The organism is Variovorax sp. W2I14 (genome assembly GCF_050435205.1).
Classification (GTDB): Bacteria; Pseudomonadota; Gammaproteobacteria; order Burkholderiales; family Burkholderiaceae_C; genus Variovorax; species Variovorax paradoxus_C.
The window spans coordinates 1-114624 of the sequence record NZ_JBNDJX010000001.1 but is presented as its reverse complement, the minus strand read 5'-3'; the positions used below and the strand labels follow the sequence as shown (position 1 = coordinate 114624).

Annotated in this window: 101 protein-coding genes; 42 read left to right on the top strand and 59 right to left on the bottom strand. The window is 67.5% G+C overall.

Going from position 1 to position 114624, the window contains the following annotated elements; genetic code table 11:
• Positions 1–46: 46 nt before the first annotated feature.
• Positions 47–1390: an MFS family transporter gene (locus tag QF040_RS00505; RefSeq protein WP_429609253.1), complete on the top strand. Its 1344-nt coding sequence runs from the start codon at positions 47–49 to the stop codon at positions 1388–1390.
• 69 nt (positions 1391–1459) lie between these two features.
• On the opposite strand, the gene QF040_RS00500 is transcribed toward QF040_RS00505, so the two are convergent.
• Entirely contained in the window at positions 1460–2557 is a 1098-nt protein-coding gene (locus QF040_RS00500; protein ID WP_429609252.1) for a PA0069 family radical SAM protein, read from the bottom strand.
• A 118-nt stretch (positions 2558–2675) separates the two neighbouring features.
• Here QF040_RS00500 and QF040_RS00495 point away from each other — a divergent pair, with 118 nt between their 5' ends.
• From QF040_RS00495 to QF040_RS00470, 6 genes are all read left to right on the top strand, one after another.
• The gene (locus tag QF040_RS00495) at positions 2676–3269 is read left to right on the top strand and encodes a GbsR/MarR family transcriptional regulator (RefSeq protein WP_429609251.1); all 594 of its coding nucleotides are present in this window, start codon (positions 2676–2678) and stop codon (positions 3267–3269) included.
• A 60-nt stretch (positions 3270–3329) separates the two neighbouring features.
• Positions 3330–3761: a thiol-disulfide oxidoreductase DCC family protein gene (locus QF040_RS00490; protein ID WP_429609250.1), complete on the top strand. Its 432-nt coding sequence runs from the start codon at positions 3330–3332 to the stop codon at positions 3759–3761.
• Positions 3762–3825: 64 nt separating this feature from the next.
• Entirely contained in the window at positions 3826–4782 is a 957-nt protein-coding gene (locus QF040_RS00485) for an SAM-dependent methyltransferase (protein ID WP_429609249.1), read from the top strand.
• A 30-nt stretch (positions 4783–4812) separates the two neighbouring features.
• Positions 4813–5862: an SRPBCC domain-containing protein gene (locus QF040_RS00480; RefSeq protein ID WP_429609248.1), complete on the top strand. Its 1050-nt coding sequence runs from the start codon at positions 4813–4815 to the stop codon at positions 5860–5862.
• Entirely contained in the window at positions 5859–6509 is a 651-nt protein-coding gene (locus QF040_RS00475) for a DUF4166 domain-containing protein (RefSeq protein ID WP_429609247.1), read from the top strand. Before QF040_RS00480 ends, QF040_RS00475 begins: the two co-directional genes overlap by 4 nt.
• Positions 6510–6516: 7 nt before the next feature.
• Complete coding sequence (locus QF040_RS00470; protein ID WP_307643151.1) at positions 6517–6864, top strand: DOPA 4,5-dioxygenase family protein; 348 nt, start codon at positions 6517–6519, stop codon at positions 6862–6864.
• 16 nt (positions 6865–6880) lie between these two features.
• Here QF040_RS00470 and QF040_RS00465 read toward each other — a convergent pair whose 3' ends face one another.
• Both QF040_RS00465 and QF040_RS00460 read right to left on the bottom strand, forming a co-directional pair.
• Entirely contained in the window at positions 6881–7264 is a 384-nt protein-coding gene (locus tag QF040_RS00465) for a DUF427 domain-containing protein (RefSeq protein WP_429609246.1), read from the bottom strand.
• Positions 7265–7428: 164 nt separating this feature from the next.
• Entirely contained in the window at positions 7429–8085 is a 657-nt protein-coding gene (locus QF040_RS00460) for a glutathione S-transferase family protein (RefSeq protein ID WP_306877718.1), read from the bottom strand.
• A 92-nt stretch (positions 8086–8177) separates the two neighbouring features.
• Here QF040_RS00460 and QF040_RS00455 point away from each other — a divergent pair, with 92 nt between their 5' ends.
• Positions 8178–9395 (top strand): polyhydroxyalkanoate depolymerase, encoded by a 1218-nt coding sequence (locus QF040_RS00455; protein ID WP_306877720.1) that lies wholly within the window; start codon positions 8178–8180, stop codon positions 9393–9395.
• Here the strand turns inward: QF040_RS00455 and QF040_RS00450 are convergent.
• Genes QF040_RS00450 through QF040_RS00440 form a run of 3 tightly spaced genes read right to left on the bottom strand, consistent with a single transcriptional unit; the run spans position 9371 to position 12576 of the window.
• Positions 9371–11074, bottom strand: a complete 1704-nt coding sequence (locus QF040_RS00450) for a Mur ligase (protein WP_429609245.1) — start codon at positions 11072–11074, stop codon at positions 9371–9373. The two genes, QF040_RS00455 and QF040_RS00450, sit on opposite strands and share 25 nt — an antisense overlap.
• A gap of 34 nt (positions 11075–11108) precedes the next feature.
• Positions 11109–11825 carry a glycosyltransferase family 2 protein gene (locus QF040_RS00445; RefSeq protein WP_429609244.1) on the bottom strand — a complete coding sequence of 239 codons (717 nt, stop codon included), beginning with the start codon at positions 11823–11825 and terminating at the stop codon, positions 11109–11111.
• Positions 11826–11829: 4 nt separating this feature from the next.
• Complete coding sequence (locus QF040_RS00440; RefSeq protein ID WP_429609243.1) at positions 11830–12576, bottom strand: hypothetical protein; 747 nt, start codon at positions 12574–12576, stop codon at positions 11830–11832.
• A 49-nt stretch (positions 12577–12625) separates the two neighbouring features.
• Between QF040_RS00440 and QF040_RS00435 the strand changes: the two genes are divergently transcribed.
• Positions 12626–13483, top strand: a complete 858-nt coding sequence (locus QF040_RS00435; protein WP_429609242.1) for a hypothetical protein — start codon at positions 12626–12628, stop codon at positions 13481–13483.
• Here QF040_RS00435 and QF040_RS00430 read toward each other — a convergent pair.
• The 5 genes from QF040_RS00430 to QF040_RS00410 form a co-directional block, all read right to left on the bottom strand.
• Complete coding sequence (locus tag QF040_RS00430) at positions 13443–14555, bottom strand: hypothetical protein (protein WP_429609241.1); 1113 nt, start codon at positions 14553–14555, stop codon at positions 13443–13445. The genes QF040_RS00435 and QF040_RS00430 overlap by 41 nt on opposite strands.
• A gap of 49 nt (positions 14556–14604) precedes the next feature.
• Positions 14605–16365 (bottom strand): hypothetical protein, encoded by a 1761-nt coding sequence (locus tag QF040_RS00425; protein WP_429609240.1) that lies wholly within the window; start codon positions 16363–16365, stop codon positions 14605–14607.
• Between the two features lie 4 nt (positions 16366–16369).
• Positions 16370–17011, bottom strand: a complete 642-nt coding sequence (locus QF040_RS00420) for an aspartyl/asparaginyl beta-hydroxylase domain-containing protein (protein WP_429609239.1) — start codon at positions 17009–17011, stop codon at positions 16370–16372.
• Positions 17012–17139: 128 nt separating this feature from the next.
• A complete protein-coding gene (locus QF040_RS00415) occupies positions 17140–17490 on the bottom strand; it encodes a hypothetical protein (protein WP_429609238.1) in 351 nt (116 codons plus the stop codon).
• Between the two features lie 12 nt (positions 17491–17502).
• Positions 17503–18474, bottom strand: coding sequence for a LysR family transcriptional regulator (locus QF040_RS00410; RefSeq protein WP_429609237.1), 972 nt, complete (start codon positions 18472–18474; stop codon positions 17503–17505).
• A gap of 95 nt (positions 18475–18569) precedes the next feature.
• On the opposite strand from QF040_RS00410, the gene QF040_RS00405 reads away from it, so the two are divergent.
• A complete protein-coding gene (locus tag QF040_RS00405) occupies positions 18570–19673 on the top strand; it encodes an adenosine deaminase family protein (protein WP_429609236.1) in 1104 nt (367 codons plus the stop codon).
• Between the two features lie 8 nt (positions 19674–19681).
• On the top strand, positions 19682–20659 hold the full coding sequence (locus QF040_RS00400; protein WP_429609235.1) for a Bug family tripartite tricarboxylate transporter substrate binding protein: 978 nt from the start codon (positions 19682–19684) through the stop codon (positions 20657–20659).
• Positions 20660–20681: 22 nt separating this feature from the next.
• On the opposite strand, the gene QF040_RS00395 is transcribed toward QF040_RS00400, so the two are convergent.
• Positions 20682–21137, bottom strand: a complete 456-nt coding sequence (locus QF040_RS00395; protein WP_013540276.1) for a CBS domain-containing protein — start codon at positions 21135–21137, stop codon at positions 20682–20684.
• Between the two features lie 151 nt (positions 21138–21288).
• On the opposite strand from QF040_RS00395, the gene QF040_RS00390 reads away from it, so the two are divergent.
• Together QF040_RS00390 and QF040_RS00385 are read left to right on the top strand one after the other, a co-directional pair.
• Positions 21289–22599 carry an O-acetylhomoserine aminocarboxypropyltransferase gene (locus QF040_RS00390; protein WP_429609234.1) on the top strand — a complete coding sequence of 437 codons (1311 nt, stop codon included), beginning with the start codon at positions 21289–21291 and terminating at the stop codon, positions 22597–22599.
• A gap of 1 nt (position 22600) precedes the next feature.
• On the top strand, positions 22601–23425 hold the full coding sequence (locus QF040_RS00385) for an alpha/beta fold hydrolase (protein ID WP_429609233.1): 825 nt from the start codon (positions 22601–22603) through the stop codon (positions 23423–23425).
• 4 nt (positions 23426–23429) lie between these two features.
• Here QF040_RS00385 and QF040_RS00380 read toward each other — a convergent pair whose 3' ends face one another.
• From QF040_RS00380 to QF040_RS00370, 3 genes are read right to left on the bottom strand one after another with little or no spacing between them, the layout of a single operon-like run.
• A complete protein-coding gene (locus tag QF040_RS00380; protein WP_429609232.1) occupies positions 23430–24458 on the bottom strand; it encodes a tripartite tricarboxylate transporter substrate binding protein in 1029 nt (342 codons plus the stop codon).
• A gap of 47 nt (positions 24459–24505) precedes the next feature.
• Positions 24506–25168, bottom strand: coding sequence for an NAD-dependent epimerase/dehydratase family protein (locus QF040_RS00375; protein ID WP_429609231.1), 663 nt, complete (start codon positions 25166–25168; stop codon positions 24506–24508).
• A gap of 16 nt (positions 25169–25184) precedes the next feature.
• Positions 25185–25568: a thioredoxin family protein gene (locus QF040_RS00370; RefSeq protein WP_429609230.1), complete on the bottom strand. Its 384-nt coding sequence runs from the start codon at positions 25566–25568 to the stop codon at positions 25185–25187.
• A 112-nt stretch (positions 25569–25680) separates the two neighbouring features.
• Between QF040_RS00370 and QF040_RS00365 the strand changes: the two genes are divergently transcribed.
• Positions 25681–26019: an Mpo1-like protein gene (locus QF040_RS00365; RefSeq protein WP_013540270.1), complete on the top strand. Its 339-nt coding sequence runs from the start codon at positions 25681–25683 to the stop codon at positions 26017–26019.
• 11 nt (positions 26020–26030) lie between these two features.
• On the opposite strand, the gene QF040_RS00360 is transcribed toward QF040_RS00365, so the two are convergent.
• Positions 26031–27242, bottom strand: a complete 1212-nt coding sequence (locus tag QF040_RS00360; protein ID WP_013540269.1) for a YihY family inner membrane protein — start codon at positions 27240–27242, stop codon at positions 26031–26033.
• Positions 27243–27298: 56 nt separating this feature from the next.
• Here QF040_RS00360 and QF040_RS00355 point away from each other — a divergent pair, with 56 nt between their 5' ends.
• Positions 27299–27712: a DUF2069 domain-containing protein gene (locus tag QF040_RS00355; RefSeq protein WP_429609229.1), complete on the top strand. Its 414-nt coding sequence runs from the start codon at positions 27299–27301 to the stop codon at positions 27710–27712.
• Positions 27709–29145: an FAD-binding oxidoreductase gene (locus QF040_RS00350; protein WP_429609228.1), complete on the top strand. Its 1437-nt coding sequence runs from the start codon at positions 27709–27711 to the stop codon at positions 29143–29145. The genes QF040_RS00355 and QF040_RS00350 overlap by 4 nt, the downstream gene beginning before the upstream one ends.
• Before the next feature lie 135 nt (positions 29146–29280).
• Here QF040_RS00350 and QF040_RS00345 read toward each other — a convergent pair whose 3' ends face one another.
• From QF040_RS00345 to nthA, 3 genes are read right to left on the bottom strand one after another with little or no spacing between them, the layout of a single operon-like run.
• On the bottom strand, positions 29281–29655 hold the full coding sequence (locus QF040_RS00345; protein WP_429609227.1) for a nitrile hydratase accessory protein: 375 nt from the start codon (positions 29653–29655) through the stop codon (positions 29281–29283).
• A complete protein-coding gene (gene nthB, locus QF040_RS00340; RefSeq protein WP_429609226.1) occupies positions 29652–30317 on the bottom strand; it encodes a nitrile hydratase subunit beta in 666 nt (221 codons plus the stop codon). The genes QF040_RS00345 and nthB overlap by 4 nt, the downstream gene beginning before the upstream one ends.
• Complete coding sequence (gene nthA, locus QF040_RS00335) at positions 30314–30958, bottom strand: nitrile hydratase subunit alpha (RefSeq protein ID WP_429609225.1); 645 nt, start codon at positions 30956–30958, stop codon at positions 30314–30316. The genes nthB and nthA overlap by 4 nt, the downstream gene beginning before the upstream one ends.
• 63 nt (positions 30959–31021) lie before the next feature.
• Here nthA and QF040_RS00330 point away from each other — a divergent pair, with 63 nt between their 5' ends.
• From QF040_RS00330 to QF040_RS00315, 4 genes are all read left to right on the top strand, one after another.
• Positions 31022–31864, top strand: coding sequence for a thymidylate synthase (locus QF040_RS00330; protein WP_429609224.1), 843 nt, complete (start codon positions 31022–31024; stop codon positions 31862–31864).
• A 23-nt stretch (positions 31865–31887) separates the two neighbouring features.
• The gene (locus QF040_RS00325) at positions 31888–32421 is read left to right on the top strand and encodes a dihydrofolate reductase (protein WP_429609222.1); all 534 of its coding nucleotides are present in this window, start codon (positions 31888–31890) and stop codon (positions 32419–32421) included.
• A complete protein-coding gene (locus tag QF040_RS00320) occupies positions 32418–33542 on the top strand; it encodes a phosphatidate phosphatase App1 family protein (protein WP_429609221.1) in 1125 nt (374 codons plus the stop codon). The genes QF040_RS00325 and QF040_RS00320 overlap by 4 nt, the downstream gene beginning before the upstream one ends.
• Before the next feature lie 165 nt (positions 33543–33707).
• Positions 33708–33947 carry a hypothetical protein gene (locus QF040_RS00315; RefSeq protein ID WP_307509205.1) on the top strand — a complete coding sequence of 80 codons (240 nt, stop codon included), beginning with the start codon at positions 33708–33710 and terminating at the stop codon, positions 33945–33947.
• A 13-nt stretch (positions 33948–33960) separates the two neighbouring features.
• On the opposite strand, the gene QF040_RS00310 is transcribed toward QF040_RS00315, so the two are convergent.
• The 3 genes from QF040_RS00310 to QF040_RS00300 all read right to left on the bottom strand — a co-directional run bounded on the left by QF040_RS00310 (position 33961) and on the right by QF040_RS00300 (position 36230).
• A complete protein-coding gene (locus QF040_RS00310) occupies positions 33961–34962 on the bottom strand; it encodes a lysylphosphatidylglycerol synthase domain-containing protein (RefSeq protein ID WP_429609220.1) in 1002 nt (333 codons plus the stop codon).
• Positions 34963–34985: 23 nt separating this feature from the next.
• Positions 34986–35180 carry a hypothetical protein gene (locus QF040_RS00305; protein WP_307643170.1) on the bottom strand — a complete coding sequence of 65 codons (195 nt, stop codon included), beginning with the start codon at positions 35178–35180 and terminating at the stop codon, positions 34986–34988.
• A 117-nt stretch (positions 35181–35297) separates the two neighbouring features.
• On the bottom strand, positions 35298–36230 hold the full coding sequence (locus tag QF040_RS00300) for a LysR family transcriptional regulator (RefSeq protein ID WP_429609219.1): 933 nt from the start codon (positions 36228–36230) through the stop codon (positions 35298–35300).
• A 108-nt stretch (positions 36231–36338) separates the two neighbouring features.
• Between QF040_RS00300 and QF040_RS00295 the strand changes: the two genes are divergently transcribed.
• Genes QF040_RS00295 through QF040_RS00280 form a run of 4 tightly spaced genes read left to right on the top strand, consistent with a single transcriptional unit; the run spans position 36339 to position 40219 of the window.
• Positions 36339–37277, top strand: a complete 939-nt coding sequence (locus QF040_RS00295; RefSeq protein WP_429609218.1) for a dihydrodipicolinate synthase family protein — start codon at positions 36339–36341, stop codon at positions 37275–37277.
• 52 nt (positions 37278–37329) lie between these two features.
• A complete protein-coding gene (locus QF040_RS00290) occupies positions 37330–38301 on the top strand; it encodes a Bug family tripartite tricarboxylate transporter substrate binding protein (RefSeq protein WP_013540255.1) in 972 nt (323 codons plus the stop codon).
• Positions 38291–39019 carry an SDR family NAD(P)-dependent oxidoreductase gene (locus tag QF040_RS00285; protein WP_429609217.1) on the top strand — a complete coding sequence of 243 codons (729 nt, stop codon included), beginning with the start codon at positions 38291–38293 and terminating at the stop codon, positions 39017–39019. Before QF040_RS00290 ends, QF040_RS00285 begins: the two co-directional genes overlap by 11 nt.
• Before the next feature lie 33 nt (positions 39020–39052).
• A complete protein-coding gene (locus QF040_RS00280) occupies positions 39053–40219 on the top strand; it encodes a mandelate racemase/muconate lactonizing enzyme family protein (protein WP_429609216.1) in 1167 nt (388 codons plus the stop codon).
• A 4-nt stretch (positions 40220–40223) separates the two neighbouring features.
• Here the strand turns inward: QF040_RS00280 and QF040_RS00275 are convergent, their stop codons facing one another.
• From QF040_RS00275 to QF040_RS00265, 3 genes are all read right to left on the bottom strand, one after another.
• On the bottom strand, positions 40224–40892 hold the full coding sequence (locus QF040_RS00275) for an alpha/beta hydrolase family protein (protein ID WP_429614586.1): 669 nt from the start codon (positions 40890–40892) through the stop codon (positions 40224–40226).
• Between the two features lie 46 nt (positions 40893–40938).
• Positions 40939–41673 carry an AP2 domain-containing protein gene (locus QF040_RS00270; RefSeq protein ID WP_429609215.1) on the bottom strand — a complete coding sequence of 245 codons (735 nt, stop codon included), beginning with the start codon at positions 41671–41673 and terminating at the stop codon, positions 40939–40941.
• Between the two features lie 285 nt (positions 41674–41958).
• The gene (locus tag QF040_RS00265) at positions 41959–42741 is read right to left on the bottom strand and encodes a DeoR/GlpR family DNA-binding transcription regulator (protein ID WP_429609214.1); all 783 of its coding nucleotides are present in this window, start codon (positions 42739–42741) and stop codon (positions 41959–41961) included.
• A gap of 256 nt (positions 42742–42997) precedes the next feature.
• Here QF040_RS00265 and deoC point away from each other — a divergent pair, with 256 nt between their 5' ends.
• The 12 genes from deoC (at position 42998) to QF040_RS00205 (ending at position 58284) form a co-directional block, all read left to right on the top strand.
• Positions 42998–44077 (top strand): deoxyribose-phosphate aldolase, encoded by a 1080-nt coding sequence (deoC, locus tag QF040_RS00260; RefSeq protein ID WP_429609213.1) that lies wholly within the window; start codon positions 42998–43000, stop codon positions 44075–44077.
• A gap of 4 nt (positions 44078–44081) precedes the next feature.
• The gene (locus tag QF040_RS00255; protein WP_429609212.1) at positions 44082–46511 is read left to right on the top strand and encodes an aldehyde dehydrogenase family protein; all 2430 of its coding nucleotides are present in this window, start codon (positions 44082–44084) and stop codon (positions 46509–46511) included.
• A 122-nt stretch (positions 46512–46633) separates the two neighbouring features.
• On the top strand, positions 46634–47086 hold the full coding sequence (locus QF040_RS00250; protein WP_429609211.1) for an RbsD/FucU family protein: 453 nt from the start codon (positions 46634–46636) through the stop codon (positions 47084–47086).
• Positions 47087–47090: 4 nt separating this feature from the next.
• A complete protein-coding gene (locus tag QF040_RS00245; RefSeq protein ID WP_429609210.1) occupies positions 47091–48050 on the top strand; it encodes a ribokinase in 960 nt (319 codons plus the stop codon).
• Positions 48051–48060: 10 nt separating this feature from the next.
• A complete protein-coding gene (locus tag QF040_RS00240; protein WP_429609209.1) occupies positions 48061–49113 on the top strand; it encodes an ABC transporter permease in 1053 nt (350 codons plus the stop codon).
• A gap of 12 nt (positions 49114–49125) precedes the next feature.
• The gene (locus QF040_RS00235; RefSeq protein ID WP_176658675.1) at positions 49126–50130 is read left to right on the top strand and encodes a substrate-binding domain-containing protein; all 1005 of its coding nucleotides are present in this window, start codon (positions 49126–49128) and stop codon (positions 50128–50130) included.
• Between the two features lie 36 nt (positions 50131–50166).
• Positions 50167–51744: a sugar ABC transporter ATP-binding protein gene (locus QF040_RS00230; RefSeq protein ID WP_429609207.1), complete on the top strand. Its 1578-nt coding sequence runs from the start codon at positions 50167–50169 to the stop codon at positions 51742–51744.
• A complete protein-coding gene (locus QF040_RS00225) occupies positions 51741–52793 on the top strand; it encodes an ABC transporter permease (RefSeq protein WP_429609206.1) in 1053 nt (350 codons plus the stop codon). Before QF040_RS00230 ends, QF040_RS00225 begins: the two co-directional genes overlap by 4 nt.
• A 413-nt stretch (positions 52794–53206) precedes the next feature.
• Entirely contained in the window at positions 53207–54115 is a 909-nt protein-coding gene (locus QF040_RS00220) for a beta-1,6-N-acetylglucosaminyltransferase (RefSeq protein WP_429609205.1), read from the top strand.
• 148 nt (positions 54116–54263) lie between these two features.
• A complete protein-coding gene (locus QF040_RS00215) occupies positions 54264–54704 on the top strand; it encodes a hypothetical protein (RefSeq protein WP_429609204.1) in 441 nt (146 codons plus the stop codon).
• Between the two features lie 332 nt (positions 54705–55036).
• Positions 55037–56122: a glycosyltransferase family 4 protein gene (locus QF040_RS00210; protein ID WP_429614585.1), complete on the top strand. Its 1086-nt coding sequence runs from the start codon at positions 55037–55039 to the stop codon at positions 56120–56122.
• An 8-nt stretch (positions 56123–56130) separates the two neighbouring features.
• On the top strand, positions 56131–58284 hold the full coding sequence (locus QF040_RS00205) for an amylo-alpha-1,6-glucosidase (RefSeq protein WP_429609203.1): 2154 nt from the start codon (positions 56131–56133) through the stop codon (positions 58282–58284).
• 192 nt (positions 58285–58476) lie between these two features.
• Here the strand turns inward: QF040_RS00205 and QF040_RS00200 are convergent, their stop codons facing one another.
• Positions 58477–60435 carry a serine hydrolase domain-containing protein gene (locus QF040_RS00200; RefSeq protein WP_429609202.1) on the bottom strand — a complete coding sequence of 653 codons (1959 nt, stop codon included), beginning with the start codon at positions 60433–60435 and terminating at the stop codon, positions 58477–58479.
• Positions 60436–60734: 299 nt separating this feature from the next.
• Here QF040_RS00200 and QF040_RS00195 point away from each other — a divergent pair, with 299 nt between their 5' ends.
• Positions 60735–61922, top strand: a complete 1188-nt coding sequence (locus QF040_RS00195; RefSeq protein ID WP_429609201.1) for a serine hydrolase domain-containing protein — start codon at positions 60735–60737, stop codon at positions 61920–61922.
• A 37-nt stretch (positions 61923–61959) separates the two neighbouring features.
• Positions 61960–63819 (top strand): serine hydrolase domain-containing protein, encoded by a 1860-nt coding sequence (locus QF040_RS00190; RefSeq protein ID WP_429609200.1) that lies wholly within the window; start codon positions 61960–61962, stop codon positions 63817–63819.
• Positions 63820–63878: 59 nt separating this feature from the next.
• Here the strand turns inward: QF040_RS00190 and QF040_RS00185 are convergent, their stop codons facing one another.
• From QF040_RS00185 to tssJ, 6 genes are all read right to left on the bottom strand, one after another.
• A complete protein-coding gene (locus tag QF040_RS00185) occupies positions 63879–65054 on the bottom strand; it encodes a serine hydrolase domain-containing protein (RefSeq protein ID WP_429609199.1) in 1176 nt (391 codons plus the stop codon).
• Between the two features lie 40 nt (positions 65055–65094).
• Positions 65095–66123 (bottom strand): helix-turn-helix domain-containing protein, encoded by a 1029-nt coding sequence (locus tag QF040_RS00180; protein WP_429609198.1) that lies wholly within the window; start codon positions 66121–66123, stop codon positions 65095–65097.
• Between the two features lie 125 nt (positions 66124–66248).
• Entirely contained in the window at positions 66249–70076 is a 3828-nt protein-coding gene (locus tag QF040_RS00175) for a type VI secretion protein IcmF/TssM N-terminal domain-containing protein (protein ID WP_429609197.1), read from the bottom strand.
• Positions 70073–70762, bottom strand: a complete 690-nt coding sequence (locus QF040_RS00170) for a DotU family type IV/VI secretion system protein (protein WP_429609196.1) — start codon at positions 70760–70762, stop codon at positions 70073–70075. The genes QF040_RS00175 and QF040_RS00170 overlap by 4 nt, the downstream gene beginning before the upstream one ends.
• A 3-nt stretch (positions 70763–70765) precedes the next feature.
• Positions 70766–72157 (bottom strand): type VI secretion system baseplate subunit TssK, encoded by a 1392-nt coding sequence (gene tssK / locus QF040_RS00165; protein WP_429609195.1) that lies wholly within the window; start codon positions 72155–72157, stop codon positions 70766–70768.
• Between the two features lie 12 nt (positions 72158–72169).
• Positions 72170–72862, bottom strand: a complete 693-nt coding sequence (gene tssJ, locus QF040_RS00160) for a type VI secretion system lipoprotein TssJ (protein ID WP_429609194.1) — start codon at positions 72860–72862, stop codon at positions 72170–72172.
• Between the two features lie 107 nt (positions 72863–72969).
• Between tssJ and QF040_RS00155 the strand changes: the two genes are divergently transcribed.
• Positions 72970–73467, top strand: a complete 498-nt coding sequence (locus QF040_RS00155; protein WP_429609193.1) for a hypothetical protein — start codon at positions 72970–72972, stop codon at positions 73465–73467.
• Between the two features lie 25 nt (positions 73468–73492).
• Here QF040_RS00155 and QF040_RS00150 read toward each other — a convergent pair whose 3' ends face one another.
• The 14 genes from QF040_RS00150 to tssB all read right to left on the bottom strand — a co-directional run bounded on the left by QF040_RS00150 (position 73493) and on the right by tssB (position 92707).
• On the bottom strand, positions 73493–74323 hold the full coding sequence (locus QF040_RS00150) for a hypothetical protein (RefSeq protein ID WP_429609192.1): 831 nt from the start codon (positions 74321–74323) through the stop codon (positions 73493–73495).
• A 5-nt stretch (positions 74324–74328) separates the two neighbouring features.
• Complete coding sequence (locus tag QF040_RS00145; protein WP_429609191.1) at positions 74329–75396, bottom strand: serine hydrolase; 1068 nt, start codon at positions 75394–75396, stop codon at positions 74329–74331.
• A 20-nt stretch (positions 75397–75416) separates the two neighbouring features.
• Positions 75417–75809, bottom strand: coding sequence for a DUF4150 domain-containing protein (locus QF040_RS00140; protein ID WP_429609190.1), 393 nt, complete (start codon positions 75807–75809; stop codon positions 75417–75419).
• Positions 75810–75821: 12 nt separating this feature from the next.
• Positions 75822–76541: a DUF3540 domain-containing protein gene (locus tag QF040_RS00135; protein ID WP_429609189.1), complete on the bottom strand. Its 720-nt coding sequence runs from the start codon at positions 76539–76541 to the stop codon at positions 75822–75824.
• Positions 76542–76554: 13 nt separating this feature from the next.
• Positions 76555–77646, bottom strand: coding sequence for a pentapeptide repeat-containing protein (locus QF040_RS00130; RefSeq protein ID WP_429609188.1), 1092 nt, complete (start codon positions 77644–77646; stop codon positions 76555–76557).
• Between the two features lie 2 nt (positions 77647–77648).
• Entirely contained in the window at positions 77649–80561 is a 2913-nt protein-coding gene (locus QF040_RS00125) for a DUF2169 family type VI secretion system accessory protein (RefSeq protein WP_429609187.1), read from the bottom strand.
• A gap of 10 nt (positions 80562–80571) precedes the next feature.
• The gene (tssI, locus tag QF040_RS00120) at positions 80572–84024 is read right to left on the bottom strand and encodes a type VI secretion system tip protein TssI/VgrG (protein WP_429609186.1); all 3453 of its coding nucleotides are present in this window, start codon (positions 84022–84024) and stop codon (positions 80572–80574) included.
• 16 nt (positions 84025–84040) lie between these two features.
• The gene (gene tssH, locus QF040_RS00115; RefSeq protein ID WP_429609185.1) at positions 84041–86746 is read right to left on the bottom strand and encodes a type VI secretion system ATPase TssH; all 2706 of its coding nucleotides are present in this window, start codon (positions 86744–86746) and stop codon (positions 84041–84043) included.
• Positions 86733–87743, bottom strand: a complete 1011-nt coding sequence (gene tssG, locus QF040_RS00110; protein WP_429609184.1) for a type VI secretion system baseplate subunit TssG — start codon at positions 87741–87743, stop codon at positions 86733–86735. The genes tssH and tssG overlap by 14 nt, the downstream gene beginning before the upstream one ends.
• Positions 87731–89515 (bottom strand): type VI secretion system baseplate subunit TssF, encoded by a 1785-nt coding sequence (tssF, locus tag QF040_RS00105; RefSeq protein WP_429609183.1) that lies wholly within the window; start codon positions 89513–89515, stop codon positions 87731–87733. The genes tssG and tssF overlap by 13 nt, the downstream gene beginning before the upstream one ends.
• 36 nt (positions 89516–89551) lie before the next feature.
• The gene (tssE, locus tag QF040_RS00100; protein WP_429609182.1) at positions 89552–89983 is read right to left on the bottom strand and encodes a type VI secretion system baseplate subunit TssE; all 432 of its coding nucleotides are present in this window, start codon (positions 89981–89983) and stop codon (positions 89552–89554) included.
• Positions 89984–90007: 24 nt separating this feature from the next.
• A complete protein-coding gene (locus tag QF040_RS00095; RefSeq protein WP_042579186.1) occupies positions 90008–90496 on the bottom strand; it encodes an Hcp family type VI secretion system effector in 489 nt (162 codons plus the stop codon).
• A gap of 215 nt (positions 90497–90711) precedes the next feature.
• Positions 90712–92199, bottom strand: coding sequence for a type VI secretion system contractile sheath large subunit (tssC, locus tag QF040_RS00090; RefSeq protein WP_429609181.1), 1488 nt, complete (start codon positions 92197–92199; stop codon positions 90712–90714).
• 13 nt (positions 92200–92212) lie between these two features.
• Positions 92213–92707, bottom strand: coding sequence for a type VI secretion system contractile sheath small subunit (tssB, locus tag QF040_RS00085; RefSeq protein ID WP_042579188.1), 495 nt, complete (start codon positions 92705–92707; stop codon positions 92213–92215).
• A 260-nt stretch (positions 92708–92967) separates the two neighbouring features.
• Here tssB and QF040_RS00080 point away from each other — a divergent pair, with 260 nt between their 5' ends.
• The 3 genes from QF040_RS00080 to tssA are packed head-to-tail and all read left to right on the top strand — an operon-like array spanning position 92968 to position 97092.
• Entirely contained in the window at positions 92968–94728 is a 1761-nt protein-coding gene (locus QF040_RS00080) for an ATP-binding protein (RefSeq protein WP_429609180.1), read from the top strand.
• The gene (locus tag QF040_RS00075; protein ID WP_429609179.1) at positions 94725–95474 is read left to right on the top strand and encodes a response regulator; all 750 of its coding nucleotides are present in this window, start codon (positions 94725–94727) and stop codon (positions 95472–95474) included. Before QF040_RS00080 ends, QF040_RS00075 begins: the two co-directional genes overlap by 4 nt.
• Positions 95475–95517: 43 nt before the next feature.
• The gene (gene tssA, locus QF040_RS00070) at positions 95518–97092 is read left to right on the top strand and encodes a type VI secretion system protein TssA (RefSeq protein ID WP_429609178.1); all 1575 of its coding nucleotides are present in this window, start codon (positions 95518–95520) and stop codon (positions 97090–97092) included.
• 86 nt (positions 97093–97178) lie between these two features.
• Here tssA and QF040_RS00065 read toward each other — a convergent pair whose 3' ends face one another.
• From QF040_RS00065 to leuC, 13 genes are all read right to left on the bottom strand, one after another.
• A complete protein-coding gene (locus QF040_RS00065) occupies positions 97179–98783 on the bottom strand; it encodes a serine hydrolase (RefSeq protein WP_429609177.1) in 1605 nt (534 codons plus the stop codon).
• Between the two features lie 164 nt (positions 98784–98947).
• Positions 98948–99679: a carbonic anhydrase family protein gene (locus tag QF040_RS00060; RefSeq protein ID WP_429609176.1), complete on the bottom strand. Its 732-nt coding sequence runs from the start codon at positions 99677–99679 to the stop codon at positions 98948–98950.
• 154 nt (positions 99680–99833) lie between these two features.
• Entirely contained in the window at positions 99834–101045 is a 1212-nt protein-coding gene (locus tag QF040_RS00055) for a M23 family metallopeptidase (RefSeq protein WP_429609175.1), read from the bottom strand.
• Positions 101042–103138, bottom strand: coding sequence for a hypothetical protein (locus QF040_RS00050; RefSeq protein ID WP_429609174.1), 2097 nt, complete (start codon positions 103136–103138; stop codon positions 101042–101044). Before QF040_RS00050 ends, QF040_RS00055 begins: the two co-directional genes overlap by 4 nt.
• 128 nt (positions 103139–103266) lie before the next feature.
• On the bottom strand, positions 103267–104343 hold the full coding sequence (locus QF040_RS00045) for a helix-turn-helix domain-containing protein (protein ID WP_429609173.1): 1077 nt from the start codon (positions 104341–104343) through the stop codon (positions 103267–103269).
• 281 nt (positions 104344–104624) lie between these two features.
• Positions 104625–105581 (bottom strand): AraC family transcriptional regulator ligand-binding domain-containing protein, encoded by a 957-nt coding sequence (locus tag QF040_RS00040; protein ID WP_429609172.1) that lies wholly within the window; start codon positions 105579–105581, stop codon positions 104625–104627.
• 847 nt (positions 105582–106428) lie between these two features.
• Complete coding sequence (locus QF040_RS00035) at positions 106429–107556, bottom strand: YihY/virulence factor BrkB family protein (RefSeq protein ID WP_429609171.1); 1128 nt, start codon at positions 107554–107556, stop codon at positions 106429–106431.
• Positions 107557–108409: 853 nt separating this feature from the next.
• Positions 108410–109402 (bottom strand): tripartite tricarboxylate transporter substrate binding protein, encoded by a 993-nt coding sequence (locus tag QF040_RS00030; RefSeq protein WP_429609170.1) that lies wholly within the window; start codon positions 109400–109402, stop codon positions 108410–108412.
• 28 nt (positions 109403–109430) lie between these two features.
• Positions 109431–110873: an MmgE/PrpD family protein gene (locus QF040_RS00025; RefSeq protein WP_429609169.1), complete on the bottom strand. Its 1443-nt coding sequence runs from the start codon at positions 110871–110873 to the stop codon at positions 109431–109433.
• 33 nt (positions 110874–110906) lie between these two features.
• A complete protein-coding gene (locus QF040_RS00020) occupies positions 110907–111899 on the bottom strand; it encodes a Bug family tripartite tricarboxylate transporter substrate binding protein (protein ID WP_429609168.1) in 993 nt (330 codons plus the stop codon).
• Positions 111900–111948: 49 nt separating this feature from the next.
• Positions 111949–112581, bottom strand: coding sequence for a YbhB/YbcL family Raf kinase inhibitor-like protein (locus QF040_RS00015; protein ID WP_429609167.1), 633 nt, complete (start codon positions 112579–112581; stop codon positions 111949–111951).
• Positions 112578–113204: a 3-isopropylmalate dehydratase small subunit gene (leuD, locus tag QF040_RS00010; RefSeq protein WP_429614584.1), complete on the bottom strand. Its 627-nt coding sequence runs from the start codon at positions 113202–113204 to the stop codon at positions 112578–112580. Before leuD ends, QF040_RS00015 begins: the two co-directional genes overlap by 4 nt.
• A 2-nt stretch (positions 113205–113206) precedes the next feature.
• Positions 113207–114607, bottom strand: coding sequence for a 3-isopropylmalate dehydratase large subunit (gene leuC, locus QF040_RS00005; RefSeq protein WP_429609166.1), 1401 nt, complete (start codon positions 114605–114607; stop codon positions 113207–113209).
• Between the last annotated feature and the right edge of the window lie 17 nt (positions 114608–114624).

Here is a 114624-nt window from a genome sequence, read left to right as displayed (position 1 = left end):
GCTTCAAGCGGTCCCACGGGCCGCGCCCAGAGACAAGGACCTCCCAATGACCGCCATTGCCAGCGCCGGTGCCTCCAGCCCGGACGCATCCGACACCGACACCTCTTCCACGCCCTACACCTTCGAGGAAAAGCGCAAGCGCATCTTCGCGATCTTCGCGGCCTCGTCGGGCAACCTCGTGGAGTGGTTCGACTTCTACGTCTACGCGTTCTGCGCCATCTACTTCGCGCCCGCGTTCTTTCCCAAGTCGGACCCGACGGCGCAGTTGCTCAACACGGCCGGCGTGTTCGCCGCCGGCTTCCTGATGCGCCCGATCGGCGGCTGGATCTTCGGCCGGCTCGCCGACCGCAAGGGCCGCAAGACCTCGATGGTGGTCTCGGTGACGATGATGTGCGTGGGCTCGCTGGTCATCGCCTGCCTGCCCACCTACGCCAGCATCGGCGCGGCGGCACCGGTGCTGCTCCTGGCCGCGCGGCTGCTGCAGGGCCTGTCGGTCGGCGGCGAATACGGCACCACGGCCACCTACATGAGCGAAGTGGCGATGCGCGGACAGCGCGGCTTCTTCTCGTCCTTCCAGTACGTGACGCTGATCGGCGGCCAGTTGCTGGCCGTGGTCGTCGTGGTGGTGCTGCAGCAGTTCCTGGACGACGCCGAACTCAAGGCCTGGGGCTGGCGCATTCCCTTCGTGCTGGGCGCGGTCGCCGCGGTGGTGGCGCTCATGCTGCGCCGCTCGCTCACCGAAACCGCCAGCACAGAGACCCGCGCCGTCAAGGGCGCCGGCACCATGGGCGAACTGTTCAAGCACCACAAGCGCGCCTTCTTCATGGTGCTGGGCTACACGGCCGGCGGCTCGCTGATCTTCTATACCTTCACCACCTACATGCAGAAGTACCTGGTGAACTCGGCCGGCATGTCGATCAAGACCGCCAGCAACGTGATGACGGCCTGCCTCTTCATCTACATGTGCATGCAGCCGCTCTTCGGCGCGCTGTCGGACCGCATCGGCCGGCGCAGCAACATGCTGCTGTTCGGCGCGCTCGGCGCATTGATCACGGTGCCCGTGCTGACCAGCCTGCAGAACGTGACCAGCCCGCTGCTCGCCGGCATCCTGATCGTGGTGGCGCTGGCGGTGGTGAGCTTCTACACCTCGATCAGCGGCATCGTGAAGGCCGAGATGTTTCCGCCCGAAGTGCGTGCACTGGGCGTGGGGCTGTCGTACGCGGTGGGCAACGCCATCTTCGGCGGCAGCGCGGAATACGTGGCGCTGGGCCTGAAGTCGATCGGCCACGAGTCGTACTTCTACTGGTACGTGACGGCGATGATGGCGGTGGTCTTCGCGGTCAGCCTGCTGCTGCCGCGCCGCGCGACCTACCTGCATCACGACAAATAAGAACAGAACACAGAAACGGCCTGATGCTCGAACGGCGCCGAGCGAAGGCCGCCACCTCGCGCAAATCCGCTAGAACAGGTTGCCCTGCCCCGCCGCCCCCGGCGGCCGGAACGCGGTGGTGTCCATCGGAATGCGCTCTCGATTGAAGCCCAGGCGATTCGTCGCTTTCTGGAAGCGCTGGTGGATCAGATCGGCCCACAGGCCCGAGCCCTTCATGCGCGTGGCGAAATCGGCGTCGTAGTCCTTGCCGCCGCGCATCTCGTGGATGCGCGCCATGATGCGGTCCGCGCGCTGCGGGTAGTGCAGCGCGAGCCACTCCTTGAAGAGCGGTGCCACCTCCCACGGCAGCCGCACCACCGTGTAGAACGCGCTGCGCGCACCAGCCTCCCAGGCGGCTTCGAGCACGTGCTCCATGTCTTCGGTGACGAAGGGAATCTGCGGCGCCACGCTCACGCCCACCGGCACGCCTGCTTCGGCCAAGGTGCGGATGGTGCGCAGCCGCCGGTGCGGCGCGGCGGCGCGCGGCTCGAGCTTGCGGGCGAGTTCGCCGTCGAGCGTGGTCACGGTCACGTACACCGCTGCGAGGTGCTCGGCCGCCATCGGCGCGATGAGGTCGAGGTCGTGCTCGACGGCGCTCGACTTGGTGACCAGCGCGAACGGATGCCGCACTTCCTGGAGTAGCTCGATGACCGAGCGCGTGAGCCGCAACTCGCGCTCGATCGGCTGGTAGCAGTCGGTGGCGGTGCCGATGGCGATCTGGCTCGGCCGATAGCTCTTGCGCCCGAGTTCGGTACGCAGCACCTCGACGATGTTGCGCTTGGCGATGAGCTTGGTCTCGAAGTCGAGGCCGGGCGAGAGATTGAGGTAGCTGTGCGTGGGCCGCGCGAAGCAATAGATGCAGCCGTGCTCGCAGCCGCGGTACGGATTGAGCGCGCGATCGAAGTAGATGTCGGGCGAGTCGTTTTCGGTGAGCACCGACTTCACGTCCTCGAAACGCACCTCGGTCGCGAGGGGCATGAGTTCCCCAGCCTCGGCCACGCCCTCTTCGAGCGTGCCCCAGCCATCGTCGAAGGCATTGCGCTCGTCCTTCGAGAAGCGATGCGCCAGCCGGGTGGCCGCACCGCGGCCTTTGATGATGTGGATGGGAACTGGAGATGCGGGTGGCATGGCAAATCCTTTCGATGACTTTACTGTTTATTCATACAGTATTTCACCATTCAGCAGCGGTCGGTGATTTTTCTATTTCTCTATTGACAGAAATTCAGGAAATCCTAGACTCGACGCCATGGAACTCACAGAAATTCAACGCAAGTTCGTCGTCCATTGGGGCGAAATGGGCTCCATGTGGGGCGTCAACCGCACCGTCTCGCAAATCCACGCGTTGCTCTTTGCGCGCGGCAAGCCGATGCACGCCGAAGAACTCTCCGAAACGCTGGGCGTGGCCCGCTCCAACATCAGCAACAGCCTGAAGGAATTGCAGGCCTGGAACCTCGTGCGCATTACCCACATCCTGGGCGATCGGCGCGACTATTTCGAGACCAGCGTCGACGTGTGGGAGCTGTTCCGCACCGTGGTGCGCGAGCGCAAGGAACGCGAGTTCGACCCCACCATCCGCGTCCTGCGCGAGCTGGTCTCCAGCCCCGATTTCCAGAAGGAACCGGCCGATGCGCAAGACCGGATCCGCTCCACCATGGAACTCATGGACAAGCTCGCCACCTGGGCCGACGAGATGCTGCGGCTCTCGCCCGGCACGCTGGACAAGGTGCTGACGCTCGGCGCCAGCGTGCAGAAGTTCGTGCGCGGCGATGCGGCTCCCGCAGCACCGACCGACAAGGGCGAAGACCCCGACGCGCACCATGCCAGCCTGCCGATGATCTGAGTTCTCTTTTTTTGCCAGCTTATTTCTGTTTTGACTGAAATATCGGGAATCAAAAACACCATGAGCCGAATTGCCGTTGCCGCGTACCCGCTGACCGTCTACTACGACGCGACCTGCCCGCTGTGCGTGGCCGAAATGGGCGCCATGCGCGCACGCGATGCGGCCGGCCGGCTGAACCTCGTCGACTGCTCGCTCCTCGGCTTCTGTGCCGGTCCGGCTCCGCGCGAGGCGTTGATGACGGCCATGCACGCGGTCGACGCATCCGGGCGCGTGCTCTCCGGCGTTGCAGCCATCCGCGCCTGCCGCGCGGCCGTGGGCATGCCGGCGGGAGGCGCACTGCTCGACCTGCCCATCGTCGGCGCGCTCGCCGACCGCGCCTATGCCGTGCTCGCGCGCAACCGCTACCGCCTACCCCGCTGGCTCGTCGCGCGCCTCGCGGGCCGCGGCGCCATCGCGCCGGCCACCTGTGCCGACGACCACTGCCGCTTCTGAACCGATCACGCTGTCACGCCCCCCCCCCAGGGAACCACAAGAACCAACGCCAGAAGGAGCCTCGATGCCCACCGTCTTCCAGCCTGACTTCCGCATGCCGTCCACTGCGACTCACGCACCCGTGAACACCGCGAGCGCCCCCATCACGGCCGAGGACACGCAGGACTACTTCACCGAAGTCGCGGCCGACTACAGCGCCTGGAGCCCGAGCTACAACATGCACTTCGGCTTCTGGCGCGCGGGGCTCAACCCGCTGCGCCGCGAAGGCATGCTGGTGGAGATGAACCGTGCCGTCGGCCGCGCGCTGCGGCTCGATGAATCGCAGCCCGCCGCAGGCCGGCAACGCCGCTGCGTGATCGACATGGGCTGCGGCGCTGGCGCCACCGCGCGCACGCTGGTCGGCGACGACGCATCGCTCTATGCGGTCACCGTCACCAACGTGCCCGTGCAGAACCGCATCGCCGCGCGGCTCGATGCCGCTGCCGGCGTGGCCGACCGCATGGCCCACATCGAAGCCGACTACACCCGCACCGGCTTGCCTGCCGCGCAGGCCGACGGCGCCTGGGCGGTGGAAAGTGCCTGCTATGCCGAAGGCACCGCCAAGGCCGACTTCGTGCGCGAGGCCGCGCGCCTGCTCAAGCCCGGCGCGCGGCTCGTGGTGGTCGATGGCTTCCTGCTGCGCAGGAACCCCGGCCGCATCGCCGCCTGGCTGCACCGCCTCTGGGCCGACAGCTGGGCCGTGCCCACGCTCGCCGTGCGCGACGACTTCACCGCGGCGCTGCGCGACAACGGCTTCGAGGACATCGAATGCAAGTCGCTGCGCTGGCGCGTTGCGCCGAGCGCGCTGCATATCCCGGTGCTGGCGACGCGCTTCACGCTGGCCGAACTCTGGAAGGCGCGCGGCAGGCTGACCCCGTGGCGCCGCAAGCACATCGTCGCGAGCTATTGCGCGCTCGCGCTGGGCATGTTCTGGCGCGACTTCGACTACTGCATGGTGACCGCCAGACGCGCCGGCTGCTGAAAAACAAACACACGAGGAGAAGACGTTTCCATGAGCACCGAACCCGAAGAAAGCAGGCTCTCCGAGCTCGCTCCTCTGGATTCCCATCCGGACGAGAACGAAGACAAACCCCGCCGCCGCATGCCCTTCGCGTGGTTCTGGCCGCTCCTGGTCGGCGCGGCCGCCGCGCTCGTGCTGCGCATCGCCTTCAGCGGCGGGCCAGGCCGCCCCTTCTCGGCGATGCTCGGTGCCTTCATCTACCTCGCGCCCGCGGTGTGCGGCGCCGTCACGGTGTACATGGCCGAACGCATGGAGCGGCGCAGCTGGGGCTATTACATCTGGGCGCCGTGGGTGTCGACCGCGCTCTTCGTCATCGGCACGCTGCTGGTCTTCATCGAGGGAATGATCTGCGCCGTCGTCATCGTGCCGCTCTTCGCGGTCATGGGCAGCCTCGGCGGCCTGGCGATGGGGCTGGTGTGCCGCGTCACGAATTGGCCCAAGCCCGCGCTCTACAGCTTCGCGATGCTGCCGCTGGTGCTCGGCGCCATCGAGCCGCATCTGCCCAACCCGGACCAGTTCTCGAACACCTCGCGCACGCTCTTCATCGCCGCGCCCGCCGAGCGCGTGTGGCACGAGCTGAACAATGCGCGCGACATCCGCCCCGACGAAGTCGGCGATGCCTGGGCCTACCGCATCGGCGTGCCGATGCCCGTGGCCGGCGTGACGCACGAAACGCCCGAAGGCCGCGTGCGCCAGGTGCAATGGCAGAAGGATGTGCACTTCGAGGAACTCGTCACCGAGTGGCAGCCGCAGCAGCACATGAAGTGGCAGTACCGCTTCGCGCCCGACTCCTTCCCCGCAGGCGCGCTCGACGACCACGTGGTGATCGGCGGCCACTACTTCGACCTGCGCGACTCGGCCTTCACGCTGACGCCGCGCGACGGCGGCACCGAGCTGCGCATCGATGTGTCGTGGCGCGTGAGCACGCGTTTCAACTGGTATGCGGACCGCGTCGCGCAGTTCCTGCTCGGCGATTTCTCGGAGCACATCCTGCACTTCTACAAGGTGCGCAGCGAAGGCGCCGTGGCGGTGGCGGGATGACGCGCAACCACACGCAGCCCGTCTTCCAGCAGGCGCTCGGAGCAGCCTGGGAAAAGCTCGGCGACGTGATCCGCCGCCACTACACGATGACGCCGTTCTCCGACGACTACGTGTGCGTCCGCGGCACCATGAACGAAGTGCATCACGCGCCATGGGCCGCGCTGCTGATGCCCTTCGGCCGCCTCTTTGGCGCGCTCGTGCCGTACACCGGGACCGACGTGCCGATCGAAGTGCACTACCGCTGCAACCCCGGCGATGCCAACCTGTACTGGGACCGCGTCTTCCACTTCGCAGGCCGCAAGCCCTTTCACTTTCGCTCGCACATGGAGCACACCGCCGCGCACGGCGCCGAGGTGGTCGAGTACGTGCGCTTCGGCATCGGCATGCGTCTCGCGGTGAGTGCGGAAGACGGCGCGCTGGTGTTCCGCGACCGGGGCTACACCTGGCGCGTCGCGGGCCTTCGCATTCCGCTGCCGCTCGGGCTCTTCATGGGCACGGCCTACGTCGAGGAACGGCCCGACTCAACGAGCCCCGAGCACTTCACGATGAAGATGCTGCTGCGCCACCGCTGGTTCGGCGACGTGTTCCGCTACAGCGGGCGCTTTCACCTGTCTTCGTCCCCGGCATCGCGCACGGGATCACAATGAACGCACCATGCCGCGCCGCCCCGAAAACCTCTACCCCCAGTACCACGCCCACGTTTACTTCGCCCCCGCCACGGTGGCAGAGGCGCGTGAGCTCTGCGAGCGCGCGGGCCGCGAACTGATGGTCGTCGTCGGCCGCGTGCACGAGCGGCTCGTGGGCCCGCATCCGCATTGGAGCTGCCAACTGGCCTTCGATGCGGCCGAGTTCGATCAGGTGATTGGGTGGCTCGATGCCAACCGCAACGGCCTGGACATCTTTGTGCACGGCGTCACAGGCGACGACCTCGCCGACCACACGGCGCATGCGATGTGGCTCGGCGAGGAAAGCGCGCTCGATCTGCGGATGTTCCGGCGCTAAGCCCGGCCTCGACGCCTCAGGGCAGGCTGCGGATGCGCAGCGCGGCGGACGCGGTTTCGTCGAACGCCAGCCGACCGGCGAGCGCCTTGTGCTCGTCGTAAGGCACTTCGTAGCTCCAGGCGACGTCCTTCGCATGCTTGTGGCGCGTCTCCGCATCGAAATAGCTGGCCTCGCCTTTGAACGGGCATTCGGTCACCGTGGCCGACGGCTTCAGGAATTCCATCCGCGCGTCCTCGCGCGGAAAGTAGAAGCGCGGCGGATGGCCGTCCTCGTCCACGCGAATCACGTTGCGCGAATCGGCGACGGTCTCGCCGTCAATCTCCACCGTCATCCGGGCATCGACGATCGACTCGTTCACTTTGTGGTCGGGGGCGTTCTGGTGCCCTGGCGATTTGCTCATGGGTTTGCTCCTCGGTCAGATTGCAAAGGACAGGTTTCGGGCAAGCCGGCACCCTTCGTTTGCAATCTCCGCGCAATGCGCGGCAGCGTCTGTCGGAAGCGACGCGTACGGGCGTAGGAATGATCGGACCCGGCCGCCGATGCAGCGGCCTCTTTCTTCCCTTGTCAGAACTCCGCGTCGAGTTCGTCGATCTCTTCAGGCTCCTGCTTCGCCGCAGCCACCCATTCCTTCATCGCCGGCAGCTCCATCACCCGCTTGCAGTAGGTCGCAGAGGTGCTGTCGAGCGCCACGTCGTAGCTGAGAAACCGCGTGACCACCGGCGCATACATCGCATCGGCGATGCCCGGCTGCTTGCCGAACAGGAACGGCCCGCCATAGGCCTTGAGGCATTCGCGCCAGATGGCGACGATGCGGTCGATGTCGGCCTGCGCGCGCGACCACACCTTGAAGTTCTTGAAGTGGGCCTTGATGTTCATCGGCAGCGCGCCGCGCATCGACGCGAAGCCCGAATGCATCTCGCCGCAGATCGCGCGGCAGTGCGCACGGGCCGCCGCGTCGGCCGGCAGCAGCCCGGCCTTGGGCTTGATCTCGTTGAGGTATTCGCCGATGGCCAAGGTGTCCCACACCTTCACGCCGCCGTGCTGCAGCGAGGGCACGAGCATCGACGACGAGAGCAGCAGCATCTCGGCCTTCATGGCGGGGTCGTCGGGCGGAATGATCTTCTCGCTGAAGTCGAGCCCCGCCAGCCTGCACATCAGCCAGCCGCGCAGCGACCACGCGCCGTAGTTCTTGCTGCTGATGGTGAGAACGGGTTTGGCCATCGGGAAGCTCCTTGACGTTGCCTGCCTCGCGTGCAAGCGCCATGCCACGTCGTACGCAGCTTGCTGGCCCGCAACTTGCCTGCACCCTTTGCATGCTTTACCGGGCCTACCAGAACCAAGCCGACCTTCTCTCGCCCTTGCGGCTCGCGGCGCAGTACTGGGGCAAGGCCCTCTGGAAAGACGACACCGACCGCACCATGGTGCGGCGCCTGGCCGCGCAGTTCGAGGTGTTCTCGCGCATGCGGCTGACCCATTCGCGGCCCGCCTACGGCATCGATTCGGTGATGGTCGACGGCACGCAAGTCGTTGTCCACGAAGAGAAAACGCTGATCTCGCCGTTTGGAACGCTGTTGCACTTCCGCAAGGACATCCGAGCCGTGCATCCGCCCGTGCTGCTGGTCGCACCACTTTCGGGCCACTTCGCGACGCTGCTGCGCGAAACCGTGCGCACCCTGCTGCGCGACCACGACGTGTACCTGACCGATTGGCACAACGCGCGCGACGTGCCGCTGTGGCATGGCGGCTTCAGCCTCGACGACTACACGCTGCAGCTCATCCAGTTCCTCGAGACCATGGGCCCCGGCGCGCACATGGTCGCGGTCTGCCAGCCCTGCGTGGCCGCACTCGCCGCCACCGCGCTCATGGCCGAAGACGACAACCCCGCCACGCCGCGCAGCCTCACGCTGATGGCAGGGCCGGTCGATTGCCGCATCAACCCGACAGGCGTGAACGTGCTCGCCACCAGCAAGCCCATCGAGTGGTTCCGGCGCAACCTCATCAGCCATGTGCCGTGGCCGCATGCGGGCGCGATGCGACGCGTGTACCCCGGCTTCCTGCAGCTCTCGGCCTTCATGAGCATGAACCCGGAGCGCCACAAGAAGCAGTTCCAGGACATGTTCCAGCACCTCGTGGAAGGCGACGTCGAGAAGGCCCGCACCATCGGCACCTTCTACGACGAATACCTCGCGGTGAACGACCTGCCGGCCGAGTTCTACCTGGAGACGGTGGAGCGCGTGTTCCAGACCTACGACCTGCCGCGCGGCGTGCTCACCGTGGGCGACCGCACGGTGAACCCGGCGGCCATTCGCCGCACCGCGCTGCTCACGGTGGAAGGCGAGCGCGACGACATCTGCGCAGTCGGCCAGACGGTGGCCGCGCAAGACCTCTGCAGCAACATCCGGCCGTACCTCAAGACGCACCACCTGCAAGCGGGCGTCGGGCACTACGGGGTGTTCAGCGGCAGCAAGTGGAATGCACAGATCTATCCGCGGGTGCGCGAGACCATTCACGCGGCAGCCGAGCTGCACTGAGCCGGCGCCTGCACCGCTACCGCGGGCCGCTCGCCCGCCTCCAGGTACTTGCGGTACGCCACGAACCCTGAAAGGTAGTGCTCCACATCGTCGATGCGCACGCGAAAGCTGTGGTGCCGGATGAAGAAGCTCCCCACGATGCGCGCCGGATTCCTGAAGAACATCGCGAGTTCGGGCCAGAAGTGGCCCGTCAGCAGGTAGCGCGCGCGCTGCTCGAGCGCGCGGTAGAACTTGTCGATGTCGAAACCTTCGAGCAGGTGCGCGTGTTCGGGCTCCGCCTGCAGCCGCACGATCATCTTCTGCGCCGCCATCATCAGTTCGAGCAGCGTCGGAAAGGTGGTGATGCGGTCGAGCACGAAGTCCAGGTGGCCGCGCACGTTGTCCAGGCCGAAGCGCAGGTAGCGAGCGTCCGGCCGGTAGATCGTGAGCTCGTTGACGCAGTAGCTCAGCCAGTGATCGTGCGCCTCCCAGTGGCGGGCCGCAATGAAGTGCTCGAATGCCTTCTCGACCGCCTGCAGCCAGCGCGCGTCCCGCGTCAGCCCGTACAGGCGCATGAGGCCGAAGGCGGCTTCGCCGTCGTAGTAGATGATGCGGCTCTCTTCCTTGACGCTCAGGTCGGGATGGTTGAGCACATGGACGAAACGCCCGCTCTTCGCATCCTGCATGTGGAGGATGCCGAGCGCCAGCTGCTCCAGCAGCGCCAGGTATTGCCTGTCGCCAGTGAGTTCGGTGTACTTGACCAGTGCCAGCAGGCACACGGCATTGCCGCCCAGCTTGATCTCGCCGCCGGTGTCGACAAGAAAGGCCGCGCCCTCGCCGCCGGGCAGCACCGCGCGCTGGATCAGCATGCCGGTCAGGTAGCCCAGCGCCAGGTCGATGGCCGCCTTGTGTTCGGGTCGGCGGGTGAGTTCCCAGCCTTCGATGAGCGCATAGGTCGAACTCGCATGGCGCAGCGCGTTGTAGGTGGGGATGGCTCGGTCGAAACACGGAAACCAGCCGTAGTGGTAGGCGCCCGATGACTTCACCTGCTGCGCGAGATACGCCGTGCCGGTGGAGACGATGCCGTGGACGCGGTCCGCATTCCAGGTCGCCAGGCGCCGATGGCCGCGGTTGCGCCCTTCGTGCTCGATGGCAAGGCACTCGCGGCCGTCGGTGAACACCGCCCGCGTGTCGAACACCCATACCGGCTGTTGCGCCTCGGTGGGCCATTGCAGTTCGCGCCCATAGCGATGCAGGCCGAAAAGCTTCAGGTTGGCGGCATTGGGTGTCGCCTCCTCGAACTTGCCGTCGTACAGCACGGCGTTCGCGCCGATGTCCTCCTCGAGCATGGCCACCGACAGTTCGGCGTCGAAGGCGATGCCGTGGCGAAAGTAATTGCGCTTGGTGGTCGCGAGCGCCTGCCTGAGCGCCTGCCAGGTCATGGTGTGCACCGTGTGCACCACGTCCACGCGCAGCCAGAGAGGCGCGCCGCCCTGCTTGCGCAACCAGGCCTGCAGCAACTGCGCGCCGCGGCGCCAGACCTCTTCGAAATTCTTGCCTCGGACCGTCACCACGTGTGCGCGCTCCTTGCCGTTGCACACCGACATGAAGAGCACGCCCGCGGCCGGCGCGGCCACGCATTCGTCCCATGTCGCCGCGACAGCCGGCTTGGCCGATGCCAGCAGTTCGCCCAGGCTCATTGCGCGTTTCCCCTGCCGCTTCCGATGGCGATGTTCATGCCCATTTCCTTGCCCCTGCCTCCTCGTACTCCTGCGGATTGCCGCAGAACACCACCTCGCTCCGGTCGATCAGTTCGTAGACCACGCGCGCGCCCTTGGCGATCAGCGCGTTGTAGCAAGGCGCGATGTAGAACTCGCCCCGGTTCATGAGCTTGCCCGCGCGCTGGTGCTCGAAGGCCTCGTCGAAGACCCGCGCATCGGCGAAGTGATAGAGACCGTCGCTGCAGAGGTTGGAGATGCGCTCTTTTTCCGTGGTCCTTCGCACCGTGCGGTCGGGGCCGGGCTCGACGAAGGACCAATGCTCGCCCTCGCCCTCGAAGACCTCCAGGTAGCCCTGTGCACCGGCCGCCAGCGCCGACTTCCTGAAGCCGGGCCGGATGGTGTCGATGTTGAAGATGTAGAGCGCATCGCCGGCGTCGACCTGCCGCAGCCCCTGGTGGACGGTGTCGGCCTGGCCGAGCGTGTCGCCGTCGAGTTCGACGATCCGGAACTCCTTGACGCCCAGGTTCTTCAGCTCCTGCTTCAGGTAGCCCGCAACGTCGTGGTCGCGTCGCACCACGAACAGGAACAGGTCGTCCTCGAAATAGTGCTCGAACGACTTCACGACATGGAAGAAAACAGTTTCGTCGTGCAGCGGCAGGCGGTACTTGGGCAGCGCATAGCCGGCCTCGGTGAAACGGCGGCTCTTGCCGACCATCGGAATGACAAACATTTTTTCAGTGCTCCATTTGCTCGAAAAGGCGCAATGCATTGGCGAGCATCGCGCGCTGGCGGCGCGGCGTGTCCTGGTGCATCGGCAGCATCGACAGGAACAGCATGACGGTGATCGGCGCGACATGGCGCGCGGTCATGCCGCTCAGCAGCGGCAGGCCGGCAAACAGCTTCTGGATGGCGGCCGCGTCTTCGTCGGCGTGGATGCGCAGATGAAAGTCCAGCCCGGTGCCCTCGTCGATGTCGAAGGCATCGGCCACGATGTAGTCGTACAGGCCCAGCACCGAATGCGAGACCTTCGCCAGGTCGTAGCGCAGGTCGCCCAGCAACCGGGGCTCGCCCTCGAAATTGAGGCCGCGCGGGTCGATCACCTTGATGCAGTCCGATCGCGTGTCGAACAGGATGTTGCTGAAGCACAGGTCGCCGTGCATCACGCCGGGCACCAGCGGCACGCGCGCGGCGGCATCGATGCAGCGCTCCAGGATGGCGGCAAGCGACGGCAGCGGACGCCCATTCAGGCGTGTCGGCGCCGACAGGCTCAGCCCATTGGCCGACGCATGGGCGCCCATGCGGATGCGGGTTTTTTCGGCCAGCATGCCGTGGCTGTCGTCGGCGGCCATCCGCCGCTCGCTCTCGCCCATCGGCACGGCCGACTGGCAGGCCGCGAACCAGCCGGCCAGGTGCCTGAAGACGCGGGACCAGAACGCCGTCGAGTTCCGGCCGTGCACATACAGCTCGTTGAGCGGCGCCATGCACATGTACTCCAGCTCGTAGCCGTAGCCATCCGGCTCGACGGCGCCCGTGCGCCAGCAGTTGCGGGGCGTACACGCGCAGCCGCGAAGGCAGCGCCTCGAACCAACCGGCCTCGGCCCTGATCTTCTCGGCGGGCCGGCCGGTCTTGCGCACGCGCCGGTCGCCGATGGCGAGGTCGTTGAATGCACGCTGCGTGGTGATGCGGGCGCGCGACCGGTAGAAGGTGTTGACGTGACCGAAGTCCGACCAGTTTTCGGTCTCGATGCGCTCCAGATAGCAGGCCTCGTCGTAGGCACTCACGGCTTTTTCGAACGACCCGCGCGCGGCGACCAGGCACTTGGCGAGCCGGCCTGCCGATTGAAAGGCGAAATAGCCGCACCACACGCGCGCGGCGGCGTCGGGGCTCGGGTCGGCGTGCCAGTTGTAGTCGTCGGCCGACTCCGCGACAGAGAGGCAGTCCCAGCCGGCCGGGAGATCGAGGATGAGCGTGTCGCCGTGAAGGATGCGCAGCCCCTCGTCGTACCGGCCGATGGTGTTGATCGAGAACAGCACCGAATCGGCCAGCGAGAGCCCGTCCGGCACCCGCAGCACCTGCACCGCTTCGGTTTCGAGCGCGCGAACGTCCCGGTGAGGGATCGCATAGCTCTCGGGCAACGACAGGTAGATGCTCTCGCCCGGAAATCGCGCATGCAGCACCGCGAACTGCCGCAGGAACAGGCGGCGGTTGCCGACCGGAAGAAAAGCCGGAGGCAATCGACCGAATTCGGATTGCAATTCGGAATCGACATAGGCGGCGGACGTGATGATGATCACAGGCCATGTCCCCGGCCGGGAATCGATGGAATCAAGCTGTTTTCTCCTTCTCTCAGTTCGACGCCGCCGGATCGATGGCGAGGAACTGCCTGACCTCGGCACCGGCGATTCCGTAGGAGGCCAGCGCACGCTGCACCACCTTCATGAGCCGCGGGTTGTGCGCCGTATTTCTTTGCTCTTCATTGGCCCATGCGTAGGGCTGAACCTTGTTTTCGTGGGCGGCGGCATCGTCTTCCGCATCCAGCCCTTCCAGGATTTTCAGCATGAGCGCGCGGCCGCGCCAGATGTTGTCCCTGATCACCGGGGTTCCATCGGCGAATTTCCGGTCTCGCAGATCCGGCGGCACGATCATCGGAAACTCTTTTTTCTTCGCGAGCTCCGCCAGCCGGTTCCAGAAATGCCTGACGTCGTAGGGATTGGGATTGAGGAACACGCGCTCGTTCAATTCCTGCGCCGATGCGGGCAAGGGCGTGCTCCACAACGTCGGATTGCGATCGTTCTCCGCCAGCGTGACCCATTCCGCCCATTTCGCCATGCCCTCCAGGAACCAGCTCGCACGGAACATGGTGTAGCCGTACTGGTACAGGTGGAACAGCTCATGCGGAATCAGGTAGTCCTTCACCCGCTCGTGATTGCCCTTGAGCGACGAATTGATGGCCATCGAAATCGAGCATTTGTCGGCCCTGATGCGGCTCCCCGGATAGCGGATGACCCCCGAGAACGACAGGCCCCGCTTGTCCGTGATCTCGGGGCTGTAGACATCGAAGTTCAGGAAATCGATGTCGATGGATTCGGCATGGCGGAATCGCGGGCTGTCGAGCGGATCGCGGAATCCGTTGCGGTTGAAGATCTGGCGCACCGTGTCCAGGTGCAGTGCCGCGTCCTCCACCATGTCCGGCACGCCGTTGCGATTGAGATCGGCGCCGGTGTACAGCGCATGGGGCCCCGTCTGCGTATAGAAAACGCGGATGCCGTTGAACTCATACTTCTGCTCGAGCTCCAGACGATGCTGATTCTTCGAAGTCCTGCACTCCGGAATGTCCTTCAGTTCCTGCGCGGACACCGACGGAACACAGGCGGCGCATGCGAGGGTGCCGCCCGCGAAGAAGTGCTTCCACGGCAACTGGATGGCCGGCGCCATCGCGCCCTTGGCGGACATTCGCATGACGATTTCTCGGAGTCGGAGCCAGGCGTTCAAGGAATGGCGGCTCTCTTCAATTCAGGGAGTTCCAGAGCAATTTGTCGATCTCGCTCACAGGGCCCGAAGGCAAATCGGCGGACAGCAACTTCTTCAGCGCTTCCTTGCCGTATGCCGCGGCCGGCATTGCTTCGGTCGGATGGATGTCCTCCAGCGGCCGGCGCCGAACGCCCTGGAAGAGGAGCGAATGCGCGAGCGAGCAATGGGAACGCAGCCGCCCGGGGAAGCCGAACCATGTCTCCTCGATGGCCTGCGTCTGCAGCTTCAGCGTGTTGGCATAGCAGCCGATCGCCTCGGGGGAGCCAATGGCGAATTGATCCCCCGCATAGAGCGTCTTGGTGAGCATGAGGTTGTTGAAATAGATCACGCGCTGGCTGCGGCATTCCTTGGCCATCTTTGCCCAGTCGGGCTTCGCGGGGCCGGCGCGGAAGGTGCGGTCCGGCCGGATTCTCAGCACGAGGTCGAAGGCTTCGCCGTCCTCCTCCATCAGGCGGTGCGCCTCCTGGATCTTGTAGAACATCTTGCGCTGGTTGTTGGCGTCGTTCTCGAACTGGGGCGTGCGGTGGTCTTCGATGACGACCGCCGCATCGCTGCCGTACAGCGCCTTGATGTCCGCCTCGCCGATCGTCGAGGACACGGTCAGCGAGGCAAAGAAATGCGGATAGGCTTTTTTCAGGACGTCGGTGCCGTACTGGAACCCGGCCTGCCTGTAGGCCTGCGCGAACGGCGCGTGCTTGAAGATGCGGTCCACGCCGTTGCCCGAGATCGGATCGGGAAACCGCCAGCCCGTGTCTTCCCACGTGTGAACGAAGTACCTGACCCGGTGCCCGTCGAGATGAAGATGCTTCCAGGTCTGGAACGCCTCGACGTATCCGCGCATCTGCCCCGAGACGCACACGGCGATGCTCAGGTCCTTTCTTGCGCCGGCCGCCGGTCGCCGGACATCGGTGCAGAAGGCGCGGGCAATTCTTGCGTTGGAACGCGCCTGCCTGCTGGCCTCGGTGCCCGGGGCGCCGCAGGTGTCGTGCACCTGGCGGACCATGCGGTCGTGGGTGGCGTCGTCCAGCAACGCATATCCAAGGATCAGCAAGCGGCAGACACCGGCCTCGTTCAGAGAGCGCACGCCGTTGTCGGCCTGCAGGATGTCGGCGACGAAGTCCCTGAATATCTTTCCATTGGCGGGAAGCACCGTCTGGAAGAACTTGCACAGCACTTCGTGGTTGTTCTTCTCGAAGAAATCGATCAGCACCTCTTTGTGGATGTCCTCGCCATAGCCGCTGAATCCCTCGATCGCGAGCGTCATCGCGACCTTGTCCTGCGGCTCCGGAAACGACCTCTCCCCGACCAGCGGCCTGGCGATGCCGGCAAGGCTTCTGTAGGTGGCCAGGTGGTGCCTTTTCAAACCGGCCAGATAGGCGGCGAATTCGAAGGGAAAGGCATCGATCACCTGCTCCAGCCTTCGCGCCAGTTGGTCGATCTGCCCCGCGATCAACTGGGTGAACGCGACATCCATGCCCTTGGCATCTTTCTGGAACTCTTCCTTCCAGAGGTCGCTGCCCCGCAGCTCCAGCGCGGCATTGACGTTGCCGGACAGCAGCAGCGCATCCTGGTATCTCGGAAGAATGTCTTTCCTGAAGGCGGGCTCCTGCTTCAATGCGCTGCGCAAGCGGTACAGGCTGAGCTCCAACTGGTCCGACTTGCTGAAGGCCTGCAATTCGGCGTCGATGTCCGCCGCGGACTTCCAGGCGCCGAAACCGTCGGATTCACCGTTCGGCATCGGGTCAGCCTGCCACGGCAAGGGCGCCCTCGTTCCGGAACACCGGCAGCCAGGGCTCGGCCAGCATCCGGAATTCAGGTCCCGGGTTCAGGCCCATCAGCAAATGCGCGCGGCTGGAAGGCTCGTTGCTGCGGTTGACGGCGCGATGGTTCACATCCACCCGCACCAGCCAGGCCGAGCCGTCGGCGGGCAGGTGCACGCTCTCGATGCTGCCATCCGCGCGCTGCCATTCGAAGAAGCAGTTCGGGTTGGTGATGATCGGGATGTGCAGGCGCCAGGTTTCCTTGAGGGCGTCGGTGTGCAGCGGCATTTCCGCGCCTTCGCTTTCCAGTTGCATGATGCGCGCGCGAAAAGGCTGGAGGCCGGCGTCGTGCAAGGCATCCATCACCGTGGCGAGGTAGCCGGAGCAGGCGTCGGTCGGCGCGGTGCCGGGCACGAAAGACTGCTTGCTGGGAATGCGACGGATGCCGTCGGTCAGCGTGCCGTCGCGGCTGGTCACGGCCCAGCCGATGTAGTCGACGCGGTTGTCGCGATAGGGCATCGACGGCAACTGGCGGACGTGGTCCTGGAAATGGCGCCGCAGCGCATCGGCATCGATGCGGAAATTGGCCAGCCTCGCGAACATGACATCTCTCGAGTGCTTCATGTCTTCTCCTCGTTCCTCTTTTTGGGTGCCATCGCGAACGGATGGCGCGGATCGCGCGGGCGCTTGCACAGACGATGGGGCAAGGCCGCGCGCACAAGCGCGGCGGTCGGCAGGCCGAAGGCCCGGACCTACGCGCGGGAGGCGAGCGACTGGGGCGGCCGCGTGGGCCGCTCGAGGAAGGTCAGCAAGAAGAACGCCGGCGCGAATTCCGGCTGCGATGCCGGCAGCGGCGCGAAACCGAACAGGTGCTCGACGAAGGGCGCTTCAATGCTGTGGCCGATGTCCAGGTCCGCGTCGTCCGCGGGCTGGGTGGCACCGGCCGCCCCCACGGAATCAGCCGCTGCGGATACACCGGCAAACAGCACATGCGCCACCTCGTCGCGCTGGTTCGCCGCGTCGACCAGCCCCTGCGCGAACACGACGAGGCCGTGGCAGCAAAGGAGGACCGCGAAGACAGCGGCGACGAGCGAGCGTGGCATGACCGGCGCATCTTAGCGACGCCTGCGGATGGCGTCGAGCGGGTGTCCACGCGTCACGCGGCGCGATCGGGGCTCCTCCGCCTGGGGCAATCGGTTACGCAGTAATGCGATGAGCTCCTGCGCCACCACGTTGCGCATCGGCCCCGGCAGGTAGGCCAGCACCACGCGGCGCTCGATGCGCGGCTTCAGCAGCGGCACCACCGCGAGCTCGGGGTCGCGCAGCGACGCGGTGTACAGCCTCGGCATCAGTCCCAGCGCCTGGCCGCTGCGCACCAGCGCGTAGAGCGTCTCGGAATAGCTCACGCGGTAGGGCTCGGCGCCCTGCGCGAACTGCGCGCGCGCCGGATTGCCGAGCGCCGGCATGCTGCCGCTTTCGAACAGCACGAGGCGCTCCTTGCCGATGGCCTCCCAGTTCGCGTCGCCGGCCGCGGCCAGCGGATGGTCGCGCCGCACCACCAGCACCAGCGGATCGCGGAACAGGTCGATGCAGGTGAGGCCGCCCGGCGGCTCGGTGATGGCGGCCACAGCCATGTCGAGCTGGCCGCTGCGCAGCTCGGCCAGCAGCGTGGTCGAGGGTGCGTCGCGCCAGGCCAGTTCGACCTCTCGCTGGCCGTCCTGCTGGAGGAATTCGCTGACCGCCGCGGCAACCCGCGCGCTGGCCGAAGGGATCACGCCCACACGCACGAAGGCGCGGCCGCGCTGCACGGTGCTTTCGATGTCGCGCAGCGCCACCTCGAAGGTGTTGACCAGAAAGTCGGTGCGCGCCAGCACCTCGGCGCCCACGGGCGTGAGCTCGAGGCGGTGTGTGGAGCGGGTGAGCAGTTCGGCGCCGAGCAGCTTTTCCATCTGCTTGATGGCGTTGCTGAGCGCAGGCTGCGTGATGGCCAGTCGCCGCGCCGCGCGGCCGAATTGGCCCTCTTCCACCAGCACCGAGAAGAACTGCAGCTGGCGCAGCGTGAGCGCACGCAGGGGCAAGGCGGCCATGGCATCTCCAGTCACCGGTGGTTATTGATTCAGTGAATCAAATTATAGAAATTCAAAATTTTCCTTATAAGCCTCCGCTCCCTAGACTGGTCAGCATGACCAGCCCCATCCCGCCTGCGTTCACCCTGGAATCTTTCCTCCGCGCGATTCCCAAGGTCGAGCTGCACTGCCACCTGTTCGGCACGGTGCGCCACGAGACCTTCAAGCAGCTGAACCTGCGCGCCGGCGCACCGCTGGCGGCCGACGAGATCGAGGGCTTCTACACGCGCGGCGAAAAGCCGGTCGGTGTGCTGCGCGTGCTGCGCGCGCTCGACGCCCAACTGGTGCGCGGCCCAGGCGACCTGTACCAGCTCACGCTCGAATACCTGCAGGACACGGCCTCGCACAACGTGCGCTACGCCGAGTTCTTCTGGAACCCGACCGGCACGGTGCACGGCTCGGGCATTCCGTATGCGATGGCACAGGCAGCGATCGTGCGCGCCATACAAGATGCGCAGCAGGAGTTCGGCATCACCGGCCGGCTCATCGCCGCCATCGACCGAGAGGCCAGCCCCGAGGCGGCGGTGGAGATGGTCGAGTGGGTCAAGGCGCATCGCTGCGACGAGGTGATCGGCATCGGCATCGACTACCGTGAGGTCGACCGGCCGCCCGAGCTGTTCACACAGGCCTATGCCGCGGCAAAGAAGGCGGGGCTCAAGACGACCGCGCACGCCGGTGAGTTCGGCATGCCCTGGATCAACGTGCGCACCGCGCTCGACGTGCTGCAGGTCGACCGCATCGACCACGGCTACACGGTGGTCGACCAGCCCGACTTCGCGCGCGAATGCGCCGAGCGCGGCGTGCTCTTCACCGTGGTGCCGACCAACTCGTATTACCTGCGCACGCTGCCGCCCGAGCGCTGGGCCATCGACCATCCGATCCGCCGCATGCCGGGCCTCGGCCTGCGCATCCACCCCAACACCGACGATCCGACGCTGCACAAGGTCACGCCCACCGGGGCCTGGCTGATGATGGTGCGCGACTTCGGCTTCGGCCTGGACGACCTGCGCGGCTTCATGCACAACGGCCTCGATGGCGCATGGATCGACGACACGCAACGCCGCGCATGGTGCACGCAGTGGAGCGAAGCCTTCGACACGCTGCGCGCCCGCCTCGACACCGAACCCACGCCCTCACCTTCGCCTTCTCTCCCCGGATGAACCACGCCATGCACACGCCCCGACGCCTTCTCCTCGCCGCCGCGCTCTGCGCCGCATTGCCCACCGCTGCACTCGCGCAGGCGTGGCCGACCGCCAAGCCCATCACGCTGATCGTTCCGTACACGGCCGGCGGCAGCGTGGATGTCAACGCACGCCTCGTCGCGCAGCGGCTCGGCGACCGGCTCAAGCAATCGGTCGTGATCGACAACGTGAGCGGCGCGGGCGGCGCCATCGGCGTGGCCAAGGCCGTGAATGCGGCGCCCGATGGCTACACCCTGGTGGTCGGGCCCGACAGCGCGATCGCCATCGGCAAGCTGGTGAACCCCATGGCGTTCCGCTTCGATCCGCTGAAGGACCTGGCGCCAGTGGGCCTGCTCAACACCGCGCCGATGGTGCTGGTCGCGCGGCCCGGCCTCGAGGCGCAGACCTTCGCCGATTTCGTGAAGCTCGCCAAGGCCAAGCCGGGCCAGTACAACTACGCGACCTCGGGCGTGGGCACCGTGCTGCAACTGGCGATGGAACTGCTGAAGGAACGCAGCGGCATCTTCGTCACGCACGTGCCCTACCGCGGCGGTGCGCAGATCGCCACCGACGTGATCGGCAACCAGGTCGACCTCGCGATGCTGGTGAGCACCAGCGCGATTCCGCATGTGAACGGCAAGCGGCTGAAGGCGCTGGGCATCACCAGCAACAAGCGCCTGGCCGCGCTGCCCGGCGTGCCCACCTTCGACGAGATGCCGGGCCTCAAGGGCTTCGACATGGTGAGCTGGACGGGGATCTTCGCGCCCGCCAAGACGCCGCCTGCCGTGGTTGCGCAGATCAACCAGGAACTCAATGCGGTGCTGCAGGAGGAAGGGGTGCGCTCCAAGCTGATGGAGCAAGGCGCGCTGCCGGGGAGCGGCACGCCGGAATCGTTCGGGAAGTTCGTGCAGGCCGAATACGCCCGCAACCAGAAGATCGTGCAGACCGCCAACATCAAAGAGTGATGCCAGCGGCGGGACTGGCAGGTCAGCCGGTCTTGCTCTCGTCTTCCGCAGGCCAGTCGCGGATGTACGCCTTGAGCATCTTGTTCTCGAAGTTCTGGCTGTCCACCACGGCCTTCGCCACGTCGTAGAAGCTGATCACGCCCATCAGCATGCGCTTGTCCATCACGGGCATGTAGCGCGCATGGCGCTCCAGCATGATGCGGCGGATTTCGTCGAGGTCGGTTTCCAGGGTGCAGGTGACGGGGGCGTCGTCCATGGCCTTGCGCACCAGCGTGGTCCCGACCTGGCCGCCGTTGTTGACGATGGCCACGATCACCTCGCGGAAGGTGAGCATGCCGACCAGGTCGCCGTGTTCCATGACCACCAGGGAGCCGATGTCCTTTTCCGCCATGGTGGTGGCGGCTTCTGCCAGCAGGTCGTCTGGCGTGATGGTGAAGAGCGTGTTGCCCTTGACGCGAAGGATGTCGCTGACTTTCATCGTGTGCTCCTCTCGGACTCTCGAACTCTCTTGCTGGGCGGGGTGCCGATTTGAATATAGCCCACAATCGACGCCGACCTGAACGCCCCTGTCGCCCACGCATGCTTTGCAGACGTAACGGGGCTTTGCGAGAGACAACAGAAAGGCCCTCATGCCCGGTTATTCCGACCCCGGTTTCGACACCCTCGCGCTGCACGCCGGCGCCTCGCCCGACCCCGCCACCGGCGCGCGCGCGGTGCCGATCCACCTGACCACCTCCTTCGTCTTCGAGTCCAGCGACCATGCGGCCGCGCTCTTCAACCTGGAGCGCGCGGGCCATGTGTATTCGCGCATCAGCAACCCGACCAACGCGGTGCTGGAGCAGCGGGTGTCGGCGCTGGAAGGCGGCATCGGCGCCATCGCCACCGCGAGCGGCCAGGCCGCGCTGCACCTGTCGATTGCCACGCTGATGGGCGCGGGCTCGCACATCGTCGCGAGCACCGCCCTCTACGGCGGCTCGCAGAACCTGCTGCACTACACGATGCGCCGCTTCGGCATCGAGACCACCTTCGTGAAGCCCGGCGACCTCGATGGCTGGCGCGCCGCGGTGCGGCCCGAGACCAAGCTCTTCTTCGGCGAGACCGTGGGCAACCCGGGGCTGGACGTGCTCGACATCCCCGCCGTGAGCGACATCGCGCACGAAGCCAGCGTGCCGCTGCTGGTCGACTCCACCCTCACCTCGCCCTACCTCATCAAGCCCTTCGACTGGGGTGCCGACCTGGTCTATCACTCGGCAACCAAGTTCCTTTCGGGCCACGGCACGGTGATCGGCGGCGTGGTGGTCGATGGCGGCAGTTTCGACTGGGAGAAGTCGGGCAAATTCGCCGAACTCACACAGGCTTACGACGGCTTCCACAACATGGTCTTCAGCGAGGAAAGCACCGTCGGCGCCTTCCTGCTGCGCGCGCGCCGCGAGGGCCTGCGCGACTTCGGCGCCTCGATGAGCCCGCACACCGCATGGCTCATCCTGCAGGGCATCGAGACGCTGCCGCTGCGCATGGAACGCCACATCGACAACACGCAGAAGGTGGTCGAGTTCCTCGCGACGCATCCGTTCGTCTCGCGCGTGGGGCATCCGCTGATCGAATCGCACCCGAGCCATGCGCTCGCGCAAAAGCTGCTGCGCCACGGCGCGCGCGGCGCGGGTGCGGTGTTCAGCTTCGACATCAAGGGCAGCCGCACGCAGGGCAAGGCCTTCATCGAGGCGCTCAAGCTCTTCAGCCACCTGGCCAACGTGGGCGACTGCCGCAGCCTGGTGATCCATCCGGCGAGCACCACGCACTTCCGCATGACCGACGAAGCGCTCGCGGGCGCGGGCATCTCGCAGGGCACCATTCGCCTTTCGATCGGACTCGAAGACCCGGCCGACCTGATCGACGACTTGAAGCGCGCCTTGAAGGCCGCGGAAAAGGCGGGTGCCTGACATGCACTACACCGTCAACGGCCACGCCACCTACTGCTACACCGGCGGCAAGCCCTTCGATGCGGCGAAGCCCACCGTCGTGTTCATCCATGGCGTGCTCAACGACCACAGCGTGTGGATTTTGCAGAGCCGCTGGTTTGCCAACCACGGCTGGAACGTGCTGGCGGTCGACCTGCCGGGCCATTGCAAGAGCGAAGGACCGCCGCCCGCTAGCGTGGAAGAGGCGGCGCAGTTCGTGATCGCGCTGCTCGACGCGGCCGGCGTGCAGAAGGCGGCATTGATCGGCCACAGCTTCGGCTCGCTGATCGCGCTCGAAGCGACCTCGCGCGCGCCCGATCGCGTGACGCATCTGGCGCTGGTCGGCACGGCGTATCCGATGGTGGTGTCGCCCGCGCTGCTCGACGGTGCGCTGAACGATCCGCAACGCGCCATCGCGATGGTCAACACCTTCTCGCATTCGCTGCTCGCCCCGCCGCCCTCGTCGCTCGGCCCCGGCACCTGGCTCTACGGCAGCTCGCGCGCGCTCATGCGCCGCGTGCTCGCGAGCAACCGCGCGCACAACGTGTTCCACATCGGCTTCAAGGCCTGCAACGACTACGCGAACGGCGAGGCCGCGATGGAAGCGGTGCAGTGCCCGGTGCTGTTCCTGCTTGGCGATGCCGACCAGATGACGCCGCCGCGCGCCACCAAGGCACTGGTGGGCAAGGCGCGCAACGCGAAGGTGGTGACGGTGCATGCAGGCCACTCGCTGATGAGCGAAGCGCCGGACGACACGCTGTTCGCGCTGCGCGATTTCGTGAGCGCAACGGCGGCAACGGCCGCTTGAGCGCTTATTCCACCGCGATGCCCGCGCGGTGCGCCAGCGCACGGTAGCGCGGGATCTCTCTTTCGACCTGCTGCCGGAAGGCGGCCGCGCCGACCATCGTCGGCTCGATGCCTTGCGCGCGCAGTTGCGCCTGCAATGCGGGGCTGGCCAGCGTGTCGGACATGGCGCGCGTGAGCCTCGCGAGCACGGGCGCCGGCGTGTGGGCGGGTGCGGCAACGCCGTACCAGGCGTCGAAGCTGGCCTCGGGCAAGCCCTGCTCCGCCAGCGTGCGCACGCCGGGCAAAAGACCGGACCGCGCGGCGCCCACGATGCCCAGCGCCCGCACCTTGCCGGAACGCGCGTTCGGCGCGACCGAGGCCACGGTGTCGATGCCCAGGTCGACCTCCCCGCCGATCACCGCCACCATCGCCTGGCTGCTGCCCCGGTACGGAATGTCCTGCAGCCGGATGCCCGCGGCCAGCGCGAACAGTTCGCCGGTGAGGTGCGACCCAGAGGCATTGCCGAAGGTGGCGTAGCGGATCTGCCCGGGGCGCGCCTTGGCCGCGCCCACCAGCTCGGAAAGCGAGTGCCACGGCGCGGTGCCGCCCGCAAACAACGCCAGCGGTACCCGCGCGACGATGGCAATGGGCGCCAGGTCGCGCGACGGGTTGTAGGCGCGGGCAGCGCGCAGTGCCGGATTCACGCTGTAGCTGGTGGAGGCCGCCAGCAGCAGCGTGTAGCCGTCGGGCCTCGCGCGGGCCGCGATCTCGGTGCCGATGAGCGTGGAGGCGCCGGGCTTGTTGTCGATCACGACGGGCTGGCCCAACTGCTGCGACAGGGTGCGGCCGATCATCCGCGCCACGATGTCCGTGCCGCCGCCCGCCGCGAAGGGAACGACGAGGCGGATCGGCTTCTGCGGCCAGGTGTTCTGCGCTACCGCTGTAGCTGCGGCTGCGACCGCTGGATGCGCCACCAGCGCCGCGCCGGAGGCTCCGCAAAGAAGCAGCCGGCGCGAGATGCCGGAGGCAGTCTCTTTCAAGGCGGGGGTGGACATGGGCACGGAAGAACGCGGGTCCGCGGCCAGTCGCGAGGGTCAGTCGGTCAACGCAGCGCGTTGATGTCCGCCGGGTCGAGCACCACCTTCGGCGCGCCGCTGCGGGCCACGGCCAGCATGGCGAGGCCGATCTGCTCGGTGGTCGTCACCTTGTCCGGCCAGAGCCGGTTGGCGAGGCTCAGGAGCGGCGCGATCACCACGTAGATGCCGTGGTACAGCGGCGTCTTGGAGCGCGCGCCGTGCAGCGGCTGGATCACGCCGGGGCGGAACATGTACGCTGCCTTGAACGGCAGGCGCAGCAGGGCGTTCTCGGTCGCGCCCTTCACCCGTGCCCACATGCTGCTGCCGCGCTCGCTGCTGTCGGTGCCGGCACCCGTCACGTAAGTGAAGGTCATGCCCGGGTTGAGCCGGGCGAGCACGGTGGCCGCGGCCATCGTGAGGTCATAGGTGACGCGGCGGTAGTCGTCTTCCTTCATGCCGACCGACGACACGCCCAGGCAGAAGAAGCAGGCGTCGAAGCCCTGCAGCTGCGGCTCGATGGCCGAATAGTCGTGCATGTCCTTCACGACCAGGTCCTGCAGCTTGGGATGCTGCTGCCCGGTCGCACTGCGCCCGACTGCGACGACGCGTTCCACGTCGGGGGCCAGCAGGCACTCGCGCAGCACGCCCTGCCCCACCATGCCGGTGGCGCCGAAGATCAGGATGTTCATGGAAGGAAGGGACCGGTTAAACCGAGAAGGTCGCCGGCTTCTTGTTCAGCACGGCGAGCAGCAGGTCGACATCGAGGCTCGAAGGCTGCGGGGGCTGCAAGGCTCCGAGCATGCGCGACAGCGTTTCGGCATGCGGCAGCAGCGGGCCCAGGAAGCGCGTGCCGTCGGCGCCGGCGACCAGCAGCGTGGGGAAGGTCTCCACGTCGAAGCCATCGGCGATGTCGGCGTGATCCTCGATGTCGACCCAGCCGAAGCGCAACTGCGGATGCGCGCGCGCCACCTGCTCGAACAGCGGCCGGTACTCGCGGCAGGTGCCGCACCATTCGGCGCACAGGCAGACGACCCACAGCGCGTCGCTGGCCGGATCGGCGGAATCGGTGGCTGTGGGCAGGGCGCTCAAGGCTGATGCGTCAGTGGTGTGAAGGAGAGCCGGGGTGGTGCGGCCAGGGGGTCGTCGCTATTATGGACAAAGCCCGCACAAAAGGCGCTCCAGCGCCAAGGAGACCCGCACGATGACCACCACGACTGCCCCGGAATCTGCCGTCGATCCGCGCCGTTTCAAGAGCTTCGCGGAGTTCTACCCGTTCTACCTGACCGAGCACGCCAACCGCACTTGCCGCCGCCTGCACTTTGCGGGCTCGACCCTCTCGCTGCTGTGCCTCGTGGCGCTGGTGGTCACGCTCAACCCGTGGTGGCTGCTGGCCGGGGTGCTGGTGGGCTATGCCTTCGCCTGGGTCGGGCACTTCGGCTTCGAGAAGAACAAGCCGGCCTCGTTCAAGCGCCCGCTCTATTCCTTCATGGGCGACTGGGCGATGTACCGGGACATCTGGCTGGGCAAGGTCAAGATCTGACAGGCCAACTGCTAAATCAGCAGCACGTCCCCTAGGCGCAGCGACCTCAGCGGCCCCTTCTGCCAGAGGTCTTCGAGCGGCTCGGCCTGCGGCATCAGCAGTTCCTTGAGCAGCGGCTCGATGGGCGTCGACGGATCGGCCAGCAGCACGTAGCGCGGGTCCTCGTTGGCGGGCTCCTCGGCCAACGGGGCGATCCAGTCGAGCGCCACCAGTGTCTCGAGCACCGGGAGCAGTTGCAGGGTGTCGACCCGCATGCGCGTCACCAGCTCGGTCGCCCCCATGCCCTTGGCCGGCGTGGCCTGTGCACGCGCCAGATGCTGCAGCGTTTCCATGGCCAGTTGCAGCGGCCAGCCGGCAGCACCGCCGCGGCGCGCCACCCCCGTCAGCAAACTCGGGAGGTACGCGGCAATCACCGCCCCGAGCAGCACGATCACCCACGCCACGTAGATCCACACCAGAAGGATCGGGAAGGTGGCGAACGCGCCATACAACACCGAATAGGTCGGCACCAGGCTCAGGTAATAGGCCAGCACGCGCTTGGCGATCTCGATGGCCGCCGCCACGAAGATGCCGCCGGCCCAGGCATGCGACCAGCGCACGTTGGTGTTGGGCACGTAGTGGTAGAGCGAAGCCATGCCGACCGCCAGCAGCGCGAATTCGAAGGTGTCGAAGAACAGCTTGACCATGCCGCGCCCCACCACGTCGCTCGTGGCCGAGACCACGTACGAGGTGGTCGACAGGCTCACCGCAAGGATGAGCGGCCCGAGCGTGATGGCGGCCCAGTAGATCAGCACGCGCTGCGCAAAGGGCCGCGGCGTGCGCACGCGCCAGATGTTGTTGAGCGTCTTGTCGATCGTGAGGATCAGCGCGATGGCGGTGATCAGCAGCACGATCAGGCCTGCGATCCCCAAGCCGCTGGCCTTGCTCGCGAACTGGTTCAGGTAGCCGAGCACTTGGCGCGCGATGTTCTCGGGGATCAGGCTCTCGATGAGCCAGCGCTGCAGCCGGCCCTGCATCTTGGCGAACATGGGGAACACGGTGAAGAGTGCGAGCGCCACCGTGAAGAACGGGACCATCGCGATGGTGGTGGTGAAGGTCAGGCTGCTGGCGGTCAAACCGAGCCTGTCTTCGCGAAATCGCTCGCCCAATACCGCAGCGGTGTTGCGCCACGGAAAACGCGAAAGATCCCTCCAAAGCTGCCGACGATTCATGGCCGGTATCATGCCATCCGCTCTTCAATGCGCCGCCTTCCACCGGGCGCCCTCTCCTTCGTCGCACCGTGACCGCCACCCCGCTCCCGCCCTCTTCCGTCCGCGCCACCCGATGGCTTGCCGTGGGCAGCCTCGTCGGCCTGATCGTGCTGGGCCTGGCCTGGGAGCTGTGGCTTGCCCCGCTGCGGCCCGGCGGCTCGCTGCTCGCGCTGAAGGTGCTGCCGCTCGTGATTCCGCTCGCGGGGCTCTACAAGAACCGCATGTACACCTACCGCTGGGTCAGCCTGATGATCTGGCTCTATTTCACCGAGGGCGTGGTGCGCGCCTGGAGCGACACCAACGGCGTGGGACAGGTGCTCGCGCTCATCGAGGTGCTGCTGTGCCTGGTGCTCTTCGCGGCCTGCGCGTGGCATGTGCGCCTGCGCCTCCGCCATGCCAAGGCTGCCGCTGCTGCCCGTCAACTGGAGACTTCCGCCCAATGACTTCTTCTGCTTCCGCCACCGCATTGATCGACCAGCTGCGCGCCATCGTCGGCGCCTCGCATGTGCTCCACGAGGGCGACCTCACCGCCTACGAGCAGGACTGGCGCAAGCGCTCGCGCGGCAAGTCGCTCGCGGTGGTGCGCCCGGCCAATGCGCAGCAGGTGGCCGATGTGGTCAAGGCCTGCGCCGCAACGGGCACGGCCATCGTGCCGCAGGGCGGCAACACGGGCCTCGCTGTCGGCTCGATTCCCGACGACAGCGGCACGCAGGTCGTGCTGAGCCTGCAGCGGCTGAATGCGATCCGCACCTTCGATGCCGCCAACCTCACGATGACCGTCGAAGCCGGCTGCATCCTGCAGACGCTGCAAGAGGCGGCGGAGAAAGAGGGCTACCTGTTCCCGCTGAGCCTCGCGGCCGAAGGCAGCTGCACCATCGGCGGCAACCTCGCGACCAACGCGGGCGGCACGCAGGTCGTGCGCTACGGCAACACGCGCGAGCTCTGCCTGGGCCTCGAAGTGGTCACGCCGCAGGGCGAGATCTGGGAAGGCACCAGCGGCCTTCGCAAGGACAACACCGGCTACGACCTGCGCGATCTTTTCGTCGGCAGCGAAGGCACGCTGGGCATCATCACCGCCGCGACCATGAAGCTCTACCCGCTGCCGGCCGCGCAGCTCACGGCCTGGGCCGCGGTGCCGTCGCTCGACCACGCGGTCACGCTGCTGGGCCTGGCGCACAAGCACCTGGGATCGGGACTCACCGGCTTCGAGGTGATGGGCAAGTTCGCACTCAGCCTGGTCGACAAGCACATGCCGCAACTTCGCGTGCCCTTCATCGCCGACGAAGCGGTGCCCTACTGCGTGCTGCTGGAGAACTCCGACAGCGAGTCCGAAGACCATGCGCGCGCCCGCTTCGAGGCGCTGCTCGAAACCGCCTTCGAAGACGGCTGCGTCACTGACGCGGTGGTCGCCGAGAACCTCACGCAGGCGCACCAGCTCTGGCACATCCGCGAGAGCATTCCGCTCGCGCAGGCCGAGGAAGGCCTGAACATCAAGCACGACATCTCGATTCCGGTGTCGCGCATTCCGGCCTTCGTGGCCGAGACCGATGCGCTACTGCAGCGCGAGATCGCCGGCGTGCGGCTGGTCAACTTTGGACACCTGGGCGACGGCAACCTGCACTACAACGTGCAGGCGCCGGAGAACATCGACACCAAGGCCTTTCTGAAGAACGAGGAAAACCGCATCAACACGCTGGTGTACGACGCGGTCGAGAAGTTCGGCGGCTCGTTCTCTGCCGAACATGGCGTGGGCTCGCTCAAGGTCGACAAGCTCGAGAAGCACAAGTCGCCGGTGGCGCTGGAGATGATGCGGGCGATCAAGCGCGGGCTCGATCCGAAGAACACGCTGAACCCGGGGCGCGTGATCCGGGTCTAGGGTCTGGTTTTCCTCCCTCCCCCTCTGGGGGAGGGCCGGGGTGGGGGCAAGCGGCGCTCGATGAAGCACTGCGCTGAACAAACGCCGCTTGCCCCCATCCCAGCCTTCCCCCAAAGGGGGAAGGAGCAAGGCAGATCAGCCGGGAAAGTCCTCGCCGCGCAACTCGATCGGCTGCCCATGCGGCGTCCGGTCGGCCGCGTGGTCCCAGGCGTGGCGATAGCGCGCGAGTTCATCGCCCGAACTCGCCCCCTTGCGGGCCACGAGGCCTTCGAGCGCCGCGAGCCAGTGGCGGTAGTAGGTGTCGCCAGTGTCGGGGTCGCCAGCGGCTTGCGCGGTGGCGATCTCCGCGGCGAGCGCCTCGGCCCACTCGACCCAGGTGAACAGGCCGCGTTCATGCAGCGCCAGCGTCATCGCGAAGGCCTGTGCTTCCCAGGGCTCCTTGAATACCGGGCCGTCGGCGTCGCGCGGCATGCCGGGTGCAAGCGCGAGGGGCGGCATGTCGTTTTTCATGCAGCGGGCTCCAGATAGCTTTCCCACGCATCGACCGACACCGAAAGGTTCTGCGGCGTCGCTTGCTCGCCCCAGAGTTCGGCTTCGTCGAAGACCACCGTGTAGAGCCACTGCGGCTGCTCGCCCAGCCCTTGCGCGTGCGCATCGGCGAACACATGCGCGCCGTGGATGTGCTCGATCGTGCCGCGCTTGCCCTGCACATAGCCCGGCAGCCGCGTGTGATGGTCGACCTTGCCCAAGTGCATGCGCACGGCCTGTCCGACGGCGAAGCGCGCGGGGCGCGGCTCGGGGCGTTCGGTGGGCGAGCCCTTGGCGAGCACTGCGGGCACGTGCGCGGCCTGCAGCACGCGGGCGACCGGCGCGGGCGGATGCTTCATCTCGCCGGACGCGATCTCGTCGGGGAATACCTGCGCGCGCTGCAGCATCAACTGCTCCAGCGCGCCGAGCCATATCTGGTAGTAGCTCAGGTCGCGGTAGTTGGGCAGCGTCTCGCGCACGGCGCGGCTCGCATCGATGTTCCAGGAGCCGGTCGCGCCCATCGCGAGCGTGAGGGCCAGCGCGCGCGGCTCCCAATCGGCGTGGAACAGTTCGCCCTCGGGCTCCGGCGTGACCGGCCCGAAGCCGGGCTGGCCGCCGAGGTCGGCATGCGTGACATAGCTCATGCGAGGCTCCCCGTCGAAGGCGCGTTCGCCAGCCGCGTGCCGATCATCGAATCGCGCGAGACCAACGCGGCGAGGGCTTCTTCGCTCCATCCCTCGGTTCCCGCAGGGCGCTGCGGGATCACGAGATAGCGCACCTCGGCGGTCGAATCCCAGACGCGGATGCGCGTGGTCTCGGGCAGCGTCGTGCCGAAGTCGGCCAGCACGCCGCGCGGGTCCTTCACGGCGCGCGAGCGGTAGGGCGCGCTCTTGTACCAGGTGGGCGGCAAGCCGAGCACGGGCCAGGGGTAGCAACTGCAGAGAGTGCAGACGACCATGTGGTGCTGGTCGCTCGTGTTCTCCACCGCCACCATGTGCTCGCCCTGGCGGCCGGTGTAGCCGAGCGAGGCGATGGCGGCCGTGGCATCGGCCATCAGCCAGTCGTGGAACTCGCGGTCGACCCAGGCCCGCGCCACCACCCGTGCACCGTTGCGCGGGCCGATGCGGGTCTGGTAGGTGTCGATCAGCGCGTCGAGCGCGGCGGGGTCGATGTAGCCCTTCTGCGTGAGCACGCTTTCCAGGGCGCGGACCCGCAGGTCCATCTCGCCGAGTTCGCTGTGGTCGTGGGCATGATCGTGGCCGTTCGTGGGGTGGTCTTGGCTCATGGCCACCATGCTAAGCCCGGGCACTTAAAATTCGAAAACCCGCCTCTGAGAGCCCCTCTTGCCATGACCTCCACGCCCACCCGCCCCGTTCGCTCCCAGTACGAAAATTTCATGCGCCACGTCGACACCCACGGCGTGTTCAAGAGCGACCGCACCGGCACCGGCACCAAGAGCGTGTTCGGCCACCAGATGCGCTTCGACCTGAACGAAGGCTTTCCGCTGGTGACCACGAAGAAGGTGCACCTCAAATCCATCATCCAGGAACTGCTGTGGTTCCTGACCGGCTCGAGCAACAACAACTGGCTCAAGGAACGCGGCGTCAGCATCTGGGACGAATGGGCGCGCGAAGACGGCGACCTGGGCCCGGTGTACGGCGTGCAGTGGCGCAGCTGGCCCACGCCCGATGGCGGCCACATCGACCAGATTTCCGATGTCATCAAGACGCTGAAGACCAACCCCGATTCGCGCCGCATCATCGTGAGCGCCTGGAACGTGGCCGAGCTCTCGAAGATGGCGCTGATGCCCTGCCACGCGTTCTTCCAGTTCTACGTGGCGCCGCCGCAGGCCGAGGGCGAGCGCGGCAAGCTCAGTTGCCAGCTCTACCAGCGCAGCGCCGACATCTTTCTCGGCGTTCCCTTCAACATCGCGAGCTACGCGCTCCTCACGCACATGATCGCGCAGCAGTGCGACCTCGACGTGGGCGATTTCATCTGGACCGGCGGCGACTGCCACATCTACAGCAACCACGCCGAGCAGGTGAAGCTGCAACTGAGCCGCGATCCGTATCCGTATCCCACGCTCAACATCAAGCGCAAGCCCGATTCGATCTTCGACTACCAGTACGAAGACTTCGAGGTGCTCGACTACAAGCACGGCGATCCGATCAAGGCGCCTGTCGCAGTCTGAGCGACCTGAGCGACCCAAGCCACATGACCGAGCCCCGCATCAACCTCATCTACGCCCGCGCCGCCAACGGCGTCATCGGCGCCAACGGCACGATCCCCTGGCACCTGCCCGAGGACATGGCGCACTTCAAGCGGCAGACGGCCGGCGCGCCGGTGATCATGGGCCGCAAGACCTGGGACTCGCTGCCGCCGCGCTTTCGCCCGCTGCCTGGACGGCAGAACATCGTGGTCACGCGGCAGGCCGACTGGCGCGCCGAGGGTGCGCTGCCGGTGGGCAATTTGCGCGATGCGCTCTCGATTTGCACAGAAGCTGCATCGCCCGAGGTGTGGGTGATCGGCGGCGCGCAGATTTACGCCGAGGCCGAGCCGCTGGCGCAGCGCGCGGTCGTGACCGAAATCGCTCGCGACTACGAAGGCGATGCGCATGCGCCGGTGCTCGACGGCGCGGCGTGGCGCGAGACCCAGCGCGAGTCGCACGTCTCGGCCAAGGATGGCCTGGGCTTCAGCTTCGTGACTTACGAACGCATCGCGCCCGCGCACGCGCACGCGCACGCATGAGCGACGAGCGCCCCGCCCTTCCGCCCGCGCCGCAACTGAAGCGCCGGTCCGTGGTGATGGGTGCGGCCTTGCTCGCAGGCCTCGCGCCGCTGCAAGCGCTGCAGGCCGCCGAACCACTCGAACCCGACGAAGAAGCGCTCTTCATGCCCGGCACGGCGCGCCCCACTGCCGACGGCCGGATCGAGGTCGATATCCACGCCTGGATCTTCGAGCGCGAACGGCGCTGGGGCCTCAACGCAGCGCTCGCGCGCTACCTCGGCCTGGACCTCAAGAATCTCTCGCCCGCGGCACGGCTGCGCTTCAACCAGCGCACCGCGCTGTTCCACACGGAGTCCGAAGAAGGCAAGCTGATCGACGTCGTCTTCGACGGCACGCGGACCCGCGTGAAGATGCCGCCTTCGACGGCGGACGGCCGCACCAACCTGCGCGTGGTGGTCGACGCGCCGCGCACCGCCGCGCCGGTGCAGTGGCTGCAGTTCCACGGCGTGACGGGTCCGGGCGAACTGCTGCATCGCTTCAGGGGCCAGGCGCTCGTGGTGCCGTCGGAAGGCGTGTCCGTGATCTCGGACATCGACGACACCATCAAGCGCACGCAGGTGCGCGACCGCCGCGAGATGCTGCTGAACACCTTCGCACGGCGCTTCGAGGCGGCACCGCGCATGGCCTCGTACTACCGCGCGCTGGCGCAGGTGCCGGACACGCGTTTTCACTACCTCTCGGCGAGCCCGATCCAGCTCTATCCGGCGCTCGCGGACTTCGTTCGCGACAACGACTTCCCGGCCGGCAGCATGCATCTGCGCGAGAGCACGACGTGGCGCACGCTGATCCCTGGCGCCGAGGATTCGCGCGCGCACAAGCTCGGCGTGATCGACCGGCTGCTCACCGAATTTCCGCAGCGCCGCTTCGTGCTCGTGGGCGATTCGGGCGAGGCCGATCCGGAGATCTACGCGCAGGTGTACCGCGCGAATCCGCAGCGCATCGACAGCATCGTGATCCGCGACGTGACCGACGAAGGCCGACTCTCCGATCGCTACCGCGCGACCTTCGAAGGCATCGACGCGGTGCTCTGGCACATCCTCATGCCCGACACCACCGCGTGGCCGCTTCAGGCCAGCAGATAAAAAAAACCTGCTGCACTGCAGCGGCAAACGGTTGCGCTCGTACTGCGCGCACAAAGTGAAAACTTCCGTACGAGAGTGAAAGGGCATGCCCACCGCAGGGATTAGCCACAGCTAATTGTTTGTGCGCACAATATTCGAACCGCCATCAAGACAAGGAGACGGCTCATGTCCATGGAGTTTCTTCGGGTGATCTCCGAGCAGAGATTGCCCTATGTCGTTCACACGCCCGCAGACATCGACAGGCTGCGTGTGCTGCGTGCGGCCGATCTGGTCACTGCCTTCATACCGCCTTCCGAGCGTGCGCCGGATGAGCGCGCGATACGGCAACTGGCCCAGGTCGAATCGATCACCGCGAAGGGCAAGCTGGCACTGAACAAGGCCACCTCCGCATTCATCGAGTTGTGAACGCCGCGGCCTTTCAGGGCTGCGCATCCGCCAGCGGATGGCTGGCCGAATAGCGCTCCAGAAACAGGTAGAGCACGATCCCGCCGGCCAACGGCAACAGGTAATAGAGCGCGCGATACGCGAGCACGGCGCCCATCAGCGCGCCCTGCTTCACCGAACCCGAAAGCAGCGCGAGGTACACCGCTTCGAGCACGCCGAGCCCTGCGGGAATCGGCGTGATCACCCCCACGATCGAAGCAGCCAGCAGCACGCCCAGCGTGGTCGTGTACGGCACCTGCTGGCCGAGCAGCAGATACATCGCGGAACCCATCAACGCCCAGTTCGATGCCGACAGCGCGAGCTGCACCAATGCGAGCCGCGCGGAAGGCAGCTTCAGCCGCCGGTGCCGCACGCGCCATTCACGGCCACGAAGGATCGCGCAGGCCACGACATACGCAACGGCCAGCAGGATCATCACGACACCGATGACGCGCAGCGCGCCAGGACCGATCGGCGCCCGGCTCGGCGGCGCGATGGCGCCGGCTGCGAACAGGCCGCCCGCCAGCAGCCCGTAGCCGAGCCAGTTGGTCGCAAGGCTGATTCCGACGATCTGCGCGACGGTGGTTTCGTCCAGACCCGCGCGCGCATAGAGGCGCGCGCGCATCGCGACACCACCAACGAGCGAGCCGAGGTTCAGGTTGAACGCATAGCTGGTGACCGCGATCGCCCAGGTGCGCCAGCGCGGCAGCGCATGGCGCGTGTGGCGCCGGCCGATCAGGTCGAAGCAGCCGTACAGCGCATGGCTCGCGGTGGCCAGGCCCAGCACGCCGAGCAGCAACCAGGGCGAATAGCGCTGCAGCGCATGCCATGCGCCGGCCCAGTCGACCTTGTGCGCATGCGACAGCAGGAGCCCGAGGATCGCGATGCCGACCAGCGGCAGCACCCATCGGCGGCTGCGCTGCCAGAGCGATGCCGACATGGCGGGCGCGTGGGAAGCTTCGGTGCTGCCGCCGGCAGTGGCTGCGTTGCCGTTCATGGGCGCGACCCTGGACCGCGGCGTCAGGACTTGCTCTCGCGCGACTTCTCCGCTTTTTGCGGCGTCTTGTCTTCCGCCGAGCCCGGGTCCTCGAGCTTGCGGTTGACCACCTTCTTCATCATCTCCTCGCCTTCGGTGTCCCGCCCGTCGCTGGGCACGGACTCCTCTTGCGTGACCTCGGGCTCCTCGTGGATGGGGGCTTTGGTTCTGGAACTCATGGGAAATCTCCTGTGGAACACCCGAGTTTCCGGAGGCGCGGCGCCCGGCTCGCCAGCCGGCGACGACGGGGAATGCAGGACATCGCCCCGAGTGCGTGGGCCCGCGAAGAAGGCTCGCTAAGGCGCGCCTGCGCCGCCGACCAACTGCCACAGCGCCTCGGCCACCGGCGTCATGACGGCGAGTTGACGGTACAGCCGGATGTCCACCGGCACTCGCCAGCCGCCCGCGCCGGCGTCCACCAGCGCGCCGCTGCGCAGGTCATCCGCCACCAGGCTCATCGGCAGCCACGCGAGGCCGCGGCCTTCGAGCGCCATGGTCCTGAGCAGCGCGGCATGGTGCGCCGTGAAGACCACCGAGAGGGACGGCGCGAAGTCCTTGCCGAACTCGCTGTCCTGGATCGATCGCATGATCCGCCCGAGCCCCGAGGCCTCGCTGTAGGCCAGCACCGAAGGCGATTGCTGCGTGCCGAGCGCATGCCGGGGCGCGCCGTCCGCATCGGGGGCTGCGACCGGCACCAGCACGTCATCGCTGAGGCGCTGCACCGGGTACTGCGCGTCGTCGAGCCGGCCGGGTGCGCCGGCATGGCCGTGGCACAGCACGAACTGCACGCGGCGCTGCAGCATCAGGTCTTCACAGGCGCGAGAGCTGTCGGAGATGGTCTGGATCGGCCCCATGCTCAGGCCCGCCTCCACGCTCGCCAGCCAGCGCGGGAAAAAGGTGAGCGACAGCACATGCGTGGCGGCGAAGCTCAGGCTCGCCGCGGCCAGGTCGTGCGCGGCCCGGGTCTTGATGCGGGCCGCCTCGAGGCCGGCGAGCACCTCCTGCAGCAGCGGCTGGAAACGCCTGCCCGCGGGCGTCAGCGCGGCCGGATGCGCGCTGCGGTCGAACAGGTCGACGCCCACCCATTCCTCCAGCGCGCGGATGTGCCGGCTGAAGGCGGGCTGGGCAATGGAGCGCGCCTCTGCTGCGCGAGAGAAGTTGCCGGTCTCGGCCAGGGCCAGGAAATCTTCCAGCCATTCCATGTCGAGCGGTCGGTTGCCGGGGCCCATGCGCGGTGCGTTTGGATAGTTCTATGCAATTGGAGTATTGGACGGCCAGTGCCCCGGCGGGAAAGATGCACCCAGTTCTGCACCTTGACCCCAAAACGGAGACACAGCATGCCTTCCATCGCGAATTATCGCGGGATCATTCCCGCCATTTCCTGCCCCTTCACCGCCGACCACCGCATCGACGAGCCGGCCCTGCGCAAGCTCGCATCGTGGCTCGCGGGCCATGACGGCGTGGTGGCGGTCATGACCAACGGCCACACCGGCGAGGTGTTTTCCCTCACGCCCGCCGAACGCGCCGAAGTGACCCGCATCGTCGCCGACGAGCTGCGCGGCCGCATGCCGGTGATCTCGTCCATCGTGTGCGAAGGCCTGGCCGAGGCGGCCGAACATGCCCGCGCCGCGCAAGCCGCGGGCGCGGTTGCGCTCGACGTGATGCCCCCGCACCACTGGCTGCGCTTCGGCTTCACGCCCGGCCACGCGCTGCAGTACTTCGACGCCATCCACCGCGCGGCGCCCGAGCTGGACCTGGTCTGCCACGTGTACCCGGCATGGACGCGCGCCTCCTATTCGTCGCAGTTGCTGGCCGAACTGGCGCGCCTGCCCTACCTGCAGGCCTTCAAGGTCGGGCAGCGCGACATGAACAAGTACGCCCGCGACATCCAGGCGATCCGCGAAGCCGATGCGTCCAAGGCCATCCTGACCTGCCACGACGAATACCTGCTCGCCTCGATGGTGCAGGGCGTGGACGGCGCGCTGGTCGGCTTCGCGACCTTCATTCCGCAATTGATCATCGACCTGTGGAATGCGGTGAAGGCCGGCGACCTGAAGAAGGCGATGGCGGTGCAGGCGCTCATCACGCCGCTCAAGGATGCGGTCTATGGCGGCGGCGAGCCGACCGGCGAAGCGCATGCGCGCATGAAGGGCGGCATGTACCTGGCTGGCGTGCTCGCCAACGCCACCGTGCGCCCGCCGACCGAGGCGCCGAACGCGCGCGAGATGGATGCGCTGCGCGCCGCCGTCGAGCAGGCGGGCCTGTCCCGGCGCTGAGAAAGCCCGCGGGGCCACCGGCCCCGATGCAAAACACAAGGAGACAAGAGACATGCAACGCAACCATTTCCTGCGGGCCGCGCTCGCCGCCCTCGCGCTGGCGGCAGCATCCACCGCTGGCTTCGCGCAGACCTGGCCGAGCCGGCCGGTGCGCATGGTGATCCCGTTCCCGCCGGGCGGCACGCTGGACACCATCGGCCGCCTGCTCGCGCAGAAGCTCGGCGAGCAGACCGGCCAGTCCTTCATCGTGGAGAACCGCGCCGGCGGCAACGGGATCATCGGCGCCGACCTGGTGTCCAAGGCGCCGGCGGACGGCTACACGCTGCTGTTCAATGCCTCGACCTTCACGACCGCGCCGATGACCATGAAGGCGGTGCCCTACGACGTGGTGAAGGACTTCGCGCCGGTCGCGCTGGTGGCCAAGGCGCCGCTGTCGGTGGCGATCAACAAGAACCTGCCGGTGACCGACGTGAAGTCGCTCATCGCCTATGCCAAGGCGCACCCGGGCAAGATGACTTTCGCGGTCGGCTCCATCGGTTCGGCGGGGCACCTGTCGACCGAACTGCTCAAGCGCGCGGGCGGCGGGCTCGACTACCTGATCGTGCCGTACAAGGGCACGGCGCCCGCCTTCCAGGATTTGATCGGCGGGCAGATCGACGGCTTCATCGATCCCATCCTGGGTTCGCTGCAGTACCACAAGAGCGGCATGGTGAAGGTGATTGCCGTGACCTCGGCCACGCGCGCCACCAGCCTGCCGAACGTGCCCACCGTGGGCGAAAGCATTCCCGGCTACGAGTTCTACAGCTGGTATGGCCTGTGGGGTCCGGCGAAGCTGCCGGCCGCCGTCACGCAGCGGCTGAATGCCGAGGTCAACAAGGCGCTGGGCACCGACATGCGCGAGACGCTCCAGGCGCAAGGCCTGCTGCTCACGCCGGGCAGCGTGGAGGAGTTCGTGAAGTTCCAGGCCGACGACATGGCGCGCTCGAAAAAGATCATCGTGGAGGGCAACATCCATGTCGAATGAGCCGGGCGCACATCCAGCGCATCCAGCGCATGCGCCGCATGCCGTGGTAACAGGCAGCAGCGGCGGCATCGGCCGCGCGATCGCGTCGCACCTGCTCGACCAAGGCTGGCGCGTGAGCGGCCTCGACTTCGCTGCACCGACGCTGTCGCATGCGCACTTTGCGCATGTGGCGGTCGACCTGTGCAATGCCGATGCCATCGCGCGCGCGACGGGCGCGCTCGAGGATGCCGATGCGCTGGTGCATGCGGCCGGCGTGTTGCGCGTGGGGCCGCTCGGCGCGCTCGACCATGCCGGCGGCGAACTGATGTGGCGGCTGCATGTCGATGCCGCGACGCGGCTGGCCGACGCGCTCGTGCCCGCGATGGCCGTGCGCGGCCGGGGCCGCGTGGTGTTCGTCGGCAGCCGCGTGGCGCAGGGCCTGCCCGGGCGCGGCCAGTACGCCGCAACCAAGGCGGCGCTGATCGCGCTCGCGCGCAGTTGGGCGGCGGAGGTCGCGGCCCAGGGCGTCACTGTCAACGTGGTGTCGCCGGGCGCGACCCAAACCTCGATGCTGCAGGACCCGGCGCGCGCGGCCAGCGCGCCGCGCCTGCCGCCCATCGGCCGCCTGATCCAGCCGGAAGAAATCGCCGCGCTGGTCGCCTTCCTGTTGTCGGCAGAGGCCGCGGCCATCACCGGCCAGGACCTCGCCATTTGCGGCGGCGCGTCGCTGCACCGCTGAATTCATCCGCTTTTTTTCCTCAGCCAATCGACCATGAAAATCGTCAACATCCTCGAGTCCACGCGTCCGATCAAGTCGGACATCCGCAACGCCTACATCGACTTCTCGAAGATGACCCTGAGCCTGGTGGCCGTGGTCACCGACGTGGTCCGCGACGGCAAGCCCGTGGTGGGCTACGGCTTCAATTCGAACGGCCGCTACGGCCAGGGCGGCCTGATCCGCGAGCGCTTCCTGCCGCGGCTGCTGGAGGCCGAACCCGCATCCCTGCTCGACGAGACCGGCGAGAACCTCGATCCCTACAAGATCTGGGCTCGCATGATGATCAACGAGAAGCCCGGCGGCCACGGCGAGCGCTCGGTGGCCGTGGGCACGATCGACATGGCCGTGTGGGACGCCGTCGCCAAGATCGCCGGCAAGCCGCTCTACCAGTTGCTCGCGGAACGCTACGGCAGCGGCACGCCCGACCCGCGCGTGTTCGTCTATGCCGCGGGCGGCTACTACTACCCCGGCAAGGGCGTCGAAGGCCTGCAGCGCGAGATGACCAGCTATCTCGAGCGCGGCTACTCGGTCGTGAAGATGAAGATCGGCGGTGCCACGCTCGCGGAAGACTGCGAACGCATCGAGTCGGTGCTCAAGATCCTCGGCCCCGGCCAACAGTTGGCGGTGGACGCCAACGGCCGCTTCGACCTGCCCACCGCCATCGACTACGGCCGCGCGCTCTCGCAGTACCCGCTCTTCTGGTACGAGGAAGCCGGCGATCCGCTCGACTACGAACTGCAGGCCAAGCTCGGCGAGGTGTACGCCGGCCCGATGGCCACGGGCGAGAACCTGTTCTCGATGCAGGACGCGCGCAACCTCATCCGCCACGGCGGCATGCGGCCCGACCGCGACTGGTTGCAGTTCGACTGCGCGCTGAGCTACGGCCTCGTCGAGTACCTGCGCACGCTCGACATGCTGAAGGAATACGGCTGGTCGCCCTCGCGCTGCATTCCGCACGGCGGCCACCAGATGTCGCTGGCCATCGCCGCGGGCCTCGGCCTCGGCGGCAACGAGAGCTACCCCGACCTGTTTCAGCCCTACGGCGGGTTCCCCGACGGCGTGAAGGTGCAGGACGGCTACGTCACGCTGCCGCCGCTGCCGGGCATCGGCTTCGAGGGAAAGGCCGACCTGATCGCCGAGATGCGGGCGCTGGCGAGCTAGTTGCTCAGCCGATGCGCCAGGCCTGTGTCCACAGGGCCAGGCCATCGAGCGCTTCGTCGAGCGCGTCCTCGTTCGAGCGTCCGCTGCGCTTGGGCACGCTGAACGAGTGGTCGGCGTCCTCGATCTCCATCGACGTCGCCAGTGTTCCCAGGCCGCGAAGCACGGGCCGCATCTGCTCGGGCTCCGCGAGTTTGTCGCGCGTGCCGTGCACGAACAGCATCGGCACCTCGACCTCGTACAGATGGGCGGCGCGATCGACGGACGGCGCGCCCGAGGGGTGAAGCGGAAAGCCGAGAAAGACCAGCCCCTCGACGCCCGGCATCGCATCGAGCGCCTGGGCTTGCGAGGTCATGCGGCCGCCGAACGACTTGCCGCCGGCGAACAGGCGAACGCCATCGAAATGCTGCGAAGCACATCGGACGGCCGCTCGCACGGTGGCGTGGGCAAGCGCCGGCGAGTCCACGCGCCTCAGGCCTCTTTCCATGTACGGGAACTGATAGCGCAGCGTCGCGATACGCCGCTCTGCAAGCCCCGCGGCGACGGCGTTCATGAACGGATGCGCCATGCCCGCGCCCGCACCGTGCGCCAGGACAAGGCAGGCCTGGGCATCCGCCGGCGCCACCGCCAGGGCCGAGACATCGAGACCGGGTGCGACGGAGATTGCGATCTGCATTGTTTTCACGGCAAAGCCCCGATCCTCGGCCACGGACGCATTCGCATCAAGCAGCGAGACGCTCGCGGCGCTTCTGTCCCAGCTGGCGCTGGCGCTCCTCCACGGCCAGCGCCCTGGCCTTGTCGTGGCCATGCTCGGCTACCGAGAACGCCTTGCTCACCGTGCCCCGTCCCGCGATGTAGGTGATGGCCATCCAGTAGCCCGGATGCCGGGGCCGGGGCGCCTTGAAGGTGACGCCGGAGATGCCGCTGCGGTTGTTCTTTCGCACGATCTCGGAGGGCGAGCGTTTCGGCGAAAGCCCATCGACCGGTTGCACAGGCGCATTGCGGATCGCCTCTTCGGCCGGATGCACCTTCGCCAGTCCGGACATCTGCGCGAGCTGCCGCTTGCGCTCCCGGATCGCCATCGACCGTGCGGCATCACCTTGGTCGCCCGCGAGAAACAGCGCCCGCAGGATCTGGTCGTGGGCGATGTAGGTCTTGGCAAGCCAGCCCAGCATCTTTCCGTGCGCCGACAGCAGGCGGAACACGCCGGGCACCCCGGTCTTGTTGTTGGGCCGGAGCTTCTCGGCCCGGGAGCGGCGCGTGGGCGGCGGCAGGCTTTTCACCAGGGCATCGCGCCACCGCTGCGCGTGCAGCAGCGCCTGCGAGGTGCCGCCGTAGCTGGCCCGGCCGAACCCCTCGCGATACCGCACGCCGGCCCTGACGATCGACACCTCGAAACCCCAAGGCCGGCTGTAGATGCCGTACATGTCTGCGGAATTCGGAACACCCTTTGGCATGCTTTGGACAGTGCTGAATCGTGAGTTGGGATCGTAATAAAGGGCGGAGTGGCAACGCTTACGCAAAACTTAAACCATGACCTGGCACGGGACGACGAACGCAGCGACGTGCATTTCTGGTTCCAGACATCGCCCCGCAGTTCCGGCGGGCAAGCGTCTTTACGCGGATCCGACGGATTGCGGTCTTTCACTCATGAAGCCCGATCGTTGTTTTGGGGTCCAGTGCCTGCAGCGGATTGCCGTTCCTGGTGGAGCGGACGATGCCACAAGCGCCTTCCTGCGAACTCAATCGCCTCGCGCGAACTCCACCGGCAGTTCCTTGAACTGCTTCTTGACGGCCGCAGCCGGCGCGCCGCCCACCACGATCCGCGCGAAGGCCTGCAGCGGGCTGAAGAACGCGGGCCTCAGCGTGCCCAGCTTGCTCTCGTCGACGATGAGAAAACTCTCCGACGCGCTGCGGATGGCCGCCTGCTTCACCGGCACCTCGTGAAAGTTGGAGCAGCTCGCGCCGCGCGCCACATCCAGCCCGCCGGCCGAGATGAAGGCCTTGTTCACGCCCAGCTTGTCGAGGTACTGCAGCCCTTCGTCGGAAAAGAAAGTGGCCGATGACGGGTGATAGAGGCCGCCCATCAGCATCAATTGCGTATTCGGCCGCCGGCTGAGCACCGCTGCAATGTTCGTGGAGTAACACACGACGCTCAACGGCATGTCGGGTGGCAGCGCTTCCGCGAAGTGGACCATCGTGGTCCCGCAATCGATGAACAGGCTGTCGTGCGGCTGCACCCATTCGGCCGCGCGCTCGCAGGCCAGGCGCTTGTTGGCGGCGTGCTGGTCGCTGGCCTCGTCGAGCGAGTAGCGCTCGGCGCCCGGCAGCGTGGTCGCCAGCACGTAGCCGCCCAGCACGGAGAGGGGCGAATCGGCCGACGACAGGTCGCGGCGGATGGTCATCTCGGTCACGTCGAGCCGCTGGGCCGCCTGCTTGATGGGCAACGGTCCGCCGGCCTCGACGAGTTCCTGCATCTTCGCCAGGCGCACGGCCCGGGCCTCGGCTCCTGCGGTCTTTCGCATGTTCGGGTTCCTCTGGTCCAAGCCCTGGAGTATCGGTCATCGCAGGTTTTTAAATGTTATTTCAAAAACATCTTGCCTGATTAAATGTTGTTGCTCTAACATTCACATCAACACGCCGCCGGCCCTGCACGACGGCACGCACGACGAACGACACCCCCGCTGCGCCGCCGCGCGACGCAGCACCGGAGACACAAGACATGCCCTTTGCCTGCCCGCCGCACCTGCGGCCCCTGCGCGCCACGGCGCCACTCACGCCATGACATCCACCTCCCTCGTTCGCAGCAGCGGCGCCGTGCGCTCGCGGCCGGCGCCGCCCGCCAGCGCCGTCGCTGCGCTCGCACCAGCAAGCACCGCCGCATCCACTGAAGCACCAGCGCAGCCGCACGCCGCCGCGCGCAACACCGCGCAGCCTTTCGACAGCGGCTGGTTCGAAGGCATCCGCATCAATCTCTCCGCTGCGGAGCGCCGCGTGGCCACGCTGCCCGGGCGTCGCTCCGTCAAGAAGGACGCGCAGGCCGGCTGGCTGCTCAAGGCCATCACCTGCATCGACCTCACCACGCTCAACGGCGACGACACGGCCGAGCGCGTGCGCCGGCTTTGCGCGAAGGCGGTGACGCCCGTGCGCGCCGACCTGCTGGCCGCGCTGGGCTTTGCCGACCGCACGCTGCACACGGGCGCGGTGTGCGTGTACCACCGCTTCGTGTCGACCGCGGTCGAGGCGCTCGCGGGCACCGGCATCCCGGTGGCCGCGGTGTCCACGGGCTTTCCGGCGGGACTGATTCCGCACGAGCTCAAGCTCAAGGAAATCGAAGCCTCTGTGCGCGACGGCGCGGCGGAGATCGACATCGTCATCACGCGCGAACACGTGCTCACCGGGCAGTGGCAGAAGCTCTACGACGAGATGCGCGACTTCCGCAGCGCGGCAGGCGATGCGCATGTGAAAGCCATTCTTGCCACGGGCGAACTGAAGACGCTGCGCAACGTGGCCAAGGCCTCGATGGTCTGCATGGTGGCCGGCGCGGATTTCATCAAGACCTCCACCGGCAAGGAAGGCGTGAACGCCACGCCGCTGGTCACGCTGGTGATGCTGCGCATGATCCGCCAGTACGAAGCGCGCACCGGCTTTCGCGTGGGCTACAAGCCGGCCGGTGGCGTCTCCACCGCCAAGACCGCGCTCGACTACCAGGTGCTCATGAAGGAAGAGCTGGGCCGCGCCTGGCTCGAGCCCGACCTGTTCCGCATCGGCGCCTCCACGCTGCTGGCCGACATCGAGCGCCAGTTGGAGCACCACGTCACCGGCCGCTACTCGGCCTTCAACCGCCACCCGATCGGATGACCCGATGAGCAGCAGCCAGAACAACAGCAACAGCAGCGTCGCACGCTATTTCGACACCATGGACTACGGCCCCGCGCCAGAGAGCGACACCGACGCGCGCCAATGGCTCGCACGCCATGCCGAAGGCTTCGGCCACTTCATCGACGGGCGTTTCACCGATGTGTCGGCCGGCGCGCGGTTCGACACGGCCGAGCCCGCCACCGGCCAGCGCCTGGCCGGCATCGCACAGGGCTCCGCGGAGGACGTGGATGCGGCCGTTGCCGCGGCGCGCGGCGCGCAGCCCGGCTGGCTCGCGCTCGGCGGCCACGGCCGCGCACGCCATCTCTACGCCCTGGCGCGCATGGTGCAGCGCCATGCACGGCTGCTCGCGGTGGTCGAGGCACTGGACAACGGCAAGCCCATCCGCGAGACGCGCGATCTGGACGTGCCGCTGGTGGCGCGCCACTTCTATCACCATGCCGGCTGGGCACAGCTGCAAGAGCGCGAGTTCGCCGACCAGGTGCCGCTGGGCGTCGTCGGCCAGATCATTCCGTGGAACTTCCCGCTGCTGATGCTCGCGTGGAAGATCGCGCCCGCGCTCGCCCTGGGCAACACGGTGGTGCTCAAGCCCGCCGAGCTCACGCCGTTGAGCGCGCTGCTGTTTGCCGAACTGGCTGCCCAAGCCGGCCTGCCGCCGGGCGTGCTGAACGTGGTGACCGGCGACGGCGCCACCGGCGCGGCGCTGGTCGCGCATGAAGGCGTCGACAAGATCGCCTTCACCGGCTCAACCGACGTGGGCCGCCTGATCCGCGAAGCCACCGCCGGCTCGGGCAAGTCGCTCACGCTGGAGCTGGGCGGCAAGTCGCCCTTCATCGTGTTCGACGATGCGGACATCGATGCCGCCGTCGAGGGCGTGGTCGATGCCATCTGGTTCAACCAGGGCCAGGTGTGCTGCGCCGGCTCGCGGCTGCTGCTGCAGGAAGGCATTGCGGCCGACTTCATCGAGCGCCTGAAGCGCCGCATGCAGAGCCTGCGCGTGGGTTCGCCGCTGGACAAGGCGATCGACATGGGCAGCCTGATCGATCCCACGCAGCTCGAGCGCGTGCGCGCGCTGGTGGCCACCGGTGTGCGCGAAGGCGCGAGCTGCTACCAGGCGCCGGGCGCGCTGCCGCCGGGCGGCAGCTTCTTCCCACCGACGCTCCTGACCAACGTGCACCCCGCATCGACCGTGGCGACCGAGGAGATCTTCGGCCCGGTGCTGGTGACCATGACCTTCCGCACGCCCGACGAGGCCGTGGCGCTGGCCAACAACACGCGCTACGGCCTGGCCGCGAGCGTGTGGAGCGAGACCATCGGGCTCGCGCTGGGCATCGCGCCGCAACTGCAGGCCGGCGTGGTGTGGGTCAACGCGACCAACCTGTTCGATGCGGGCGTGGGCTTCGGCGGCTACCGCGAATCGGGCTACGGCCGCGAAGGTGGGCGCGAGGGCTGCTACGAGTACCTGAAGCCGCGCGCATGGGCCGAGCGCAAGCCGCGTGCGGCCGCCGTTGCGGAGAACGCAGCGAACGAAGCCTCGAAGACGCCGGCCAAGCCTTCGTCTGTATTGCCGCCCATCGATCGCACCGCCAAGTTGTTCGTCGGCGGCAAGCAGGTGCGGCCGGACGGCGAGCTCTCGCACCCGGTGTTCGCGGCGAACGGGCAGCGCGTCGGCGAGGTCGGCACGGGCAACCGCAAGGACATCCGCAACGCCGTCGCCGCCGCGCGTTCGGCCGCGAACTGGTCGAGCGCCACGCCGCACCGCCGCGCGCAGGCGCTCTACTACCTCGCGGAAAACCTCGCGGCCCGCGCCGACGAATTCGCCGGGCGCATCGCCAGCCTGACCGGGGTGGGCGCGCCCGCGGCAGAGGCCGAGGTCGATGCCTCGGTGAGCCGCCTCTTCGCCTACGGCGCCTGGGCCGACAAGTACGAAGGCACGGTGCACGTGCCCCCGCTGCGCGGCGTGGCGCTGGCCACCGTCGAGGCCATCGGCGTGGTCGGCGTGGTGTGCCCCGACGAGGCACCGCTGCTGTCCTTCGTGAGCCTGTTCGCGCCGCTCATGGCCATGGGCAACCGCACGGTGATCGTGCCCAGCGAGAAGCATCCGCTGGTGGCCACCGACTTCTATCAGGTGCTCGAAACCTCCGACCTGCCGGCCGGCGTGATCAACCTGGTGACCGGCCCCGCGGCCGGCCTCGTGCAGACGCTCGCCGAGCACGACGACGTCGATGCGCTCTGGGTCTTCGGTGCGAAGGCGCTCTCGCGCAACGCCGAGCGCTTGTCGGTGGGCAACCTCAAGCGCACGCTGGTCGACCACGGCCTGGCCACCGACTGGCACGACGCCGCCTCGGCCGAAGGCGCGCTGTTTCTGCGGCAGGCCACCCAGGTCAAGAACATCTGGATTCCCTATGGCGAATGAGCGCCCGGCGCCCAACGGAATCAAGAAAACCAAGGGAAATCCCCGAATAGCAAACGTTTGCGCAAACGTTTTCTTTCTCTAAGATACGTCGAAAGAACGACAAATCCTTCACGGAGACAAACATGCTGAAGTCCATCCATCCGCTGCTCAATGCGGACGTGCTTTACGCCCTGCGCGCCATGGGCCATGGCGACGAACTGGTGCTGTGCGACGCCAACTTCCCGGCCGATTCGGTCGCACGCCAGACCACGCTGGGCCGGCTGCTGCGCATCGATGGCGTGAGCACCACCGAGGCGGCACGCGCCATTCTTTCGGTGCTGCCGCTGGACAACGCGGTGGACGATCCCGCGCGGCGCATGGAGATCATGGGCGAGCCGAACGAGATCCCGCCAGTGCAGCAGGAGATGCAGCGCGAGATCGATGCGGCCGAGGGACGCGCCCGACCGCTGGGCTCCATCGAGCGCTTCGCCTTCTACGAGGCCGCGCGCCGCGCCTACTGCGTGATCGCCACGGGCGAGCGCCGCTTCTACGGCTGCTTCATCTTCAAGAAGGGCGTCCTCGCACCCGAGGCCTGATTGCATGACCGCCCTCCCCGTCTCTTCACAGCAGCAGCAACAGCGCGGCGTCGCCGTGCTCGGCATCTTCGTGGCCGACCTCGCCTTCCGCGCGGCCCAGCTTCCCGGCGTCGGCCAGACCATCGCGGGCTCGGGCTTCGCCATGGGCCCGGGCGGCAAGGGCTCGAACCAGGCCGTGGCGGCAGCGCGCGCAGGCGCGGGGGTCACGTTCATCTCCAAGCTCGGGCAGGACGCCTTCGCCGCCAACGCGCTCGCGCTCTGGGCCGAGGAAGGCATCACCCCGCGCACCCCGCAGGTGGCGGACCAGCCGACCGGCGCGGCCTTCATCTACGTGCACGAAGTCACGGGCGCCAACGCGATCATCGTGGTGCCCGGCGCGGCAGCCCTGATCGACGCGGCCGACGTGGATGCGGCGGCCGACGCCATCCGCGGTGCGCGCGTGTTCGTCACCCAACTCGAACAGCCCGCCGGCGCCGCGCAGCGCGGCCTGGAACTGGCGCGCGCCGCCGGCACGGTGACGGTGTTCAACCCCGCGCCCGCCCTGCCCTTCGACGACGCGCTGTACGCCCTGTGCGACTACATCACGCCCAACGAGCACGAGGCCGCGGCGCTGAGCGGCATGACGGTCGAAACCATCGACGACGCGCGCCGTGCGGGCGACTTCTTCCTGGCCAAGGGCGTGGGCTGTGCGCTCATCACGCTCGGCGACAAGGGTGCGCTGCTGCACAGCGCGAGCGGCTCGGTGCACATCCCCGTGTTCAACGCCGGTGCCGTGAAGGAAACGACCGGCGCGGGCGACGCATTCAATGGCGGCTTCGCGGCGGCATTGGCCGAAGGCGCCTCGCCGCTGGAAGCCGCGCGCTTCGGCTCGGCGGTGGCCGCCATTTCGGTCACGCGCGCCGGCACCGCGCCCTCGATGCCCACGCGCGCCGAAGTCGATGCGCTGATGCACCGCGCCCACTGAAGGAGCCCGCATGACCTCCAGGTTTTCAGACCGCGAACTCAATTTCCTGGTCGCCATCAACGTGGTGATCCTCGTGGTCGCGACGGTGCTGTCCAAGGGCGACTTCCTCGACGTCTACAACTTCCAGTCGATGGGCGGCCAGCTGCCCGAGCTCGGCCTGCTGGCCATGGGCGTGGCGCTGTCGATGATCTCGGGCAACGGCGGCATCGACCTGTCGGGCGTGGCGCTGGCCAACCTGGCCGGCGTGGTTGCCGCCACGGTGGCACCGATGCTCGCGGCGCCCGATGCCTCGCCCTGGATCTACACGGCATGGTTCGCGGTGATCGCGCTGGCGGTGGGCCTGGTGGGCGGGCTGCTCAACGGGCTGCTGATCGCGCGCGCCGGCCTCACGCCGATCCTTTGCACGCTGGGCACGCAGTTGCTCTACACCGGCTTCGCCGTGGTGCTCACCGGCGGCTCGAGCCTGCGCGTAGGCGATGCCGAGCCGCTCTCGGCCATCGGCAACGAGATGGTGCTGGGCGTGCCGATTCCGTTCGTTATCTTCGTGGCGATGCTGCTGGGCGTGGGCTGGCTGCTCAAGCAAAGCCCGTTCGGCATCCGCCTCTTCCTGCTGGGCACGAACGCCAAGGCGGCGCGCTACGCGGGCATTTCGCAGAACCGCATGCTGGTGGCGACCTATGCGCTGTGCGGCGTGCTCGCGGCGGTGGCGGGCGTGATCATCGCGGCCCGCACGGCCAGCGTGAAGTCCGACTACGGCAACTCCTACCTGCTCATCGCCATCCTCATCACCGTGATGGCGGGCGTGCGTCCGCAGGGCGGCTACGGGCGCATGACCTGCCTGTTCTTCTCGGCCGTGGCGCTGCAGCTTTTGTCCAGCACCTTCAACCTGCTGGGCATTTCCAACTTCTTCCGCGATTGCGCCTGGGGCCTCTTGCTGCTGTTCTTCCTCGCATCGGCACGGCTCAGCCTGGCCGACCTGCGCAGCTTCATTTCAGTTACGCGCTCCAGCGCACCGCCGCACCAGTCCCCTCCTGGCGCGACGCAAAGAACCACCGAGGGCTAGGAGACAAAAGACATGCTGAAGAAAACAAAGATCGCCTGCACCGTGCTGGCACTGGGCACCGTGGCCTTCGCCTCCGCGCTGCACGCGCAGGGCAAGCCGCAGGACATCGTCACCGTGGTGAAGATCACCGGCATCAGCTGGTTCAACCGCATGGAAGTGGGCGTGAAGGAATTCGGCGCCAGCACCCCCGGCGTGGCCACGCGCCAGATCGGCCCGGCCCAGTCGGACGCCGCGCAGCAGCAGCGCCTGATCGAAGACCTGGTGGCCAAGAAGGTCGACGCCATCGCCGTGGTCTCGATGGATCCGCCCACGCTCGAGCCCGTGCTCAAGCGCGCCATGGAACGCGGCATCAAGGTCGTGACGCACGAGGCCGACAACCAGAAGAACACCATGGTCGACATCGAGGCTTTCGACAACACGGCCTACGGCGCACGCATCAACGAACGCCTGGCCGCCTGCATGGGCCAGCAGGGCAAGTGGACCTCGCTGGTCGGCTCGCTGGGCAGCCAGTCGCAGGTGCAGTGGGCCGACGGCGGCGCCACCAACGCGAAGAAGTACCCCAAGATGCAGCTGGTCGACGCCAAGAACGAATCGCTCAACGACGCGGAAAAGGCCTACGGCAAGGCCAAGGAAATGCTGCGCAAGCACCCCGACCTGAAGGGCTTCCAGGGCTCCTCGTCGCTCGACGTGCTGGGCATCGGCCGCGCGGTGGAAGAAGCCGGCCTGCAGGGCAAGGTTTGCGTGTACGGCACGGGCCTGCCGAGCGAGGCCGCCAAGTTCCTCGAGTCGGGCGCGGTCGGCGGGATCGCCTTCTGGGACCCGAAGGACGCCGGCATCGTCATGAACAAGGCCGCCAAGATGCTGCTGGACGGCAAGACCATCACCGACGGCACCGACATGGGCGTGCAGGGCTACAACAAGGTCTCGGTGAAGAAGGGTCCGGGCGTCGGCATCATCGTCACGGGTCAGGCCTGGGTCGAGGTCGACAAGCAGAACTACAAGAAGTACGCCTTCTGATCCTGATCGTCCGATCGTCGCGAAAGCCTTGAGCACATGACCCCTTCCGCAACTTCCACGCAAAGCCCGGTGTCCGGCACCGGGCGCCGTGTCTTCCTCGAAGTGCAGGACGTGCACAAGCGCTTCGCGGGCGTGCACGCACTGCGCGGCATCGACCTCACGATCGAGGCCGGCGAGATCTACCACCTGCTCGGCGAGAACGGCTGCGGCAAGAGCACGCTCATCAAGATCATCTCGGGCGCGCAGCCGCCGAGCCAGGGGCGCATCGTGATCGATGGCCATCCGCACGAATCGCTGTCGCCGCTGGAGGCGCTCACGCTGGGCATCGAGACGGTCTATCAAGACCTCTCGCTGCTGCCGAACATGAGCGTGGCCGAGAACGTCGCGCTCAGCGAGCAGCTGGTCTCTACCGGCGGCAAGCTCGCGCGGCGCTTCGACCGCAAGGCGGTGGCCGCCACGGCCGTGCGCGCCCTCGAAACGGTGAAGCTGCCGACCGACGCGGCCTTTCTCGCGCGCCGCGTCGACGAGCTGCCCATCGCCACGCGGCAGCTCGTGGCCATTGCACGCGCCGTGGCCACGCGCGCGCGCATGGTCATCATGGACGAGCCCACCACCTCGCTCACGCAGAAGGAAGTCGACAACCTCGTGCACGTGGTCGAGCATCTGCGCGCGCAAGGCGTGGCCGTGCTGTTCGTGAGCCACAAGCTCGACGAGTGCATGGCCATGGGCGGCCATGCCATCGTGTTCCGTGACGGCACGAAGGTGGCACAGGGGCCGATCCGCGATTTCACGAAGGCCGAGCTCGCGCACTGGATGACCGGCAAGCAACTCGACGGCGCGCGCTACCGCCACCGCACGCACGGCGGCGACACGCTGCTGAAGGTCGAGGCGCTCGGCCGCGGCGCACAGTTCAGCGATGTGAACTTCACGCTGCACAAGGGCGAGATCCTGGGCATCACCGGGCTGCTCGACTCGGGCCGCAACGAACTGGCGCTGGCCCTGGCCGGCGTGCAGGCCGCCGACCGCGGGCGCATTTCGCTCGACGGCCGCCAGGTCACGCTGAAGACACCGAGCGACGGCATCCGCCAAGGCATCGGCTACGTGCCGGAAGACCGGCTGAGCGAGGGTCTCTTTCTGGACAAGCCGATCCGCGACAACATCGTCACGGCCGTGCTCGGTCGCCTGCGCGGGCGCTTCGGCGCGCTCGACGGCAAGCAGTGCCAGGCGCTGGCCGAACGCACCGTCGGCGAGTTGCAGATCGCCACGCCCGATGTCGACCGGCCGGTGCAGTCTCTCTCGGGCGGCAATCAGCAGCGAGTGCTCATCGGCCGCTGGCTGGCCATCGACCCGCGCGTGCTGATCCTGCATGGCCCCACCGTGGGCGTGGACGTGGGCTCCAAGGACACCATCTACCGCATCGTGCAGCGGCTGGCCGAACAGGGCCTGGGCGTGATCCTCGTCAGCGACGACCTGCAGGAGCTGCTGCAGAACTGCGACCGCATCCTGCTGATGCGCAAGGGCCGCATCGCCAACGACTTCGACGCAGAGGGCCTCGCCGAGAGCGAGCTCTACCACGCACTGGTTTCCGACTCCCCTTCTCCCGCATTCTCATGACGGCTTCCACCATGCAAGCGCACTCCACGCCCACGCCGGCTTCGGCTGCGCAAGCGGCTCCCAAGGCCGCGGCCTCCTGGCGCGGCTGGCTCGCGCAGCGCCCCTCGGTCTTCACGCTCGCGCTGATCGTGCTGGTGTGCCTGGTGGTCGGCGCCATCAACCCGGGCTTCTTCCAGCTGCCGGTGCTGTTCGACATCGTGCGGGCCTGCACCGTGCTCGGGCTCTTTGCGCTGGGCGTGCTGATCGTGCTGGCGGCCGGCGGCATCGACGTGTCGTTCGCGGCCATTGCCGCGCTCACGATGTACAGCATCACCAAGCTGGTGCTGAACTACTTTCCCGAAGCGCCCATCGCGCTGTTGCTGGCCGCTGGCGCGGTGAGCGGCGCGGTGCTGGGCGTGTTCAACGGCCTGCTGGTGCACTGGCTCAAGGCGCCCTCGCTGATCGTGACCATCGGCACGCAGTACCTGTACCGAGGCATCCTGCTGACCTTCGTCGGGACCGTGTTCTTCATGAACGTGCCCGCGCCGATGGACGCGTTCGGCAAGCTGGCGCTCTGGCGCTTCGACACCGCGCAGGGCCTGCACGTGGTGCTGCCCGCGACGGTGCTGGTGCTGGCCGGCGCGGCGGTGCTGACGTGGTGGCTGTTGAACCGCACGCTCATCGGCCGCGCGGTGTACGCCATCGGCGGCAGCCTCGCGATTGCCGAGCGGCTGGGCTACAACCTGCGCACGGTGCACATCTTCGTGTTCGCGTACGCGGGCTTCCTGTCGGGGCTGGCGGGCATCGTGCACGTGTCGAGCACGCGGCTGGCGAACCCCTTCGACCTCGTCGGCAACGAGCTGGACGTGATCGCCGCCGTGATCCTCGGCGGCGCACGCATCACCGGCGGCAGCGGCACCGTGGGCGGCACGCTGCTGGGCGTGGTGCTGGTCACGCTGATCAACAACGTGCTGATCCTGGCAGGCGTGCCGAGCACCTGGCAGAAGGTGATCATCGGGGCGTTCATCCTGGTGGCGGGCGCTTGCTTCGCGATGCGCAAGCAGGGCTGAGGTTCCTGGCCCCGAGTGGCCGCGCCGGACCTGGCTGCTGGACGGCAGGTCGCCGCGTCCGTCAGGCCGCGCGATGCAGGAAGTCACGCGGCTTTACCGGCTCCTTACCCCGTCGGGCGAATCCGGACACCGGTTCGTTTTTCAATCACGGCATGCGCCACGAACGATCCGACCCGACCGAAGAAAAACTGACTGCGATCACGGCCATCGCAGCGCGCGAGATCGCGGAATCGAGGCGGCTGCGACACGCCGCCGCGGCGGTGCGCGCCGAGTACGCCAGAGTGCGCAAGGGCGCGCACCCCGCAAGCGCTCCCATGGCGTCCGCGCACGCGAGGAAGTAGCGAGCCCCCTGGAACGCAACTTGCAAGTTCCGATCCCCCGCCCGATATGACGAACGCATCGATTGGCGAAAAATGAGCCCCGTCTTCCTTTTGCTGGTCCACACCGACCCGGCGCAGGTCAAGCGATTGCTCCGACTGCTCCTGTCGGTGGGCCGCTGCGTGGTGCATGTGGACGCGAAGGCGGACGAGCGCGCCTTCAGGATCGAGGATCCGAACGTCGTCTATGTGGAGGACCGGGTCGATGTGCGCTGGGGAGCCATCTCGCAGGTCGATGGCACGCTGCGCCTGATGCGCGCTGCGCTGCGTCGCTTCGAGGCGGCGCACGTCAGCCACTTCGTGCTCTTGTCGGGCAGCTGTTATCCGGTGCGAGCACTCGAGGAATTTCGCTCGTTCTCGCAGTCGAACTCGTCCGCGAACTTCATCAAGGCCATCCCTTTGGCCAGCACGCGCAAGCTCGGCCAGCGGACACGCCACTTCTGGTTCTATGAAGATCTCCCGGTTGACGGCCGGAAGCTGTCGCCGGCACGGCTGATGCGCGGCTTGCTGCAATTCGCCGGAAAGCTGGGACGCCGTTCGTTCGACTTGTTTCCAGAATGGCATTTCGGCTCGCAGTGGTGGGCGTTGACCCCTGATGCAGTCAGCTATCTCGCAAACTATCCGCATGAGGAACGCGTCAAGCGGTTCCTCCGGTATTCGAAGGCGCCGGACGAAATTTATTTCCACACGTTGATGGTCAATTCGCCGCTTCGGCGCGGCGCCGAAGCGGTCAGCGGCGAGGGCGTCTGGGACGCCTCGAACCTACATCTGATCGACCCCTCGCTGTCCCGCTGGTTCCAGGCTTCGGACTATGACGAAGTCGTGAGCTCCGGTCGCTGGTTCGTTCGCAAGGTCGGCACAGCGATGTCCGGCGGGCTGTGCGACCGGCTCGACCTCATCCAGGATCTGGATCGACGGCTCGCAAGGGAGCGTGCGGCGCCGTAGGTTCGCGCCACGCCGTCGACCGGTCTTGCCGCGACATCGGGAGTGCGAACGACCGCCGCTTGCGCCCTGCTCCTACGCAGCGCAACCGTCGGCGCGCTAGCTTAGGCCGCTTCGAAACCACCACCGGCCACCAATGCGGCCCCGACCCATGAATCTTCATCGTTACCTTCTGATCGCCGGCGCCGTTGCGCTCGGTGCCTGCGCCAGCAACGCGCCCACTTCCACCGCGAGTTCGGGCGTGGAGAACCAACCCGATCCCACCATCCTGCTCGTCCCGCTGCGCGTCGAGGACCCGCGGCTGGCCTCGGGCTGCTGGGCGCAGTTCTATTCGAAGCGCGACTTCCAGGGCGACGTGGCCACGCTCGTCGGCCCGGCCCAGGTCCAGAGCATGGACAAGGGCACCGCGCGCCAGCTCAAGCGCGACATCGACGGCGTGAGCGTCGGCCCGCGCGCGACGCTCGAGGTGTACGAGCACGCCATGTTCAAGGACCGCACCGTGCGCTTCGAGCCCAACAGCCGCGAAGGCGGCCTCGTGCGCAAGCTCGGCTTCGGCGGCCGCATCGAGGCGCTGAAGCTGTCCTGCTCATAGCCCCGAGCTGAAGCGCCAGCGTTGCAAGGCGCACGGCGCACCGGAGATTCCGGAGCGCCGCGACCCGCACCAGGACTCGGTGGTCCTGCGGCGGTGCATTGCTGCCTCATGGCAGGCGATGGCATCAAGAAAAATTCATTCGCAGCTCCGCACAACGAAAGGAGAACAACAACAGCCCGAAAGGATCTGAGCGTTTGGCAGCGCCGCGGTTTCCGCGGCGGGCCCTGTTGAAAAATTCGCGCCCGCCGCTACATGTGCGCCCGGAAGCCCCGCCTTCCATCTCCGCCCTCATCCTTGTTTATTCATTCCCTTTCGAGGAGATTGTCTTGACGATGAAGATCGCGCAGATCGCGCCTCTCTACGAAGCCGTGCCCCCGCGGCTCTACGGCGGCACCGAGCGTGTCGTCGCACACCTTGCCAACGCACTGGTGGATCTCGGCCACGAGGTCACCCTCTTCGCTTCCGCCGACACCTGCACCCACGCCGAGCTCGCGCCGATGCGCGCGCAGGCGCTGCGCCTGGACCCGGCACCGCTGAAGTCGGACCTCGCCAGCCACCTGCACATGCTGGACGCACTCAGGCAACGCGCCCACGAATTCGACGTGCTGCACTTTCATGTCGACCTGCTGCACTTTCCCTTCTTCGAGGACATGGCGCATCGGACGCTCACCACGCTGCACGGGCGCCTGGACATCGCGGACCTGCCGGTGGTCTACCGGCGGTGGAACCGCTATCCGCTGATCTCGATTTCGCGCCACCAGCGCAAGCCGATTCCGTTCGCGAACTGGCTGGCCACGGTTCCCCACGGGCTGGACGAATCGGCCTACCGCTTCGAGCCCCGCGGCAGCGGCGGCTACCTGGCATTCCTCGGGCGCATCTCGCCGGAAAAGCGGCCCGACCGCGCCATCGAGATCGCCCGCAAGGCGGGGCTGCCGCTGAAGATCGCGGCCAAGGTGGATGCGGCCGACACCAACTACTTCGAGCAGGTGATCCAGCCGCTGCTGCGGGACGACCCGTCCATCGAGTTCGTGGGCGAGATCGGCGATGCCGAGAAGTCGGCGTTTCTCGGCGGCGCCAGGGCGCTGCTGTTCCCGATCGACTGGCCCGAGCCCTTCGGGCTGGTGATGATCGAGGCGATGGCCTGCGGCACGCCGGTGATCGGCTGGCGCTGCGGCTCGGTGCCCGAGGTCATCGACGAGGGAACGAGCGGCCTCATCGTGGACGACATCGCGCAGGCCGTCGACGCGGTGCATGCCGTCGACCGGCTCGACCGGCGCCGCGTGCGGGACGCCTTCGAGCGCCGCTTCTCGGCCCGCGCGATGGCCAGCGCCTACGTGGCGCAGTACCGCCGGCTCCTCGGCCTGGACGACGGCAACGCCGCCGCGCCGACGGAAGCGCTTTGCAGCGAGACCGCGTGAGCACGGACATGAGCATGAACAACGAGACACCCGCAACCGACCAGGCCGAGGCGGCGCCGGAGCGCGCGGTCCAGCATGCCTTCGTCCTGAAGGAGTCCGACACCTACATCGTGATGGACGGCCATGGCGATGTCGGCGGCGGCGTGGACGGCCTCTTCCATCACGACACCCGCATGCTCTCGGCCTTCGTGCTGCGGCTGAACGGAGCCCGGCCCTCGCTGCTGTCCAGCGGCGTGAGCCGCGACAACGTCTACTTCACCGCCAACCTCACCAACCGGCCGTTGCCGGTGCTCGGCTCGACGTCGACCCCGCAGGGCGTGATCCACCTGGAGCGCAAGCGCTTCCTGTGGGGCGCGCGGATGTTCGAGCGCGTGCGGCTCGTCAACTACAGCGACCAGCCCGCGCGCGCGCCGCTGGGCCTGCGCTTCGCCGCGGATTTCCGCGACATGTTCGAGGTGCGCGGCCAGGTGCGCCCGCAACGCGGCGAGTTCGGCACGCCCGAGCTCGGCGCCCGGGGCATCGTGCTGCGCTACCGCGGCCTGGACGCGGTGCTGCGCAGCGCATGCATCGATTTCTCCGAACCGCCGCAGCGCCTGGATGCGGACGGCGCGGCGTTCGAGGTCACGCTTCCCGCGCACGGCGCGTGGACGCTCTACATCGAGGTCGGCACCGAACCCGCGACGGCCGGAGCCGAGCGCTTTCGCGAGGCGGGCGTGCTGGCGCGCTGGCGCATGCGCGCGCGCCAGCGCCGCGGCTCGCGCCTTTTGGCATCGGGGCGGCTGTTCCAGAGCTGGCTCGAGCGCTCTCGCGCCGACCTCGCGCTGCTCACCACCGACATGGCCACGGGGCCGTACCCCTATGCGGGCATTCCGTGGTTCTCGACGCCGTTCGGACGCGACGCCATCGTCACGGCTTTCCAGACCCTGTGGATCGATCCGATGCTGGCGCTGGGCGTGCTCAAGTTCCTTGCCGCGCGGCAGGCGCACCAGACCTCGAGCTTTCGCGACGCCGAGCCCGGAAAAATCATGCACGAGACGCGCAAGGGCGAAATGGCGGCGGTCGACGAACTGCCCTTCGGCCAGTACTACGGCGGCGTCGACACCACGCCGCTCTTCGTGGCGCTGGCCGGCGCCTACATGCAGCGCACCGGCGACGGCGCCGCCATCGAGGGCATCTGGCCCGCGCTCGTCGCGGCCTGCGAATGGATGGAGCGCAACATGGCGCGGCATCCCGGCGGGCTGCTGGCCTACCAGCGCGGCGAGCGCAGCGGGCTGGCGAACCAGGGCTGGAAAGACAGCCACGACTCCATCTTCCACGCCGACGGCCGCTCGCCCGAAGGCCCGATCGCGCTGGTCGAGGTGCAGGGCTATGCCTGTGCGGCCTTCCTGGCGATGGCGAGCCTCGCGGAACTGCGCGGCGACGACCGCGCGGCGCACTGGCGCCAGCGGTCGGCGGAGGTGGCCGAGGCGGTCGAGCGCCAGTTCTGGCTGCCGGAGCAGCAGTTCTATGCGCTCGCGGTCGATGGCGAGAACCGGCCCTGCGCGGTGCGCTCGTCGAACGCGGGGCACCTGCTGTTCGCCGGCGTGCCGAAGCCCGAGCGCGCGAACGCGGTCACGCAGCAGCTGCTGTCGCCGGCCTTCGAATCGGGCTGGGGCATCCGCACGCTGCCGCTGGAGGCGGCGCGCTTCAATCCGATGTCCTATCACAACGGCTCCGTGTGGCCGCACGACGTGGCCCTGTGCGCCGCGGGCATGGCGCACTACGGCGAGCGCGACGGCGTGGTGCGCATCCTGGACAACCTGTTCGAGGCGGCGGCGCACTTCGGCATGCGGCTGCCCGAGCTCTTCTGCGGATTCGAACGACAGCCGGGCCAAGGCCCCGTGGCGTACCCCGTGGCCTGCCTGCCACAGGCCTGGGCGGCGGGCTCGGTGTTCATGCTGCTGCAGGCCTGCCTCGGCTTGCGGGTGGACGGCATCCGCCGCGAGGTGCAGATCGTGCACCCCCGCCTGCCGACGGACATCGACCATCTGCGCCTGCTGGACCTGCAGGTGGGCGACGGCCGCGTGGACCTGCACTTCCAGCGCATCGAGGAAGAGCAGGTCGTCGTGGTGGCGCGCAGCCGGCCGGGCGCGCCGGCGGTCCACGTGAGGCTGCAGGTGTAGCTGCGAGGTCCCGGAGGTGGTTTAACTCCTCGTTTGAGGGCGACGCAACGGCCAGCCTGGCGCACCGATTGTTGGATTCCGCCGATCCCTGACCCTGGGGGGTCCGGTAGCTTCAGGCGCTCGATCAGGTGTTCGTAGCCTGAGACGATCAGTACGCACGGGTGATGGTCGGGCGTGAACTGTGCGAGTCCGTCACGATGGAGGCATTCCTTCCGGCCTATGAGGTTGACGCTGGAATACAAAGCTGCCTTCATGCAGTTCCTCTGACGATCCCCGGGAATTCGTCGGGTCCGACACGGTGACCATGCGCAGTTCGACGAGGTCGCGACCAGCGAAGCCAGGAACCTTGATCGTCATCCCCGCCGTGAGGTCGTCGACCACTCGCAGCAATTGCCTGTTGTTCCACAAGATATAGCCCGACAGTTCCTTCAGTTCGTCGATATGGCCGATCGTCGGCCCGAGCAGTTTGGCCATCGACTCCGGGGACTCGTTGGTGCAGACCCAGCGGCTGCCCAGGCGTGCGCGCCAGGCGTCCGGCAATGGCGCATCCAGCGGCGGCAGCCGCTCACCCAGCACCGTGCCGTTCCAGTACAGCCCGTTGCCCGAGAGCACGCGCGAGACCAGGTAAGAATGCCCGCCCACCGTCTGGAAGTGAATGCAGGCGGCTGAATTTTTGTCGGACCACCAGGCGCCGTCGCTTCGTTCACGCAGTTTTTCGATCCCCTGCACGCTTTCCCAGCGACCAGCAGCGGACCAGAGACTCAGCGCCAGCGAGCCATCGCCCTCGGCCACGATTCGCAGCAGCCCGGATTCACTGGCATAGATGCCTGCGAGCTTCGAAGTGTCCGCCGATGAAGAAGCGAGCGACGGCACGGTCGAGGCGATGGCGGGAGGCAGCGACCTGATCGCCCCCCGTTCCTGTGCCGCGCGCATCAGCGCACCCTCTGCCAGCGCGAGCGCGCCGTAGTCGAAACCGTTGCCGCTGATCATCATGGCCAGGCGCGGCTCCGGCAGAATAAAAAACCGGGACGAAAAGAAATAGGTGTCCCCGCCCTTCTGCCAAGCCTGCAAGCCCGCTGCCGCCGCGCCCTGCTGCCGCACGTCGTCCCATCCGAGCCCCCAGGTCGTGGACGAAGCGGCGGGATTGGCGATGCGGACATGAGGGCCCTGGTCCGTGCCCATCTGCCGGATTGCTTCGGCCGAGACGATGCGCCGCCCCTGAAATGTGCCGTGATCGAGGAACAGCCGTGCGAACTTCATCATGTCACCGGGCGTGGAGAATGCGCCTCCCGTGGCATAGCCGGGCATCATCTCCTGCGACTGGCGCTTGCCCTCGTAGCAGGGATGCACAAAGGTGCCTTCGGGCAAGTTAGGCAAGTGCGCAACCGGATATCCGGTCAGGCCCATCCCCAGCGGATCGAAGATCTCCTGCTGAACGAAGTCGGTGAAGTCCTTGCCGGTGAGTTCGCGCACCAGCGGTTCAAGCAGGGTGAATCCATCGTTGCAGTACACCGCCAGTTCGCCGGGCTCGTGCTTCAGGTGCGACTGCGACAGCGCGTACATCGTGTCCTGAGCGTAGTCGGGGATGGGTATGAAAGCGAAAGCGTTTCGATAGTTGGTGCCCGGCAACCCCGATGCGTGCGACAGCAGGTGGCGCACCGTGATGCGAGTAAAGGCCGGTGAGAGCATGCTGAAAGAAGGCAGCAGTTCGACGACCGGCTGCTCCAGCGCCAGCTTCCCCCGCTCGCGAAGGATCATCACGGCCAGCGTAGCGAACATCTTGGAGACTGAGCCGATGTTGACGCGCATCTCGGGCGTGGCCAGAAGCTCGCGCTCGCGGCGATCGGCATGGCCGAATGCCTCGCGCCAGACCACGCCGTCGTCGGCCAGCAGGGCCACGGAGATGGCCGTCGTTCTGCTGTCGCTTCGGCTCAGGGCCGCCTTTATGGCCTCGCGGCACCAGCGCACCGTTTCGGAACCTGACGCCTCGGAAGATATTGGGGCCACGCCACCCCCTCCCGAGTCGCTTCCCCCGCAGGCCTGCAGCAGCGGGCCCACCAGTCCTGCGGTGGCCAGGCGGAGGCAATGGCGGCGCGAAATCCGCTGTCGCGAGGCGCCCTGAAGACCAGCGAAGTCGTGCGTTGCAGTCATGGTTCTTGTGCGTGATCCAGACCATCCGGGGACGGCTGCAACAACTGTTCTTTTTGAATGGATCGAGCTTAAGCGCCCTGCAATGAACGAGGCAGCGGGCGCGCATTACACATGAAACTTAAGCACCAGCGAGCGAGCCGGATCGCGAGAATCGGGCCAACCTCGACGAAGCGATGTGCAGCAGCAGCAGGCAGTGAAGCCAGAGCTTGTGCGAACGAGTCGATCACCAACACAACACCGACTCGATGACAACCGAAACTTCAACGCAGAGCCAGTGCGCCGGGCAGCTGCTAGCACCGATGGCACGCACGTTCGCGAGCAAGGTGCCGGGTCTGCGCAATCGCCTTGCAGTTGTTTGTGCCGGCGGCGTGCTCGCGCTCCTTTCAGCCTGCGGCGGCGGCGACGATGACGAGAACTGCGCAATCGGCCAGGTGGTACTCGAAGCGACCTGCACCGATTCGGCCAAGGCGGCCGAATCGGTGCGGCGTGTGGTGCGCAAGACGATGACCGAACTCGACCTGCGCTCGGCCATCGTGAGCGTGAGCGTCGACGACACGCCATTGCTGACCGAAGCCTGGGGCGAGTCCGCCCCAGGACAGGCTGCCACCGTGGACATGCACTGGCGCAGCGGCTCGATCGCCATCGCCTACCTGACGACCGCGCTGTTGCAGCTGCAGGACCAGCGTGTGCTCAGCATCGATGACAAGCTCTCGAAATGGCTGCCCGGCTTTCCTCATGCAGCCGACATCACGCTCGCGATGCTGGCCAACTCCACCTCCGGTTATGCGGACTACGTGGACCTGAACGTCCTTCCGCTCTACAAGGACGTGCACCGGCAATGGACGCAGGACGAGCTGATCGAGGCGGCTCTCGCGCAGCCGATGAAATGCAAGCCGGGCACGTGCTTCTCCTATGCCCACACCAATTTCGTCCTCCTGGGCCGCGTCATGGCGATGGCCAGCGGCAGGTCAGTCGCCGAGCTGATCCGCACCGGCGTGCTGGAGCCGCTGGGCATGCGCGAGACGCGCAGCGACTCCACGCCGTTCATTCCATCGCCAGTGCTGCACGCTTTCTCTTCCGACCGCGGCCGCTACGAGGACAGCACCGACTGGAACCCTTCGTGGACCATCGCCGAGGGCTCCATCATGACGAGCACCGTTCCCGACGTGATGCGTTCGGCGGCAGCCATCGCAACCGGCCGCCTGATCTCCCCCAAGGCCTTCGCACAGTTCCTTGAGCCGCGCACCGCGTCCTTCCCGCAAATGTCCACCGAGCGCTACTACGGGCTGGGGATCCTGGTCTCGAACGGCTGGATCATGCAGAACCCGAGCTTCTTCGGCTATTCGGGCCTGATGGCCTACCTGCCATCGAAAAAAATCGCCATCGCCGTCACGACCACGTTGGGTCCCGCCTCCCCGGAAGGCAACACGTCGGAGCAACTGTTTCGCCGCATCGCGCAGGACCTTGCGCCCTCGCGCACGCCTTGATCCTGCTACAGACACCCTTCACTCTACCTATCGCGCCATGACCAGCAACTCTCTCGAAGGCTTGAACCGCCGCCGCTACCTGCAACGCGCAGGACTGACCCTGTTGGCGCCGATCGCGGTCGGCTGCGGCGGAAGCGACAACGCCACCGCCATGCAGCTGTCGTCGGGCGCAACCGCAGGCAGCGGCGCACCGGTCGTGGACTGGGGCCGCGAAGCCATCAAGGCCGCCATGGCCGAGAGCAAAACCTCGGCGATATCGGTCGCGCTCTGGAGCGGCGGCGAGGTGGTATGGCAGGAAGCCTTCGGCTGGGCGGACCGCGAGGCCCGCATCGCGGCCGGCACGCAGACGCGCTTCAACATCGGTTCGGTCAGCAAGGTGCTGGCAGCGCTCTCGGTAATGATCCTGCAGGACCGCGGCCTGCTCAGCCTGGACACGCCGGTGGTCCGGTACCTGCCGGAATTCCGCATGCTGTCCGACGGCTACCGGCGCATCACGGTGCGGCATCTGCTCAGCCATGCCTCGGGCTTTCCCGGCACGCATACCCGCAATGTCTTCGCCTTCGCACCGCATACCGACTACGCGGCCAACGCCGAGGCCGCGCTGGCCGACACGCACCTCAAGCACGAGCCCGGCGAGCTCGCGGTGTATTGCAACGATGGCTTCACGATGATCGAGCGCGTGGTGCTGGCTCTCACCGGCACGCGCTATACAGAGTTCGTGCGCACGAACATCCTGGAGCCCCTGGGCATGACCCAGTCGGGCTTCACGCTGGCGCCCTTCGCCGAGGGCAGCTTCGCCCACCCCTACGACGGCAAGCAATGGAAGCAGGAATTCGTCTCGGCCTACGCCACGGGTGGCCTCGCCAGCACGCCGGGCGACATGCTGCGCCTCGGCCGCATGTTCCTCGGCGCGGGCGTGTTCGAGGGCCGGCGCATCGTATCGGCCGCCGGCGTGGCCGAGATGGGCCGCAATCAGACGACCGCGCTGCTCATCAACCCGAGCCCCGAGCTACAGATCGGGCTGGGCTGGGACAACGTGCGCCAGTCGGGCATGCTGGCCGCCGGCCAGACCGCCTGGCAGAAAAACGGCGGCACCGCCTTCTTCAGCAGCGAATTCTTCGTGCTGCCGGAGACCGACATGGTGCTGATGCTGACCGGCAACAGCCTGGGCTACGGAGTCACTGCGCTGGCCGAGAACATCCTGCTCCACGCACTGCAGGACCGCCGGGCCGTCTCCCCGCTGCCGAGGCCCGTCAGCCATGCGCCCCCGGCGCTCGCCGCTGCGCCGGAGCCCGATCCGACCGTCGCGGGCATCTACGGCAACTATCTCGGGCCGATCCAGGCCGCGTTCGTTGCCGGCCGTCTGAACCTGCGACGCTGGAAGGCGGAAGGCTGGGCGTCGATGTACGAAGGTCTTGCGTTGCGCAGCGACGGCAGGTGGTGGAGCGAGACGGGCGACGGCTTCTCGTTCCAGTTCGTCGTCCTGCGGGGGATGCGCTATCTCGTTCAACGCCGACCAGGGGCCAGCGGCCACTACTGGGCGACGGCGCCCCTGGGGCAGCAGCTGTCGCCGCTGGAGACCCCCCTCCCGCCGGCATGGCAGGCGCGCGTGGGCACCACGTGGGAGCTGGCCAACGAGTCGCCGGACTCGGCGGCCATGCGCAATGGTCCGTTGCGCGCTGCACTGGGCGTGCTGGCCGAACTTCCCGGCTACCTGATGTGGGCCCACAGCGAGCTGGTGCGTCCCCTGGACCATGCGCGCGCCGGCATGACGGTGAAGGTTCCGGTCAACGACGGACGCGACCTCACCGAGCTGGTGTTCCGGACCGTCGATGGCGTGGAGCAGATCGGCAGCAACGGCCTGATCTTCCGCCGCGTCGGTACCTCCGCTTCCTGAACCTTTCAGGGCTCCCTGGCGCCGTCGCGTGCGGCCCCGGGGTACCCCATCAAGTCGGGTCAGGCCGCCTCGACCACCGCAGCCAATTTCTCGAACAGTTCCTGCGCCAGGTTGAGGTGTTGGCGGCCGCCATCGGGCGAAGCGTTCACCATGACCGACACCGTCGCGCTGCGCGCCTCGAGGAACATGGTCGCGACCTGGAATCCAACGCCGCTGCCGGTGTGACCCCACCAGTTGCCGATCTGTCCGATGCCCAGGCCGTAGCGGTCGTACTCCGGGCCGTTGGTGACGTCCCGCGCGCGCGACCTGCGAATGCCCTGCAACTCGGCGCCGATGAGTGTGCCGCGACCCAGTGCATCGCCCCATGCAAGCAGGTCGGTCAGCGTCGATGCCATGGCCCCGGAGCCGGCCAGGCACGTAGGGCTGACCAGCGGCTGGTCGTCGACGGTACCCGTGGCGACGTCCACCGCGTAGCCCGTGGGCGCCGGCGGCGGGAGTGTGGCTGTCGACGGATAGCTGGTGCCGGTCAACGCGAGCGGCCGGAAGATCTGCGCAGCCAGCACGTCGGCCAGCGGCAGGCCCGTGACGGCTTCGATCACCAGGCCGAGCAGCACGGTGTTGGTGTTGCTGTATTCGTATTGCTCGCCCGGAAGAAACGAAGGCGGCACGGCGAACGAGATGGCCACCAGCTCCCGGGGCGTCCACACGCGCAGAAAATCCTTCACGAAGGCTTCGATAAAACCGGGTTGCATCGAATAGTCGGCCAATCCGCTCTGGTTGCCGGCGAGATCGGCCAGGCTGATCAGGCTGCCATTGGGCACGCCCGCGATGTAGCGTGCGACCTTGTCGTCGAGCCCGAGCTGTCCCAGTTTCACCAGTTGAAGGAAGGCCGTCACGGTGAACGACTTGGTGATGCTGCGCAGGGGAAAGGTGCTGTTCAGCGACAGCGGCGTGGCCTTGGCGACGTCGGCCTGCCCGAACGCACGCGTCCAGGGCGCTGCGCCGGCCACGCGCACGCCTGCCAGAACGCCGGGAGGGCGATAGGTCGACATGAGGGCCTCGACGGCCTTCACATAGGCGGCGTCGCGAGAAGGTGTTTCCGGGGTGGCCGTCGGAAGGACGATGGCACCCGCATTGCCGGAGCCCCCACCGCCACCGCACGAGGCGAGCCATGGAACCAGGGCCGCTGCACCGGTCCAGCGGACCAGGTGACGGCGTGAGGGATTGAAACGCATGGTGATTGCTCCTGAGTGTGTGGATCTGCTGGGCGCCGCGTCAGGCGCCCGGTTGCGAAATGGTCATGCCCCTCGGCGCGCGCGTCACGTCGATCGGCAGTTCGAGTGCCATTCGCTGGCGCGCCTCGCGCGCGGGCATGCCGAAGCGCTGGCGAAAGAGCTTGCTGAACACCGTCTGGTCGGAAAAGCCGCAGGCATAGGCAATGGCGCCGATGCTCAACCGTCCGCTTCTGGGCTGGTTCAGATAGCCGAGGCTCTTGAGCAGGCGCATTTCGCGCAAGGTGGCATGCACGCTCATGTCTTGCGATGAGAACAAACGGTAGAGCTGTGCGCGCGACAGACCGGTGTCCCGCGCGATGTCGACCACGCTGAGGTCATGCCGGTGCAGGTTGCTCTGGATGTACCGGTGGACCAGCTGCAGCCGGTCGACGCCGTGTTCGGACCCTGACATGTACACCGAACCGAGCAAGGCCTCGGCGGTCTGGAAGATGCCTGCGAGCACCGCCTCCAGTTCGTCGGAGCCCAGCGCGACGCCGTGGTTGGCCAGCGTGCCCAATTGCGATGCCAGGAAGGGCGCCAGCGCCAGATGGTCGATGGCCTCTATCGAGCGCGCCCTGGCCGCCGGCACATGGCCCAGCAGTTGCACCAGGCGCTGCCTGGTGGGGCGCACGAAGCTGAAACGCGCGCGATCCCAGCTCCCGCGCAACGTCTGCGCCACATCGCACAGCAATGCGCTGCCCGGTCCGAACCGGGTCTGGATGCCGTTGTTCTGCTCGACGGTGAGCGTGCCGCGCTCGATCAGCCACAGGCAGATCTCGGCCTCGCGCGGCGCGCTGGCGGCCGGCAAGGTCGAGCGCATCTCCGATGCCGGCACCTCGCAGTGGCCGACCACGCCCTTGGTGTCCTCGCACAGGACGCTCCGGCCGAGCAAGGGATCGTCCGAGGCGAGTTCCAGGTGCATCGATTCGAGAATGCCGGTCGTGACTTCGCTGCGATGCTTGGCAGCGCTCAGGCCGTCGGCAGAAAAAAGACGCCGTCCGCCAGAATTCGCGTAAGAAGTTGCAAACATCGAATTTCCCGATCCTTCGGGATACCCCCCGACTCCAGCGCGCGATTCTCTTGGCGTTGCGATGGATGGCCAAATTACAGGGGTAGCCGGCGTATCGGGCATTTCGTGCAAGTCCATCGCGCGCTTCATTTGGTCATCGCGTCGTCGCGCGGTCGCGCCGGGCCGATCAGCGCATCGAACATCGCCTGCAGGCTCTGGGGCGACTTGCTGCGGCTTTCCACGCTCCAGCAAGCGCCCACGCGCGGCGGCACCGAGACATGCATCAGCGGCTCGCCGGAAGCGCCCGGCGCGCGCAGGTCCACCAGCGCCTGCGCCTGGCCGAGCTGCTGCGCCGCCAGGCGCTGCCTCTCGGCCGCGGCATCCACCTGATCGCGCGTGAGCTTGGTGATCTGCGCCTGCACCTTCAGCAACGCGTCCTGGCCTTGCAGGTCGTAGCGCACGCTGATCTTGCCGACCTTCATGGCCTCCAGCCGCGCGCGGCTGCGCGGGAAATCGAGGACGCCGAAATCGTGCGTGCCGTCACGGAATTCGGCAACGAAGTCGGCCACACCGGTGGCGCCCGGGTAACGGCGGGTCAGCGTGAGTTCGCCGAGCCGGATCTCCAGCGTGGCCTCGCCGCACTTCGCAGCGCTCCACTCGAGCTGCTCGGTCACCGGGAAGTTGTAGTTGTTGATCACCTTGGCGCCCGCCGCGCAGCGCAGCGTGAGCGTCGTCAGGTAGGGCTTGACCGTGGCCTCGGGGTTCACGCCGGTGGGCTGCGCGGTGATGGTCAACGGCAGCGGCGCCACGCTCAGCGCCTCGGCCTGCTGCCGGGCTTCGGCCAGGCGCGACTCGACGGCCTGCAACGCCTGGCTGGACTCGAGCTGCTGCTTCTCGGCGTCGGCCTGGCGCTTGCGCTGCGCCGCCTCGAGCTGCTGCTGGCCGACGAGCTGCTCGACGCGCTTGTTCACAGCGCCATTGAGCACCGGCAGGAACGCCGCCGTCATGGGCAAGCTGTAGCCCAGCGTCTCGACCATGCTGAAGCGCGTCGCGTCGCGCCGCAGGAATGGCTTCGCGGGTCCGTCGGCAAAAGCCCAGACGGTGCCCTGCGTGCCGAACAGCTGGTCCATGATCTGCGTCATCGAGGTGGCGCTCTGCAGCGGCCACATGACACTGGTCTCCCAGTCCTTCTGGAGCACGCACGAGGCCTGCTGCTCGACGTAGCGCAACAGCAGGTGCAGCGGGCCGCTGGCCAGCTTCCACACCACGGCGCTCTCGCCGCCATCGAAGCCCGAGTCCCGGCGGAGTTCGCGCATCGCGTCGGCCACGGCACGCAGGCGCGACGAGGGCACGGCCGGGTCGCTGCCGAAGGCATGGAACTCGGTCGCCAGCGCCATGGCCTTGCCTTCGCCGTCGAGCGCGTCGCGCATGACCGCACCCAGGCCGGCGTCGTACGTCCTCAGCTGCTTGCGCAGGGCAAGGTCCCGCCGCACCGTTTCGCGACCGAGCGGAAGGCTGGAGGTGCTTGCCTGCAACGCCCGCCCGCCAACCGCATTGAGCGAACTGAACAGGGACACGGTCGGATTGCCCGCCAGGACCGCACCGGTGCGTGTTTCAGCCTGAAGCCGCCCCAGCGTGCGCGCCAGCAGCAGCCAGTGCGGCAATTGTTGGTCGGGCAGCGCGGCGAATTCCCGCTGCAGCCGCTCGATCAGCAGCGTGTACGGGTCCTGTCCGTTGACCACCCGCGCGAGCGCGCTGCGCCATGCGGCTTCATTGGCGATCAACTGCTCACCGGCCGGAAAGACGGTGGCGAACTGGTACCAGGCGTTGGCGCGCTGCAAGCTGTACCAGCCTTCGAACTGCAGGCGCTCACGCTCGAACTTCGGTCGATCCCTGACCGCCGTCGCCATGTCATCGAGAAAGCGGCCGATGGCACGCTGGCCCTCGAGCGTGAAGGCCACGGGCACACGCGAGCCGGGCAACTCGGGCGCGACCGCTTTCGCATTTACCGCAGCGGCTGCGCCGGCCAGCGGCTGCCAGAACGAGGCCAGCGTCACGTCGTCGCCCAGCAAGGCATCGGCGGGGAGGTCCAGCAGCCAGGCCAGGGGCGGGGCACCGGCGTAGGCCTCGTGATCCAGCTGCGTCTGCGAAGACGCCAGCCGGGCGTCCAGAAAGCCGTCCTCGTCGGGGTGCCAGGCGATGTAGGAAAGCCCGAGCCGCTCCAGGCGGTGGACCGTCTGCGCGTCGACGCGACTCGCAGGATCGACCGGCAGCAAGCCCGGCAGCCCGTCGAGTTCGCTGCGCGTATCGCCCGCGATGCGCCGCTGGATGTGATGGATACGGCGCACCAGGTTGTGTGCCCGGCCCGCGCGCAACTGCTGGGGCGGCACCTGGCTGTTCGGTCCGACCTCCTGGAAGGTCTCGTAGCTGCCCTTCTCGATGTAGCTGCGGTAGTTGGACACGAAGCTGCGCTGAAGCTGTTGCTCGAGCTGGCCCACCTCGCTGGTCGCCACCATCCATTGACCGATCCAGCGGTCGTTGCGCTTGTCGACCACGGCCAGTGCGTCGCTGATGCGTTCGAGCGTGCGCGCATCCTCATCGAGCTTGCCGACGAAACGCGCATCCAGCGGATAGGTCTCGCGCACCAGTGCCACCGTGGTGCGGTTGTGCTGGAATGCCGCCGCCATCAGCAGCATGGCCGCCAGGCATAGCGCCAGCCACGCGAGCAGCCCGAGGTGGCGCGTGGCGCGCCGCCAGTGGTTGACCAGCGCGGCGGGGAGGCTGGCATGGCGGTCGCGCGGCAGGATGCGGCCGAAGAAGTCGTGCAGGAACAGGCCCGTGTGGGTCGTGCGATGCGAAGGCACAGGCGCCAGGAATTGCGGCAGCAGGGTCGATACGGCCCCGCCTTCCTGGGCGCCGCTGCTGAAGAACAGGCCGCGCAGGAAGGGGCTCTCCAGGTAGGGATGGTCGCTGAAGCAGGCGTCCAGGAACAGGCGCAAGCCGGCCTTCACCTGCGCGAGCTCGCTCGGGAACATCAGCAGCGCCGGCGTGGCGCCGGGCGCGCGCGCGGCCAGTTGCAGGCGCAGCAGGCTCAACCGCTCGCCGATGCGGGCGAATGCGCGATCGACGAATTGCTGCTCGCTGCCGGTCGCCAGATAGCCCATGGCATGGTCGAGCGCGCCGGCCTCGAGCCGGGCCGACCAGTCTTCCCAGCCGTAGAGGTGGTCGCACTGCGTCACGAGCAGGTAGATCGGAAAGCGTCGGTCGAACAGCCGGATCAGTTGCTCGATGCGCTCGCGCAGCACCCTGCCCTCTTCGGCCAGGCCGTCGCGGTCGGGGTTCTGCAAACGCCGCACGTCGATCGTGAGCACCAGGCCGTTGATGCCTTCGTGCGGCCGGTAGCGCGCGAGCTGGTCGAGCACCACGCTCCATTCCTCGCGGTCCTCGCGCGAGCCTTCGGCTTCGACGTAACGGCCGGCGCAGTCGATCAGCACGGCATCGTCGAAGAACCACCAGTCGCAGTTGGCGGTCTGCACGATCGGCGCATTGCGGTCGACCTGCTGCAGCGGCAGGCTCAGCCGCGAGCGGGTGAGCGCCGTCGTCTTGCCGGCGCCCGAACGGCCCACCAGCATGTACCAGGGCAGCACGTCGAGCGGGTTCCCGTGGCGCCGCAGGCCCGAGCGCCGCAGCGTGTCGACGGCCATTTTCCAGCGTCGCTTGAGCACCGTCTGCGGCGACATCGCCTCGGTGCGCAGGCGCTGGTCCATGTCGGGCCGCGCAATGGCGCTGCGCGAGCGCGCGGCCACCAGCAGCCGGCGCATGAAGCGGTACAGCAGGTAGAGGCCCACCGCCCCGCAAACGATGGCGACGGCGCTCCACCACGGCCAGCCCAGGTAGAGCGAGACGCCCCAGCCGACCAGCGCGAGAAGCACCAGCACGCAGGCCCAGACGATCAGGTTGCGCAGGAATTTCATCGGATCAGGGGCAGGATGGCGTGGACCTCATGCCGCAGCACCAGGAAGAAGACCAGGTAGAGGCCGCACAGCACCAGCACCGGTACCGTGAGCACCAGAACGCTCAGGCGCGAGAGCGCGAAGCGCCGGCGAGGCGCCGTACCCATGCCCTCGGCCGCCTTCAGCTCGACGCCCGGGAACACCAGCGCGGCCGCCTCGGCCGCTGGCAATCCCCGCGCGCTGGCCTGGGCGAGCACGTGGTGCATCGCACGAAGCCGGATGTCGGCCAGGGCGCGTACCGCGTCGCCATGGCTGCCGTGGCCATAGCGGCCCGTGAAACCCATCGAGAGGCACAGGACGTAGACCTCCTGCACATCGGCCTGCGCGTCGCCGAGCTGGGCGAGCCTTTCGAAGAAGGCCACGCCCGCATTCGACAGGTTGAAGAACTGCCGCTGCAGCAGGTGGCGCTGCCAGCCTGCTGCCTGCGGCCAGTCGCAGGTGGACAGTGTCTCGTCGACCCAGGCCGCGACCGCGAACAACGCATGGCGCAGGTCTTCCTCGGATGTGCCGATGGCCATCGCGTCGTGCTGCGCCTGCGCCAGCAGCGGCTGCAGCCGCGCGGCCATCGCCGCGGCATCCTGGTCGGGGGCCAGGGCGAACTGGCGCACCACGGCCAGCACGGGAATGAAGGCATCGACCAGCTTCACGGCCTACCTTCTCACGACCGCGATCTCGGCGCGCAGGTCGCTTGGGGCATCGGGCCAGGACAGCGAGATCTGCCCGTCGCGCGTGACCGACTCCCACTGCCGGCTGATCTGCTCGATGCGGAAATAGTGCGAATCGGCGCGCCGCGGCAACCCTTGCGGCGCGACCGGCAGGTGGATCAGCTCCAGGCCCGGCAGCGCCAGCGAAAGCAGCTTGGGCATCTCGGCGGTCGGGCTCAGTCGGGCATTGTTCGGCACCGTCTGCGCGACGGCGGCGGCCAGCGAGTCACTGCGAAGAAGCAGGTAGAAGCGGTTGTGTTCGCCGAAGAGGCGCTTGGGCAGTTCGCCGTTGTAGAGGTGCTCGCCTTCGGGCTGGAGTTGCACGATGAACTCGGCGCCCACCGTGATCTCGTTGAGCATGTGGGTGATCAGGGCATGCGCGCGGGCAAAGCACCGGCCGATCTGTCGATGGTCGTAGGCCGGCACGCCCGCGGTGCCGTCCTCGCCCTCGCCGAACATGTTGAAGCGCTCCGAAAACGAGCTCAGTTCCCCCACCAGCTGTCGCAGCACGCCGTAGACCGCCCATGGGTGCAGGCTCTCGACTTCGCTCAGGTGCTGCAGCAGCGGGCTGAAACGGTTCATGGTCCGGAGCGCCAGCAGGAGCACCACGTCGGCGGCATCGAGCCCCGCGCCGCGGGTCCCGCCCGGGCTCTTGTAGGCCTGCAACTGCCGGGCCCGGCCCGCGAGCTCGTCGCGGATGTCCCGGATCTGCTGCTGCAGCCACTGCGAGCCCGACAGCGCATAGCAGGGCGGCACGTAGTCATCGACCAGCCGCACCAGGGCGCCGTCGCGCACCAGCCTGGCGATCGGCACCAGCTCGTAGTCCTGCAGTGCCTCGAGTTCGCTGTCCAGGAAGATGCGCAGCACGAACATCAGCGAGCGCACCTGCGCAGGGGCTGCGTTCGAATAGAGGTCAGGCACCTCCTCGCTCGCGTGTGTGGTCGCATACCGGGTCGGAGCGAGCGCTGCCTCGGCGAGCTCGCCGACCGTGCTGACGTTGGACTCCGTGGCGTGCAGCCGGCGCAGGCCCAGATAGACGGTCAGCGGCTTGTCGCCCTCGAACTGCTCGGTGGTGAAGGCCCGGCCCGCGATCACCGCATTGCCCGGGTACTCGACGTAGGTGCGATCGGGAAAGAGCACCTGCGCCGACTGCAACTCGATGCGCTGGTTCGCGATGGCCGCGGTGGCCAGCGCGAACTCGCCCACGCCCCAGAAATGCGGCTGGCCGCTCTCCAGGGCGGGCTTGCGCTGGAACTGCTGGTGCAGGTCGGACTGCTGGAAATGCTGAGGCTGCAGGAACATGCCCTGCTGCCAATAGATGCCGGCCTTTTCGTTCATTGGATTCGGTACTCAGAGTTTTCGGGTGGGCGGATCGGTGGATTCCCCGGGCTGGGGCGCGAGGTCGATCTCGCGGCCTCCACCGTCCAGCGGAATCCACGCCGATTCCTTCTTCGGTATCGGATAGGCGTTCAGCCTGCTCGCCGAGACGATGCCTTGCGAACCCAGGTTCAGCCGGATCGCCAAGGGCACCGGCTCGGCGCTGTAGGTGCTCGAGAACCACCCCTTGCTGCTCACGGCGAGCGGCACTTCGAAGAGCCGCGCGTTGCCCTCGGCATCGAGCTGGTAGTAGCCGGCCACGAAGCCGACGTAGTGGCTTTGCTGGGCCCGGTCGAGCGCGAGCAGCGTGCGCCGGCCCGGCGCCACGACGTACCGGCTGAACTGCACGAAGTCGGGGCCCGCCTGGCCGCTTGCGAGCACGCGCGACATCTGCTGCGGGTCGGCCTTGAGCTTCTGGAAGGCCGCGGCGTCGGTCATCTGGAACACGCTCAGCAGCAGGGTGTGCGGCACGTTCTCGTAGAGGTTGAGGTCGGTGGCCGATGTGATCTCGATCAGCACGCCGTCTTTGCCCGCGTCCCAGCTGACCTCGGCGCGCGCCTGCTTGGCCGTGTTGCCGCCCATCGCGGAATTGGCTGCCGCGCAGCCTTGCAGCACGGCGACGGCCAGGGCGCACAGCGCCAGCGCGGCGGCGCATCGGCGGCTCACGCGCGCACCCAAGCCATGTTGCCGATGAAACAAACGCGGTGACTGTTCGCCGGCCGCAGCGAGTCCCAAGCCCGTACCATGGCGGACCGCTTTCGCCTCGCCGTCGCATGCACCGCCTGTCCCGTTCTCGCCAGCCCGCATTGATCGCCGCCGTGTTCTGCGCGGCGGCCATCGCGGGCGGCTGCGCCCAGGCGCCCAAGCCCAAGCCCGAAGCCCCGCAGGTCGTGCCGGCCGCCGCCGCGCCCGCCCACGATGCCGTCGGCCCGTTCAGCGTCACCGCGGTGCTCGCGGTCTACCGCACGCAGGTGGCGGAGAACGGCACGCGCGAGCGCTGCGGCGTGCAGATCGCGCCGCCGCACAAGGCATCGCTGTGGTCGCGAATGTTTTCGTCCGAACCCACCGGCGATGGCGATGTCCCGCCACCGGCTTTCGTGCCCGAGACCGTCTGCGACACCGTCGCCTCGCAGCAATTGCACGCCGCGCGCTATCGCGTCACCTACCGCTTCGACGGTGAGGAATACAGCGTCGATCTCGGCCACGACCCCGGTGTCGCGCTGCGCCTGGATTCGCTCGGGCATGTGGTCGGGCCCGCCCTGCTTCCCTGAGCGAACAACCGGGAGGGCGCCGGCCTCAGTCGAGGGCGAGCAGCGTGGCATCGGCATCGTCCTCCTCGGTGTAGGGCATCCACAGCAGCGCCTCGGGGCGGCCGCGCACGCGGGCGTAGTACGACACGGGCCCGCTCGCGGTGGCACCGATCTCGTTGCGCAAGGCCCAGCCGTTGAAGGCGCGGCCGGCGCTCTCGAGCTTCAGGCCCGATTGCCCGTAGGCGATGGTCGACGTCTGGGGCAAGCCACCGCTGGGGCCGGTGGCCTGGAAGTCGATCGAGGCGCCCTCGCCCGCGACGGCGAACATCACGCCCTGCCAGCTGCCCGCACCTGGTGCGAGTTCGATCCACTGGCCGAGCTGCTCGTTGCCATGGACCGAGACCCGATCGGCGGCCGCCCCGGAGCGTGCGCGATGCATGCGCGCGACCAGCTTGGCGGGCCACGCCGGACCGGACTCCAGCACCAGCGCATCGCGCAACTGCGCGGGCAGCGCAGGACGCGACGCAACGTCTGCGCCAGTACCAGCACCACCACCCGCACCGGGTGCGTCGGGCCACAGCACTGCGGTCCCGAAGTCGGCGCCCAGCGCGCTGCGCAGGCTTGCGGCGATCAGGTTGAGGCCGTAGCGGACCGAAGGATCTTCCAGCGCCTTGGCATCGGCAAGCACCAGCCAGAGCGCGGCGCGCTGCGAAATGAACGCATCGACCATCGGCCGCCAGTCGAGCGCGAGCACTTTCTGCGGCGTGGTCTCCCAGACGCCCCCCAGCGCCTTGAGGCCATAGCGCGCGAGCGTGCCCGCCAGCGCGGACAGACGCTGCGCGTCGGGTGCGAGCGCGGTGACGGCGACGATGGTCATGGCGCTCACGCCTTGCGCAGCGCGTCGGCCACCGCGTTCAAGACCTTGGACGCGGCGGCGCCGAATGCGGGCGTGCGTTCGTTGCTGGTCTCGCCGCCTCTCCAATTCAGTACGAAGGCGAAGGTGACCGGCACGTTGTTGAAGCGCATCTGCCCCGCCAGGGACAGCGCATGGAAGTCTTCCCAGTCGATGCTGCCGCCCTTGCCGTAGGAGATGACGTCCGCGGGTACCACCTGCCACAGCGCGGTGGCCTGCGAGGAAATGCGCTTGAACTCGCGCAGGCTGGCCGCGGTGCTGAAGAACTTGCCGGTGAGCGCCTGCTGATACCAGCTGACCAGGTCGGAGGCCGAGCTCAGCATCGACTCGGTGGAGTTGATGACGTCGGTGCGCGGGGTCAGGCCGGCGCCATCGCCGCTCAGTATCTTCAGCATGCCGGGCCAGCCCAGGTCGACGCCGATGGGGGCGCCCGCCAGGTAGGAGAACACGCGCCGGGTGGAATCGAAGATCTGCGTGTTGGTGAGGCCCGCTTGCGCAATCAGCGCGCGAACCCGGTCCGGCCCCGCCGCCGCCATCGCGATGTCGGTGGCCGTGTTGTCGCTGCGCGCAATCATCGCGTCCAGCACGTTGCCGTAGTTCGAGGTGCCAGTGAGCCCGCCCAGCACCGAGCTGCTGATGCTGCGCTGCGCATCGCTCACCTCGCAGCGGGTGGACAGGCCGATGCTGCTGCCCGCCGCCTCGGCCCCGCGCAGGAACTGGGCCAGGATGAAGGTCTTGACCGCGCTGGCGGCGAAGAGCTTGCGTTCGGTGCCTTGCCCCGTGGACCAGGGCGCGATCGGCACGTCCGCACGCACCAGCGCGCCCGAGGTGTCGGGGCCCATCGCCGCGAAGTCGTTGATCGCCTGGCTGACGGCGGTGGGCGCGGTCTGCGCAAAGCTGCTGAAGCTGCTGCTGCCGCCGCCACAGGCCACGAGGGCCGGCGCCGCGATGGCCGCGGCGGCACTGCGAAGCGCCTGCCGACGGCTGGCCAGCGAAGGGATGTCCGTCACGGGCGTCTTGTCTGGATGGATGTTCATTCGGGTTCCTCTGATTCGTTTCAACTGATGACCATGACCTTGGACTGGCTCGGCGCGACCACCGCGCCGAGCGCGTTGCCGGCGTTCTGCTTGGTGGGCGTCGACAGGCGGATGGCGGCTTGGCCCTCGAACTTGACCTTCGCGCTGCCGACGATGAACTCGACTTCGCCCTGGCTCTTCTTCGACACCACGCCGCCGACCTTGCCGAGCTCGTCTCCGTTGGTGAGCGGGATCTTCGAAGCCTTCGTGAGCGCGGGCATGCCGCTCACCAGCACCTTGGTGGTGGGCGAATCGCCCATCGACGGCAGGCCGATGTTGGGAAACGGCGTGGCCACCGGCCCGCCGGGCGTGGGGACCTCGCAGACATCGGGCGTGGCCATGCACTGGCCGCCGGCAAGGGTCACTGCGAACATGGTGGCGCTCCTTCAACCGAGGTCGATGCGTTGGCCGTCGATCTTGACGGTGCCTTCGGCGAGCACGGTGGCCTGCCGCGCATGCAGCTGGGCATGGCCCTCGACCTCCCAGCGCGTCCGTCCGGCACGCAGATCGTCGAGGTCCTCGACAGTGCGGAAGCTGCTGCGCACCTTCTGCACCAGGCGGCCGACCTGCGTACTGAGATCGCGTGCGAACAGCTGCATCTGGCCGATGACCCCGGTGAAGCTGCCGGCCGAGGCATTCGCATGGCCGAAGCGAAGGTCGCCGTGGGCGGCCTCCAGCGTGAACTGCGGCGTGCGCGCGCGCAGGCCGGCGGACGCGGCGATGTCGACCTCGCGGCCTTCGATGCGCAGGCTTCCTTCCTGCGTGACGAACCGGGCGCCACCCGGCAGTTGCACCATGGCCTGCGCCTGCGTCGGCGCGGCCCGCGACAGCACGGCCAGCACGTGCTGGCGGCAGGGCAGCACGCGCATGGCACCGTCCAGCGGCTCGGCCAGCGGCATGTCGGGCGCGAGGCACAGCAGCACGACGTCGCCGTCTTCGGGCGCCAGCAGGCAACTGGGCGCGACCTGCGCGCGTTGCTCGCCTTCGCTGCTGCGCACGAACAGCCAGGCACCGGCGCGGCCGCAGACGGTGCCGGTGACGAGACGGGGGCCGGCCGCCGCGCTGTCGGGCGCAGAGGTGGCAACGGAGGAATCGTGGCTGGTCATGGCTGGAGTGCTCTCAGGAAAGGGTGGCCGGCCCGGGGCGCCAGTCTTCGGCGCGGGCGCGCTCGGCATCGGTGGCCTGGCTGCCGCGACGCACGGCGTCGCTCCAGTTCGTGCCGCGTTCGACGACGCGATGCAGGTTCGCGCCGCTGAAGTCGGCATGGCTGCAATCGGCGCCGCTCAGGTCGGCGTGCGAGAAGTCGCTGTGGACGAACACCGCCCACGCCATCTGCGCGCCCTGGCAGCGGGCGCCGGCGAAGTTCGATTTCGATGCGCGCAGCTGCACGAGCCGCGCTGCCGCGAGGTCGGCGCGTGCGAAGTCGGACATCTCGAAGCTGGCCTCGTCCAGCAGCGCGCGCGCCAGGCGCGCATCGCCAAAGCGCACATGCAGGCCCGTCGCGCCGCTGAACACCGCGCCCTCGAGCGTCGCGTGCTGGAACTGGACCTGCTGCAGCCGCGCCTTCGAGAAATCGGCACCCGTGAGATCTGCCCGGTTGAATTGCGCCATCGACAGCACGCAGTTGCCCAGGCGCTGGCCCGCCAGCCTGGCCCCGGCCAGATAGGCCTGGGTCAGGTCGGTGGCGTCGAAGCGGGCGCTGCCCAGATCGGCGTCCATGGCCGTGAAGCGCTGCAGCAGCGCGCGGCTGAAATCGGTGACGTCGAAGCGGCACTGGTGCACATCGCTGTGCAGCAGCGCCGCATCGGCGAAGCTGGCCGCCGACAGGTCGCACCGGTCGAGCATCGCGTGGGTCCATTGCGCGCCCGCGGCGTCGACCTCGCGCAGGCTGCACTCGCGCATCGAGACGCGCGCGCCGCGCGAGCCGCGCAGCGACGCGCCCTGCAGGTCGCAGGCGTGCCATTGCGTGGCCGTGAGCGTCGCCTCGGTGAGCACGGCACCGGGCAGCCTGCAGCGCTCGAACACGGCGTCTTCCAGGTTGGCCCGCGCCAGCCCCGCCTGCCGCAGGTCGACGTCGCGCCAGTGCACCCTGGAAAGGTCGCGCCCTGCGAAGTCGAGCCCGGCGACGCTGGCACCGGCCAGTTGGCGGCCACCCTGCGCGATGGCCGCCAGGGCGGCATCGGCATCGGCGAAGGAGGCGGATGCGGTCATGTTCATGTCTTTCGCGCCTCGGGCCGGCCAGCGATCTGCATCAGCGTGCCCGTGGTCAGTGCGCCTGCGGTGTGCGCCTGGACGATGGCCGAGCCATAGACGTCGCTGGCGTGCAGGTTGGCGCCGCCCAACTGCGCACCGGCGAGCTGCGCATGGCGCAGCGAGGCGCCCATCAGGTTGGCACTGCGGGCGTCAACGGCGTCGAGCGCGGCGCGCGAGAAATTGGCGCCCTTGGCATTGGCGCCGGCCAGGAGAAGCCCGGCCGCGCGCGCACCGCTGAAGTCCGCGCGTTCCATCGAGGCCGACTGCATGGCCGCGCCCTGCAGGTCCACACCGTCGCTCCAGGCCGCGCCGTCGAGGTTCGCGCCGCGCAGGTTCGTGCCCGCGAACACGGTGCCCGCACCCGCGCGCGCGCCGCGCAGGTCGGCAGCGCTGAAGTCCGCCTTCGGCGCCTTTGTTCCATACCATTGCGAACGCCCGGCCTGCACGGAGGCCAGCACGGCGCCGTCCATGCGCGCGGTATCGAAGCGCGCGGCCGTCAGCGTCGCGCCCGCGAAGTCCGCGCCCTCGAGCCCGCACCCGCTGAAGTCGGCCTGCTCGGCCTGCAGCTTCGCGCTGCGCAGGCCGGCCATCCGGCTGCCGCTGAAATCGGCGCGGGCGCACTGCGCGCCCTGCAACGTGGCGCCGGTGAAATCGCTGCGACTGAAATCCGCCGCCTTCAATGTGGCGCCGCCGAGCGTGGCACCGGCAAGCCGGCTGCCGGCCGCGCGCACCGACTGGAAGCTGGCCTTCGTCGCATCGGCGCCTTCGAAACTGGCGCCCTGCAGGATGGCCTTGTCGAAGCGGGTGCCGGCCAGCCGGGCGCGATCGAAGCGCGTCTTCTCGAGCGTCGCGGCGCTGAAGTCGGCGTTGGACAGGTCCAGGTCACTGAGCTCCAGGCCGTCCAGCTTCAATCCGGCGAAGCTGCGGCCTTCGGCCTGCCAGGCGATCACTTCCTCGCGGGTCGTCGGAGCATGCGGGGCGGCCGCGGGTGCCTCAGCGGGTGGTGCCGCAGCGCCGGCGGCCGGTGCCGCCAGTGCCGAGGCCACCGATCCCAGCGCAGCGGTGGCGGCGGAAGCCGCCACCGGAGCCGCTGCCGCGCCCATCGCGCCCACTGGCGCCTTGGCGCTTGGTGCGGCAGTGACCGACGGCGAGCCAGGCTGCAACGACAGCGCCAGCGGCCCCGCGCCGCTGGCCGCCAGCGCCGGAAACTGCCGCATGAACGCGACCGCTTCGCTGCTGGCCCCGCTGCTGCTCAGTGCATTGGCCACGTCGTTGTGGTCGATGCCGTTGTCGCGCATCAGCTGCTGGGTCTTCAGCCGCATCTGCTGCGTCTGGGCTTCGATGTCCGCGAGGCTCACATCGGCCGGCGGCAGCTCGCCCTGGCGCGAGCGGATGAACCCGTCCACGTCGGCCTGCGTGAGGCCGTTGTGGGCCAGCAGCGCCGTGTGCTCGGCCTGCAGCTTCTGCGTCATGGCCTCGATGTCGGCCTGCGAGACCTCGTGCAGCGGCGATGGCGGCGGCTGCATCATGGCGTCGATCTGCGAACGCGGGATGCCGTGCTCGGCAAGCAGCCGGTCGGTCTGTGCATTCATCTCGGCCGTGAGGCGTTCGATCTGCGCCAATGCCGGGTCCGCGGCCGCTGCGGGCTCCGTTACGGCCAGGTTCGGCTTCCGGGCCTGCACCGACGATGCCGAAGTGCCCTGAGAAGCGGCAACGGCGGCAACAGCGGCAGGCGCTGCAGCGGCAAGGGCTGCTGCTGCGCCGCTCGCTGCCGCCGCGGGCAGGCCCGCCGCGCCCTCTGCGGCGCCCGCCGGCGCGGCCAGGGATGCCGCCTCCTGGGCAGCAGCTGCTGCTGCTGGCGCTGGCCCCGTGGCCGCAGCCGCCGGTGGCGGCAGCTGGTCACGGTAGTGCGCTTCGGGCAGCGGCGCGTCGCGCAATGGCTCCCAGCCCATGACCAGGCAGGCAACGTCCTGCGCCTCCTCGTCGCCGATCTCCAGCGTGCCGCGGTAGAGCACCGCGCCCAGGCCCAGACCCGGCATCAGCCAGACCGTCTCGGCATGGGTCGCGATCTCCTTGAGCACAGGCTCCGGGCCCGGGCCGCGCAACGCAGCGAAGCAGCGTCCGCGCAATGCCGGCAGCGCGCTCTCGATGCGCGGCTGCGCAGGATGCAGATGGCTCAGCGCGATCGCCTCGTCGCCGGCGAAGAATCCGGTCAGGCGCTGGTCCGGCGGCGCGCTCTGGAAGTAGTCGCCGCGGGTGTCCTCGGGCAGGTGCGGCCAGGTCTTCTGCAGCCAGGCCGTGCCGACGGCGCCCAGGTGGCGCTGGCGTTGCGGCGCGCTGCTGTCCACACCCCAGTAGCCGGCCGGTGCCGGCCGGTCGCCCTTGAAGACGATCGGGTGGCGCGGGTCTTCCACGTTGGGCAGGGCCGGCGCGGCCTTGCCAAGCGGGTTCGCTTCGTCGCCAGGGCCGCCGAAAGCGTTGGCCGGCACCAAGGGCATGCGCGTGAAGGGCGCTGGCGACGACAGCGTGCCGAGCGCGGTCCAGTGCCGGTCGCCGCGAACGATGAGGGGCTTGTCCAGGCTGCCCACGCGCGCGCGCACCGCGAGTTCGGTCACGGGCGTGGCGCCGGGCGCACAGGCCTCGCCGTAGAGCATGAATTCGGCCTTCGGCTTGGGATAGCCCTCGTCGAGCACGGCCGGCGCGCCGGGCGCCTTCGGCAGCAGTTGCCAGAGCTCGGTTTCGGGGCGCAGCGCATCCAGGCGCGCCGACGCCAGCGGAAACAGCGCCACCAGGCCGACGGCCAGCCGGTCCTTTTGCTGCCATCGCAGTGCGCGATGGACGACCGCCATGTGGTCGGGCTTGATGATCTTCATGGTGGCGGTTTCAGCCCAGCTTGATCAAGGTGCTGTCCAGCTCGACGCTGACCGGCAGGAATTTGGCCGTCGAGCTGCTGCAACTGATCTCCAGCCCGGCATCGGTGGCCTTCCAACCGGAGTTGCCGAAGGTCAGCGACGCCGAGCTGCCGTCGATGCTGATGCCTCGGGTCAGCGGCGCCGCCTTGATCGCGGCCATCGCATCGGCCTGCCTGGCCAACGCATCGTCCAGGTTCCGGCGCGCCTGCTTCTCGAACTGTTCGGCCGTCGTGATCGCGCGGAGCGTCGGATCGTCGGCCGGCAGGCTCTTGGGCTTTTCCAGCCACTGGGCGACGGCCGACCTTCGGGCAGCCTTCAGCGCGGCCCTGGACAGCGCCTTGGCCTCTGCGAGAGCAAGTTCGGCAGCCTCGTGCGCCGTCTCCATGGCCGACACCACGGTCGTGGCCGCTGCCAACAAGTCGATCCTCGCCATGTTGCCGATGTGGATCGCCGGCGCGGCCAACTCGAGCGCACCGGCCTTCGCCGAAACGAAGGACCCCGTTGAACTGAGGCTGGCCGTGTCGTCGTCGGCGGCCGCATAGGAAAAGCCCAGCACCTTGTTGTCGACGACATGGCCCACGACCCCCGTCGGCGCCTTGAAGAGGAGCTTGTCGGCAGCCAGCTTGATCAGCCTGGACTTCATGCGGATCGCGCCGCCGGTGGGAGGCTTCGCGTCCCATTCGGATTTCTTGCCCGCCGTGATGGAGACGCCCGTCGACGGCGACAGCGTCAATTCGCAGCGGACATCCAGCGGCGGGTCGGGCTGAACCAGCGGCGCGCCCGCGTCGTCGCCGTTGACGGTGTGCTGGATGCCGTCCACGCCCAGGCTCAGTTCGCTCATCAGCTTGAGGTCGTCGATCTCGGCCTGGAGCGTGCGTGCATAGGCTTGCATCAAGCCCATCGCAGTCACATTCAGGACGGCATCGAGGCCGAACTTGCCGATGATGCCGGGCCAGCCCTGCAGCGTCTGGCGGGCGGGGTTCGACGGGGCGGCCTGCGCGGCGGCGCGGCTCTTGTAGCGGTCGTCGATCTCCTTCTCTTTGGCAGCCCGCCAGACAGTCTCCGCAGCGGCACGCCTGGCGATGTCCACGGGAGGCGACCTGTCCTTGAGTTCGTTCCTCTCGGCTTTCTCGGCCGCCGACTCGATGGGACCGTTCTCGTACTTCTTGGAGATCTTGTCTTCTTCCGCCTTTCTCCACGCGGCGGCATCCTCTGCGCCCTTGGCCGCCTCCTTGGTGACTGCTTCCGGCGGCGACTCGGCCTTGAGCTTCTCTTTCTCGATGGCCTTGGCCTTGGCTTCCTCGTCGGCGAAGCGGAGGTCGTCGGCTTCCTGCGTCTTCTTGGCCTGCTTCTCGGCGGGCCCCAGTAAGGCGCCGTCGCCGCTCGCGTTCACCGCCATGCTGAAGATGGTCGACTGGGTGAAGTTCAGCGCCGTGTAGCCGGCGATCATCGCGCGCAGTTTCACCTTCGAGCTCTCCAGCGCGGCGGAGGTTTCCTCGTCCTCGAACGCGCCGGCCTGGATCTTCGCGGTCTTGTTGGACTTGCCGCCGAAGGAGCGCTTCAGGCTGAGGCCGTCGGAGTCGTCGATGGAGATGTTCTTGAGCCCGCTGGTGCCCTCGAACGAGCCCACGGCGGGCAGCGTCCCGAGATTGGCCTTCCAGCTGATGCTGGAGGACGCATCGATGCCGATCTTCGTGCCCATGGACACGTCGTTCGAGAAAGCCGCGCCGATCGACGCCTTGGTGCCCAGCGACAGCGAATTCGCAGGCCCGAAGCTCATCGAGTTGCTGTTGCCGAAGGACACCGAGTCCTTGCCGCCGGTGGTGGCCTCGTAGATGCTGCCGCCGCCTTCGGGATGGACCGAGCCGATGCCCAGGCTGCTCTTGTGGAACGGCGAATGCAGCCAGATCACTTCCTTGCCCTTGGTGTCGGCCATCAGCATCTGGTTGCCGCCCTTGGTGCTGATCAGGTTGTCCTGCGGGTTTCGCTGGTCGACCACGTTCGGCGTGACCGAATTGGGCACCGCCCCCAGGATCACAGGCTGGTCCGGGTCGCCGTCGGCGAAGGACAGCAGCACCTCCGTGCCCTTGTGCAGCGGAAAGTGCATGCCATGTTCTCTGCCCGCGTAAGGCGAGGCCATGCGCACCGGCGCCGAGCCCTTGGCCGCGCCCTTCTCGGTGCGGTCGAAGGGGATCTGCACCTTGTACTGGCCGTGCTCGTCGAGCTCGGCGTACTCGCCCGAGCCCTCCGCATCGACCGTGGCGCTCATGGTGCCGGCCACGCGCGGCTTGGGCGTGCTGCGCGCCGGGCGAAACTGCGTGGCCGCGGCCAGCGCGACGAAGGTGTTGCGATAGACGGTCTGCTCTTCGCGCGCGTTGAAGGGCGTCTTCAGCCCGGCGAGCAGCGTACCGGCCTGCGAGCCTTCGTGCGTGATCTCGGTAACCAGGTAGCGGCCGTTGAAGTCGTCGCGGTAGTGGTGCGACAGGTCCATGAAATGGCCGCTGCGCAGCCCCACCGCGGTGGCCTCGCCGCTGAACACGCGCTCGCCGCAACGCAGCTCCTGCGCGCGAATCCTGGCGTAGCGCTCGCCCTCCTCCTCGGTGCGGAAGTTCTCGCCATAGAGCATTTCCTCGCCGACACCGCTGGCCGAGACCTCGACCTGCGTCACCAGCGGCATGCCGGCGCGGCGGTGGTTGTAGTCCTGCAGCACCAGGCTGCGCGGCAGCGGCCGCGTGCGGCAGACCAGGCCCTGCACCGAGTCGGGCGTCTGCCCCACGTCGAGCTCGTCGGCCGGCCGGTAGCTGACGGCCAGCGCCGCGGCCGGCTGGGCCGTCTTGTCGTCGAGCAGAACCAGCCGATCGGCCCCGTCGGCCTGCTCGAAGTGGTAGTAGATGCCTTCACGCTCGAGCCAGCGCGAGATGAACGCCAGCGGCGTCTCCTGGTACTGGCACACGTAGCTGCGCGGACGATAGTCGCCCCTGAGCTTGAGCGTGTAGTCGCTGCCCGGTCTGAGCTTGGCGCCCTTCAGAAGGCTTTCGACGATCTCGGGAATCGTCTGCTCGTGCAGGTAAACCTCGGAATTGCGATACAGCGACAGCAGCCACAGGCGCGGCACCAGCACCGCGCGATAAAAGGTGAAGCCGCCCGCCTGGTGAAGCTGGTCGAACTCGGCCAGCACGCCCGCGTAGGGCGTGGCCTGCCTGCTGCCGTCGGGCGCGAAGATGCGCAGCTCCGCCTTGGCGGCCAGCACGCGCGCAAGGTCCAGCTGCGCGTCGTCGGAGACGAGCACCAGCTCGAATCGGTAGGGCCTGGAGATGGCCTCGAAGCCGCTCATGCGCACCACCGCGAAGGTGTCGGCCGGGCAGGCGTCGCTGCCGAACTCGAAGCGGCGGTCGGCGGGAAGGCGGTCGGAAAGGCTGCTCATGGCTCGGGCTCTTGGATCAGGCGACGGCCTCGGCCTCGGCCTCGGCCTGAACCTCGACCTCGGCGTCGAAGCGCACCGTGAACTCGCCCGCCGCATCCACATCGAGATGCACCGCGCTGGTCGGCTCGCCGCTGCCCATGCGCTGCAGCATCTGCTGCGACATCAGCGGCAGCACGTTGCCGCGCAGGATGAAGTCGATGTTGCGGGCGCCGGTCTCCACCTCGGTGCAGCGCGCCGCGATGCGCTCGACCACCGCGTCGGCAAAGGTGAAGCGCACCTTGTTGTTGTGCCCCAGCCGCAGGGCGATGCGCTCGAGCTTCAGGCGCACGATGCCGCCGAGCGCCTGGGCGTCGAGCGTCACGTACGGCACGATGGTCATGCGCGCGAGCAGCGCGGGCTTGAAGTGGCTCGAGAGCAGCGGCCGGATCGCGGTGGCGAGCACGGCCGGATCGACCGGCTCGTCGCCTTGCGTCATCTCGGTGATGACATCGGTGGCGAGGTTGGACGTGAGAAAGATGACGGTGTTGGCGAAGTCGATTTCCTTGCCCTCGCCGTCCGACAGCATCCCCTTGTCGAACACCTGGTAGAAAAGGTTCAGCACGTCCAGGTGGGCCTTCTCGACCTCGTCGAGCAGCACCACCGAGTAAGGCCGCTGGCGCACGGCCTCGGTCAGCAGGCCGCCTTCGCCGTAGCCCACATAGCCTGGCGGCGAACCGATCAGCCGGCTCACGTTGTGACGCTCCTGGAACTCGCTCATGTTCACGACCACGGTGGACTTCTCGTCGCCGAACAGCAGGTCCGCCACGGCCAGCGCGGTTTCGGTCTTGCCGACGCCCGACGGGCCGACCAGCAGGAACACGCCCAGCGGCTGGCGCGGGTCGTTCAGGCCCGAGCTCGCGGTCTTGACGATCTCCGCCACCTGGTCGAGCGCGGCGTCCTGGCCGCGGATGCGGCGCTTGAGCGCATCGGCCAGGCCCAGCGCGGTGCTCGCGCGGTCCTTCTGCATCTTGCCGACCGGCACACCGGTCCAGTCCGACACCACCTTGGCCACCACCTCGGGGTCGACATCGATGCGCACCAGCGCCTCGCCGCCCTGGGCCGCGGCGAAGGCGTGCTCGGCCTCGACCAGCGCGGCTTCGAGAGCCTGCAGTGCCGGCGCTTCGGGAGATTCACCTTGCCCGCCATGATCGCCTTGGTCGCGGCGCGCGGCGCCGAAGGCCGCGCGCGCATCGCGCAGCGCCTGGGCGGCGGCGCGCTGCGCCTGCCAGCGCGTGCGCAGTTGCTCGGCCTCGGCGGCCAGCGTGCCCATTTGCGCATCGATGTCGGCAAAACGCTGCGCATCCACGGGCTGTCGATGATCGACGTCCTGCCGCAGGCCGCGCTCCTCGCGTTCGAGCGCCTGCATGCGGCGTTCGGTGTCCTCGAGCCGGTCGGGCTTGGCATGCTGCAGCACCTTGACCCGCGCGCACGCGGTGTCGAGCAGGTCGACCGCCTTGTCGGGCAATTGGCGGCCCGTGATGTAGCGGCTGGAGAGTTCGGCCGCGGCCACCAGCGCATCGTCGCGAATGGCGACCTGGTGCACCTCCTCGTAGCGCTCGCGCAGGCCGCGCAGGATCTGCACCGCGGTGGCGACATCGGGCTCGTCGAGCTTCACCAGCTGGAAGCGGCGCGCCAGCGCGGCGTCCTTCTCGAAATACTTCTTGTATTCGGCCCAGGTGGTGGCGGCAATGGTGCGCAGCTCGCCGCGCGCGAGCGCGGGCTTCAGCAGGTTGGCCGCATCCGAGGTGCCGGCCTGGCCGCCGGCGCCGATGAGCGTGTGCGCCTCGTCGATGAAAAGGATGATCGGCGTGGCCGAAGCCTTGACCTCCTCGATGACGCCCTTCAGGCGATTCTCGAACTCGCCCTTCACGCTGGCGCCGGCCTGCAGCATGCCCATGTCCAGGCCCAGCAGCGTCACCTCCTTGAGCATCTCGGGCACGTCGCCTTCGACGATGCGCAGCGCCAGGCCCTCGACCACTGCGGTCTTGCCCACGCCGGGGTCGCCCACGCAGATCGGGTTGTTCTTGCGCCGGCGCGCGAGGATGTCCACCATCTGGCGAATCTCGGCGTCGCGGCCGAACACCGGGTCGATCTTGCCGGCGCGTGCCTTGTCGGTGAAGTTCTCGCAGTACTTGCCGATCGCACCGGCGGGCGCGCCGGGCGAGCCGCGCTCGAGGTCGGTGCCCTCTCCTGCGGCCGAAGGTTGGCCCTCGATCGAGCCGGCGCAGACGCTGGGAAATTGCTCGAGCAGGGTCTCCTTGCGCAGCGGGCTCAGCAGCGGCCCCAGGCCGCCGCCGGCATAGAACCCCGCGCGTGCCACCAGCGCCGCGAGCACCGCGCCGGAGCGGATGAGCGTCTGCCCAAGGTCCACCGAGCCCAGCAGCCAGGCGTCCTGCAGCAGTTCCAGCAGGAGCGGCGAGAACGCCGGCCGGCCCGCATTGCCGGTGCGCATCTCCTCCAGCACGCGGTCCACGCCGTGGCGCAGCGCGCCGGCGTCCACGCCGTTCTGGCGCAGCAGCAGCGAAATGTCCGCCTGCGGCTCGTCGAGCAGCCGGTGCAGCAGGTGTTCGAGCGTGATCTCGTAGTGGCCGCGCGAGATGCACAGCCCGGCCGCGTTCTCGAGCGAGGATTTGCAATAGCCGTCGAGGCGGCCGACGAGCGGCTTCAGGTCAACCAGCAACATGGGAAGAGGTCCTTGTGGAGGAAGTGAGGGGCGCCGCCAGGCGAAAGCCGACAGCCGGTGCATCGCCGTCGCGCTCGCCGGGCAGCCAGGTGTCCAGGCCCAGGCGCGACCAGACCGGCGCACCGAGACGCGCCTTGCGGCCCTGGTCGTTGCGCAGCCTGAGTTCGACGGCCACCTGCAACGGCCGCGTGAGATAGAAGCGCACCAGGAACTGCAGCCGACGATGCCCCGGCGCACCCGGCAGCAATTGCTGGAAAAGCGCCTCGGGCAGTTCGCCGATGACCAGGCGCAGCAGGTTGTCGCAGTCCTCGACCTGCACGCCGAGCGGGCAGGTTTCGCCCAATGCATGGCCCTGCATTCCGAGCCTCAGGCGCTGGTCGCTGGGGATCGACACCCACTGCGGCACGCAGGATTCGACCTCGACCGTGGCAGGCGCGAAGGCATCGGCCAGCAGCGTGCGAAGCCCCAGCGCCGAGCGCGTGTGCTGCGCGAACAGATTCAAATGGCGCAGCAGGCTTGCGGCATCGGGCGCAAGGCTCTCGCGCTGCGCGGGCGAGCCCAGGCCGGCAAAGGCGTAGAGGGTGTCGAGCGCCTCGGGGTCCCGGTCCTCGACCACGCGCATCTGCAGCCGGTATTTGCGCCAGGCATCGAACAGCTGCGGATAGAGCGAGCCATGCAGGATGTCGAAGAAGTCGCGCCGCGCGTGACGGCCCTCGCGCTCGTCGTCGAGCAGGTCTTCGGTATAGAAGGTCGGCAGCGGCGAGGACACGCCGTAGAGGCCGAAGAAGCTGGCCGTGACGCGGTAGGCGTCTTCACTGCCGTCCGCCGCGGCACCACGCATGCGCTCGATGCGCTCGATGTCGTTGTCGGGAAATCCCAGGCTCAGGTGGGGCCGCACGCGGATGTTGCTCACCCCGGCCCGGCGCAACAGCCGGATCGCCTGGAAGTAGCCGTAGTTCGATGCGCTCGCGCGCAGATCGTCTTTCAGAGCAGGCATTGCCGCCCCAGCCTGGCCGGCCATTCGAAGACCTCGCCCGTGTCGATGTCGCGCACCTCGAGCCGGGTGTAGGCGTTGATGGCCGCGTAGTCGCCCAGAAAACGCTCGATCACGCAGCCGAAGACATACAGGCCGCCCAGGCTGGCGAAGTGGCTGCTGCGGCAGCCCAGGCGCAGGCGCTGGCCGCTGAGCATGCGCCTGCCGATCAGCCGCGTCTCGGGCTCGGCGACGAGCGACTCGATGCCCGCAATGCGGTGGCGGTTGGCGATCTCGCGGCCGTGGTCCTGTCGCTCGGAGAAGATGTACAGGCCCAGCATCATCTTGAGGTTGGCCGCATCGGCCAGCGACAGGAAATTCAGCGAGATGTGCGAAATCATCCGCCACAGCAGGTGCTCGTCGGCCGGCGGATTGAGCTGCGGCGTGACCGGCCGGATGTTGCGAAACGACAGCCGCTCGGGCGAGTTGCTGGTGGGCTGGCTGATGTCGCCGAGCTTCAGGCTCTCGGGCAGCTCGTGGTTGGTGCAGGTGAGCGAGATGGACAGCGTCTCGGGCGCCAGCGGCTGGTGGCGCGGGGTGGCAATCGAGATGAACATGTCCTGGCCGCGGCCCACCGCCGAGGCACGGCGAGACAGCGAGTAGCTCGCCGGTACCTGGTTCGCCTGGCCCGGCAGGCCGGCCATGCCGAAGGGCAGGTACACGCGCTCCTCGCTCGCGCCCTGCGCATAGCCGACGACGCGGTCGACCGAGAAGATCTGGTAGTGGCCCTTCTTTTCGTTCTCTGGCCGCACGCGGTACTCGCTCGTGCGGTGCTCGTGCTGGATCGGTTCGCCCGGGTGCTCGAACAGGTTGAGCACCGGCACCACATTGAGTTGAAAGCTGTTGTCGCGCAGTTCGGGTGCCCACTGCGGCAGGTCCGTGAGCGTCAGCCAGACGCTGAACTGCTGGCCGCCGCGTGCGCCGCCCCAGCGCTCGAACCCGTCGAGCTCGACGAACAGCAGCTTCTCGGGCAGCGCGAAGTACTCCTGAATCACGCGAAAGCCCGAAAAGGCATGCTGCGGATAGGCCAGCATCTCGTGGTCGAAGCCGGCGCAGCGCAGCGCCTGGCGGCCCAGCGCAAAGCGTTCGCCGACCTGTTGCGGCCGGCCCGCCGGGACCTCGACTTGCTGCGGGCTTCCGGCCGCAACCTCGACCTGCGCCACGCGCGTCATCAGCAGCATCAGCAGGTTGCTGGCCTGCGCGAAGCCCCCGCCCAGGAAGAGCCGGATGGGCCCCCGCGCCCATTGCGCCAGGTCGATGCCCTGCAGCACGAAGTCCAGCCGCAGCGCGGGCGCACGGCCCGCATCGTGGACCAGCTCGAAACCGCGCAACGTCAGCGGCTCCACCTGCAGTGCATGGCTGATGCGAAAGCGGCAGCGCGTGCCGTCCACCGGCAAAGAGGCAAGTTCGCTGCCGGCGGGCACCCGCACGGCCTCGGTGAGCGGCGCCTTGGGCTCGAACATCACGAGGGTTGCCGCCGGCACCGGTCGCAGATAGTGCGGAAACAGCTGGTTGGCCAGTTCCTGGAGCAGCTCGGGAAACTCGTCGTCGAGCTTTTGCCGGGTCAGGCCGTTGAGGAAGGCCACGCCCTCGAGCAGCCGCTCCACGTCCGGGTCGCCCGAGGGCTCGGCCAACATCGGCGCAAGCGCCGGGTTGGCGCGCGCAAAGTCCACCGACAGCGTGCGCAATTGCTGCAGCTGGTCCTGGTAGTAGCGAAGAAAGGTGGCTTTGCTCATCTCTGTGGGCGCAGTGCGCGCGAGGCGCTCGATGCCTCAGCGCCTCAATGCATGGTCGGGAACGCTGACCTTGCCGTTGCTGCCGACGATGGTCGACAGTTGCAGCGGAATCTCCTGGCCGTCTACATCGAGCCGGCCATCGACATCGAAGCGCAGCGACATCGGGTCGCCCGGGTCGGCACGCAACGTGACCTGGGGCGCTCGCAGCCGGGGCTCGTAGCGCAGGATCACCTGCCGGATGGCGACTTCGATGTCGCGCACCGATCCGGCCGAGAGGCCGCCCGCAAGGTTGGTGAAGTCCGGCACGCCGAAGTGCGGATCGAGCGGCACGCTGCCCTGGCGGGTGTTCAGGATGCAGCGCAGGTGCGCGATCACCGAATCGATCAGCAGGCTCGCTCCCGCGGCGGCATGGCGCTCGGCACCGCTTTCCCAGCGGGCCACGCGTTCGAGCAGGCGGAATTCACTCACGGCGGGCGATCAGCCTCCGACCGGTCAGGACTTCGGCGCGAGCCAGGAATCCTCGGCCTCGATGCCGTCCGGATTGAAGGTCCAGGTGATCTTCTCGTAGGTGAACGCCACGTCTTCCATGTGTCCCATCTGCTTGTTCTCGGGGTTCAGGCAGTTGGGGGTCCAGGAACGGATGCTCGTGAGAATGGCGTTCTCGAGCTTGACCGTGTAGTACTTCTCTTCGGTGCCCTTGGGCGAGATCCGATAGAACTCGAGTTCCACCGACTTCATCTGTTCGCCCGAGGTGAGGGCCTGGAACAGCTTGGGCGAGGACTTGTCGATTTCCTTGGTCAGCGTGGTCGGACCGTGGACGCGCTTGCCGGTGGGCAGGCCGGTTTGCGGGCTCTTGGGAATTTCGATCGTGTGCTCGACGGCTTGCACGAGAATTTTTCCATCATGGCCCTTGACCTTGGTGGAGCCTTCGATTTTTCCTTGGTTTTGACCTTCGAGGGTGAGGTAGCACGGCATCGGCATTTGAGTACTTTCGTTATTCGGCAATTCATGCCGACATTTAAAACCCCGTTAATTCGAATAAAGCATTCCGCGGAATTCGAATTCCTTGTCGCAACCTGGGGCAGAGCTATTGGCTGCGTTGGCCTCAATTGTGTTGCGGTGCGGTTACCGCAACATTTCCTTTTGAACCGTCCAAGTTACCCATGCAACATGGACGGCCAATCCGGAAACAAGGGCTAATTCTTTTCGAGCTTGCCGACCAGCGACAGCGTGAAAGAGGCGCCCATGTACTTGAAATGCGGCCGTACCTTCAGGTCGACCCGGTACCAGCCCGGCTCGCCTTCGACGTCGACCACGTTGATCTCCGCCTGGCGCAGGGGACGGCGGCTGCGCACGCCGGCCGCGGGGTTGTCCATGTCGGCCACGTACTGGCGGATCCAGAGGTTGAGCTCCTTCTCGAGGTCGGCGCGCTCCTTCCACATCCCGATGTTTTCGCGCTGGATCACCTTGATGTAGTGCGCCAGCCGGCTCACCACGAAGATGTAGGGCAGCTGGGTGCTGAGCTTGTAGTTGAGCTCGGCTTCCTTGCCCTCCTTGCTCTGCCCGAAGAACTTGGGCTTCTGGGCCGAGTTGGCCGAGAAGAAGGCCGCGTTGTCGCTGTTCTTGCGCATCGTCAGGGCAATGAAGCCCTGCTCGGCCAGCTCGAACTCGCGCCGCTCCGAAATGAGAATGTCGGTCGGGATCTTGTTCTGGATCGCGCCCATCGACTCGTACGAATAGATCGGCAGGTCGGACACCGTGCCGCCGCCCTGCGGCCCGATCACGTTGGCGCACCAGCGGTAGTCGGCAAAGCTCTCGGTCAGTCGCGAGGCGAAGGCGAAGGCCGCGTTGCCCCAGAGAAAGTCCTTGTTGCCGCCGGCCACGCTCTCCTGGTAGTTGAATTTCTTGCTCGGCACCGTGTCGGCGCCATAGGGCGTGCGCAGCAGGAAATGCGGCAGGGTCAGGCCCACGTACCGCGCGTCCTGGCTCTCGCGAAAGGCATTCCACTTGACGAACTGCGGACCCTCGAACACCGAGGACAGGTCCTTCAGGTTCGGCAACTGCTCGAAAGTGTCGATGCCGAAGAACTGCGGCCCGGCGGACGCGATGAACGGCGTGTGGGCCATGGCGGCGGTGCTGGCTGCGTACTGCAGGAGCTTGACGTCCTGCGCGCCCGGGCCGAATTCGTAGTTGGCCACGATGGCGCCGAAAGGCTGTCCGCCGAACTGGCCGTATTCGGCCGTGTAGAGGTTCTTGTAGAGGCCCGACTTGGTCACGTCTGCGGCGTCCTCGAAGTCTTCCAGCAGCGTTTGCTTGCTGACATTGAGGATCTGGATCTTCACGTTCTCGCGGAAGTTGGTCCGGTCGACCAGGAACTTGAGCGAGCGCCAGGCGGACTCCATGGCCTGGAATTCGGGATGGTGCAGGATCGCGTCGACCGCGCCGCAGAGCTTTTTGTCGAGCCCCGCGATCATGTCGTCGACGGTCGCCTGCGTCACGCGCTCGACGGCATTCTGCGGCTCCAGCAGGTGCGAGATGAACGCCTGCAGTCCCTGGCGGGTGATCGGATAGGCGTCGTCGCCGGGCTTGACGCGCGCGGATTCGACCAGTTGGTCCAACAGCGAGGATGGGGCGGCATCGGCGGCTTGCGCCGAGGCGCCGGGCTGGGCTTGTGTTTCTTCCATGGCGGGCTTTCCGTTACTTTTCTTCGATGCCGAGTTCGCCCAGCAGGCGCGCGCGCACCTGTTCGTCCTGCACCAGCTCCTGCACGCGCTTGCGGAAATCGGGGATGTTGCCGATCGGGCCTTTGAGCGCCTTGAGCGCGTCGCGCAGCAACAGCAGCTGATGCAGCTCGGGCACCTTCCCGACGAGGGCGTCGGGCGAGAAGTCGTCGATCGACTCGAAGTTCAGCTTGACCGGCAGTTGCGTGCCTTCGGGTGCCTGCGGGTCGAGCTTGCTGTCGATGCCGATGCTCAGTTCGAGCTTCTGGGCCTTCAGGACGTCGTTGAAGTTGTCCTTGTCGACCGACACCGGCTTGGTGTCCTCGACGGCCTGGTCGCTGGCGCGCTGCGTGAAGTCGCCCAGCACCAGCAATTTCAGCGGCAATTCGACTTCCGACTGCGCATCGCCGACGGCGGGGCGATAAACGATATTGACGCGCTCCTTGGGAGCGACTGATCCATCGGCGGCCATTGAAATCTCCTGAAATAAGTTGGTGACGTCGATCGCAATGAATTCGGGGAACGGCATGCGCACAATTCACACGAATGTCCCCGGCGTAATCGGTGCGCGCCAGGACACGGATACCCGTAGGTCTCCAGAGCGGTGAAGTTTCAGGTTAAAAAGTATTTCAGCGTTAGTCGATGCATCTCAAAATTTTGTCGATTCGTCTCAACCGTCAATTGATTGCCTGAGTGCAGTTAAAGTCGCGCCGCAAAATGCAACCGTTACAAATGAAAGATTCGAGGCCCTCGGATTTGCGCTTCGGCGCCTCCTTGGACGCACCCGCGACCGGCCGCAATGCGGCGCGGACCGGCGGCTGGATGCGGCCGCCCGGCGCCTTCGCCGGCTGCGCCGCCCTCTCTTTCTTGCTCGGCCTTTCCTACTACTTTCCAGCCCAGGCCAGCCTGGGAATCACCGCCGACCCGTCGCTGTCCGCGCTCGCCTGGCCCGCGCCCGCAATGGGGGTGGCGTTGCTGTGGCGCCGCCGCGTGCGCGAATGGCCGCTGTATCTGCTGCTGGCGGCCGGGGCGCTGGCACTGCAAGGGATGCGAGCGCCTTCGGCCTGGTCCGCGGTCGACGTGATGCTGGCGGTGCTGACCCTCCTCCAGGTCGTGCTGGGCGCCTGGCTGGGACGGCGCTGGATCGCGCGCGACGGTCGCCTGGATTCCTCGCGCCGCCTTCTGCTGTTCGCGCTGCTGCTGCCGGTGGGCCTGTCGATGCTGCATTCGACGCTCGCCGGCGCGGTGCTGTGGTGGGGCAGCGCAGCCGACTGGCTGGCGCCGTGGCGAGGTGTCTTCGTTGCCGCCGCGGTGGCGATGCTGACGCTGGTGCCCGCGCTGCTCGCCTGGGGAACGCCGGCCGTCAGTGCGGTCTTGCGCGAGCGCAGCAACTGGTCGCCGATTGCGGTCACCTTCGCATGCCTGGCGCTGGTGTTGATTCCCGGCATACACGACGAGGTGGTGCGCACTGCCCTCACCCTGCCGCTGTGCTGGGCCGCGGTGCGCGGCGGCATTGCGCTGGTGGCGCCCCTGAATGCGGCGATCGCCATCGGCATGGTCTGCCTCACGCTCGCAGGCTTCGGGCCCTATGTGGAATACGGCTACGGCCTGTGGACCCTGCAGGTCGACCTGATCGGCATTGCCGTGCTGTCGCTGCTGCTGGCAGTTTCCATCGGCGAACGCCAGCGCATGGCCGCCAGGCTCGACCAGGCGCGTCGCTTCGAATCGCTGGGCTTCCTCGCCGGCGGCGTGGCCCACGACTTCAACAATGTGCTGGGCACGATCCGCGCCTGCGCGGAAATTGCCGGCGAGCGCATCCCGCCCGACGGTCCGGGCCAGGCCGAGCTGGCGCAACTCGCCCGCGCCACCGACCGCGGCATCGACATGACCCAGCAGATCCTGCTGGCCGCGCGCCAGGGCGACCCGACGCGCGAGTGCGTCGACCTCGGCGCGCTGATCGACGAGGCGATCGAGATGGCACGCCCGCTGTGCCCCTCGCACATCCGCATCGCGCGCGCACCCACGCCCGGGCATGGCGCGACGGAGCCTTCGCCCCTGGTGCTCGCCCATCGCGGTCAGCTGTTGCGCGCGGTGCAGAACCTGTTGCGCAACGCGGTTCAGGCGGCGCGCCAGCAGGTCACGCTCACGGTCGGCGCGCACAGCAACGCAGCCCGGCGCGAGGACCGCTTCGACATCGTGCTGGGCGATCCGTGGGCCCACGAGGCCGGCGCGCACGGCTGGGTCGAGGTCCTGGACGACGGCCACGGCATCGCCGCCGTTCACTGGCCGCACCTGTTCGATCCGTTCTATTCCACCCGTCAGGCGCAGGGCGGCTCGGGCCTCGGGCTGGCGATCGTGGCGGGCGTGGCGAGCGGGCATGGTGGCTTCGTCGGCATGGCCACGGCGCCGGGCCGCGGCAGCCTGTTCCGGCTCGAGGTACCCCTGTTCGACACGGCCGTTTCCGTACCCCCTTTGGAGAGACGATCCGCATGAAGATCGAAGCCGCAAACCCGCAACCCCGCGGGCCCGTTCTGATCGTCGACGACGACGGTTCGCTGGCCACGCTCCTTAGCAGCTACCTGGCGGGCCACGGCATCGAAAGCCACGTGAGCCGCAACGTCAAGGAGTCGCTCGAAGCCGTCGAGCAGCGCGACTACACCATGGTCCTGCTCGACCTCGGACTGCCCGACGGCGACGGTGTGGACCTGACGCGCCACTGGCGCCAGGAACACAGGTTCCCGATCATCTGCATGAGCGGTCGCGAGGACGAAGCCGACCGGGTGATGGGGCTCGAACTCGGTGCCGACGACTATGTGGTCAAGCCCTTCTCCTTGCGCGAAATGCTGGCGCGCATGCGCGCGGTGTGGCGCCGCACCGACGCGATCCGCAGCCCCGTCACGCGCGGCAAGCATCCGCGCGCCTACCGTTTCGACGGCTGGGAGCTGAACCTCAATACGCGTCGCCTGCGCGCGGGCGACGGCCGCGAGGTAGCGCTGTCGCCGAGCCAGTTCAACCTGATGGTGATGTTCCTGGGCTCCCCGGGAACGATCGTCACGCGCGAGCAGCTGATCGAGCGCACGCGCGCCTTCGACGACGTGTTCGACCGCTCGATCGACGTCCAGATGCTGCGCCTGCGCCGGAAGATCGAAGCCGACCCGAAGCGCCCCGCGATGCTGCGCACCGAGCGCGGCGCGGGCTACTACTTCGACGCGCTGTCGGTCGAGGCCATCTGGGACTGAGCGCGCCGCGCAACAAAGAGCAAAAGGAACGATCAAAGTGGACATGGCCCTGTTGGACGGCATCGGACACCAACCCGTCAATGCCCTGGCGCCCGCGGGCGGCAATGTGCGAGACGATCCGCGCTTCGACACACTGCAGCTGGAGATCGGCAAGCTCTCGAACCCGGGCGCCGACGGCCAGACCGATTGGCGGCGCGTGGCACAGCTGGCCGCGCCGCTGCTGGCCGATGGCGGCAAGGACCTGCTGGTGGGCTGCTACCTCAATGCCGCACTGCTGCAGACCGACGGCCTGCCCGGCCTGGCGGCCGGCCTGCAGGTGCTTGGCGACCTGATCGAGCATTTCTGGGATGGCATGTCGCCACCCGTCGCGCGTTTGCGCGCGCGCCGCAATGCGCTGCAGTGGCTCCTCGACCGGGCCGAACTGAGTGCCCAGGAGCGGCCATGGAGCGAGCTCGCACCGCAAGCGCCCGCGCTGGTCGCCGGCCTCCTGGCGTCCAGCCGGCGCATCGATGCCCTGCTGCGCGCCAAGGACGAGGAAGCGCCGTCGATGCGGTCGCTGCTTGCCTTGATCGATCAGGTGCCGGTGGCCGAGGACGCGCCGCCTGCGGTCGCGCCGGCGAGCGCGCCGGCGGCTGCGCGGTCCGGCGCCTCGTCGCCCACGGCTTCATCGCCCCCGGCGTCGGGCAGCCTGCCCACCACGCCGGCCGCCCTGGTCGCACCGGTACCCGGTGACGATCTCGTTGGCGCGCTGGCCCCCGCCTTCGCGCATCTGAACCAGGTGGTCGACGCCATGATGGCGGCGGACCCGTGCGATGCCCGCGCCTACCGCATCAGCCGCTTCGCCAACTGGGCCGGCGTGGATGCGCTGCCGCCCGCCACAGGCAGCATGACCCAGATCGGCGCGCCGATCTCGCAGGTCGCTGATGCGATGCGGCGCATGCAGGACGACATGGCGGAGCCGCTGGACGCCATCGGCTTCGCCGAGTCCCAGTTGCCGGCCTTTCCCTTCTGGCTGGACCTGCAGGCGCTCAGCGCCAGTGCGCTGGCCCAATTGGGTGATGCTGGCGCCGCCGCGCGGGCCGAGGTGGAGCGCGCCACCGCCGCCCTGCTGCAGCGCCTGCCCGGACTGGACGGCCTGTGCTTCGGCAGCGGCATGCCCTTCGCGAGCACGCACACGTTGGAATGGATCGGCAGCCTGGCCGGGACTGCGGGCCCAGCCGGCGGCGCCGAGCCGGGCACGAAGAGCGATGGCTTGGGCAGCGTGATGGCGCAGGCCAATGGGCTGGCAGCCAACGGCGAACTCGAAGCGGCCGTGTCGCTGCTGCAGCAGTCCATCGCCCGCGCGGCGGACGCACCCGCGCGGCTGCGCGCGCAGATCCGGCTGTGCCAGTTGCTCAGCCTGCATCGCGAGGGGCGCGTGCCGTTGCCCTTTGCCCGGCTTCTCGTCGAGAAGATCCAGCACCATGACCTGGACCGCTGGGACCCGGCATTGGCAGTCGAGGGATGGGTCGCGGCCCACGCGGTGCTGAGTCAGGACGATGCGGATCCGCTGGAGCGCCATGCGGCGCTGACGGCCATCGCCCGGCTGGACGCGGCGCGGGCGATCGCGCTGACCTGATCCGTCGCTTCTTCGGATGCGTGTCGGCTGGCATCTCCGTCCGCCGTGGGATCCGGCGCGCTGACGAGGCGCCGGGTCCCTGGAAATCAACGCGTTCGCGTGAACGTGCCTTGGGCGATGTCCTCGGCGTAGTAGTCCATCGTCAGGCTGGCGGAGACACCGGAAGCGTCGGGGTTGAAGTCGATCCTGGCGATGGAGCCCGGTGGCGCGTTCTCGCCCGACAGGTCGTAGACATAGGTGTTGCCGCTCCAGTGGCGCAGTGTGAAGACCCGCGCGCCCGTCGGCCCCATCTTCAACACCAGCGCGTTGCCGCTGACTTCGACCACCGCGTTGCCGTAGTAGCTGTTGGCATACGTGCCGGTGTAGGCGTTGCTGCCCAGCGGGGCGACCGGCTGTGCGGGCGGTTGCTTGCCGGCCAGCGAGCCCTCGGGGTTGTAGAACGGCGCGAAGGCTTTCGCGAGCACCGCGATCCAGTCCGTGGTGGTCTTGCCCGATTCGACGAGTTCCTCGAATGTCAGGTTCACGGCTTCGGCGGCGCCCACCGGTGCAGCGTTGGTCAGCGTCACGATCGCGACGCCGGCCGCCGGAATCGCCGTGAAAGCGGTGCCCGCGCCGAGCATGAAAGCGCCCGAATGCGATAGCTTGAGGCGCCCCGCCGTCGAGGTTCCGACGTTGAAGCCATAGCCATAGTGGTTCAGACGCCCGGGCGAGGGACCGGAGGTTCCGCCGTTCGCGATCTGTTCGGAGATCGCGGGCCGCAGGGCCTCGGCCGTGTAAACGGTGCGCCCCTTGTAGCTTCCATTCTGAAGGAGCAGGGTCATCCAGCGCGCGACGTCGTTGACGCTCGAGCTCACGCCGCCGGCGGGCGATTGCTCATCCGGCTGGCGCTGGTACAGCGCCTGGTAGCTGCCGTCTTTCATCACGTGCGGTGTTGCGCGGTTGGTGCGCTGCATGAAATCGACGAAGCGGGAGCTCGTTGCGTTCATGCCCAATGGGGCGTAGAGCACGCGCTGGGACAGCTCGGCCCACTCCGCGCCTGACACGGTGGCGGCAGCCTCCGCACCCGCCGTGAGCCCGAAATTGGCATAGCCGTAGCTGGTTCGAAACGGACGCAACGGCACGTAGCGCATGCGCTGCAGGATCTGCTGGCGGTCGTAGCCCAGATCCTCGAGCTTGTCGCCGGCAGCGCCCGGCAAGCCGGAGCGGTGCGCAAACAGATCGCCGATCGTGAGTTGGTAGTTGACCGCCGGGTCCGACAGATTGAAGCCGGGCAGCCGGCTCACCACAGGCGTGTCCCATGAGAGGCCCTGGGTTCCGATGATCCCGGCCACCACGGTCGCGGCGATCGGCTTGGACATCGATGCGAGCTGAAACACGGTGTCGGCATCGATGCGTTCCGGCGAACCCGACCGGCGCACGCCGAAGCCCTTGGCGTAGACGACCTGACCGTCCTTCACCACGGCCACCGCCATGCCTGGGACCTTCGTACGGCGCATGACTTCTTCCGCCACGCCGTCGAGCTTGGCGACGGCGGCATCGACCTGCGCCGAGGCGACGGGGGTCGTAATGAACGGCGCAGGCGTACTCGACGAAGCGGGCGGGACAAACACCGCTCCGCCGCCACCGCCGCCACCGCAGCCGCCCAACGCGGCACCTGCCGTCAAAAACAGCGCCTGCATGGAGCGGCGCATGGAGATAGGTTTAACACTCATCGGAGTTCAAAAGGTTGGAGGGCCGCCCGGATTCGGGCGGCCGATTGGTGAAGGTGCATTGGAATGACCAGGCAGCCACAGAGGGAGCAGGCGGGTAAAAGCAGGGATGCCGGCACAAGGTGGTGGTCGTCCCGCACGTCGCGCTAGACCAGCGTGACCTTGCCCGACGCGATGTCGTACATGGCGCCGACGATCTTGATCTTGCCTTCGGCCTCCAGCCCGGCCAGCACCGCGCTGCGCCCTCGAATGAGCGGCAGCGCCTGCTGGACGTGGGTCTTGGTCACGGCATCGACGAAGGCGTCGTTCTTCGAGGTGCGCGCACCTTGGTAGACGGTGGCGTCGATGGCCGACTTGAAGCGCGCCAGCAGCAGCGTGAGGTTGCCGAGCACGACGTTGTCGATGGCGCCCTTGGTGGCGCCGCACGCGGTGTGGCCCACGACCATCACCACCTTGGCGCCCGCCGCGGCGCAAGCGAATTCCATCGAGCCCAGGATGTCGTCGTTCACCGCGTTGCCGGCGACGCGCGCGTTGAAGGTATCGCCGATGCCCAGGTCGCAGACGACCTCGATCGGTGCCCGCGAGTCGATGCACGACAGCACGATGGCCGCCGGAAACTGGCCGCTGGCGCTCGAACGCATCTCGGCCAGGAAGTTGCGTTCCTTGTGCACGCCCGACAGGAAGCGTGCATTGCCGTCGAGCATGCTCTTGATCACCTGGTCCGGCGTCATGGCGTTGCGCTGAGCCTCGCTGAGCGATGCCGCCTCGGTGCGCAACGACGCGGTCGCCATGCCCACTCCCATCAGGGCGGCTGCGACGGAGGTGCCGAGAAAATGACGTCGGTGCGACTCGCAACAGACTGGACGCAGGCTCTTCATGAATGCTCTCAAGGGTTGTGACTCATCGAGTCTCTATGGGAACGCCGTTGCGGCGTTAGCTTGTTCGTCTCACGTTTTGGTCGATGCGTCTCACAGCGACCGGGGGTAGCCAGCGCCACCGGCCGCATGTGCCGGGGCAGCGACTGCGGCGATCTCAAGACGGGAAATCGACGATCCAGAGATCCATCGGCATCACATTCACGAATGCGCCCGGCGACGGCACGGGCTCGACGGCAATCGGCTTGCCATCGGCGATCGCCCGGTCGAACGCCGCGGTGGACACACCGCGCTGCAATGCCGTGAAGCCCTTCATCAGGTACGGAAGGCCGTTGGATGCCAGCGGGGACGGGCCGTCGTGCACATGGAAGTGCAGATGCGGCTCCGACGAGTTGCCGGAGTTGCCGACCAGCCCGAGCACCTGGCCCGCGGTCACGGTCTGCCCCACCGAGACGGCCACCGAGCCCGGACGCATATGGGCGAAGAGCGCATAGCGACCGTCGCCCAGATCCAGCACGACGTGATTGCCGTCGGCATGCTCGGGGGGCAGGTTGTCGGGCAGCGCACCCGGTGTCTGGTCCTCCAGACCGTCGAGCGCCGCGACGACCTTGCCGCTTGCCACCGCGTGGATCGGCTTGCGATAGATGTTGTAGCTGTCGACCTTCTTCGGATCCCCGACATAGATGCGGCCCACGCTGTCCAGTTGCTCCCAGTCCACGGCAAAACGCTGCGAGGTGAACAGTTGGCCGTCGAGCGGCAGGGTCGCCCGCACGTGGCGGGTGGAGTCGCAGCAGGCATCGCCGGCGATGTAGAGCGAGCCGCGCAGCGGCGGCTCCAAAACGAGCGCGGTCGGCGCGGCGGGCACCGTGCGCGCGACGATCCCGACGAAGGGATTCCCGCCCTCGAAAGCGATGGACAGACGATGCACCAGCGTCTTGGGAATGGCGGCGGCGTCCTTGAAGCTCAAGTGCATGTAGACGAGGCCGCCCTGCGCCGGGCCGAGCGTGCCCGGCGCCGTGCGTTTGTCGTTCACCGCCATGCGCTGCGCGAGGTCCGCCGGCGTCATCGACGCCACGGTGGCACCCGTGCCCGCATCGATCGCATCGATGCCTTTGATAACGGCGGCATCGCCGGCGAAGTTGTCGAGCTTCAGTTCGTAGACCAGGTGATACAGGCCGTCTGAGCCTTTCACCGGCACAGGCGTGTTCTTGACATGCATGACCACCGGCGTGACCGAGAAAGGCACGACGCCGTTGGACTGGGCATTGGCGGTGCTGCCCAGCGACATGGGCGAGCTTCCGCCGCCGCAGGCAGCGAGGGCGCACACGGCCAATGCAGCCGCCACCCCGTTCATTCGGATCTTCATCATGGCAAGTAGTCCACCGGCACCGGGAAGCTCAGGAAGTTCTTGGTCACCTGCGGATCCTTGATGTCCCTGCTTTGATTCGGATTGGCCCCGTCGCACCATCGCTTCGACTCGGAATGCACCGTGCCGTCGCTCTTGGTGACACTGCAGGACACACCGGCCTTGATCGCAGCTATGTTGCTGGGGCATTGCGTCGGATCCGCGTTCGCGGCGCACGCCGCGAATTTTTCGACGACCTGGAACGTGTACAGGTTGTCCTTCAGATCGGTAAAGCGCACCTTGACCGGATAGCTCGGAACGCTGCCCACCCGAAAGCCGGCGATCTTGCTGTTGGTCGGCATGGTCACGTCCTGCTTGTCGGCGTTGCAGTTCGGATCGCTCGCATCCTGGTTCAACGCACACACGCCGTACTTCTTGATCAGCGACTTGCCTTGGCTCACCTCGTCCGGCGAACCGATCGCCAATGCGAAGCCATCCAGATAGCTGAATTGCTTGGGGTTCTCCAGCCCGTTCGGCCCGCCAACCACGAAGACCAGGCCGTCGCCCAACTCGCTCATGAAGCCGACGGCATCATCGACCGAGAAGCCGTAGGCATTCATCTGAAGGCTCTCGTGGATCAACGAGACATACGGGTTGAAGTTGAGCTTGGGATTGCTCTGGACCGCGGCCTGCTTGTAGTTGTATTGCAGGTCGTGGATGTACATCGGCTGGATCGTTGCGTGCGTCCATCCGGGAATGCTCGTGTCGGCCAGCTTGTTGTCACCCGCGCCACAGCCCTCGTTGAACGGAACCCAGCCGTAGATGTGCTTGAGCGCCTCCATGTAGGTGAAGACCGGCTTCTCGGGGGTCGACGTCTTGCATGTATTGCCTGTGTGCAACGCCAGGTACTTCTGGTGGTTCTGTGCGAAGAACTGCTTGACCGCGTCCATCTTGGTCGCCATGTCGGCCGGGCAGCTGACCGTTTCCGTCACGTAGGCACTGAGGTCTTCGGCACCCCAGTTGACGCACGAGCCCCACAGGTTCTGCATCCGCTGCACCGCATCGCCGTAGTGCAGATTTTTCTTTTCGTCCTCCGTGCATTGGCCGGCAATGCACTTCTGCACGGTCAGCACCGGCACACCACCGCTCGCGGGCTTGACCGGCACGTTGTCGATGGCAGGCACGACCCCTTCGCGTTGCGCGAAGATGTTGTAGCCCCCTGGCAGCTTCAAGGAATTCAGGTTGTAGACCGGCCATCCCTTGCCTGTGTCGGTACCCATGAAAGTGCCCAGCGCATTGGCAAACGTGCGCAGGGATTGCACCGAACCGCTGTAGCCGATGTAGGGGTTGTTCTTGGGGCCGATGCCGATCGGCAGATAGACGTGGTCGACATACGAGATGTTGTAGCCGACGTTGTCGGGCTTGAGCAGCGGCTTTTGCCCGGCCGGAATGACGGCATCGCCGAATGTGTATTCCGACAGCTGGGCATAGATGTTTTCGGGGAATTGCACCTTGCTCGAATAGACACTCAATGCGCAGTTCGTGTTCTTTCCCTCGCAGGTGACGGCAGCCGGCGTGTCCAGCTTCTTGTCCTCTTCCTGGCGCAATCTCTCGTTGCTGTCCGCCAGCACGACCCGGCCGCCGTTCCACCAGGTGATGTAGTTCTCGGTCGACAGTTCGCTGTAGAGCGGAAGGGTTACCGTCACGGACGAATTGACCGGAATGCCGGTCCCTTCATTGACGTACAGCTTGTAGACGCTGGTGGTCGGATACAGCTTGTCATCGACGCGAAAGCAACCTCGAATCCATTCGTTCGTGGCGTTCTCGCTGGTCGACAGGACCGGATAGATGACCCGATCGGAATTGTTGTAGACAGTGATCGTCTTCGGCTTGACGGAAACGGCATTGCCGTCGAAATCCTTGCATGTGACGTTGGCCGATGGCCTGTCGCCGCCGCCACCGCCCGAGTCCGCAGGCGGCACCGCAGGCAGGAAAGCCGCTGCGTAGTTGGCGCCTCCTCCGTCGCCGCCACCGCAGGCGGACAGGGCCACCGCGGCTGCGAGCGTTGCGACGCGCAGCAAGGCGGACGCAAAGCCGTCCTTTGCCTTCGTGTTCACTAAAAATTTCATCCAATTTCTCCAGAAACCAAAACGGGCGATGGGTCAGATTTCGATTTTGCGAGAGCAACCTGCTCGTCAGGGTCGAATGTTTCATATGCAACAGATGCACATGAAACAGGGGCTGACTACTTCGCCAGACCTGCGGCGGCGCGAACGTCGCGCGGGGCCAGGTCGAATCGCTGACGAAACAGCTTGCTGAAAACCGCCGGGTCGGAAAACCCGCATGCATGGCCGATCGCGCCGATGCTCTGCCGCTTGCTGTCCGATTGCGCAAGATAGCCGAGGCTCTTCTGCAATCGCATCTCACGCAACGTGCCGTGCACGCTCGTCTCCTGCGTGGCGAACAACCGATAGAGCTGGGCGCGCGACATGCTGGTCCCGCGCGCGATGTCCGCCACGCTCAGGTCGTGGCGGTGCAGGTTGTGCTCGATGTAGCGATGCACCGCCTGGAGCCGTCCCATGTCGGGGCGCGCGCCATCGGATGTCAAGGGCGCGAACACCACCTTGAGCAACGCCTCGGCAACCTGAACGATGCCGCCTACGACCTCACAGAGATCCGCGGCGGTCAATGCGGTGGCGTGGTTTGCGAAGGTGCTGAGCTGTGCCGCGAGGAACGGCGCGAGCCCGAGGTGCTCCAGACGTTGCGCAGTGCGCACTTCGGTGGACGCGGCGTGCCCGATGCTCTGCTTGTTCCGCGGAGGCGATAGCCGGACGTAGCCGAAGCGGGCATGGTCCCAGTAACCACGGGGCGGCTGGAGGCTGTCCCAGAGCAGAACGCTGCCAGGTCCGAAACGGGCGGGGCCTGCGCTCGGATGCTCAAGGACCAGATGACCTTTCTCGATTACCCAGATGCTGACGCCGGCGTCGCTCGCGACGCTGGTCGCCGCAGGCAGGGCGCGCATTTCCGATGGCGGCACTTCGCAATAGCCCACCCAGCCATGGCGGCCCTCGCTGAAGAAGCCTTTGGCGCGAAACGGATGACCGGCAACGATCTCCAGGTTCAGGGGCGCCGCAAGCCGGGTCGCGTGTTCTCCTTGCTTCGCCATCGGCTCGACACCGCCCTGCGTCGGCGAAAGATGCCACCCGGTTGCCACGGGCGCGGGCGGGCGATCGCTCACTTCTTCGGCAAACAGGCACGAGGCGTAACGCGTCGCTGCCGCTCCCACGGCCTGCGCAGGCTGCGTGCCTGTCAGCCCGGTCATGCGCAGACTCCGCTGCGGCAGCAAATCGAACACCGCGTCACGGCGCGCACGACAAAGTGCCGCGGGCGGCGCGCAAGAAGGTGGAAGGCATCGGGCTGCGTGGCGTGAAATCGGTTTCCTAGGACGATAGGAGCGCCCCAAGCGACCGACAAGCACCGAACACGACAGCACCACTATCCCTGCGCGCCACCGGCCGCGCGCACAGCCACACGCACCACCGCGCACCATCACCGCACCACGGCACGCACGAGCAGCGCATGCGCGCCGCCGGCCAAGCGACTTCAGCGCGTCTGTCTGAAATCCGCCGGGGTCTTGCCGGTCCAGCGCTTGAAGGAGCGGAAGAATGAGTTGGGTTCGGAGAACCCGAGCAGATAGGCGATCTCGGTCAGGGTGGCGCGCCCTGCGGATAGGTAGCGCTGTGCCATTTCGAGGCGGACTTCGTCGAGCAGGGTTGAAAAGCGCACGCCCTCCTCGGCCAGTCGGCGCTGCAGCGTACGGGCACTGAGGAAAAGCGCGCGCGAGACGCTCTCGATGTCGGGCACGTCGCCATGCAACTGCCGCTCCAGGATTTCGCGCACCGCCGCCGCGGTGCCGTTGCCTGGAGTCGTGTGGGTCTGCAGGTCGCGTTCAGCCGCGTCCTCGAACATCGCAGCCACGCGCTGGTTGGCGCTAACCAACGGCAGATCGAGGTCGGCACGCCGGAACACGATGGTGTCGTGCGGCTGGTCGAACAGCGCGGGACAGCCAAAGGCACCGGCGTACAGCGCGTGATAGGACGGCCGCTCCTTGAGGGTCACCCGCACCGGCATGATCGCGCGCTCGGTAAAGGTGCGCCCGAAGATCAACAGTGTGCCCATCTGGATGTCCAACCGCGACCGGCTGTAAGGGCGCAGAGGTCCGTCATAGCGGATTCGGACCTCGCACTCTTCAGCGCCTAGGTGCAGATCGATCTGGCATGCCGAAACCAGCGCGTTGTATCGGGCAATGCGGGCCAGGGCCGCACCGAAGCTCGAGCTCAACATGCCGGCAAACCCCACCACGCCGAACAATTCCGAGCGCATCGGCTGCAGCCCGACGGCGAGCCCCGCCGCCGGATTGCCGGCTTTCTCGTACATCACGACAAAGGCTCGGTCGGCCTGTTCGCTGGTGAGCGGTTTCCTCAGACCGTCGGCTTCGAGACCGGCAAGAGCCGCCACCTCATCCAGATTGATACCGGCCTTTTGCAGGCCGTCGAGCATGTTGAGAGGTAGGCGGGCCGGCGTCATAGCGATGGGTCAAAGGGGCTCGCATCTTGCGAGCGCGGGTTTCGTGTGGCGTCGAATATAGGTGTCCACGTCGAAGCCGCAACCATTGGGAAAAGTAGCCCCACCTGCTGCCTTCCTACTTAATCAGGATGTCGCATTTTCGACCGCGTTCAACCACTTGCTGCCGATGAACTGCTGGATATCTTTGACCCCCAGGAGGTCGGATCCTCTGTGCGAAGTGATGAACGAGCGCCCGCTGTCGGGGCGACGAAGAAGGATGAAATCAGCTCGGGCCAGGCTGCAGCGTCAAGCGCACCCCGAAGGGATCCGGCCAACTCGCGCACGGTGCGAGGGACAACTGCAGAAGACGCATCAAGTTCGGCGATGGCACATGCGTTGCGCGCCGTGCGGTACGAAAGGCTTGCCTTTGTGAGTGACGCTGCCCGGGCTGCTACTTTGGGTCTACTTTTTTCATAGCGCCTCCTTCCGGTGATCGCACGGCGTGTGCGGCCAGATGCATTGCCGGGTCGCGGCGGATTCTGCGTCGTCTCGCCAGCGATTGCACCTTACTCCTTCTTGCAATGCTGCGGCTCGGTCACGCTTTCCCAATCGGCTGACGTCCGACCGGCTGCCACGCATGCACAGTGCGCGCTGCATCAACGCGCTCGACGCCGGAGTCGACGGTCATTTTGCAGAGCCGGCGGATCTTCAAAGCTGCTGGCGACGTTACAGCCCCTGTCGGGGAGCCCTGAGGCTTCTTGAAAAGGCACGAGGCATTTTTTAGAGCTGGCGCGAGAACTTAGCCCCGCACTCAATGACACGGCGGGGCTCGCCGAAACGGCTACCTCGGTCGTAGCGGACCTCGCTTTCGCAACTTCGCATGCTTCTCACGATTGCGGCTCATCCGCGCCAGGAACGCGCTTACAAGACTGACGATGGCGAACTCGATGATCTGCTGCATTAATACGGTCTTGGCCTTGTGCGTTTGAGCCTCGATCATCCGTTGTTGCTTCCCGATCTCCGACGTCACATGGACGGTGGAGTCGGTCCCTTTTTCGGCTTGCAAAGCAGCCGAATCCGTAGCAGCCTGCGCCTTGGCAGCGGCCACCGAACCATGGGCGGTGGCATAGATCTTGGTGAACTCGGCGCCCAGCAAAAAGATCTGTGCGGCGTAGTACACCCATGCCAGCAACACCACCAGGGAGCCGGCCGCGGCAAACGATTCGTTGACCCCACTTTTCCCGAGATAGAGCCCGATCAGAACCTTTCCGACCTCAAAAAGCACGGCGGTCACGATGGCGCCGATCCAGACGTCATGCCAGCGGATGGGCGCGCTCGGCATGAACTTGAAGATCATCGCGAACAGCAGGGTCAGGATGCCCAACGAAACCAGGACGTTGAGTCCCTGGAGCAGGGTTTCCCAACCCGGAAACAAGCCCATGCTCCAACTGCCCATGGCCGCCAGGCCAGCGCTGACGATGAGCGAGACCATCAGCAGGAACGCAAGCCCGAGGATCAAGCCGAACGACAGCACGCGCGCGCGCAGGACGCCCCATACCCCCTTGGGCTTGACCCGCTCCGGCACATGCCAGATGCGGTCGAGCGCACTCTGGAGTTCGGCAAAGACCGTGGTGGCGCCCACGACCAGAACGAAAATGCTGATTCCGCCGGCGATGAGCCCTCTAGAAGGTTCGCTCGCGCTTTTGACAAGCCCTTGGACAGCGAGCGCGCCCTCCTCGCCAATCAGCCCGGAAAGCTGAGCCGCAATTTGCCCTTGCACCGCCTCGGCGCTGAACAAGGCTCCCGCCACCGCGATGACGATCACCAGCAACGGCGCCAGCGAAAACATGGTGTAGTAGGAAATTGCTGCACCCATACTCGGCGCGAAGTCGTCGATCCATGCCGTAACAGCGTCCTTGCACAGGCGATAGAGCTGCATGAAATTCGGCTTGAGAGTTGAGGTGGTCACGGCAGGCTCCGGGTACGGCGTGAGTTTTGCGCGGCCTTTGCCATCGACCATCCGTCAACTGCGCTCGCAGAGGTAGGCGAAAGGCGCGCCATCGCGGCGATGGGTTTGTCCGGTTGCTTCCAGCTTCAGTAGCAGCTCCGGATCCACCGCCCGAGATCTCAAATCGACGCATGCTCCCTGCAACACACGGCGAGCCGCAGCGCCGCACTCCTCGTCGTCGCGGCGGGCCTCGCGTTCTCCGCGGCCGCGCAGCCCTCCGGTAACCCCAAAGGCTCGGTTTCGCCGCGTACCGGGATGCGCAGAAGGCCCCTGCATCTCGCGCACCCACCACCGGGTTCGGGGACAGCGGAAAAATCGTGCCCGACCAAGAGACGGTGAAGAGCCGCTCGCAGACGACGAATTCCTCCAGTAACGTGGGCCGGCGCGATCGACGTCCGGCGAGGCGCCGGGGCGTTCGAACAGGGGTGCCGGCCCGCAAGGTGCTGAAGCTACGACCAAGCCTGCTCCGCAGTGCCCCCTTCCGTCTCTCTCGCCAACTTCTAACCTCAAGGACCACGTCCATGGCGACCAGCAGCATCCTGGGGGATGAACGCCAAGGTGATCCGTCGCTATGGCGATTGATGATTTCGGAGCTTCCGGCATCGACAACGCTCGCGCCTTCGCAGACATCGATGCGTTCATCGGAAGCTGCGCAAATTCGAGCGCTCGCCTTTGTTGCCGTCGCAGCTTTCATCGATGCCAGTAGCTCAATCTGTTCCTCGACAGTTCGTGGCCGGGTCCATGGAGAAGTGCACTTTCTTGACGTGCGTCTCGCTCACCCCAGCCCTACTGCGATGCCGATGTCTCGCGATGTTCATTCCAGGGTCATGTGCGAAGCGGTGACGATCTGTGCCATGCGCGCGCGTTCTTCCTGCAGGAATCTTTCGAAGGCCGCGCGCGGCAGCAGCATCGGTTGCGCGCCGCCGCGTTCGGTCTGTGCGACGAGATCGGCATCTTCCTTGTAGGCAGCGATGGTCACCTCGGCAATCCGGTCGAGGATCGCGGTGGGCGTTCCCTTCGGGGCAAAGATCCCACCCCAGTGCTGCATCAGGATCGTCGGAAAACCCTGCTCCACCGTGGTGGGCACCTGCTTCAAAGGTCCCGTGCGCTCGCGCGCCGCGAGGGCCAGCGCACGCAGCTTGCCCGACTGCACGAACGCCGCCACGCCGATCGGCGCTTCGGAGGCCAAGTCGACTTCGCCGCCCACGATGGCGTTGACCGTCTGCGAGCCGCTCTTGTAGTGCACCAGCGTCACGGGTACCCCGAGCGCCGACTCGACCATCTCGGCGACGAAATGCCCGGTGCTGCCGCTGCCAGCGGTGCCGAAATTGAGACGCCCCTTCGCACGCGCCCAGGCCTGCAGTTCCTTGAGGTTCTGCACCGGCACGCCGGCGTTGGTGACCAGCACCGACGGCGCGGTGCTGGTGCCCACGACCGGCGCGAGGTCGCTCTCCGCGTAGGGCATCTTCGGCCGCAGCAGCGCATTGGCGATGGCGCCGTTGCCGGCCGAGAGCCAGGTGTAGCCGTCGGGCGCGCTCTTGGCCACGTACTCCGAGCCGATGATGCCGCCCGCTCCGGGGCGGTTGTCCACGATGATGGTCTGGTTCAGCCGCTTGCCCTGGGCCTGCGCCATCGCGCGCACGTTGGTGTCGCCTGGGCCACCGGCGGAGAAGGGCAGCACCAGGCGGATCGGCTTGCCTCCAGGCCAGGGCTCCTGCGCGCGGGCGGGCATGGCCGCGGCGCCCGCAAGGGCCAGCAGGCCGAGAGAGAAGCTGCGGCGATCGTGGCGAGGCGATGTGTTCTTCATGATGGCTTGTTTCCTTTCAGGGACCGCTTCAGTCGAAGGCCGCCGCAACCGGCGGCGCCAGCAGCGCGAGCAGCTCGCGCACATCGGGCAAGTCTTCGATGGAGCGCGTCATGTCCTCGATGGCCCGCTGTCGCGCGCTGTCGATCAGTCCGTCGGTCAGCATGCGGTACTTGGCCGCGACCGCGTCATCGGACTGCGGCGACTCGATGGCGCGCGAGGCATTGCGCTCGATCTGGATGCGCTGACCGTCAGTGAAGGTCACGGCCAGCCGCACGCGGCCGCGCTTGAGCGGTCCGCCCGCATCGAACTCGGGCTGGTGCCGCACCTCGATGCGCGGCAGCAGCGCCCACACGTCGTCGGCATCGATGCGTGCCGGCGCGAACTGCCTGACCATCGCCGCGCCGTCGAGTACCGCGACCGCCAGTGCGTAGCCGATGTTCATCTGCGCGCCGATGGGCGTGAGCGGCCGCTCGGGCACCCACCAGCCGTGGTGGTAGACCGCATGGCTCACCTCGACCTCGATGCGCGCGATTTCCTCGGCCTTGAGCTTGCGCTGCGCGCCCGCATCGAACAGCGCATCGAGCGGCGAGTGGATGCCGCCCATCGCCGCATAGGGCTTGATGACGATGCGCTCCACCTCCCAGCGCTCGCCCAGCGCCTCGGTGATCTTCGAGGCGTCGGGATCGTGGCCTTCGCCGAACGTGGAAAGAAAGCCGCCGTACTCGCGCTCGAACACACGCTTGATGCCGGTGTAGCCGCCTTCCGCCAGCACCGCCGCATAGAGCCCGTTGCGCGCCGAGAAGCCGTGGTGCATGCGCTTGCACATCGCCTCGTACTGCGCGGCCATGAGGCCGGCCGACTGCGTGCCCGCGAGCCCCAGTGCGTCCTCGAAGCGCGCCGCATCCAGTCCCAGCAGCTTGCCCACCGAAGCGGCCGCCGCGTGCGTGCCGAACACCGACCCCGAATGCCAGCCGCGCGACAGCATCTGCGCGCCATGCAGCGCCATGCCCACGCGCGGGCCGACTTCGTAGCCGGCCATCGCGGCTTCGAGGAACCGCCGGCCGCTGACCTTCAGTTCGCCCTCCGAGGCGGCCCACAGCGCGGGCAGCACGATCGATGCGCTGTGCAGCGGGCCGAGCGGGTGGTAGTCGTCCAGCTCGAAGCCCTGGATGAAGGTGCCGTTGAGCAACGCCGCGCCTGGCGCGCTGGTGCGTGCGCCCCAGCCGACGATGGTGCGATCGCCGCGGCCTTCGAACTTCTGCACGATGTGGGCGGCGGTGCGCGACCACGGCAGTTGCGCGCCGACGATGGCGCAGGCGATGCCATCGAGCGTGAGCGCCTTGGCGCGCTCGCGGGCGGAAGCGGGCGCGTCGTCGAGGCGAAAGCCGGCGAGCCAGTGCGCGAGGCGCCCGGTGGGACCCGCGGGGTCGGTGGCGTGGGTGGTGTCAGGGGTGGGAGCGGCTGCTTGCATCAAGGATTTCCGTTTCGATGAGTGAGGGGCTGGCTATTCGAGCGGATAGAGCTTCACGAGCGCAGCGAGGCGATCGCTCTCCTGGCGCACCTGCGCGGCGAACGCGGCCGGCGCATTGACCACCGGCTCGGCGCCGGCCGCGGCGATGGTCTTCTGCACATCGGTGTCTTTGACCGCCTCGCGCAGCGCGACGACGATGCCTTGCGTCACGCTCGCCGGCGTGCCCTTGGGCGCGAACAGCCCGAACCAGGTCACCGACTGGAACTGCGGGTAGCCGGCCTCGGCGGTGGTCGGCACCTCGGGCAGCGCGGCTGCACGCTTGGGCCCTTGCGTGGCGAGGATCTTCAGCGTGCCGGCCTTGTAGTGGGGCAGCGCGGCGGTGATGCCGGTGAACGCCATGTTGACGTTGTTGGCGATCATGTCGGTCACGATCGCGCCCGTGCCGCGGTAGTTGACGACGATCAGGTTCGGCAGGCCCGCCTCGGCCGCGAGCTGTTTGGCCGAGATGCGCGCCGTCGACTCGCCGGTGCCGAGCGAGCAGGGCTGCGCGGCCGTCTTGCAGTACTGGACGAACTCGCCGAAGGTCTTCACCGGCAGCTTCGCGCTCACGACCACGGCGGCGGGCGATTGCGAGACGGCGGTCACCGGCTCCAGCCGCGCGAGCGGGTCGATGCCCTTGAGACCCGGCGTGTATTTGGTGACGACGATGGAGGGCACCTGGAGCAGCAGCGTGTAGCCGTCGGGCCTGGCTTCCATCACGCGGCGTGTGCCGATCAGGCCGTCGGCGCCGGGCATGTTCTCGACGACCACCGGCTGCTTCCAGATCACGCCGAGCTGCTTGGAGACGGCGCGCGCCGTGGCGTCGGTCCCGCCGCCTGCCGAGTAGGGCACAACCAGCGTCACTGGGCGGTCGGGCTGCCAGGCTGTTTGGGCAAGGGCGGGTGGCCCGAGCGAGAGCAAGGCGGCTGCGGCAAGCAGGCCGGTGCCCGGTGGTGGCTTTCGATTTCTGAAGCGTTCGAGGATCATGTTGTCTCCGTCTTTTTGAACTGAATGGAACCGGGGGCGTGCAGCAGGTTCAGGGCGAAGGTGCGATCGGGCGACCTCGCCAGTCCCGGCGGTAGGCCCCATCGACCCGGCCGCGCGCCAATGCGTGCACGCGCAGCCAGGGCAGCAGCGTGGTGTCGCGCGACAGGCCTGCGGGCGGGGCCGTACCGAGCGCGTAGAGCTGGAACACATAGCGGTGCGGACCGTGCCCGGGCAGCGGGCGGGGGCCGTCGTATCCGTCGCGGCCGAGGCCGTTGGGCGCCAGTGCCACACCTGCAGGCGCGTGGCCGACGTTCAGTGCGCCTTCGGGCAATGCATCGAGCGGGCGCGGCCCCCACGCCAGCAAGTGCGTGATGGCGCGTGACATCGGCACGTCAGGGTCTTCGCACAGGAGCAGCCAGTGCGTGGCCTGCGGTGGCAGGGCATTCCATGCGAGCGCGGGGGAACGGTTGTCGCCGACGCCCTCCCCCGCATGCCGCAGCGCCATCGCGGCGCCATGCGCGAAGTCCGGGCTGCGCAACGCGAGCGTGACAGGCAGCTTCGCCAGCACATCGTCGCTGGAGGCCAGGCTCGCATCGCCGGCATGCCGGCCGCGCGTGAGGAGGCCGGCCCAGCGCAGCACCCAGGGGTGATGCCGCAGCGAAGGCGTGGCGGCGGCGTTCAAGCGGCGGCTCCTTGCACGACGGGCCAGGCCCAGGGGCGGCGCACCCGGTCGGCCTGCTGCCATTCGCGAATGAGTGCATCGTCCTTCAGCGTGAGGCCGATGTCGTCCAGCCCGTGCAGCAGCGCCTCGCGGCGCAGCGGGTCGACGTCGAAGGGCGACACTCGTCTGTCGGGTGCGGTGACGGTTTTCGCATGCAGGTCGACGGTGACTGGCGCGCCTCCCGCGCACTGCGCGGCCAGAGCCTCGACCTGCGCCATCGGCCAGCGCACCGGCAGCACGCCGTTCTGGAAGCAGTTGTTGAAGAAGATGTCGCCGAAGCTCGGCGCGATCACGCAGCGGATGCCCAGCCCCATCAGCGCCCAAACGGCGCCTTCGCGCGAGGAACCGCAGCCGAAGTTCTCGCCGGCCAGCAGCACGGGGGCATTGCGAAAGGCCGGCTGGTTGAGCACGCAGGCCGTATCTTCGCTGCCGTCCGGCCGAAGGCGCAGCGCCTCGAAGGCGTAGGGGCCGAGCTGGTCGCGCTGGAACGCGGTGAGCCGCTCGATGCGCACGATCACGTCGGTGTCGACGTTGGCGCGCATCAGCGGTGTTGCGGCGCCGGTGACTGCGGTGAAAGGCGTCATGGTCATGCGAGCGTCCTCACGTCGGTGATGCGGCCGGTGACGGCGGCGGCCGCGGCCATCGCGGGGCTCGCGAGGTGCGTGCGTGCACCGGGCCCCTGCCGGCCGACGAAGTTGCGGTTGGAGGTGGACACGCAGCGCGCCTGCGGCGGCACCTGTTCGCCGTTGGCGGCCACGCACATGCTGCAGCCGGGTTCGCGCCACTGGAAGCCGGCAGCCTCGAACACTTCGCGCAGCCCTTCGGCCTCGGCCGCGCGCTTGACGTTCTCGGAGCCGGGCACCACCCAGGCGGTGACGCCGTCGGCCACGCGCCGGCCGCGCGCCACGTCGGCCGCGGCGCGCAGGTCGGGCAGGCGGGAGTTGGCACACGAGCCGATGAAGACCCAGTCGACCGGCGTGCCCGCGATGGCCGCGCGAGGCGCAAGGCCCATGTAGGCGAGCGCGGCCTCGATGGCGCCGCGCGTTGCCGCGTCCGGGGCGCTGGCCGGGTCGGGCATGTGGCCGTCGATGGCGATGGCATCCTCGGGGCTGGTGCCCCAGGTGACGGTGGGCGCGACCGCGGCGGCGTCGATGACCTCTTCGCGGTCGAACTGCGCGCCTTCGTCGGAGGCCAGCGAAAGCCAGTGCGCAGCGGCCGCTTCGAAGACCGCGCCCGTGGGCGCGAAGAGGCGTCCGCGCACCCACTCGACAGTGCGTTGGTCGGGGGCGATGAGCCCGAAGCGCGCGCCCAACTCCACCGTGAGGTTGCACAGCGTGAGCCGCGCCTCTACGTCCAGTGCGCGCACCGCCTCGCCCGCGAACTCGATCGCATGGCCCACGCCGGCCGCGGCGCCGAGCGTGCTGATGATGTGCAGCGCCAGGTCCTTCGCGGTGACGCCCGCGCCGAGCACACCGTCGCAGCGGACGCGCATGCGCCTGGGTTTCTGCTGCCGCAGCGTCTGGGTGGCGAGGGCGTGCGTGCTTTCGGAAGAGCCGACGCCGAACGCCAGCGCACCGAGGCCGCCGTTGGTGCACGTGTGGCTGTCGCCGCAGATCACCGTGAGGCCGGGCAGCACGATGCCCAGTTCGGGCCCCATCACATGCACGATGCCTTGGCCCGGCTGGCCCAGGTCGTAGAAGCGCACACCCGATTTCGCGCTGAGATCGCGCAGCGCGCCGTGCAGTCGGCCGCCGAGCGGGAAGGTGCCGGGGGTGCGGCCCGGCTGGCTCGAGGCGGCGTGATCGGGCGTGGCGAAGTCAAGCTCCGGGTTGTGCAGCGGCAGCCCGCGCGCCGCCACCTCGGCCATCGCGGGCGGACCCGAGAGGTCGTGCAGCAGGTGGCGGTCGATGTGCAGCAGCGCCCAGCCGTCGCCGAGCTCGCGCACGACGTGCGCGTCCCAGAGCTTGTCGAACAGGGTGCGGGGCATGTCAGCGCTGCTCCATG

Bases quoted from the DNA above. Each gene is read 5' to 3' on its own strand.
- QF040_RS00500 (WP_429609252.1), bottom strand. From the start codon at position 2,557: ATGCCACCCGCATCTCCAGTTCCCATCCACATCATCAAAGGCCGCGGT.
- QF040_RS00480 (WP_429609248.1), top strand. From the start codon at position 4,813: ATGAGCACCGAACCCGAAGAAAGCAGGCTCTCCGAGCTCGCTCCTCTG.
- QF040_RS00430 (WP_429609241.1), bottom strand. From the start codon at position 14,555: ATGCGAATGTCCGCCAAGGGCGCGATGGCGCCGGCCATCCAGTTGCCG.
- QF040_RS00505 (WP_429609253.1), top strand. From the start codon at position 47: ATGACCGCCATTGCCAGCGCCGGTGCCTCCAGCCCGGACGCATCCGAC.
- QF040_RS00225 (WP_429609206.1), top strand. From the start codon at position 51,741: ATGACGGCTTCCACCATGCAAGCGCACTCCACGCCCACGCCGGCTTCG.
- QF040_RS00350 (WP_429609228.1), top strand. From the start codon at position 27,709: ATGACTTCTTCTGCTTCCGCCACCGCATTGATCGACCAGCTGCGCGCC.
- tssH (WP_429609185.1), bottom strand. From the start codon at position 86,746: ATGTTGCTGGTTGACCTGAAGCCGCTCGTCGGCCGCCTCGACGGCTAT.
- QF040_RS00155 (WP_429609193.1), top strand. From the start codon at position 72,970: ATGCACCGCCTGTCCCGTTCTCGCCAGCCCGCATTGATCGCCGCCGTG.
- QF040_RS00395 (WP_013540276.1), bottom strand. From the start codon at position 21,137: ATGAAAGTCAGCGACATCCTTCGCGTCAAGGGCAACACGCTCTTCACC.
- QF040_RS00235 (WP_176658675.1), top strand. From the start codon at position 49,126: ATGCTGAAGAAAACAAAGATCGCCTGCACCGTGCTGGCACTGGGCACC.
- tssC (WP_429609181.1), bottom strand. From the start codon at position 92,199: ATGGAAGAAACACAAGCCCAGCCCGGCGCCTCGGCGCAAGCCGCCGAT.
- QF040_RS00460 (WP_306877718.1), bottom strand. From the start codon at position 8,085: ATGGCCAAACCCGTTCTCACCATCAGCAGCAAGAACTACGGCGCGTGG.
- QF040_RS00140 (WP_429609190.1), bottom strand. From the start codon at position 75,809: ATGTTCGCAGTGACCCTTGCCGGCGGCCAGTGCATGGCCACGCCCGAT.
- nthA (WP_429609225.1), bottom strand. From the start codon at position 30,958: ATGAGCCAAGACCACCCCACGAACGGCCACGATCATGCCCACGACCAC.
- QF040_RS00280 (WP_429609216.1), top strand. From the start codon at position 39,053: ATGAAAATCGTCAACATCCTCGAGTCCACGCGTCCGATCAAGTCGGAC.
- QF040_RS00320 (WP_429609221.1), top strand. From the start codon at position 32,418: ATGAGCGACGAGCGCCCCGCCCTTCCGCCCGCGCCGCAACTGAAGCGC.
- QF040_RS00420 (WP_429609239.1), bottom strand. From the start codon at position 17,011: ATGAAGCACTCGAGAGATGTCATGTTCGCGAGGCTGGCCAATTTCCGC.
- QF040_RS00095 (WP_042579186.1), bottom strand. From the start codon at position 90,496: ATGCCGATGCCGTGCTACCTCACCCTCGAAGGTCAAAACCAAGGAAAA.
- QF040_RS00325 (WP_429609222.1), top strand. From the start codon at position 31,888: ATGACCGAGCCCCGCATCAACCTCATCTACGCCCGCGCCGCCAACGGC.
- QF040_RS00415 (WP_429609238.1), bottom strand. From the start codon at position 17,490: ATGCCACGCTCGCTCGTCGCCGCTGTCTTCGCGGTCCTCCTTTGCTGC.
- QF040_RS00150 (WP_429609192.1), bottom strand. From the start codon at position 74,323: ATGACCATCGTCGCCGTCACCGCGCTCGCACCCGACGCGCAGCGTCTG.
- QF040_RS00485 (WP_429609249.1), top strand. From the start codon at position 3,826: ATGCCCACCGTCTTCCAGCCTGACTTCCGCATGCCGTCCACTGCGACT.
- QF040_RS00445 (WP_429609244.1), bottom strand. From the start codon at position 11,825: ATGTTTGTCATTCCGATGGTCGGCAAGAGCCGCCGTTTCACCGAGGCC.
- QF040_RS00255 (WP_429609212.1), top strand. From the start codon at position 44,082: ATGAGCAGCAGCCAGAACAACAGCAACAGCAGCGTCGCACGCTATTTC.
- QF040_RS00405 (WP_429609236.1), top strand. From the start codon at position 18,570: ATGACCAGCCCCATCCCGCCTGCGTTCACCCTGGAATCTTTCCTCCGC.
- QF040_RS00365 (WP_013540270.1), top strand. From the start codon at position 25,681: ATGACCACCACGACTGCCCCGGAATCTGCCGTCGATCCGCGCCGTTTC.
- QF040_RS00220 (WP_429609205.1), top strand. From the start codon at position 53,207: ATGAGCCCCGTCTTCCTTTTGCTGGTCCACACCGACCCGGCGCAGGTC.
- QF040_RS00190 (WP_429609200.1), top strand. From the start codon at position 61,960: ATGACCAGCAACTCTCTCGAAGGCTTGAACCGCCGCCGCTACCTGCAA.
- QF040_RS00080 (WP_429609180.1), top strand. From the start codon at position 92,968: ATGAAAGATTCGAGGCCCTCGGATTTGCGCTTCGGCGCCTCCTTGGAC.
- leuC (WP_429609166.1), bottom strand. From the start codon at position 114,607: ATGCCCCGCACCCTGTTCGACAAGCTCTGGGACGCGCACGTCGTGCGC.
- QF040_RS00265 (WP_429609214.1), bottom strand. From the start codon at position 42,741: ATGCGAAAGACCGCAGGAGCCGAGGCCCGGGCCGTGCGCCTGGCGAAG.
- QF040_RS00065 (WP_429609177.1), bottom strand. From the start codon at position 98,783: ATGCGCCGCTCCATGCAGGCGCTGTTTTTGACGGCAGGTGCCGCGTTG.
- QF040_RS00385 (WP_429609233.1), top strand. From the start codon at position 22,601: ATGCACTACACCGTCAACGGCCACGCCACCTACTGCTACACCGGCGGC.
- QF040_RS00300 (WP_429609219.1), bottom strand. From the start codon at position 36,230: ATGGGCCCCGGCAACCGACCGCTCGACATGGAATGGCTGGAAGATTTC.
- QF040_RS00290 (WP_013540255.1), top strand. From the start codon at position 37,330: ATGCAACGCAACCATTTCCTGCGGGCCGCGCTCGCCGCCCTCGCGCTG.
- QF040_RS00135 (WP_429609189.1), bottom strand. From the start codon at position 76,541: ATGACCAGCCACGATTCCTCCGTTGCCACCTCTGCGCCCGACAGCGCG.
- QF040_RS00180 (WP_429609198.1), bottom strand. From the start codon at position 66,123: ATGTTTGCAACTTCTTACGCGAATTCTGGCGGACGGCGTCTTTTTTCT.
- QF040_RS00215 (WP_429609204.1), top strand. From the start codon at position 54,264: ATGAATCTTCATCGTTACCTTCTGATCGCCGGCGCCGTTGCGCTCGGT.
- deoC (WP_429609213.1), top strand. From the start codon at position 42,998: ATGACATCCACCTCCCTCGTTCGCAGCAGCGGCGCCGTGCGCTCGCGG.
- QF040_RS00240 (WP_429609209.1), top strand. From the start codon at position 48,061: ATGACCTCCAGGTTTTCAGACCGCGAACTCAATTTCCTGGTCGCCATC.
- QF040_RS00045 (WP_429609173.1), bottom strand. From the start codon at position 104,343: ATGACCGGGCTGACAGGCACGCAGCCTGCGCAGGCCGTGGGAGCGGCA.
- QF040_RS00440 (WP_429609243.1), bottom strand. From the start codon at position 12,576: ATGGCGCCGCTCAACGAGCTGTATGTGCACGGCCGGAACTCGACGGCG.
- QF040_RS00295 (WP_429609218.1), top strand. From the start codon at position 36,339: ATGCCTTCCATCGCGAATTATCGCGGGATCATTCCCGCCATTTCCTGC.
- QF040_RS00175 (WP_429609197.1), bottom strand. From the start codon at position 70,076: ATGAAATTCCTGCGCAACCTGATCGTCTGGGCCTGCGTGCTGGTGCTT.
- QF040_RS00455 (WP_306877720.1), top strand. From the start codon at position 8,178: ATGCTTTACCGGGCCTACCAGAACCAAGCCGACCTTCTCTCGCCCTTG.
- nthB (WP_429609226.1), bottom strand. From the start codon at position 30,317: ATGAGCTATGTCACGCATGCCGACCTCGGCGGCCAGCCCGGCTTCGGG.
- QF040_RS00305 (WP_307643170.1), bottom strand. From the start codon at position 35,180: ATGAGTTCCAGAACCAAAGCCCCCATCCACGAGGAGCCCGAGGTCACG.
- QF040_RS00345 (WP_429609227.1), bottom strand. From the start codon at position 29,655: ATGAAAAACGACATGCCGCCCCTCGCGCTTGCACCCGGCATGCCGCGC.
- QF040_RS00390 (WP_429609234.1), top strand. From the start codon at position 21,289: ATGCCCGGTTATTCCGACCCCGGTTTCGACACCCTCGCGCTGCACGCC.
- QF040_RS00425 (WP_429609240.1), bottom strand. From the start codon at position 16,365: ATGCCGAACGGTGAATCCGACGGTTTCGGCGCCTGGAAGTCCGCGGCG.
- QF040_RS00275 (WP_429614586.1), bottom strand. From the start codon at position 40,892: ATGCAGATCGCAATCTCCGTCGCACCCGGTCTCGATGTCTCGGCCCTG.
- QF040_RS00025 (WP_429609169.1), bottom strand. From the start codon at position 110,873: ATGCAAGCAGCCGCTCCCACCCCTGACACCACCCACGCCACCGACCCC.
- QF040_RS00130 (WP_429609188.1), bottom strand. From the start codon at position 77,646: ATGACCGCATCCGCCTCCTTCGCCGATGCCGATGCCGCCCTGGCGGCC.
- QF040_RS00465 (WP_429609246.1), bottom strand. From the start codon at position 7,264: ATGAGCAAATCGCCAGGGCACCAGAACGCCCCCGACCACAAAGTGAAC.
- QF040_RS00040 (WP_429609172.1), bottom strand. From the start codon at position 105,581: ATGCTCGACGGCCTGCAAAAGGCCGGTATCAATCTGGATGAGGTGGCG.
- QF040_RS00310 (WP_429609220.1), bottom strand. From the start codon at position 34,962: ATGAACGGCAACGCAGCCACTGCCGGCGGCAGCACCGAAGCTTCCCAC.
- QF040_RS00075 (WP_429609179.1), top strand. From the start codon at position 94,725: ATGAAGATCGAAGCCGCAAACCCGCAACCCCGCGGGCCCGTTCTGATC.
- QF040_RS00400 (WP_429609235.1), top strand. From the start codon at position 19,682: ATGCACACGCCCCGACGCCTTCTCCTCGCCGCCGCGCTCTGCGCCGCA.
- QF040_RS00270 (WP_429609215.1), bottom strand. From the start codon at position 41,673: ATGCCAAAGGGTGTTCCGAATTCCGCAGACATGTACGGCATCTACAGC.
- QF040_RS00185 (WP_429609199.1), bottom strand. From the start codon at position 65,054: ATGCGTTTCAATCCCTCACGCCGTCACCTGGTCCGCTGGACCGGTGCA.
- QF040_RS00495 (WP_429609251.1), top strand. From the start codon at position 2,676: ATGGAACTCACAGAAATTCAACGCAAGTTCGTCGTCCATTGGGGCGAA.
- QF040_RS00375 (WP_429609231.1), bottom strand. From the start codon at position 25,168: ATGAACATCCTGATCTTCGGCGCCACCGGCATGGTGGGGCAGGGCGTG.
- QF040_RS00145 (WP_429609191.1), bottom strand. From the start codon at position 75,396: ATGAACATCCATCCAGACAAGACGCCCGTGACGGACATCCCTTCGCTG.
- tssB (WP_042579188.1), bottom strand. From the start codon at position 92,707: ATGGCCGCCGATGGATCAGTCGCTCCCAAGGAGCGCGTCAATATCGTT.
- tssA (WP_429609178.1), top strand. From the start codon at position 95,518: ATGGCCCTGTTGGACGGCATCGGACACCAACCCGTCAATGCCCTGGCG.
- QF040_RS00245 (WP_429609210.1), top strand. From the start codon at position 47,091: ATGACCGCCCTCCCCGTCTCTTCACAGCAGCAGCAACAGCGCGGCGTC.
- QF040_RS00315 (WP_307509205.1), top strand. From the start codon at position 33,708: ATGTCCATGGAGTTTCTTCGGGTGATCTCCGAGCAGAGATTGCCCTAT.
- QF040_RS00470 (WP_307643151.1), top strand. From the start codon at position 6,517: ATGCCGCGCCGCCCCGAAAACCTCTACCCCCAGTACCACGCCCACGTT.
- QF040_RS00020 (WP_429609168.1), bottom strand. From the start codon at position 111,899: ATGATCCTCGAACGCTTCAGAAATCGAAAGCCACCACCGGGCACCGGC.
- QF040_RS00230 (WP_429609207.1), top strand. From the start codon at position 50,167: ATGACCCCTTCCGCAACTTCCACGCAAAGCCCGGTGTCCGGCACCGGG.
- tssK (WP_429609195.1), bottom strand. From the start codon at position 72,157: ATGAACGAAAAGGCCGGCATCTATTGGCAGCAGGGCATGTTCCTGCAG.
- QF040_RS00250 (WP_429609211.1), top strand. From the start codon at position 46,634: ATGCTGAAGTCCATCCATCCGCTGCTCAATGCGGACGTGCTTTACGCC.
- tssF (WP_429609183.1), bottom strand. From the start codon at position 89,515: ATGAGCAAAGCCACCTTTCTTCGCTACTACCAGGACCAGCTGCAGCAA.
- QF040_RS00205 (WP_429609203.1), top strand. From the start codon at position 56,131: ATGAGCATGAACAACGAGACACCCGCAACCGACCAGGCCGAGGCGGCG.
- QF040_RS00060 (WP_429609176.1), bottom strand. From the start codon at position 99,679: ATGAAGAGCCTGCGTCCAGTCTGTTGCGAGTCGCACCGACGTCATTTT.
- QF040_RS00360 (WP_013540269.1), bottom strand. From the start codon at position 27,242: ATGATACCGGCCATGAATCGTCGGCAGCTTTGGAGGGATCTTTCGCGT.
- QF040_RS00200 (WP_429609202.1), bottom strand. From the start codon at position 60,435: ATGACTGCAACGCACGACTTCGCTGGTCTTCAGGGCGCCTCGCGACAG.
- QF040_RS00410 (WP_429609237.1), bottom strand. From the start codon at position 18,474: ATGGCCGCCTTGCCCCTGCGTGCGCTCACGCTGCGCCAGCTGCAGTTC.
- QF040_RS00450 (WP_429609245.1), bottom strand. From the start codon at position 11,074: ATGAGCCTGGGCGAACTGCTGGCATCGGCCAAGCCGGCTGTCGCGGCG.
- QF040_RS00030 (WP_429609170.1), bottom strand. From the start codon at position 109,402: ATGAAGAACACATCGCCTCGCCACGATCGCCGCAGCTTCTCTCTCGGC.
- QF040_RS00285 (WP_429609217.1), top strand. From the start codon at position 38,291: ATGTCGAATGAGCCGGGCGCACATCCAGCGCATCCAGCGCATGCGCCG.
- QF040_RS00125 (WP_429609187.1), bottom strand. From the start codon at position 80,561: ATGAAGATCATCAAGCCCGACCACATGGCGGTCGTCCATCGCGCACTG.
- QF040_RS00210 (WP_429614585.1), top strand. From the start codon at position 55,037: ATGAAGATCGCGCAGATCGCGCCTCTCTACGAAGCCGTGCCCCCGCGG.
- tssG (WP_429609184.1), bottom strand. From the start codon at position 87,743: ATGCCTGCTCTGAAAGACGATCTGCGCGCGAGCGCATCGAACTACGGC.
- QF040_RS00195 (WP_429609201.1), top strand. From the start codon at position 60,735: ATGGCACGCACGTTCGCGAGCAAGGTGCCGGGTCTGCGCAATCGCCTT.
- QF040_RS00475 (WP_429609247.1), top strand. From the start codon at position 5,859: ATGACGCGCAACCACACGCAGCCCGTCTTCCAGCAGGCGCTCGGAGCA.
- leuD (WP_429614584.1), bottom strand. From the start codon at position 113,204: ATGACGCCTTTCACCGCAGTCACCGGCGCCGCAACACCGCTGATGCGC.
- QF040_RS00380 (WP_429609232.1), bottom strand. From the start codon at position 24,458: ATGTCCACCCCCGCCTTGAAAGAGACTGCCTCCGGCATCTCGCGCCGG.
- QF040_RS00490 (WP_429609250.1), top strand. From the start codon at position 3,330: ATGAGCCGAATTGCCGTTGCCGCGTACCCGCTGACCGTCTACTACGAC.
- QF040_RS00055 (WP_429609175.1), bottom strand. From the start codon at position 101,045: ATGATGAAGATCCGAATGAACGGGGTGGCGGCTGCATTGGCCGTGTGC.
- QF040_RS00330 (WP_429609224.1), top strand. From the start codon at position 31,022: ATGACCTCCACGCCCACCCGCCCCGTTCGCTCCCAGTACGAAAATTTC.
- tssI (WP_429609186.1), bottom strand. From the start codon at position 84,024: ATGAGCAGCCTTTCCGACCGCCTTCCCGCCGACCGCCGCTTCGAGTTC.